At 65.0% G+C, this 115343-nt stretch carries 102 protein-coding genes (2 of these 102 running past the window's edge); 31 read left to right on the top strand and 71 right to left on the bottom strand.

The window, feature by feature from the left end:
* On the top strand, positions 1-3762 hold the 3' portion of the coding sequence (gene mobF / locus OHB12_RS05100; RefSeq protein WP_327116634.1) for a MobF family relaxase. The gene continues 2265 nt to the left of window position 1, outside the view; the window shows 3762 of its 6027 coding nt (coding positions 2266-6027); its start codon lies beyond the left edge, outside the window; the stop codon is at positions 3760-3762.
* A 239-nt stretch (positions 3763-4001) separates the two neighbouring features.
* On the opposite strand, the gene OHB12_RS05095 is transcribed toward mobF, so the two are convergent.
* Genes OHB12_RS05095 through OHB12_RS05075 form a run of 5 tightly spaced genes read right to left on the bottom strand, consistent with a single transcriptional unit; the run spans position 4002 to position 6913 of the window.
* Positions 4002-4430 (bottom strand): YbaB/EbfC family nucleoid-associated protein, encoded by a 429-nt coding sequence (locus tag OHB12_RS05095; RefSeq protein ID WP_327116632.1) that lies wholly within the window; start codon positions 4428-4430, stop codon positions 4002-4004.
* Positions 4423-4842 carry an ankyrin repeat domain-containing protein gene (locus OHB12_RS05090; protein ID WP_327116630.1) on the bottom strand — a complete coding sequence of 140 codons (420 nt, stop codon included), beginning with the start codon at positions 4840-4842 and terminating at the stop codon, positions 4423-4425. The genes OHB12_RS05095 and OHB12_RS05090 overlap by 8 nt, the downstream gene beginning before the upstream one ends.
* Positions 4843-6270 carry a WXG100-like domain-containing protein gene (locus OHB12_RS05085; protein WP_327116628.1) on the bottom strand — a complete coding sequence of 476 codons (1428 nt, stop codon included), beginning with the start codon at positions 6268-6270 and terminating at the stop codon, positions 4843-4845.
* On the bottom strand, positions 6270-6566 hold the full coding sequence (locus tag OHB12_RS05080) for a WXG100 family type VII secretion target (RefSeq protein WP_327116626.1): 297 nt from the start codon (positions 6564-6566) through the stop codon (positions 6270-6272). Before OHB12_RS05080 ends, OHB12_RS05085 begins: the two co-directional genes overlap by 1 nt.
* Entirely contained in the window at positions 6563-6913 is a 351-nt protein-coding gene (locus tag OHB12_RS05075) for a WXG100 family type VII secretion target (RefSeq protein WP_327116624.1), read from the bottom strand. The genes OHB12_RS05080 and OHB12_RS05075 overlap by 4 nt, the downstream gene beginning before the upstream one ends.
* Before the next feature lie 186 nt (positions 6914-7099).
* Between OHB12_RS05075 and OHB12_RS05070 the strand changes: the two genes are divergently transcribed.
* Positions 7100-7600 (top strand): GNAT family N-acetyltransferase, encoded by a 501-nt coding sequence (locus OHB12_RS05070; protein WP_327116622.1) that lies wholly within the window; start codon positions 7100-7102, stop codon positions 7598-7600.
* 282 nt (positions 7601-7882) lie between these two features.
* Complete coding sequence (locus OHB12_RS05065) at positions 7883-8422, top strand: hypothetical protein (RefSeq protein ID WP_327116620.1); 540 nt, start codon at positions 7883-7885, stop codon at positions 8420-8422.
* A gap of 243 nt (positions 8423-8665) precedes the next feature.
* Here the strand turns inward: OHB12_RS05065 and OHB12_RS05060 are convergent, their stop codons facing one another.
* Both OHB12_RS05060 and OHB12_RS05055 read right to left on the bottom strand, forming a co-directional pair.
* On the bottom strand, positions 8666-9367 hold the full coding sequence (locus tag OHB12_RS05060) for a hypothetical protein (protein WP_327116618.1): 702 nt from the start codon (positions 9365-9367) through the stop codon (positions 8666-8668).
* Between the two features lie 252 nt (positions 9368-9619).
* Complete coding sequence (locus tag OHB12_RS05055) at positions 9620-10267, bottom strand: cysteine hydrolase family protein (RefSeq protein WP_327116616.1); 648 nt, start codon at positions 10265-10267, stop codon at positions 9620-9622.
* 80 nt (positions 10268-10347) lie between these two features.
* Between OHB12_RS05055 and OHB12_RS05050 the strand changes: the two genes are divergently transcribed.
* The gene (locus OHB12_RS05050) at positions 10348-10968 is read left to right on the top strand and encodes an AAA family ATPase (protein WP_327116615.1); all 621 of its coding nucleotides are present in this window, start codon (positions 10348-10350) and stop codon (positions 10966-10968) included.
* A gap of 710 nt (positions 10969-11678) precedes the next feature.
* On the opposite strand, the gene OHB12_RS05045 is transcribed toward OHB12_RS05050, so the two are convergent.
* Positions 11679-12227: a hypothetical protein gene (locus tag OHB12_RS05045; protein ID WP_327116614.1), complete on the bottom strand. Its 549-nt coding sequence runs from the start codon at positions 12225-12227 to the stop codon at positions 11679-11681.
* Between the two features lie 318 nt (positions 12228-12545).
* On the opposite strand from OHB12_RS05045, the gene OHB12_RS05040 reads away from it, so the two are divergent.
* From OHB12_RS05040 to OHB12_RS05020, 5 genes are all read left to right on the top strand, one after another.
* Positions 12546-13247, top strand: a complete 702-nt coding sequence (locus tag OHB12_RS05040; RefSeq protein ID WP_327116612.1) for a uridine kinase — start codon at positions 12546-12548, stop codon at positions 13245-13247.
* Positions 13248-13322: 75 nt separating this feature from the next.
* Positions 13323-14153: a hypothetical protein gene (locus OHB12_RS05035; RefSeq protein ID WP_327116610.1), complete on the top strand. Its 831-nt coding sequence runs from the start codon at positions 13323-13325 to the stop codon at positions 14151-14153.
* A 51-nt stretch (positions 14154-14204) separates the two neighbouring features.
* The gene (locus OHB12_RS05030; RefSeq protein WP_327116608.1) at positions 14205-14423 is read left to right on the top strand and encodes a hypothetical protein; all 219 of its coding nucleotides are present in this window, start codon (positions 14205-14207) and stop codon (positions 14421-14423) included.
* 127 nt (positions 14424-14550) lie between these two features.
* Positions 14551-15258 (top strand): cysteine hydrolase family protein, encoded by a 708-nt coding sequence (locus tag OHB12_RS05025; RefSeq protein WP_327116606.1) that lies wholly within the window; start codon positions 14551-14553, stop codon positions 15256-15258.
* Between the two features lie 52 nt (positions 15259-15310).
* Positions 15311-15859 carry a hypothetical protein gene (locus OHB12_RS05020; RefSeq protein WP_327116604.1) on the top strand — a complete coding sequence of 183 codons (549 nt, stop codon included), beginning with the start codon at positions 15311-15313 and terminating at the stop codon, positions 15857-15859.
* 27 nt (positions 15860-15886) lie between these two features.
* On the opposite strand, the gene OHB12_RS05015 is transcribed toward OHB12_RS05020, so the two are convergent.
* Complete coding sequence (locus tag OHB12_RS05015) at positions 15887-17140, bottom strand: ATP phosphoribosyltransferase regulatory subunit (protein ID WP_327116602.1); 1254 nt, start codon at positions 17138-17140, stop codon at positions 15887-15889.
* A gap of 73 nt (positions 17141-17213) precedes the next feature.
* Between OHB12_RS05015 and OHB12_RS05010 the strand changes: the two genes are divergently transcribed.
* Entirely contained in the window at positions 17214-18293 is a 1080-nt protein-coding gene (locus tag OHB12_RS05010; RefSeq protein ID WP_327116600.1) for a D-alanine--D-alanine ligase family protein, read from the top strand.
* A gap of 17 nt (positions 18294-18310) precedes the next feature.
* Here the strand turns inward: OHB12_RS05010 and hisS are convergent, their stop codons facing one another.
* From hisS to OHB12_RS04985, 5 genes are all read right to left on the bottom strand, one after another.
* The gene (hisS, locus tag OHB12_RS05005) at positions 18311-19630 is read right to left on the bottom strand and encodes a histidine--tRNA ligase (protein WP_327116598.1); all 1320 of its coding nucleotides are present in this window, start codon (positions 19628-19630) and stop codon (positions 18311-18313) included.
* 71 nt (positions 19631-19701) lie between these two features.
* Positions 19702-20862 (bottom strand): hypothetical protein, encoded by a 1161-nt coding sequence (locus tag OHB12_RS05000; RefSeq protein WP_327116596.1) that lies wholly within the window; start codon positions 20860-20862, stop codon positions 19702-19704.
* Positions 20863-20908: 46 nt separating this feature from the next.
* Positions 20909-21799, bottom strand: coding sequence for a pantoate--beta-alanine ligase (locus OHB12_RS04995; RefSeq protein WP_327116594.1), 891 nt, complete (start codon positions 21797-21799; stop codon positions 20909-20911).
* The gene (locus OHB12_RS04990) at positions 21796-23679 is read right to left on the bottom strand and encodes a B12-binding domain-containing radical SAM protein (RefSeq protein WP_327116592.1); all 1884 of its coding nucleotides are present in this window, start codon (positions 23677-23679) and stop codon (positions 21796-21798) included. Before OHB12_RS04990 ends, OHB12_RS04995 begins: the two co-directional genes overlap by 4 nt.
* The gene (locus OHB12_RS04985) at positions 23676-25013 is read right to left on the bottom strand and encodes a pentapeptide repeat-containing protein (protein WP_327116590.1); all 1338 of its coding nucleotides are present in this window, start codon (positions 25011-25013) and stop codon (positions 23676-23678) included. Before OHB12_RS04985 ends, OHB12_RS04990 begins: the two co-directional genes overlap by 4 nt.
* Before the next feature lie 494 nt (positions 25014-25507).
* Between OHB12_RS04985 and OHB12_RS04980 the strand changes: the two genes are divergently transcribed.
* Positions 25508-26512, top strand: a complete 1005-nt coding sequence (locus OHB12_RS04980; RefSeq protein ID WP_327116588.1) for a ketopantoate reductase family protein — start codon at positions 25508-25510, stop codon at positions 26510-26512.
* 746 nt (positions 26513-27258) lie between these two features.
* Positions 27259-27435, top strand: a complete 177-nt coding sequence (locus OHB12_RS04975) for a hypothetical protein (protein WP_327116585.1) — start codon at positions 27259-27261, stop codon at positions 27433-27435.
* A 41-nt stretch (positions 27436-27476) separates the two neighbouring features.
* On the opposite strand, the gene OHB12_RS04970 is transcribed toward OHB12_RS04975, so the two are convergent.
* Positions 27477-28415, bottom strand: coding sequence for a hypothetical protein (locus tag OHB12_RS04970; RefSeq protein WP_327116583.1), 939 nt, complete (start codon positions 28413-28415; stop codon positions 27477-27479).
* Positions 28416-28744: 329 nt separating this feature from the next.
* Between OHB12_RS04970 and OHB12_RS04965 the strand changes: the two genes are divergently transcribed.
* Positions 28745-29035: a hypothetical protein gene (locus OHB12_RS04965; RefSeq protein WP_327116581.1), complete on the top strand. Its 291-nt coding sequence runs from the start codon at positions 28745-28747 to the stop codon at positions 29033-29035.
* Between the two features lie 33 nt (positions 29036-29068).
* On the opposite strand, the gene aspS is transcribed toward OHB12_RS04965, so the two are convergent.
* The gene (aspS, locus tag OHB12_RS04960; RefSeq protein WP_327116579.1) at positions 29069-30346 is read right to left on the bottom strand and encodes an aspartate--tRNA(Asn) ligase; all 1278 of its coding nucleotides are present in this window, start codon (positions 30344-30346) and stop codon (positions 29069-29071) included.
* 541 nt (positions 30347-30887) lie between these two features.
* Here aspS and OHB12_RS04955 point away from each other — a divergent pair.
* The gene (locus OHB12_RS04955) at positions 30888-31274 is read left to right on the top strand and encodes a GFA family protein (RefSeq protein WP_327116577.1); all 387 of its coding nucleotides are present in this window, start codon (positions 30888-30890) and stop codon (positions 31272-31274) included.
* Between the two features lie 64 nt (positions 31275-31338).
* On the opposite strand, the gene OHB12_RS04950 is transcribed toward OHB12_RS04955, so the two are convergent.
* Positions 31339-31734, bottom strand: coding sequence for an orotidine 5'-phosphate decarboxylase / HUMPS family protein (locus tag OHB12_RS04950; protein WP_327116575.1), 396 nt, complete (start codon positions 31732-31734; stop codon positions 31339-31341).
* 32 nt (positions 31735-31766) lie between these two features.
* Between OHB12_RS04950 and OHB12_RS04945 the strand changes: the two genes are divergently transcribed.
* Positions 31767-32168, top strand: coding sequence for an NUDIX hydrolase (locus tag OHB12_RS04945; protein WP_327116573.1), 402 nt, complete (start codon positions 31767-31769; stop codon positions 32166-32168).
* Positions 32169-32453: 285 nt separating this feature from the next.
* Here the strand turns inward: OHB12_RS04945 and OHB12_RS04940 are convergent, their stop codons facing one another.
* Complete coding sequence (locus tag OHB12_RS04940; protein WP_327116571.1) at positions 32454-32939, bottom strand: hypothetical protein; 486 nt, start codon at positions 32937-32939, stop codon at positions 32454-32456.
* Positions 32940-33066: 127 nt separating this feature from the next.
* On the opposite strand from OHB12_RS04940, the gene OHB12_RS04935 reads away from it, so the two are divergent.
* Both OHB12_RS04935 and purF read left to right on the top strand, forming a co-directional pair.
* Positions 33067-33957, top strand: coding sequence for an HAD family hydrolase (locus OHB12_RS04935; protein ID WP_327116569.1), 891 nt, complete (start codon positions 33067-33069; stop codon positions 33955-33957).
* Positions 33958-34092: 135 nt separating this feature from the next.
* Entirely contained in the window at positions 34093-35502 is a 1410-nt protein-coding gene (purF, locus tag OHB12_RS04930; protein ID WP_327116566.1) for an amidophosphoribosyltransferase, read from the top strand.
* Positions 35503-35594: 92 nt separating this feature from the next.
* On the opposite strand, the gene OHB12_RS04925 is transcribed toward purF, so the two are convergent.
* Entirely contained in the window at positions 35595-37997 is a 2403-nt protein-coding gene (locus OHB12_RS04925; protein WP_327116564.1) for an FAD-dependent oxidoreductase, read from the bottom strand.
* Complete coding sequence (locus tag OHB12_RS04920; RefSeq protein WP_327116562.1) at positions 37994-49144, bottom strand: polyketide synthase; 11151 nt, start codon at positions 49142-49144, stop codon at positions 37994-37996. Before OHB12_RS04920 ends, OHB12_RS04925 begins: the two co-directional genes overlap by 4 nt.
* Before the next feature lie 417 nt (positions 49145-49561).
* Here OHB12_RS04920 and OHB12_RS04915 point away from each other — a divergent pair, with 417 nt between their 5' ends.
* Entirely contained in the window at positions 49562-50878 is a 1317-nt protein-coding gene (locus OHB12_RS04915) for a hypothetical protein (protein WP_327116560.1), read from the top strand.
* Positions 50879-50910: 32 nt separating this feature from the next.
* Positions 50911-51201 (top strand): MTH1187 family thiamine-binding protein, encoded by a 291-nt coding sequence (locus tag OHB12_RS04910; RefSeq protein WP_327116558.1) that lies wholly within the window; start codon positions 50911-50913, stop codon positions 51199-51201.
* 87 nt (positions 51202-51288) lie between these two features.
* Here OHB12_RS04910 and OHB12_RS04905 read toward each other — a convergent pair whose 3' ends face one another.
* The gene (locus tag OHB12_RS04905) at positions 51289-51426 is read right to left on the bottom strand and encodes a hypothetical protein (protein ID WP_327116556.1); all 138 of its coding nucleotides are present in this window, start codon (positions 51424-51426) and stop codon (positions 51289-51291) included.
* Between the two features lie 269 nt (positions 51427-51695).
* Between OHB12_RS04905 and OHB12_RS04900 the strand changes: the two genes are divergently transcribed.
* Together OHB12_RS04900 and OHB12_RS04895 are read left to right on the top strand one after the other, a co-directional pair.
* Complete coding sequence (locus OHB12_RS04900; RefSeq protein ID WP_327116554.1) at positions 51696-52412, top strand: hypothetical protein; 717 nt, start codon at positions 51696-51698, stop codon at positions 52410-52412.
* Positions 52413-52752: 340 nt separating this feature from the next.
* The gene (locus tag OHB12_RS04895) at positions 52753-53016 is read left to right on the top strand and encodes a hypothetical protein (protein WP_327116552.1); all 264 of its coding nucleotides are present in this window, start codon (positions 52753-52755) and stop codon (positions 53014-53016) included.
* Positions 53017-53454: 438 nt separating this feature from the next.
* On the opposite strand, the gene OHB12_RS04890 is transcribed toward OHB12_RS04895, so the two are convergent.
* The 7 genes from OHB12_RS04890 to OHB12_RS04860 form a co-directional block, all read right to left on the bottom strand.
* On the bottom strand, positions 53455-53796 hold the full coding sequence (locus OHB12_RS04890; protein ID WP_327116550.1) for a hypothetical protein: 342 nt from the start codon (positions 53794-53796) through the stop codon (positions 53455-53457).
* Positions 53797-53833: 37 nt separating this feature from the next.
* A complete protein-coding gene (locus tag OHB12_RS04885; RefSeq protein WP_327116548.1) occupies positions 53834-54001 on the bottom strand; it encodes a hypothetical protein in 168 nt (55 codons plus the stop codon).
* 56 nt (positions 54002-54057) lie between these two features.
* Positions 54058-54585 (bottom strand): hypothetical protein, encoded by a 528-nt coding sequence (locus OHB12_RS04880; RefSeq protein WP_327116546.1) that lies wholly within the window; start codon positions 54583-54585, stop codon positions 54058-54060.
* A gap of 138 nt (positions 54586-54723) precedes the next feature.
* Positions 54724-55167, bottom strand: a complete 444-nt coding sequence (locus tag OHB12_RS04875) for a DUF4254 domain-containing protein (RefSeq protein ID WP_327116544.1) — start codon at positions 55165-55167, stop codon at positions 54724-54726.
* 2 nt (positions 55168-55169) lie between these two features.
* On the bottom strand, positions 55170-55619 hold the full coding sequence (locus tag OHB12_RS04870) for a DUF4254 domain-containing protein (protein ID WP_327116542.1): 450 nt from the start codon (positions 55617-55619) through the stop codon (positions 55170-55172).
* On the bottom strand, positions 55616-55957 hold the full coding sequence (locus OHB12_RS04865) for a hypothetical protein (RefSeq protein WP_327116540.1): 342 nt from the start codon (positions 55955-55957) through the stop codon (positions 55616-55618). Before OHB12_RS04865 ends, OHB12_RS04870 begins: the two co-directional genes overlap by 4 nt.
* Entirely contained in the window at positions 55954-57066 is a 1113-nt protein-coding gene (locus tag OHB12_RS04860) for a hypothetical protein (RefSeq protein WP_327116538.1), read from the bottom strand. Before OHB12_RS04860 ends, OHB12_RS04865 begins: the two co-directional genes overlap by 4 nt.
* Positions 57067-57437: 371 nt before the next feature.
* Here OHB12_RS04860 and OHB12_RS04855 point away from each other — a divergent pair, with 371 nt between their 5' ends.
* On the top strand, positions 57438-58370 hold the full coding sequence (locus OHB12_RS04855; protein WP_327116536.1) for a helix-turn-helix domain-containing protein: 933 nt from the start codon (positions 57438-57440) through the stop codon (positions 58368-58370).
* A complete protein-coding gene (locus OHB12_RS04850; protein ID WP_327116534.1) occupies positions 58367-58573 on the top strand; it encodes a DUF397 domain-containing protein in 207 nt (68 codons plus the stop codon). The genes OHB12_RS04855 and OHB12_RS04850 overlap by 4 nt, the downstream gene beginning before the upstream one ends.
* 243 nt (positions 58574-58816) lie before the next feature.
* On the opposite strand, the gene OHB12_RS04845 is transcribed toward OHB12_RS04850, so the two are convergent.
* Positions 58817-59980, bottom strand: coding sequence for an IS110 family transposase (locus OHB12_RS04845; protein ID WP_327116178.1), 1164 nt, complete (start codon positions 59978-59980; stop codon positions 58817-58819).
* Between the two features lie 377 nt (positions 59981-60357).
* Here OHB12_RS04845 and OHB12_RS04840 point away from each other — a divergent pair, with 377 nt between their 5' ends.
* On the top strand, positions 60358-61290 hold the full coding sequence (locus tag OHB12_RS04840; protein WP_327116533.1) for an ADP-ribosylglycohydrolase family protein: 933 nt from the start codon (positions 60358-60360) through the stop codon (positions 61288-61290).
* 659 nt (positions 61291-61949) lie between these two features.
* On the opposite strand, the gene OHB12_RS04835 is transcribed toward OHB12_RS04840, so the two are convergent.
* Both OHB12_RS04835 and OHB12_RS04830 read right to left on the bottom strand, forming a co-directional pair.
* The gene (locus tag OHB12_RS04835) at positions 61950-63710 is read right to left on the bottom strand and encodes a reverse transcriptase domain-containing protein (protein ID WP_327116532.1); all 1761 of its coding nucleotides are present in this window, start codon (positions 63708-63710) and stop codon (positions 61950-61952) included.
* A 749-nt stretch (positions 63711-64459) separates the two neighbouring features.
* Positions 64460-65272 carry a helix-turn-helix domain-containing protein gene (locus OHB12_RS04830; RefSeq protein ID WP_327116531.1) on the bottom strand — a complete coding sequence of 271 codons (813 nt, stop codon included), beginning with the start codon at positions 65270-65272 and terminating at the stop codon, positions 64460-64462.
* Between the two features lie 740 nt (positions 65273-66012).
* Here OHB12_RS04830 and OHB12_RS04825 point away from each other — a divergent pair.
* On the top strand, positions 66013-66498 hold the full coding sequence (locus tag OHB12_RS04825; RefSeq protein WP_327116530.1) for a hypothetical protein: 486 nt from the start codon (positions 66013-66015) through the stop codon (positions 66496-66498).
* Positions 66495-66935, top strand: a complete 441-nt coding sequence (locus tag OHB12_RS04820; RefSeq protein WP_327116529.1) for a hypothetical protein — start codon at positions 66495-66497, stop codon at positions 66933-66935. The genes OHB12_RS04825 and OHB12_RS04820 overlap by 4 nt, the downstream gene beginning before the upstream one ends.
* Here the strand turns inward: OHB12_RS04820 and OHB12_RS04815 are convergent.
* From OHB12_RS04815 to OHB12_RS04705, 23 genes are all read right to left on the bottom strand, one after another.
* Positions 66892-68298, bottom strand: a complete 1407-nt coding sequence (locus tag OHB12_RS04815) for a cytochrome P450 (protein ID WP_327116528.1) — start codon at positions 68296-68298, stop codon at positions 66892-66894. The genes OHB12_RS04820 and OHB12_RS04815 overlap by 44 nt on opposite strands.
* Positions 68295-69455 (bottom strand): MAB_1171c family putative transporter, encoded by a 1161-nt coding sequence (locus OHB12_RS04810; RefSeq protein ID WP_327116527.1) that lies wholly within the window; start codon positions 69453-69455, stop codon positions 68295-68297. The genes OHB12_RS04815 and OHB12_RS04810 overlap by 4 nt, the downstream gene beginning before the upstream one ends.
* Positions 69452-69952, bottom strand: a complete 501-nt coding sequence (locus tag OHB12_RS04805; protein WP_327116526.1) for a hypothetical protein — start codon at positions 69950-69952, stop codon at positions 69452-69454. Before OHB12_RS04805 ends, OHB12_RS04810 begins: the two co-directional genes overlap by 4 nt.
* A gap of 551 nt (positions 69953-70503) precedes the next feature.
* On the bottom strand, positions 70504-71775 hold the full coding sequence (locus OHB12_RS04800; RefSeq protein ID WP_327116525.1) for an oxygenase MpaB family protein: 1272 nt from the start codon (positions 71773-71775) through the stop codon (positions 70504-70506).
* The gene (locus OHB12_RS04795; protein ID WP_327116524.1) at positions 71772-73115 is read right to left on the bottom strand and encodes an NAD(P)/FAD-dependent oxidoreductase; all 1344 of its coding nucleotides are present in this window, start codon (positions 73113-73115) and stop codon (positions 71772-71774) included. Before OHB12_RS04795 ends, OHB12_RS04800 begins: the two co-directional genes overlap by 4 nt.
* A complete protein-coding gene (locus OHB12_RS04790) occupies positions 73112-74677 on the bottom strand; it encodes a flavin-containing monooxygenase (RefSeq protein ID WP_327116523.1) in 1566 nt (521 codons plus the stop codon). The genes OHB12_RS04795 and OHB12_RS04790 overlap by 4 nt, the downstream gene beginning before the upstream one ends.
* Entirely contained in the window at positions 74674-75333 is a 660-nt protein-coding gene (locus OHB12_RS04785; RefSeq protein ID WP_327116521.1) for a GNAT family N-acetyltransferase, read from the bottom strand. Before OHB12_RS04785 ends, OHB12_RS04790 begins: the two co-directional genes overlap by 4 nt.
* 78 nt (positions 75334-75411) lie before the next feature.
* Positions 75412-76275, bottom strand: coding sequence for an MBL fold metallo-hydrolase (locus OHB12_RS04780; RefSeq protein ID WP_327116519.1), 864 nt, complete (start codon positions 76273-76275; stop codon positions 75412-75414).
* 249 nt (positions 76276-76524) lie between these two features.
* Positions 76525-77460: a hypothetical protein gene (locus OHB12_RS04775; RefSeq protein ID WP_327116517.1), complete on the bottom strand. Its 936-nt coding sequence runs from the start codon at positions 77458-77460 to the stop codon at positions 76525-76527.
* Positions 77457-78323, bottom strand: coding sequence for a hypothetical protein (locus OHB12_RS04770; RefSeq protein ID WP_327116514.1), 867 nt, complete (start codon positions 78321-78323; stop codon positions 77457-77459). Before OHB12_RS04770 ends, OHB12_RS04775 begins: the two co-directional genes overlap by 4 nt.
* Positions 78324-78376: 53 nt before the next feature.
* Complete coding sequence (locus OHB12_RS04765) at positions 78377-79267, bottom strand: DUF4913 domain-containing protein (RefSeq protein ID WP_327116512.1); 891 nt, start codon at positions 79265-79267, stop codon at positions 78377-78379.
* Positions 79264-81147, bottom strand: coding sequence for a type IV secretory system conjugative DNA transfer family protein (locus OHB12_RS04760; RefSeq protein WP_327116510.1), 1884 nt, complete (start codon positions 81145-81147; stop codon positions 79264-79266). Before OHB12_RS04760 ends, OHB12_RS04765 begins: the two co-directional genes overlap by 4 nt.
* Before the next feature lie 46 nt (positions 81148-81193).
* Positions 81194-82225, bottom strand: a complete 1032-nt coding sequence (locus OHB12_RS04755) for a hypothetical protein (RefSeq protein ID WP_327116508.1) — start codon at positions 82223-82225, stop codon at positions 81194-81196.
* A gap of 269 nt (positions 82226-82494) precedes the next feature.
* Complete coding sequence (locus OHB12_RS04750; RefSeq protein WP_327116506.1) at positions 82495-83472, bottom strand: hypothetical protein; 978 nt, start codon at positions 83470-83472, stop codon at positions 82495-82497.
* A gap of 13 nt (positions 83473-83485) precedes the next feature.
* The gene (locus OHB12_RS04745; RefSeq protein ID WP_327116504.1) at positions 83486-84412 is read right to left on the bottom strand and encodes a hypothetical protein; all 927 of its coding nucleotides are present in this window, start codon (positions 84410-84412) and stop codon (positions 83486-83488) included.
* A 79-nt stretch (positions 84413-84491) separates the two neighbouring features.
* A complete protein-coding gene (locus OHB12_RS04740) occupies positions 84492-85400 on the bottom strand; it encodes a hypothetical protein (RefSeq protein WP_327116502.1) in 909 nt (302 codons plus the stop codon).
* 45 nt (positions 85401-85445) lie between these two features.
* The gene (locus OHB12_RS04735) at positions 85446-86501 is read right to left on the bottom strand and encodes a hypothetical protein (protein WP_327116500.1); all 1056 of its coding nucleotides are present in this window, start codon (positions 86499-86501) and stop codon (positions 85446-85448) included.
* Positions 86498-87040 (bottom strand): hypothetical protein, encoded by a 543-nt coding sequence (locus OHB12_RS04730; RefSeq protein WP_327116498.1) that lies wholly within the window; start codon positions 87038-87040, stop codon positions 86498-86500. Before OHB12_RS04730 ends, OHB12_RS04735 begins: the two co-directional genes overlap by 4 nt.
* Positions 87037-87702, bottom strand: a complete 666-nt coding sequence (locus OHB12_RS04725; protein WP_327116496.1) for a hypothetical protein — start codon at positions 87700-87702, stop codon at positions 87037-87039. The genes OHB12_RS04730 and OHB12_RS04725 overlap by 4 nt, the downstream gene beginning before the upstream one ends.
* Positions 87703-87770: 68 nt before the next feature.
* Positions 87771-88898 carry a C40 family peptidase gene (locus tag OHB12_RS04720; protein ID WP_327116494.1) on the bottom strand — a complete coding sequence of 376 codons (1128 nt, stop codon included), beginning with the start codon at positions 88896-88898 and terminating at the stop codon, positions 87771-87773.
* A gap of 81 nt (positions 88899-88979) precedes the next feature.
* A complete protein-coding gene (locus tag OHB12_RS04715; RefSeq protein ID WP_327116492.1) occupies positions 88980-89318 on the bottom strand; it encodes a hypothetical protein in 339 nt (112 codons plus the stop codon).
* Positions 89319-89486: 168 nt separating this feature from the next.
* Entirely contained in the window at positions 89487-90107 is a 621-nt protein-coding gene (locus OHB12_RS04710) for a hypothetical protein (protein ID WP_327116490.1), read from the bottom strand.
* A 456-nt stretch (positions 90108-90563) separates the two neighbouring features.
* Positions 90564-92273, bottom strand: coding sequence for a hypothetical protein (locus OHB12_RS04705; protein WP_327116488.1), 1710 nt, complete (start codon positions 92271-92273; stop codon positions 90564-90566).
* A gap of 176 nt (positions 92274-92449) precedes the next feature.
* On the opposite strand from OHB12_RS04705, the gene OHB12_RS04700 reads away from it, so the two are divergent.
* Positions 92450-92758, top strand: a complete 309-nt coding sequence (locus OHB12_RS04700) for a hypothetical protein (protein WP_327116486.1) — start codon at positions 92450-92452, stop codon at positions 92756-92758.
* A 26-nt stretch (positions 92759-92784) separates the two neighbouring features.
* Here OHB12_RS04700 and OHB12_RS04695 read toward each other — a convergent pair whose 3' ends face one another.
* From OHB12_RS04695 to OHB12_RS04635, 13 genes are all read right to left on the bottom strand, one after another.
* Positions 92785-94257, bottom strand: coding sequence for an SCO6880 family protein (locus OHB12_RS04695; RefSeq protein WP_327116484.1), 1473 nt, complete (start codon positions 94255-94257; stop codon positions 92785-92787).
* A complete protein-coding gene (locus OHB12_RS04690; RefSeq protein WP_327116482.1) occupies positions 94254-95699 on the bottom strand; it encodes a hypothetical protein in 1446 nt (481 codons plus the stop codon). The genes OHB12_RS04695 and OHB12_RS04690 overlap by 4 nt, the downstream gene beginning before the upstream one ends.
* On the bottom strand, positions 95696-96505 hold the full coding sequence (locus OHB12_RS04685; RefSeq protein ID WP_327116481.1) for a hypothetical protein: 810 nt from the start codon (positions 96503-96505) through the stop codon (positions 95696-95698). The genes OHB12_RS04690 and OHB12_RS04685 overlap by 4 nt, the downstream gene beginning before the upstream one ends.
* A gap of 13 nt (positions 96506-96518) precedes the next feature.
* Positions 96519-97154 (bottom strand): hypothetical protein, encoded by a 636-nt coding sequence (locus OHB12_RS04680; RefSeq protein ID WP_327116480.1) that lies wholly within the window; start codon positions 97152-97154, stop codon positions 96519-96521.
* Positions 97155-97169: 15 nt separating this feature from the next.
* Entirely contained in the window at positions 97170-97403 is a 234-nt protein-coding gene (locus OHB12_RS04675) for a hypothetical protein (RefSeq protein ID WP_327116478.1), read from the bottom strand.
* On the bottom strand, positions 97397-98410 hold the full coding sequence (locus OHB12_RS04670) for an alpha/beta fold hydrolase (RefSeq protein WP_327116476.1): 1014 nt from the start codon (positions 98408-98410) through the stop codon (positions 97397-97399). Before OHB12_RS04670 ends, OHB12_RS04675 begins: the two co-directional genes overlap by 7 nt.
* Before the next feature lie 2 nt (positions 98411-98412).
* A complete protein-coding gene (locus OHB12_RS04665) occupies positions 98413-98709 on the bottom strand; it encodes a hypothetical protein (protein ID WP_327116474.1) in 297 nt (98 codons plus the stop codon).
* Complete coding sequence (locus OHB12_RS04660; RefSeq protein ID WP_327116472.1) at positions 98706-99365, bottom strand: hypothetical protein; 660 nt, start codon at positions 99363-99365, stop codon at positions 98706-98708. Before OHB12_RS04660 ends, OHB12_RS04665 begins: the two co-directional genes overlap by 4 nt.
* 3 nt (positions 99366-99368) lie before the next feature.
* Positions 99369-100085 carry a hypothetical protein gene (locus OHB12_RS04655; RefSeq protein ID WP_327116470.1) on the bottom strand — a complete coding sequence of 239 codons (717 nt, stop codon included), beginning with the start codon at positions 100083-100085 and terminating at the stop codon, positions 99369-99371.
* A gap of 115 nt (positions 100086-100200) precedes the next feature.
* Positions 100201-101685, bottom strand: coding sequence for a cutinase family protein (locus tag OHB12_RS04650; protein WP_327116468.1), 1485 nt, complete (start codon positions 101683-101685; stop codon positions 100201-100203).
* A gap of 74 nt (positions 101686-101759) precedes the next feature.
* Positions 101760-102902 (bottom strand): lipase family protein, encoded by a 1143-nt coding sequence (locus tag OHB12_RS04645; protein ID WP_327116466.1) that lies wholly within the window; start codon positions 102900-102902, stop codon positions 101760-101762.
* A complete protein-coding gene (locus tag OHB12_RS04640) occupies positions 102899-104152 on the bottom strand; it encodes a cutinase family protein (RefSeq protein WP_327116464.1) in 1254 nt (417 codons plus the stop codon). Before OHB12_RS04640 ends, OHB12_RS04645 begins: the two co-directional genes overlap by 4 nt.
* Positions 104149-104661: a hypothetical protein gene (locus OHB12_RS04635; RefSeq protein WP_327116462.1), complete on the bottom strand. Its 513-nt coding sequence runs from the start codon at positions 104659-104661 to the stop codon at positions 104149-104151. The genes OHB12_RS04640 and OHB12_RS04635 overlap by 4 nt, the downstream gene beginning before the upstream one ends.
* 1030 nt (positions 104662-105691) lie before the next feature.
* Between OHB12_RS04635 and OHB12_RS04630 the strand changes: the two genes are divergently transcribed.
* A complete protein-coding gene (locus OHB12_RS04630; protein WP_327116460.1) occupies positions 105692-106501 on the top strand; it encodes an MmyB family transcriptional regulator in 810 nt (269 codons plus the stop codon).
* A 795-nt stretch (positions 106502-107296) separates the two neighbouring features.
* A complete protein-coding gene (locus OHB12_RS04625) occupies positions 107297-107530 on the top strand; it encodes a hypothetical protein (RefSeq protein ID WP_327116458.1) in 234 nt (77 codons plus the stop codon).
* Positions 107531-107718: 188 nt separating this feature from the next.
* On the opposite strand, the gene OHB12_RS04620 is transcribed toward OHB12_RS04625, so the two are convergent.
* Positions 107719-108066 (bottom strand): hypothetical protein, encoded by a 348-nt coding sequence (locus OHB12_RS04620; protein WP_327116456.1) that lies wholly within the window; start codon positions 108064-108066, stop codon positions 107719-107721.
* A gap of 35 nt (positions 108067-108101) precedes the next feature.
* Positions 108102-109394: a tyrosine-type recombinase/integrase gene (locus OHB12_RS04615; RefSeq protein ID WP_327116454.1), complete on the bottom strand. Its 1293-nt coding sequence runs from the start codon at positions 109392-109394 to the stop codon at positions 108102-108104.
* Positions 109395-109991: 597 nt separating this feature from the next.
* On the opposite strand from OHB12_RS04615, the gene OHB12_RS04610 reads away from it, so the two are divergent.
* Positions 109992-110240 (top strand): hypothetical protein, encoded by a 249-nt coding sequence (locus tag OHB12_RS04610; protein ID WP_327116452.1) that lies wholly within the window; start codon positions 109992-109994, stop codon positions 110238-110240.
* 93 nt (positions 110241-110333) lie between these two features.
* Here the strand turns inward: OHB12_RS04610 and OHB12_RS04605 are convergent, their stop codons facing one another.
* Together OHB12_RS04605 and OHB12_RS04600 are read right to left on the bottom strand one after the other, a co-directional pair.
* Complete coding sequence (locus tag OHB12_RS04605; protein ID WP_327116450.1) at positions 110334-110627, bottom strand: MTH1187 family thiamine-binding protein; 294 nt, start codon at positions 110625-110627, stop codon at positions 110334-110336.
* A gap of 35 nt (positions 110628-110662) precedes the next feature.
* Positions 110663-112000: a hypothetical protein gene (locus OHB12_RS04600; RefSeq protein ID WP_327116448.1), complete on the bottom strand. Its 1338-nt coding sequence runs from the start codon at positions 111998-112000 to the stop codon at positions 110663-110665.
* Between the two features lie 405 nt (positions 112001-112405).
* Between OHB12_RS04600 and OHB12_RS04595 the strand changes: the two genes are divergently transcribed.
* Positions 112406-115343 carry the 5' portion of a polyketide synthase gene (locus OHB12_RS04595; RefSeq protein WP_327116446.1) on the top strand. The gene runs 1688 nt beyond the window's last position, so the window shows 2938 of its 4626 coding nt (coding positions 1-2938); the start codon lies at positions 112406-112408; its stop codon lies beyond the right edge, outside the window.

Here is a 115343-nt window from a genome sequence, read left to right as displayed (position 1 = left end):
GAGCACACCATGACCCTGACCCATGTCGTGCGCTTCGCCTCGACGGCCGAGGCGACGGCCAGTTTGCAGCTGCGCGAAGGCGATCCGGCCGCTCTGGGTTGGTATCTGGACAACGCTCGTGTGCACGCGGGCCATCACGGTGCGACCCACGATGACGCTTACACCGCCTGGGACGCTGACCATCTCGCGGGCCGTGAGGCGATCATGCTGGCCGCGAACCACGACGTGGTGACCGCGCTCAACGCTCGCGCCCGCGTCGATCGCATCACTCGCAGCGGTGGTGTCGCAGGCGCGGAATGTAGGCTCGCCGATCGCACGGGGGCCTCGGTCGGTGACACGATCCGAACCCGTCGCAACGATCCACGCCTGCGTTTGGGTGGGCGTGATTGGGTGCGCAACGGCTATGCCTGGACCGTCACCGCCGTCCACGATGACGGCAGTTTGACCGCCATGCACCTGCGTTCCGGTGGTAAACACGGTGCGAGTGTGCGGCTTCCCGCCGACTATGTGGCCGCGCATGTGCGCCTCGGGTACGCGACGACGATCGATTCCGCGCAGGGAATCACCGCCGAAACCTGCCATGTCGCGCTCACCGGAGGTGAGTCCCGGCAGCAGCTTTACGTCGCTATGACTCGCGGTGTGTACGCCAACCACGCCTATATCCCGACCGCGTTGGATGGCAGTGAGGGCTCGTTCTGGAGTGAACCGGCGGTGTTTCCGCGCACCGCGGTCGAAGTTTTGCTGCGCGTCCTGGGCCGCGACGGCGCACAAAAATCGGCACACACGCAACTACGTGACACGCTCGACCCGCGCACTCGGATCGGCCGCGCACTAGATATCTACCTCGACGCGCTCGGCGTCGCCGCCGAACACGCCCTCGGCGCTGATGGCTTGGATCGTCTCGACACCGCCGCGGAAGCACTGCGCCCCCACCTCACCGATAGCCCCGCCTACCCGGTGTTGCGCCAGCATCTGGCGATGATCGCGTTGTCTGGGCGTGATCCGATCGCTGCCCTGCACGCTGCGGCGGGCGCGCGGGAACTCGACACCGCCGATGATGTTGCCGCGGTGTTGGACTGGCGTCTGGACCCCTCCGGCGCGCACTCCACCGGCACCGGACCACTGCCCTGGGCACAGGGGATCCCACGTGGCATGCGCGAAGACCTCGACTCCACACAACTCACCCCGCGCGCCCGCATCGTCGGCGACCTCGCAACCCAGATCCGCCGGGATGTCCACTGGTGGACTCCGGTGACCGCGCCGCATTGGGCTCGACCTCTCGTCGGCGCCAACGAGGGGCTGCTCGGCGAACTCGCGGTCTGGCGCGCCACACTCCACGTCGACGACCGCGACATGCGCCCCACCGGACCTCCTCGCTACGCCGCGCTCGAACGTGAGCACCAACAGCTACTCGACGAGCGGGTCACCCACACGCTCGGCGATATCCATCTGCCAGTGAACAAATGGGCCGCCACCGTCGAACGTATGGACGCCCGCGTCGTGACCGACCCGTATTGGCCCATCCTCGCCGACAAGATCGAAGTCGCCTCCCGCGCTGGAATCGACATCGAAATCCTGCTCACCGATGCCGCCGCGTCGCGGCCACTTCCTGATCAGATGCCCGCCGCCGCGCTGTGGTCGCGTCTGGAATTGGAACCCTCAGCACTGGACACCGGTCTCGGACACCGCAACCTACGCCCGGACTGGATCACCGATCTGCGCACGGTGCTCGGTGACGAGGCCGCCGAACGCGTCATCGCCGACCCGGCCTGGCCGCGCGTGGTCGCCGCGATCGACCGCGCGACCGGCACCAAGTGGACACCCCAGCAACTACTCACCACCGCGCACGAACTGCTCCTCACCGCCCAACCCGACGACACATCCGGTCTGCGCCCCGACCAACTCGCCAGCGCTTTGGCCTGGCGCATCGACGCGCTCCTGCACCACACACCCACGCAACACAGCGACCATTCCACCGCTGATGCGGCCCCTCGCGCGGGCTCGCCGGAATCCACCACATTCCCCGTTGCACCACCAGAACCCGAATTCAACGAGGAGAGCGGCCAATTGGTGAAACCCGAACCTGCGCCACCACCGGTGTCCGATGCAAACGTCGGGACCAAACACATCCCTGGTGAGGTCTCAGAAGGTATCCGTGAGGTGGCCGAACTTTTCCGCACCGGTCAGATCGCCGCCGCGGTCGATGCGTTCGGCGATCTCACCGGGATCGCGACCGACGAACAACACGTGATCCTCGCCGATATCGCCGAAACCCTGTACCGCAACAGCTTTCCCGTCGCCTGCGCGCGCTTGCGGTGGGCGAACGAACGCTTCCCCCAGTGGCGGGCACTCATCGAAGCCTGCACACCGGCCAGCGACCCACACGTCTACCAAACCCCCACCACCCCAACCGAACCCGCCTACCGGCGCGACCGACGCAGCGAAGTCGCCCGCGACCACCCCGCCCACACCGACCCTGATGCACGCCGCGCACAACTCCCCGAAGCACAGATCGACGCACGCCGAGTCGAGCAGGGCTACCACGACACCCGCGCCGACGTCGACGAGCAGCCCTACGACAATGTGATTCCGGACGGGGTTCTGCATCACTACTACCGCACGGTGTTACCCGATGCACGCCCGAAGTACCGCCCGATCGATTACGACCGCGCCGCCCTGCCCGACACCCGAGGACTGGACTGTGTGGCCTGCGGTCTCGAACGCACCCGCACCGACGCCTCCCCTGTTCCGCCGCGCCGCGCCGACGACGGGCTATGCGGCGAATGCCGCGACAGCGATCAGCACGGCATCCCCGACCACGATCCCGCCGACCACATCACAGCACGCTGCACCCACATCACCGCCACCAAACCACCCGCCGCCGCCCGCGCCATGCTGCGCCGCGACTGGCGCGCCACCCGCAACCCGGCACACCGGGCCACGATCGAAGCCTGGATCCGCGACCACCCGGTCCTCGACACCGCGCAGCAATCACGCTCCGGCGACCCGGCCCTCGCCGATCCAGCATTGGACAATCCGCTATTCGAATTCAGCGACACTCAACTCGACGAACACATCGCCCAGCTACACCAACGCCTCGCACTTACCGAGACCGACACATTCGTATTCAACCCGCCCCAGCACCCACCCGACAACGAACCAGTCGCAGACGATCTCATCCGCCGCCGAATAGCCGCACAGCACGCGATACGCGACGCCCGCAACGCCGACCAGCAACTCCACACGGCCGCCACAGCGTTCCATGCGGTCGCGACAGAACTCCACGAAGCCCGTGCTCATCTCGACGCCGAACCCAGCTATCGACGCGGCCAACGCCGCGCACTCCAAAAACGCATCGACACTCTCATCGCCGAACAAACCACGCGCAGCCGCGAACACAGCACCGCACGAGCCGCCGCCCGCCAAGCAAACCGCGACGCCATCCTGCTCGCCGGCACCACCGACGGCTGGGACCAACTACTCAACACCGACCCCGAACACACACCCGATACAGACCAACGCCGCGCCGAAGCGACTACCGATGCTGACGAGGAAGCCCGGACACGGATCGCCGACATCAACCAACAGCTCGAGCAATACCGCACCGAACAACACCGCCGCCACGCCCTCAACCCCACTCAGCTAGCGCACGAACAACAACATCGACAGCACACCGCACCGGCAGAGGAACCCGACAACGAGAACACCGCCCACCACGCCGAGCCCGTCAATCGCCTTCCAGACGACGATCTCGGACTGTAAGCGCCGGTCAACCTCAGTCGATGAGCGGCGAGGAAGTAGGACCGCGTTGCATGAAGCACCTACTGAATCGTCGTGGCCTCTGCGTCGGCAAAGTTGGTGAACCAATCGCTCCCGACGACCATCCCCAGGTGTGACCTCTGAAATTGCAGACCTACACTGCGGTCAGCCATGAGAGCATGAACTTGACTCTGCCTCCGCCGCAGCATAATTCACTAATTGTTTCCCAGTCGATTCCGCTGCTATCTGTTCCAGCCTTGCTGATTCCTACGCGCGAAGTAGGCATCGTCCGCAGCCTGGATCTCCTCTTCGGTCAGCGCCTTTGGCGCAGGGGCCTCCGGTCGTCCAAGTGTTTCGCGGATCGTTCGCATCCCGGCTTCGACGCGTTGGTCTTGTGTGAGCGGGCGAAGAGCTAGCTCTGCTTTGGCTGCCGCGTCCCGCTCAGCGGCGGCGGTCGCTTGCAGGATCATGCCTGCCAGCTTGTCGCCCAATTGAAGGGCACCGCGGTGGAGTTTCAGATCACGCAGGTGTCCACCCGAGTCGACGATTGCCGTAATGGCTCCGTTGCCGGCGGTCGCGGTGCCGCGGATCTCGGCGAGCGCTGCTTGTACCTGTGCGGCTTTGGTTTTCATCTCCTCGATCGCGGCATCAATGTCCGGGTTGTCATTCATCGAGCAGGTCCGCGAATTCAGCACGCATGGCGGGGTCGTTGCCGATTTCCTTCACGGTGTCCAGGGGGCTCTTCGGTCCGAAGTACGATTTCATCGTCGCCTTGGTCGGGTCTGCTCCGCGCGCTCGGAGCAGGCGTACCGTGCCGATCGGGTCTGCGCCAGAGGACATGATCGCCCAATAGATCGCAGGCATGCCCTTGTCGGTCACCGCGTCGATGTCGGCCCCCGAGTCGAGGAGCAGCGCCACCACTTCCGGCGAGGCCGCTTGCGCTGCGAAATGTAGCGGCGTCCACTCATGCTCGTCTATGGCGTTGACGTCCTCGGTGGCGAGCAAGCGTTGCACAGCAGCAAGATCACCGTTCGCGGCGGCGTAATGCAGTGCCGTGCGGTCGTATTCGTCTCGTTGCGTCATCTAGTTACCTTCCCGTCTGTGGCTTCGGTTTCCGGTCATGTCCTCAACGTGGAACCAGTCTGGGTGGCTGTTGACGAGGTCGTCGAGCTCCTTCTGGGTCAGGTTGTTCGTTTGTGCGTCAGCGAGCAGTTTCCGGTTCTCGAAGCCCGAGTTGTGTCCGTATTCCCACTTCGGGTTTACCGGGTAGAGAGAATTGTTCGCCGAGTCGATGTAATACTTGCCGTCTGGTGTCTTGTCCAGCTGTGTCACCCACGGTTTGTCGTCATAGGACTTGTTGATCGGCACCTTGACTTCGGTCTCCGACTTCACAATGTAGAAGTCGTCCTCCCCGGTAGTCCCGGGGCGACGCCAGGTCTTGGTGCTGGCCACGATCTTGTCTTTGGCCGCCTGGGTGAGGTTCGGGCGGCGTAGCTTCGACCACGACGTGAACGCCCCCGGCGCGACAGCGCCGTCGACACCAGCTAAAGCTGGCTGCGCACGCAGCAGCGGGATCAACGCCTCCGAGCCGCGAGCGATGGCTTGCGACACTGCCGCTGGGACGCGCACGATCTCGACCAGACCTACCAGGGCACGAATCGTTGTGGCGATGCGAGCCCCATAGACGCTGATCGCCAGCGCCATCCCGCCCTGCGCGGCGGCCGCGGATCCGCCGCCGGTGAAGGGGGCGGCGATCCAGCCGAAGGTTTGGTCCAACGCCACCAGCGCGGCGAGCTCGATGAGCGCTCGCTTGATCGCATCCTTGGTCTGCTCGACCGAATCCGCGTACGAGTCGCACGATGTCGCGAGCGACTCGCATACACCCGCCAGCGAGTCGAACTGGCCCTTGACGATGTCGGCCTGCTCGAGCGCTTGCGATGTTTCGGTGCTTTGCTGTGCCTCGATCAGCTCCCGCGCGTTCGGCAAGGGGGCCGCCGCGATTCCCAGGTCGTTGGCCATGGTCCGCCACGCCGCGGCGGCTTTACGGAGAACATCAGGATGCCCGTTCGGCCAAATCTCGCCCTCGACATACCCTTTGATCCAGTTCCAGCCCGTCGGCTCAGCGTCGTGGCCACCGTAGGCAGCCGGGGGTTCGGGAGGTTGGTAGACCTTCAGCGTCCCCGGCGGGAAGACGACATCGCTGGGGTTCGGTTCGGGTGCGGACTGCGAATTCGCGTTGGCGTGGTTGGCGGCGGTGAACTGCAGCAAGTCGTGCATCTGCCCGACCGCGAGCGCGAGATCACCCAGCGCGTCAACGGTGTCCCACGCGGCCGGGTCATAATCGTTGGACCACTTCCTCCCGGCGTTGTCCGAGCCCGCGCTTCCGCCGCATTCCCCAAGGATTTTCGTCAAGGTGCCGACGCGGGTCGTCAGTGCGTTGTGGACACCCTCGTAGACGTCGGCCGCCTTGGTGAATCCCTGCGGATCCACTTGCACCACAGGAGGTGCCATCAGGGCCACATCTTGGTGTTGGTTTCGATGGCGGCACTGTAGTTTTTGTGCGCGTTGCGCGCGACCTCGCGAAGCTCGTCGAGATTTTCGCGCATCTCGTTCACGCCCGATACCCACTTGTCATGCGCGACCTGCTGCGCGGTCGCCGCATGGCTGGACCACGTCACGTGCAAATCAGCAATGTGTCGGTCGACCTCACCCAACCAGTCCTCGATGTTCTTGCCGAACTTCTCCATCGTGTCGATCGCGGCATCGAACTGCTCGAGATCGACGCGGTAACGGTCATTACTGGTCACGGCAGATCCAACCCCTGCAGCCCGGTGATCGCGTCTCGGTTTGTCGCATCGCGCGTCTCGTACTGGTTGGCGGCTTCAGCGAGGTTTGCGGCGGACTCCTCCAACGCAGCGATGATCGTGTCAGCTCCGTGCTTCCACTCCACCCACGACTCGTCGTACGCGTTGGCCGCTTTCCCTTGCCAACCGTCGGCAAGGAGTTCCTTGCCGATTGTGTCGTCGAGCTTCTTCAACTCGTCTCGGATGGTCTGGGCTTTACCGGCGGCAAACCTTGATGCCTCACGCAGTCGGTCAACCTCGACCCGGAGTTCTCCGGACAACCCCGCCTCCCCTCGCAGTGCAGTTCGCATGTGCACTATAGGACGCATGACTGGGCCCCGGTTCCATCCAGTCCGGACCTGGCGGCGACCGACGAGAACAACACCCCCGGCTGATTCAACAGCGATCATCCACCTGATGAGGTGCACGATCATCGCTGACCGGTTCGATAGGGAAAATGCTTTGCAGTCATCGCCCCTGCCGCGCAGGATCAGCGCATGATCGTGCACCAACTCGACCACAACGAGTGGACGGTCGTCCGAGCCGTCCGGCTCGACGCGCTCATCGAGTCACCACCAGGAACGTTCGGGTCCACCTACGAGGTGGCGTCGGGATGGAGTGAACAACAGTGGCGCCAATGGATGGAGGGGAGAACGCTGTTCACCGCCGACATCGAGGACGGTACTGCGGTCGGGTCGGTCGGTGCCATGATCGAGAACAGCCTTCCGGTCGTCGTCTCGATGTGGGTGACGCCAACTCATCGAGGAACCGGACTATCCGACCAGCTGCTACACGCGGTGATCGACTGGGCGCACGCTCGCGGGCATCAGGAGTTGCGACTGTGGGTACTCCAAAGCAATCGCAACGCCGAGTCCCTCTATCGCAGAAACGGATTCACCAGAACCGGGAATCGGAAGCAGTGCATCGACTGGCCTGAACAGTTCGAGATCGAGATGTCGCTCGCGTTGGAGCCTGACCCCACTGAACCACAGCACTGACAGCTGAACCGTCGGGTTGGGGACCGCTCGACCTCGCGGCAAGCCTTGCGCAGAATACGCAACTCGTCCGGCCGCAGCTCCCACTTGCCGACGATGTCACGCCACAGCTCCGAGCCTCCGGGCTTGAGCCCTTTCGGCGGAGCAGGTTTCGACGCCATGTGACCTCCAGGATCTCGACCGCCACCAGGACGGCTGGCAAGTGGAAAACCTCGAACGCGCGGCCTGACGCCGCTACGGTGGCGAGGTCGCCGCCGCCGGGACGTACTCGAATTGTTCGGAACGTTGATCACGCTGTACGGGCTGTGGTTCGCATGGAACCGGAACACCAACGAGGCGCTCAGGCGCCGCATCGCCAGGTTGGCTGACTTCGTTGCTAATCGAACAAAGCACGTCCTCGCGCATGTCTTTCCGCACCTCCGACGAGATGCCGTGGTCGTTGCCACAGCGGCCGACTCATGGGCTATGGCGCACAACGCAACCGTCATTACCAATCGGCTATCGACCCGACCACCCCGGCAGAGACCCAAATCCAACAGCTCGCAGGACAAATCACTGCACTTAGCAACGACCAGCAGAAGATGCGTCAGCGAGTTGATCAGCTTGAGCGCTGCGCGCTCGCAGGCGGATCACGCCGAAACAGTCGCGGCGCAAGCAATCGCGGCCTTACTCGCGCCCGGCGTCCCGGCACAGCGGATCATCCGCACCAGCACCGGCCCTGTCCGCACGGTATGCGATGTCAACGCCATCAGCCTTCGCGCGGACCAGGTCGAGATCGCCTACCTCCTCGAACGCGACACAGGGAACCGAACAAGTTCCCGATAGTGCAAACCGTGCTCTATCCGAGGCGAGGCCCTTTCCGCCAACGATGTCGCGGTGCTATTGCGATGCCAGGTGAGCGCCGCGGCGTGTTTGTGCTTGACGGCCTGCTGGGCGAGTGCGGTCAGCTCGTTGATCCGCTCGACGAGCGGGGCGTTGGCGAGTTGGTCGGCCTGATGACCCAGGCTGCGTTGTAGCGCGTCACGTTCAGCACGCAGGGTACGGTTCTGCGCCCGGCGGTGCTCGAGATCAGTCAGCAGGCTCGCCGCGGACACCGCCGTCCCGGCCTGCCGGTCCCGGTCGGGCTGCGCGGCTTGGCGGGCGCGGGCGGGTAAGGCGTTCCTCCTTCAACGCTACGACCCGGCGGTTGATGTCGCGGCGGTAGTCGATCTGTTCAGGATGGCGCAGCTCATGTGCCATCAGCGCGGCGATGCGGCAGGCTTTGCGGTCGTCCGGATCAGTAGCGTGCTCGGCCGCGCGGGACAGCAGCGTGTACACCTGCGACCACATCGACCCGACCGCGACCAGCACAATCATCACCTCGGTCAACGCCAGCTCCCGAGCCTCGTGGTCGGTGATCTCGGCACTGAGCGGCCCGTCGTAGACCTCGAGCGCCACCTGTGGTGCCACCAGCCGAGTCACGGTGTCGTGCCGTTCGCCCAGGTACGGTAGCGACGGTGCGGCTTCGAGCCACGACAACGCGAGTTCCAGCTTCTGCCGCCCCGGCTTGCCGCAGAAATTCTCCCCGGGCCAGAACCGGGCGAAGTCCATTTCCAGGACCGTTTCCTCCAGCAGCCGGTCGGCAGCGTAGGTCAGGGAAAGCCCTTCCCACCCAGCCAGCACCGCGGCCTCGGTGTCGGTGGGGTGGGTGGCCTTCACCCGTTGAAAAGTGTCGTGCAGCAGATCCAGCGCGGTCATCCCTGTCATCGTCGACGCCTCGGCTTCACCCATGACCTCGATCATCGCGCGTGACGGTCGGCGACTCACCGATTTCGGCTCCTAAGGCGTGGCCCGGCTCGTCGGGGTAGGGGTCGTGGTGTCCGAACTGGTGGGCGCTGGGCACGAACTCGGCAGGAATGCCCACAGCCCACAGCGCGATCCGGCGTCTCTAGAAGCAGGCCAAGGTTCGGCAGGGCCAGGTGTTCACGTGCAGCAGGATTCGGGCGGCCTTGGGGTCGGTGCGCGCAGCTCACGCAGGCAGCTTCAGCTCGACTCGTGCCTCACCGTGATCGGTGGAGCCGGGTCGTGTCGCTGTGTCAGTGTCTGCCGCAGCATCGTTTGGGCCCTGTCGATGTCGATGAGCTGGCTGCTGCCAAGTAGCCGCGACATCAATAGCAGGGCGGCGTCGTGGATTTGTTGTGGTGGATGTCGGCTGGTGTTAGAGGCGCAGGCGTCGGTGATGATCCACGGTGTGAGGCCGTGGTCGAACAGTGCGAGCGCAGTCGCGAGAACGCAAGCGTCGGTGGCGATTCCGCACAGAAATACGTCGCTAACCCGGTGGTGGGTGATGGTTTCGGCGGTCTCGGGAGTCAGCGCGCTGTAGGTGGTCTTGTCGATGACCTGGACCCGAGGGTTGCGGGCGTGGTGTGCGAGTTCGGTGACGATATCGGTGTCGGGGGCCGATGTCATGGCGTGCCAGCCGAGCAGCCGCTGAAAGGGCGAGCCGGAATGGTTCAGGTAGCGGGTGAGGATCACGGGTGCGTCGACGGCGAGCCATTCATCGACCAACGCCGCAACAGTCGGGACCACAGGAGCCGAGGCCGGCACGACGAATCCGTTCTGGATATCGATCGCGAGCAACAACGGCAGCGAGCCCGAACGGTGGTGTGCGGTTACGCTCTGCGGCCTCATGATCCCCCTCAGACGCGGCAATGCCGATGTGCCGGATCAGATTAGCTCGACTGTCGGTGGTCTGTGGTGGACTTGGCGTCGTGCAGGCAGAAGACGATCAGCAGGTCGATGCGCTACCTGATTCGATGCGCCGCGCGTTGGAGGACGCCGTCGCAGATCGGATAGTAGCGCGCGGTGCGATGGTGCTGTGCGGGTTTCCGGCGTCCGGAAAGTCCACTGCCGCACAGCATCTAGCGACCGTCACGGGTGCGGTGGTGTTGGACAAGGACTCGCTGGCGCCGCTGCTCGAGCAGTCGGTGATGGCTCGATTGACCGGCGATCCGTTCGACCGTGATTCCGAGATATACCGGTCGGTGGTCGCGCCGGGGATCTACGACTCGTTGATTGGCACGGGATTGGTTGTGGCTGAACGTCATCCGACGATTTTGGACGCGCCGTTCCTGTCTCCGATCCGAGAAGCGGCAGCGGGGGTGATGCTGGGGCAACATCTGCGAGCGCGGTCCGGGGCATCGAATGATCTGCCGGTCGTTACGGTATGGCTCGACAGCTCCCCGGAAGTGATCCGCGGGCGGATGGTTGCACGCGGCGCACAGCGTGATCATCCCAAGCTCACCGACTGGCAAGCTTATCGCCGCGATGTCCTGGTCGGTGGTGTCCGGGAACTGGCGCACACCGTGTGCGATGTCGTGATCGGCAGTTGACACTGCATGATCACCGTAGACGGTGGTGGAGCTATCGCCGGGACGAATCGGATCGGACAACCCGAACATGGTGGCCGCGCACGCATTCGGCGACGGAAGCCGTCGCGGACCCCTGGCGATATTCCCGAGCGGCAGGGGCTGACACCCAACGCCGAAGAAGGATCCGGCGGTGCAGCGCTGGTCTGTGAGATTCCGTTTTCACGGGTTGATTGATGCGGGAGGCTGTTGCGATGGACTGGGAGACCTTGGGGAAGCAACTCGAAGCGCGGTCGCGGGTTTACGCGCGCAAGTTCGGGATCGACCGCACCCCCGAGTGGTCCCGTCATCGTTGGTCCTGGTGTGGGAGTTACCTGGGTGGGCAACAGAACAAGAACGCGAACAAATGATCACCGACGGACTCGACTGACTGGGGTACCCACTCAGCTCAACCCGCCGTCAGCGCGAGGATGTGCCGGTGGAAGTACCCCGCAGACTCGAGCCGAGAGCGTCTTGCCGGCTGGACAGCCCTTCATGCGAGCAGCACCGATGCGCTCGGACGTCACTCGCCTAGGCCGAGTTCGGCGGCGAGTACGAATGACGGGCTCGCACATCCATTCGCTCCCCGACAGAGCTGTCGAAACTCAGGCAATGTTTGTTGATCTCGCGGTTGTGCGCTGGTGGATGGCCGGTGGGTCTGGGTCGGCTTCGCACTGGGGTATTGCGCTATCCCCTCACCGATCCGGTTCGGGTAAGACGTGTCTCCAACGGATGCCGGTGGGCAGGGCGGAGTAACGACACGTGGTCTTGCTCAGGTCACGTTGAGCTGGCAGGTGGAACGCGAACAGCGGAATGCCAGGCGGCCGTGGAAACCAACTGAAGGAGTGGCGGGCATCTGTCGTAATGACCAGCAGGCAATCCAGTTGACCGGTCTCTGCGTAGCGCAGCAATTGCCGCGCGACATCACGCTGGGGTCCGCCGACCTTGACTTCGACGCCGAGCCGGTAGGTTCGGTAGCCGGTGTGATAGATCCCGAAATTTGCGAAGAAGTCGATTCGGTTTCCGGGAGCAAGGTCCACTTCCCTGCCCAACTGGTATCCCGCCTTCGCCCAGCACCACTCGATTTCGGCGCAGAGCTCGTTCTCATCACGGTAGCGAAGTAGGTCCGCGGCGCGGATGGGAAGCAGCAGCGGGTTGATGTGGCGTCGTGCTTCATCAACTTCGGGTTCCGGGCAGGGGCTGACGAGCCGGATCGATGGGTCGTCCAATCGGGGGTCGATCATGGGAACCAGCCTCCAGCTGCGGCGCGCATGAAGTTCCAGGCCAGGGTAGCCGACCTCTATCGCGGCTGAGAATCGCCAGGTGGCCTGTCCGCGAACCGGATCGAATGCAAGCACCGCCCGTTGTCCGATTCGAAGATTGCACCCCATCCGACCTGGGTGATCCAGCCGACTATCCCTACTGGCCGAAATCGGGACTGCGCCCCTTTGGTCATTCCCCGTACGGCACACCACGTTCGAGTCGACGACGATCTACCGCTTGGCGCCGCCTTTCCTTGGGCCTCACCGGCCCCTACTGCGGTGAAGCTGATCGGATCGCTTGTGCTGCAGGCACTGGCTGCGTGCCCCCAGCAGACACTGGCCGATACTGGCTTAATGGGTGAGGCCATCGAGATGATCGCTGCTCAGGTGATGCAGGCGGTTCCGTCGGATCGCGCACTCGTTGCGATCGATGGCGTTGATGGGAGCGGCAAGAGCACGTTCGCATCGAATCTCGTGGAGCATATACACGCTCGGCCCACGATCGTGGTGCACGTTGATCACTTTCTCAATCCGTCCGCTGTTCGGCACGCGAGGGGCCGGAACTCCCCGGAGGGCTTCTGGCTCGACTCGTACAACTACTCGGCGCTCCGCTCGTACGTTCTCGAACCACTCCACCGAGGTGGTAGCGGTTGGTTCCGGACCGCTTCCTACGATTCGGCAAAAGACACCACCACGTGCCCTGCACAGATTTACGCGCCTCCCAACGCGCTCGTGGTGGTCGAGGGTCTGTTCCTTCACCGCGACGAACTGCTGGATCTCTGGGATATGTCGATCTTTCTTCACGTCCCGTTTTGCGAGTCCGCTCGCCGGATGGCCGAGCGCGACGGCACTCATCCGGACCCAGAGCATGCCTCGATGCGCCGCTATGTGGGCGGCCAACGTATCTATTTCGAACGGACACGCCCCTGGGAGCGGGCCTCGCTTGTGGTGGACAACACCCGTTTCGATGAGCCATGCATCGTCGGCGCAGAACAGGTGTGAGCTGCCGCTTTGCGCCACAGGCCAATCCGTGAGAGCCCGGCGACTGCGCTCGCGACCGAAGATACGCCGGTTCAGATGATCTACTACAGCGGCTCGTCGATGCGCTTCTGCCCGACGGCATCGGAAGAGTCTACGCCGCAAATGATGTTGACGACGACGGATACCGCGGACACCACGGCGGCCAGCAACCGGAACCACATTGAAGCGCACCACCTTCCAAGTCGGCAGCGTAACAACATGTTTCAGGGCGACATTGAGGATGTGAAAATAGTTATGGGTGAATCGAATTCATCGGAAACACGACCGAGCCAGGCACGGCCGTCGGCGCGTGCACAGACGAGACCATCGAATGAGGTCCCTGCGCTCGTACCCGTCGAACGTGTCCTCGTGCGCACCGATGACATCGCTGCATCGCTGATCGGGGCCCGTGCCTACAGCTCAGGGGTGGAACTGACGCTGCACGTTCACGTCCGGCAAGGGTGCGACCGTTCCGCTATCGGCGCCTTCGGCGGAGGCTATCCCGGCGGGACAAAGGACCAGTTCCTGGTCAGTGTCGAGTTCGACGACGGCAAGACAGGAACAAATCTGCGCCAATTCACTCTGGACTCTCCGCAGGATCTGCCGGTCTTGTCGCCCGGAGGCGGAGGGGGCAGCGACAGTCTCAGCACTATGACCTACTACCTGACACCACTGCCTCCTGCCGGGCGGCTGTCGTTGATCGTGGCCTGGCCCGCTGCGGGCATCGGCGAACACCGGACCGATCTCGACGCGGGCACGTTTCGGGCCGCTGCACAACAATCAATTGTGTTGTGGCCGTTGGATCCTGAACCGGCACCATATCGCGAACTGCCGGTCGAACTTCCAGATCTCGAACCCAATGGCTGGTTCGACCAAGCTGTGAGCTGACCCACGCTGGGCCGGGCAGAGCGGGTCGCTGCGATGGACTGGAGAGGTTCCGTGTCAGCGCAGGTACTGCCGGGTCTGGACACCCCGCTGCGCGACCGCGCGCAAGCCGTCGCCGCCATACTCGGGAACGCGGACTCCTTCGACCCGTCCATGCTCATCATCGACCTCGACGGCCACACCGTGATGCCGATCCCGCCGACCCGATCCCGCCGACCCGATCCCCCGTCCGCGACAACAGCCAGTTCATCTCAGCCCGGCAACTCCCCCTGAGGATCGAGCGCGGCCGTGGGCCCGCGCACTCGCATTCAACGTCACCGCCACCACACCCGCCAACGTCGACAGCTCGAGCAGCCATCGGCACAATCGATATCCGCCGTCCAGCGGGAGGAGCGTTTTGATGCCGAGCACCGTGCTGCTCATGATCGACCTGCAGAACAGTTATCTGGTCCAAGATGTACGCGACGCGCTGGGGTGGCCACCAATCTGGCGGCTCAACGAAGTGGTCACCGAGTGCGCAGCACTGCTCGCCGCAGCAAGATCCGCCGGAATCCCGGTGATCTACTCACGCCAAACCCTCAGCCCGGCAGGGCAGTTGGCATTCAACCCGCGGGCCGCGCGCCATCGCCGGTATCGGGCATCACGGGTACCGCACCTGTCGCCCGAGGACAAGGTCTGGCGCTCGCAACTGATGGAGGCGGTGGCGCCCGAATCCGATGATGTGGTGCTGGAGAAGACCAGACATAGTTTCTTCGCCTACACCGAACTGGGGCCGATACTGCGCAGCCTCGGTGCTCAACGACTTATCGTCGCCGGTCTGCAAACCAATGTGTGCGTCGAAGCCACCGTGAGGGCGGGCCTCGAGCACAACTTCGAAGTCGCCGTAGCGCAGGACGCCGTCAGTACCGACGGGCCCGCACTGCACCACGCAGCGCTGAACTCGATGCGCGTCCTCTACGTCGAAGTCGCCCCATGGAGGGACCTGATAGAAGCGGGTGCCGCCTGGAATACTGCCTACACCACACCGAACTACGGCCGCGACACCGCCTACTGGAACGACCCGATCACCATCGCGGCATCCACGATGCCTGCCACCGACCAGATATAGCGACCGATCCACACGCTCACCGGGGCAGCGCCGCGCCTCAATTCCGATCTTGATGGCTGATGGCCTTCGGCCACCGGATCTCGGACATCTACGAGATGAAGGGACCACGATCCTGAAACCGCCGACTCCTCCTCTGATCCTTGCCAGTGTTCCCGGCTCGTTCGCTCATGGTGTCTTCCACCAGCGGCACCCGAAACTGGTGCAGCGTGTGCTGGATGCGTTGCCGAATGGGCCAACCGAACGCGCGGCGATCCACCAGCTGCTCATCGAAAGCACCGCCGGTGTAATGGAGCCATTGAAAGAAGACACTCCGACCACGACCAGTGGCACGAATGGGGCGACGGCCTCTACGGCCGCCTCTGGCGGCGAAGCACCGTTTCTGTGGGCCGAGAGCTTCTTCTACCGCAAACTACTCGAAGCGACCGGCTACTTCAGACCCGGAGCCTGGCACGGGCTCGCCTTGGCGGATGTCCACGATCGCGATCGCGAACATCCCCTCCAAGAGCAGCCGAGCTGTTCAAGCACCACACCACTGATTTCACGCGCGGACCGTTCACGCTGCATCAACTTCGGTACTCCAAACGGCTCGAACCGGACATAGTCGAGTGTTATGTAGCTTCTACAGAACTCACCGGATCCGCGGAATAATCCAATGAGAGAGTCCTTCCTTCGCGACAGTGTGGATCTCCCCTGATCTGTCGCGAACCCTGTAGACGGGCGATAGAACGTCCTCCTGCCCAATCAGCACAGAGAACGGGATGTTGAGGTCTGCGAGGTTGCGCAGATGTCGACGGATAGGCATCACGACGACGCTGTCCCACACTGCAATTCCGTGCTCGCGCAGCGATGAAGTCAACTGGCCGGCGTGTTCGGCGGAGTGAGAGTCAGGGAAGGCGAGAACGGCGATGTCGGCGGCAGAGGTGACTTCATCGGGCTTTGCAGCAAGGTCAGCGATTCTCTCGAGCCCTATGACTGCCGCATAGGCTGATACCGGGGCTCCGAGGAAGTCTGTCGCAAAGCGGCTGTAGCTTCCGCCGTCTCCGAGCAGAAGACGTCCGTGCCGCACCAAATAGGCCATCCCGTCGTGGAATTCGGTTGCGTGCAGCTCGTTGAGGTTCGAGATCGCCTGAATCCCGTTTCGATTGAGGTTGTCGACCAGGCCGCGGGCGTTGCGGATTCTGGCGGTGATGGAGGCAGGAACGGCGCTTACCGCGTCTGGCTTGTCTTCTCCCGCCAGCAGGGCCACAGTCGCAATGGCTGAGTCGGGGGCGCCGTCGGCACGAAGCATAGGCAGTCGTTCCCTGATGGGAGTTCGACGCAGCCGGTCCAGGTAGCCGCTTACATTCTCGGGCGGTACGAACTGCGCTGCCAGTTCGTACCAGATCCCAGGATCTGTGATGGTGAACTCGGCCGCAAGGTATGGGCGTAGGAAGGCGGCGATCGTTTCGATGAGACGGCGGATCGAACGGAGCTGGCTTGTCGAGTCGCCGGGAACCCGTGAAACTTCCATGATCCCCAAATGGTGGAAATGACGGCGGGGTTTGCGCTCGTATCGGAACACCGGGCAGGTGTAGCTGAGCCGCTGATCCGGTAAGCCACGGCTGCCGGCCAGCCTCAGCAGCGCAGGCAGGCTGTCGGAGACAAGGGCAAGATCACGTCCGCGGCGATCAGGAAACCGGTAGATGCGTTCTCCGGAGGCGTGGTGACCGGTGACGAACGTGTCCGTGAACCCGACTGCAGGGACCTGCACCGGCTGAAACCCGGCCAGCGCACACTGTTCGAACCACCGCTGTTCTACTCGCTGAAGCATCGCCATACGGTTGGGTTCCACGTCGCTGAAGCCGCGCGGAAGGTCCATATGACGAGAGGTACCGGTGATCATGCTGCGTCCCTAATCTGTTTCGGGACAATGTATCTGAACAGCTGTTGCCTGATGCTCCAGGAGGGGGCGCTCGATGAGCAAGAAGGTCGTCGTGGTTTTCGGTGGGGCCACGCCAGAGCATGAGGTGAGTCTGGGTGGCGCACGGGCAGTGCTCAGCAACGCGGAGAAGCTCGGATGGGAAGTGCTACCGGTCGGCGTGACGAAGTCCGGGCAATGGTTGGTAGGCGATGGCGCGTTGGAACAGCTATGGCGGAAGGCCGATGCAGAACGCTTCGCCAAAGGCATTACGCCGGACGACGACGTCCCCGGCAGCGGCGGCAGCGTCCGCGTGTTCGACGGTCCTCCAGGAGCAGAGGTATTCACTGGCTACCAGTTGGGATTCCCCATGTCTCATGGCCGATGGGGAGAGGACGGAACGCTCCAAGGGTTGCTGGCAGCCTATGGGTTGGTTGTGATGGGATGTGACATCACCTCGTCCGCGCTGTGTTACGACAAGAGACTAACGAAGATCATGCTGGCAGAGGCGGGCCTGCCCACAGCCAAAGGCACACATGTGGAACAGAGTCGCTACGCCCGGTCACCTCATTCGGTTACTGACCAGATACGCGAGGTCGTCGGACCCTTGCCGTGGTTTGTGAAGCCGAACCGTGGAGGCTCGAGCCTGGGGATCGGCAGAGTCGAGTCCTCTGACGATCTGGACAAGGCTCTCGAGGAAGCATTCCGTTGGGATTCGGCGGCCTTGGTCGAGGAGGCGGTTCCGCATCGAGAGTTCGTTCTGGGCGTCGTCGGGAAGACCGCGGAGTCACTCGTAGTGTCGCCGGCCGGTGAGTGTGTTCCGGTCGGCGACCTGTACACCTACGAGGAGAAGGTTCGCCTTGGCAACCCGCTGTTCGCCTGTCCCGCTCCGATCGATCGCAACCTGGCCGACCGGGCCAGGGAATTGGCGATCGAGGCTTTCACCGTTCTGGGATGCTCGGTGTTCGCTCGGGTCGATCTGTTCCTGGACGAGCGAACCGGCCAGCTTCTCATCAACGAAGTGAATACGATCCCTGGTCTGACAGAGGTCAGCGTTTTTCCCAAGGTCATGCGCGCTGCAGGGTTGGATTACCCCGAGCTACTGACCGAGTTCACACGTCTCGCGGCCAGCGACTAGACGGGGTATCCGCTTGGTCAAGGACGCTGCCAGGTACCCGGGTCGGCTCCGACTTGGGTACCGGTCGCCAAATCCTTGACTTCGTGGCTGCCGTCGTCGTCGAACGGTGGCAGCCAAACGAACGGGATGGCTTTGCGAGACGCGTAGCGAATCTGCTTGGCCAGCTTGTCGGCTTGGTGGTAGACCTCGGTGTTGAATCCCCGGTCGCGAAGCTGCGCTGCGGTGGCGAGTGCTTGGGCGCGGCGTTCGTCGGACGGAACTACTACAAGGACGTCGGTCGGGCATTTCCGAGTGGTGTCGAGCAGTCCCTCGCTGGCGAGCTTGGCGAAGATCCTGGTCAACCCGATGGACATCCCGATTCCGGGGAGTTTGCGGTTGACGAACGATCCGACGAGGTTCTCGTATCGGCCGCCTGAGCAGATGCTCGGGTAGGTCGGCCAGCCGTCGAACTTGCCTTCGTACACGGTGCCTGTGTAGTAGTCGAGCCCTCGCGCGATCGACAGATCAGCGACGATGGTGTCCTTCGGCAGATCGGAAAGTGAGTCGAGCACGAATGCCAGTTCGTCGAGACCTTCGACCAGCAGTTCCGAGTTCACACCGAGCGCCTTGACGTCATCTACCACCGAGGCGCTTGCGCCCCTGATTCCAGCAAGATCGAGCACTGCATCGACCTGGTGCTGATCGAGCCCGACCTTGTCGGTCAGGATTCGGCGGACCCCCTCGGGGCCTACCTTGTCGAGCTTGTCGGCTGCCTGGATGACGGCGACGGGGTCGGCGATGTCGAGGCCCTGGTAGAAGCCCTGAAGGATCTTCCGGTTGTTGATGTAGAGCGTCCACTTCGGCAGGTTCAGTGCCGTCATCGTTTCGTGGATGATGCGGGGCAGCTCGGCGTCGAAGTGCAGCGGAACCTGGTCGACGCCGATGACGTCGATGTCGCACTGTGTGAACTCTCGGAATCGGCCTTCTTGCGGGCGCTCGCCGCGCCAGGCCCGCTGGATCTGGTACCGCTTGAACGGGAACACCAGGTCGTTGAGGTGCGCGGCAACGTAGCGGGCGAACGGCACGGTGAGGTCGAAGTGCAGCCCCAACTTCGCGTCGCTGGAATCGTTCGGGTCGGCCTGCAGGCGCCGCAGTGTGTACACCTCCTGCGAGGTCTCGCCCTTGGCCTGCAACGTGTCCAACGCCTCGACTGACGGTGTCTCGACCGGCGCGAATCCATAGCGCTCGAAGGACTGACGGATCACCTCCAGCCAATGCAGCTCGACCATCCGGACCTCGGGCAACCACTCGGGGAAGCCACTGATCGATCCGGGCTTGACGACCTGCGGACGGCTCACGAATATTCCTTCGGCATCGGGTTCTCGAGCATCCGCCGACGGGCGGACACTACAGGGGACTACGAAGGATATTACGTTCCCGCCGCCAGCGAATTTCGCCGGGAGAACACGTCGCGCCCCTGCTCCAGGACCGTCGAGTACCAATCAGGTCGTCCGGCGATCTCCGTGTGGTGACCTACAGCACGGTTCAGGAACAGGGTCTCGAAAACGTCGACCGGAATCTGCTTGTCATCGTCCGCAGTCAGCCACGCGAACAGGCATTCGCGCCACAGCGCCCAGCTCAGCCCACGCTCCGTCTCGCCACCGAGCGCGTATTCGAACAGATGCTCGCGCAGTGGCGCCGGAAAGCAGCTCAACTGTCCCTCGTGGGCGTCGTCACGCAGTCGTTGGGCTGTCGTGTGTGCGAGCCGTTCGATATCGGGGTCGTGGCGTGGGACCAGGAATTCGGTATCGACTGGCGTCTCGGCAGGGCTGGAAGTCCATGTCCGCGGTGCTGGATCTCGCGTGATGCGCCTGATGTGGCGGCGGACCGAGGCGCTCGTCTCGGCGAACTTCTCGCCCATCCGGAATTCTCCGGCCGCTCGCGGTCCGAAACTCCGCAGCGGATTGCGTCGCCGCACACCCAGCGTGACCGCGGTCCAATCCCATGCCACCGCGGTCGAGGCGACGAGAACGTGGAAGCCGAAGCGCAGATCATCCGCGGCCCAATCGGTGCGCACGAGATCCCGCGCGGCGGCGGCGGACAGCGCCAGGTCGCCGCACAGTGGTTCACGCAGATCGACCCCGGACGCACCGGCGAGCAGCGGATATGTCAGCTGGTAGGTGAGGTCTCCGCCGTTCCACGTCGGCGGCCGAAGGGGATAAACAAAGTCTCGGCCCTCGTGCACACCGGTGATCAACGCGTGAACCCAGCTCTCGTCAACCGCCGCGAGGTCGGCATCGACGATCAATGTCGCATCGGCGCCTATGTCGATGGCCGCCTCGAGTATCGCCCTGCCATTCGTCCCTTGCCCGGACCAGTAGCCGGTCTTGACTACCTTCTTGGGGTAGCTGGTCGCTGTCGAAAGGAAAACGTCGCTGGTGCCGTCGACCGACGAGCTGTCGGCGTTGACGTGCGTCGCGTCGACCGGAAAGGGCAGGGTGCGCAGCGCGGCGTCGATGTCGCTGACAACCTTGCCGATGGTGTCTGCCCCGTTGAAGCTGGGAAGACCGACAAGAACGCGAAATGTCATGGGATTCCTTACCCTTCGACAGGAAAGCTGGGCCGGTCTGAGGTGCTCAGATCCAGATCACCGCGGGTGAGTTCTGCAGTTCTTCGTCGGTCCGGATGCATAGCCCGTCAAAGTGATTCAACGTTCCGTCGGTGATCGCACAGTGGAGGATGAATGGCAGTCTTGCCTCGTCGATCGGCCCGAAGTCGTCCGCGTCGACCAGCGTGAGGTAGGCGATCTTGAAGGTCGACAGCTGCGGCTCGAGTCGTTCCCGAATCTCAGCCAGGATCGTGGCGGATTTGGTCTGGCCTGCGAGGATCGCGAGGCGACCGAGCTCCAGCGCGTGATAGACCGCGCCGACTTCCTGCAGTCGTTCCGGCGGCAGGAACCGCAACCGGGAGGAGACCGGCACAGCGGTTTGCGTGTCTCGTACGCACGGCACGTGGCGGATGTCGCAGTCGATCAGCAGATCCTCGACGGCGCGTGCGACCAGCAGGGATTGCTCGATGTCTTTCATGCCGAAATAGCTCGCTGTGGGCCGGCACAGGCTGATCCATCGGATGGCGCCGGTGACCTGGCCGCGGGAAGCGTAGTCGAAGATCGAGCTGTTCAGTCGGTGCGCGCGTTCTCCTTGGTCAATGTATGTGGCGTATTCGGGCGGATACATCTCCGCGTCGTCGGAGGCGATCACGATCGTCGCGCCGCAGCGTTGCGCGAGGTCAATGTCTTCATCGAGGTTGTACTGGTAGACGCAACCTTCGAAGAGTTGGATCTTGTTCGGGTAGACCGTCACGATCGTGTGATCGTTCTCTGCTGAGGATCGTTTGATCAGTTCGCCGTGTGCTGCGTGCAGTGCGCCGAGCGTGTGGATGGATCCGACTGTGGCGCCCGAGCGCCACAGTTTTCGAAGGGCCGGCCGTGCTTCGGCGACGGACTGGATGACGTGTACAGGCGTCATGACTGGAGGCTCCTGGACAGTGGGGCTGGGGATACGTCGATGACACGGCCGCGCCATTGTCCGGCGAGATCTATTGCGTCACTGCTGTGGCGGGCGAACCCAGCGGGATGGCGGATACGGATCGCCACCTCGAGGTTCGCGGGCACTGGTGTTTGCAACGCATTGCACAGCAAGTCTCCTGACGCGGCATAGACGTCGAACGTGGCCAGCAGCGTTTCATCGACGGGTTCGACGCCATCGATGTCTGTGCGGGGCAGTAGAGCGGTGTCGTAACGAACCAGCTGTTGACATGCTGCCCGGGCCGCCGGGTCTTTCACGACGGCGTCTACGAACTCCGCGAGCAATGTGGCTGCCTGAGAACGGTCGTGGAACAGGGCGCTGCGGATCGTGCCGCGCACGTGCCGGTGGAAGTAGCACTCCGCGTCCACGTAGGAGAACGTAGCTGACAAGTTCTGTGACAACGGGTCGGTGCGAAGTGGGAGAAATGCTCTGAACTCGTGGAGCATTCGGGTCGGTCGTAGTCCGGCCCATACCGCCAGTCCTCGCATGGTTGTGCGGGCATACCCCGTTCCGGTGAGGATCTCGTCGGCCAATAGCAGGGCTAAGCCTTCTTGATTGTCCTTGCGCGGCAACGTGTTGTGCTCGAGTATGCCTTCGTAGTCGACGGTCGGATCCGGGCGCAGCGTGACAAGACCGAACTGGTCGCGGTCGGTGTCATAAGTGGTGTTCGGTAGCACCCAGAGCGGATGCAGCAGCAGTCTCGGGAACTGCAAATACAGTTGGTCGTACGCGTTCTGGAAGTCGTGGAGGGTCTCGCCGGGGAGCCCGAAGATCAGCTCGGCGCCGATGTCACCGCCAGCGTCCACGATGCGTCGGGCCAGCTCGAACATTTCTGGACGCCCGCGTTCATCGCGTCCGGCCAACGCCAAGGCCGGTCGACTGAGTGTTTGTAAGGCCAGGTACACGTTGGTACTGACGCCGCCGTCGCGCAGAACATCGAGGATCTCGCCGACGCGAGCGGCGTGGTTCTTCGCCCAGTTGACATGCAAGGTGTGCGGAGTGCCGTACTTCTCGCGTACCTCAACAACCATGGCGGCGATCTCAACGTCACGCGGGAGTATCCCGAAGTTCGCATCGCACAAGAAGATCGCTGGCACTCCCGCTTGCGCGATGGTGACCAGTTCGTCGTGCAGTCTCGCCAACTCCGCTCTGTTCAGCTTCTGACCGACCGCTCCACCCCAGAAGCAGAAGGAGCAATGGTAGGGGCATCCGCGGTTGGTCTCCCACAGCACGACATCAGCATTGACTAACTCTTGCGACGGATCGAGATACGGTGACGCGATCTCTTCGAACGATGTCGCGCGTGGTCTTTCGGTTGTCGTCGCCGGTTTGCCCTCGTCCCGGTAGGTGATTCCGGCGATCTCATGAAGCGGTGGTGTCCCCGTCATCAGCCAGTGGGCGAGCTGTTTGATGGTCTGCTCGCCCTCCCCGTTGACGACCAGGTCCGCCTCCGGAACCTGCGACAACCACCGGTCGCCTTGATGCGACACGTGGTTGCCTCCGAGGACGATCACGGCGTCAGGCAGGAGTTGCCGAATGGTCGGGATCAGCTGCCGGTACACCGCGACATTCCAACCCTGACAAGAGAACCCGATCAGATCAGGGCTAGCTTCGACGATCTGTTCCGTCATGGTCGCCAAGCTTGTGCCAGCGAGGAAGGTGTGGATGGTCGTGGCAATGCGGTCGGCCAGATCCGGCTCGGATTCCAGGGCTGCTCGCAGATACATTGCCCCGAGCGGGGTGTAGCGCACGGTCGTCTCGCCGGACAGGTCGACAAGGCTGACCTGGAGACACTTCCGCTCCACGTCGGCGGTGGTCATGTCGACTTCCGAGTATCGCTGCCGATCAGCTCCTCGAACTCTGTCACGAACCGGGCGATTCGGCGGCTCTCGGGATCGTCGGATTCATGCAGCGCTGCAAGCAATCCGGGACATCGATCTGCGAAGAACAAGCCGAGCGTGCTCGAGACTCGGGCGGCAGTGAAGTCGGTCTTTACAGCGCTGGCTCGGAACATGCCGAGTCCGACCAGATCGGCGCCGTTGAAGAGCGATTGGTTGACGCGTGCATAGGTGGCGATCACATGGCGAAGGCTCGCGTTAGTGAAGTCGGCGGCCAGATACGCTTGGGTGAGGTTCGCGCCGTCGAGGTTCGCAGCTGTCATGCATGCCGATGTGGGCGGGTCGCCGATGAATGACGATCGGTACAAGTAGGCGCGCTGCAGATCGGCCGCGTGGAAGTCGCAGTTGCGGAAGGTTGCGTATCTCCCGGCGAATCCGGTGAAATCGGCTCGCGTGAAACTGCATTCGGTCGCGGTCATGCTTTCACCCGCAGCATCTGTCAGCTTCGCCTCGACGCCACTGACGTGATGCCACCATGAGTCCGACACGACAGCCCCGGCCAGATTCCCGCTGTCCAAGCAGACGCGGGACCAGCGTCCTCCGGTGAGGTCTGCATCGCGGAAGTCTGCTTCGACCAGCTGGCTGTCGAGCACGTCGATGCTTGTGGCACTGAGTCCGGTGGCGACGATGCCGCGCCCGCGGACAGCGGATAGTCGTAGATTCGGCAGATGTGCGGCTGACAGCTGCAATCCGTCCGCCGTGCTCGGCCGCTGGATTACCACTCCGCGCCCACGAGAACGGTCCAGTACGAGGCTACGAAGGCCGCAGCGCGTGATCGTGCAGTCATCGAGAACCGCCGCCGTCAGGTCGGCATTGTCCATCCGACATTCATTGAATGCCGCGCCGCGCAGATCCGCGCCTTGGGCGTGCGCTGCGAGCAGGCTGCACTGATAGAACGTCACACCCGCTAGTTCTGAGCCGTCCAGCCGGACACCCGACATATCGCAACCGTGAAACAGTGCGCCGGTGGCATCGATGAGCCCCGTCAGGTCGGCGCGGACAAAGACACTCGCCTGCGCGGCCATGGCATGGATGTAGGCGCCATGCAGTGTGGCGTCTGTGAAATTGGTTCTCTCGAGCCCCGCGCACACCATCGACGCGCCAGTCAGATCAGCTGCCGAAAGATTGGTGCCGAACAGAGCGGCGCGGTTCAGCGTTGCCCGACGAAGATCGAATCCTGATAGATCCAAACCGCTGAGGTCGGCTGCGGTCAGGTCCAACCCTCGTCCGGTTGTCGACAAGCATTCGGTCGTCATGTCGCTGACAGCTTGTCGAGCATCGGCACGGTCGGTCGACCGCGCCACCGATGCCAGCCATGCCGCTCGGTCGATGCTCGGTGGGACCTTTAGCGGCGGACGAGAATTACCGTTGCCCTCCAACCCGTGTGACGCCTGAACTGCGGTCCCCGGCATATGCACCCCCTATGCGTCTGATGGTGTCAGCCGATTGCCCGCATCAAATCTGGTATACGGCAACAATTTTCGCGACTGAGTTCAGTAGGGCATCCTACCGACGGGGCACTAGTCATGCGGCGATATCGCAGTCGTCTAAGCGATGCCACACCAGACTGGGTGACGGCTATCTCGGAAGAAGCCGTGGATCGGCGCACTCAGAGACTGTTTTGCCTCATGGGGGGCGTTAGCTGTGGGTGGGGCTGCCGATTCCTATTGCGCCACAACATCTTCGCGGCGGGCTCACGGTAGCCTCGTGTGATGTGATGGCGAAGACCGGTCGAGAGGCGGGTGTGTGTGTGGCGCATGTGGTTGTGATCGGTGCAGGTGGGATCGGCGGCTACTTCGCGGCGCTGCTAACCGAACACGGGCACGCGGTGACCTTGCTTGCCCGCGGCGAAACTCTCGAAGAGATGACCCGATCTGGACTCAGGGTCGAGGAGCCAGCGTGCAGGTCTCGCGTGGTCACCGGTGTACACCCGGTTTCGAAGCTCGACGGTGTGCCGTATGCCGATCTGGTGCTCGTCTGTGTCAAGTCCTGGCAGGTCGCGGAGGCCGCCGTGCAAGTCGCTCAAGTGGTTGCCGCTTACACCGTCGTCGTTCCGGTGCAGAACGGGATCGAGGCCGGCGATCGCCTCGCTGCCATATTGGGCGCGGACCACGCCGTGGGCGGAGTGTGCACCGTGTTCGCCAGGCGCACCAGCTCCGCGACTTTCGTCCGTATGGGTGATCCGCCGTCGCTAAGGATTGGCAGCCTGACAGGCGATGATTCGGCAGTAGACCGGTTGAAGACGATTGCCGGCATTCTTACAGACGCGGGAATCAGTACGCAGGTCTCCTCCGACATCCGACAAGACCTATGGCGCAAACTAATGTTCATCGCATCCTTCGGTGGCGTTGCCGCACTGTCAGACGCCCCAGCCGGGGTTGTGCGCAGCCAGCCACGTACCCGAGCGCTGGTTCGCACAGCACTGCACGAGGTGGCGACAGTAGCGCGAGCGGCATCGGCCAACATCACCGAAGCCGACGCGGACGCGGCACTGTCCAAACTGGACGAGTCCGATCCAGACGCCACAGCATCGATGATGCGAGATATATCTGCTGGCAGGCCATCTGAGCTGTACGACCAGACTGGTGCGGTCGTGCACTACGGGGAGTGGCTCGGCGTTCCCACCCCCACCCACACTACTATCTACAGCGCACTACTACCGCGCGAACTGCGAGCACGCGGCGATGCGACAGAACCGACTTGGTCGCCGCCACCACGCTGTGCCTGCCGGGTCACGCAGCCGTTATCTCAATAGGGAGGAAACACATTCGGTTCGACCGGGACTGCTTGGACTGCTGTGCGAAGGGCAGGCGGTGAATGTGATCGGCCGGCTCCTTGAGGAATACATCGTCGATGACGGCGAGCCGACAGCCGCATAATGTTCAGCACCTACGCTGGTCCGGCATATCGGCAAAGTGAATGAGACTCGGTGGTTCGCTCGGCAAAGTGCCAGGTCAAAAAGGTGCTCCCCGCGCGCGGGGATGATCCGTAGCGCGCCCTCGAGGTCAGGCGCATTTGGTGGTGCTCCCCGCGCACGCGGGTGTCGCCTGCCAGGGTGATGCCACGGGTTTGCCATGTGGTGCCCCGAACACCACGATTACCTGCCCACGGTCCGCATCAGCAACCCGATCCATCGGATCCTCCCTCCCCGCCAGTTACGAACCGCCGCCGTCTTCGGTTGCCCTGCAACGTGAATCGGTGCAACGAGCCAGCATCGTTGGCTGAAACCGCAGTCCAGGTAGTGGCCCCCAGGACTGGCGGGGCCATCACCACCCACGACGCACCTCGGTACTTCGGGTGCGACCAGGCGGCTGATTGTGGGGTGCCAGCCGTGGCGGTGGTAGAAAGCGACAGCCCTCGAATTCGTGTCGAGGATATCGAGGCCCAGCCAGGGACTCCGGCCTCCTCGATTGCCCAGAACCTCAGTGCCAGACAAGAAGATCCGGGCCTTCGCGAGCATCCGGAGTTGTGACTCGGTGTCGACGGTCGAGAGGTTGCTGCGTGCGATCGGTGGATCCTGCGAAGGCTGCGTCGAGGATGCCGGTGCGCTCGGCGGGCAGCCAGGCGTGGGTGGCCCGCGAGGACCGACAGCAGCACGTCACGGTCGGCCGGACTGCCTTCAGGAAGGTGAACGATGGCCAGTCCACGGTCGATGATGTCGGCGCCGGTGACGAGTAAGCGGTGGCGGGTCCTGTCGCCACCACTGGTGACACAGGGTGTCAACCCCAAGGCAGACGGCGACGCAACCACACCCGGGTCGATACCGCCGATCTGGCCTGGTGCTCACGAAGCCGAGGTGAGCGCTCCAGGCGTGGTCGCCGGGAATGGGTCTCCCAGTAGCCGACCAACGCACAGAGATAGGCATCGATCGCGGCGGGGTCAACAGCCTCGGTAACCGGGTGGTTGGCAAGAACCTTGTCGGGGTCGACTCCGGCAGCGGCTATCGACGGCGCCATGGCGACAAGATCGACCCATGCCGCGCCGCGGGATGGCCACGCCCAATCGACGACGACCACGGTCCTGTCCGGGCGAAGGATCAGGTTATCGGGGCGGATATCGCTGTGCAGCAACGTCTCCCCCACCGTCGCTTGATGCCAACCGTCCTCGAGGGCCGCCAGTCGTTCCAGGTTGCGGCGCGACCACTCATCGAGATCGGGTGGCGGACCGGAATCGGCGAAACCCTGCCAGCAATGCATCCTCGGGCCGTATTGCTCGGTGAATGTCGGTGCCGTTGGCATGGGGCTGGGGGTCAGTAGACCCGGCAGCTGCTCGATCATGGTCAGCACATCGGCCATGTCGCGCGGGTTGTCGAACCGGGGAGCCACTCCCTCGACATCATCGAACCCCACAGCGAACCAGCCATATTCCTCGGCCTCGAACCACAGGCGCGGCGCCGGTACCGACGGCGGCAGCAGAGCCGAACACGCCGCCTCCGCTCGATACGCCGACGCCAGAACATCATCAGCGGCAATAGCTTTCACGAACGCGGACCGCCCGTCACTCAACATCATCCGCGCCGCCAGGCCGTGACTGAAACCGCTCGACTGGGTGATCGCCGAGACAACCCCGGCTCCCAACCGGTTCTCGATCATCACCCGGACCGGTGTCGGCACCTGATGCCATTCGATCCGAGTAGCGGTGTTGTCGTAGTCGACCATCCGCACATCCTCCGGCCTCGTTACCTGCACCACCACTGAATTTCCGTGGCCACCGGGTCGCCGGGGAAGTCGAGCCAGGCATGAAGCTTGAGAATGGCGGTTGATTGGCTCGGTCAGTTCGTCGGCATTCGGCCCGGATTGTCAGGGTGTTTGACCTGCGCAGTCGTCCCCAATCTGACAGGTTGGAGGCAGGCCCCGAGCAGGTCGTGATCAGCACGGATTGCGCAGTGCTGCCTCCACTCGCACGGCGTCGAGCGGGGTGTCGGGGCCCACAAGGGCGCGGCCACCTCAAGTTTGCTCGTCAGGCTGTTCACCTCGACATCGCCACCGTGCTGTCCTCCATCCACCGCATCGCCGCCGCCGAACCCGGCACCTACGACACCTTTGCCCACGCCTACCTCAGCGGCTATACCAGGGTCCGACCCCTGCCCGACCGATTCGCCGAACTCCTCGAGCCCTACCTGCTGCTGCGCGACTGCTTCATCCTCAACTTCGTCACGACCGCGGCACCGGTCAACGCCGCCGTCGCCCAATGGGGACCGCGGCGCATCGACGGCATCATCGCCAACATGACCGCATATCTGGCGGGGCAGCCCTACCTCGGCACGCTCGCGAGCTGAGGACCGGTGAGCCACGGCGATCGGTCGTAGGTGTCACGGGCTCAAGCGGTTCAGGTCGCGGGGAAACAGTGCGGTGCGACGAATGTTGTCGGTGCCAGTAAGGCGGGCCACCCAGCGTTCGAGGCCGATGGCGAATCCTCCGTGTGGCGGCATCCCGTGCCGGAACGTCTGGAGGTACGCCTCGTAGTCGGCGGTAGACTCGCCGCGCGACGCGAGCGCCTGCTCGTAGGCATCGGCGGCGTGCAGCCGTTGTCCTCCGGTGCACAGCTCGAGACCGCGGAACAGAACGTCGAACGAGTTCGTCCAACGAGCGTCGTCGGGTGCCGGATGTGTGTAGAACGGGCGTTTGATCGCCGGATATCCCTCCACCGCCAAGAACTCCGAACCATGCTCGACGCGAGCCCATTCCCCGAGGCGACGCTCGTGTTCGGGCGCGAGGTCGGGCTCGTCCGGGTCCGCGTCGACCAAGGCCAAGGCGTCACGGAAGTGAATCACCGGGATCTCGTCGGGCACGGCTGGCAGCGCTTGCACGCCTGGCAACGCCGCGTTGGCGGCGACCTCATCGAGCATGCCGGCGAGAACCTCTCGCAGCATGGCGAGCACGTCGCGGTGGTCGCGGATGAAGCCGAACTCGACATCCAGCGACACATATTCGGCGAGATGGCGTGCGGTGTCATGCGGTTCGGCGCGGAACACCGGCCCGGTCTCATAAACCCGCTCGAACACTCCTACCATCATCTGCTTGTACAGCTGCGGGGACTGCGCCAGATACGCGGGGCGACCAAAATAGTCCAGGCGGAACACGTTCGCGCCTGACTCGGTGGCCGAGCCGACGATCTTCGGGGTTTGGATCTCGATGAACCCATGCCGATCCAACGTGGTGCGAAACCCTCGCAGGGAGGCGGTGGCGATCCGCCACAGCGCGTTCTGCGCAGGGTGGCGCCACAGCACCGGTGCGTGGTCAAGCAACAGAGGCAGACTCACCTCAGACGAGGGCCGCCACAGTTCCACTGGCGGGGCCACCGCAGGTGGGCTGAGTTCGGTGATCTGTGGGTCGATCAGCTCGACCCCGCCGGGGGCCTTGCCGTTCGCCGCGACCGTGCCCTCCACCGCGACCACGGTCTCCTCCACCAGCTCGTCGATCCGGCGCGCGTCGTCGTCGGTGACCACGGCTTGTGCCAGCCCAGTGCGGTCACGGATGATCAGGAACGCGATGCCGCCAAGGCGGCGACGGCGGTGAACCCAGCCTTCGATGCGGACTCGGTCGCCGGCAGAGACCGTCGGCAGAGCGTGGGTGAGCGTACGTTGCATTATGATTCGGCACCTCCTCGATCGGATCTCCCGAGGGGTGTGGGCGATCGGGTGCTCGCGGTGCCACCACACCTTCGCCGACCCGGATCGATCGGCCTCTACGGTCGACCATCTACGGGTGACCGCCACCCGGAGCGGCTCGGAGTTCGTCAGGCTCGTCGGCACCGCTCACCGCGAATCCTACAAGCCGAAGCGGCAGTCCGTCGCTGTCATTTCGGCTCGGCGTGTGGTTGAGCCTTCGGTCCGTGATCAGTAAGAAATATTGGCGAATATGACGACGTACCTGGCCGGACAGCCATACCCGCCACCTTCGCCAGCTGACCAAAACCTGACCGCACCGAATCGGCAACTCCAGGCCGTCGCGATGCGCGGAAGGGGAATTGGGTCACTCGTCAGGTTGCTCGTAGCGGGAGGCTCCGCAGGTCTAGGATCGGCAAAGGTCTGAGGCGACGAGTTCAGGGGCCAGCAGCGGGACGTTGTCGCGGTGATAGGTGTCGCACACAGATGATCTTCTCTTCCAGCGATGATCGCGTGAAAGGACATGCGCACCATGCACTCCGGCGGCTGCCTTTGCGGCAACATCAGGTACCAGACGACCGGCGAACTCTCGTTCCCGCACCTTTGTAGTTGCCCCCACTGTCAGAGATTGTCCGGTAGCCCAATAATGTCGTGGGTCGACTTCCCTCGCGAAGGGTTCAAGTGGACCGGACCAGGCGGAGAGCCGGTCTGGTACAACACCTTTCCCGATTCTCAGCGTGGCTTCTGCGGTACCTGCGGAAGCTCGGTTGCGGCCCAGGACGACGGCGACGCAGAACTGGTCGGCGTCACCATGATGAGCCTCGATGACCACTCGGTTTTGACGCCCGAGCGACAGAGTTTTCGTCCCAATGCTGTCGCGTGGCTTCCGATCGTCGGAGCACAAGACTGATCGTTCCCGCAGGTTGACGAAACCGGCCGACCGTCTAGAGCGCTCGACGATCGGCCGGTCTCGATCAGAGTGCCTGCGCGACTTTCTCAGCGATGGCTTGTGCGGCTTCGGCAGGATCCGTCGCGGCGGTGATCGCTCGGCCGAGGACGAGAATGCTTGCGCCACTGCGAATGGCCTCGGCCGGTGTCGCAACTCGCTGTTGGTCGTGCACCGCGCCGCCAGCGGGCCGAATACCGGGAACGACGGTCAGGATGTCGGGAGCAGCCTTGCGGATGACCGAGAGGTCGCTGGCCGCACAGACAACGCCACCACAATCGGCGGCGACAGCCGCAGCCTGGGTGGTACACCAACTCCGACGTTGCCGGAAGCAGGGGGATTTCAGCGGCTCACCGCGCAGATCCGCGCCGGTCGGGTCGGCGCGCCACACATCTATGTAGGACCCGAGGAAAGGACTCGTCACATGCCTGAGAAGTCACCAAGGACAAGGTGCTCGTGTACGTGGTGCGCGATGGCAAACTGCTGGTGTTCCGGCATACCGACTACTCCTATGAGGAGGTCGGCATCCAGGTCCCGGCAGGCAGCATCCGTCCCGGCGAGTCCCCGCAGGACGCGGCGCTTCGCGAGGCACGGGAGGAAACGGGCCTGACCGAGTTCAAGGTCGTGCGCAAGCTCGGCGAATTCACCTACGACATCTCGCCGTATCGCTGGGAATTGCAGCAGCGTCACGTATTCGAGCTGGAGCTGCGCGAACCCGCGCCAGAGCGGTGGGCCAGCCAGGAGGACCACGACGGACAGGGCGAGCCGACCCATTTCGAGTGCTTCTGGATGCCGCTGGATGCCGCGCACATCTTGCAATCGGGGCAGGGCGCGCTGCTTGGCCGACTCTTCGACTGAGTCGCCCCCCAACAAGACCTGATTCGAGGGGAAGAGCTCCACATGGACGCAGAAACAGTCACCGCTGACCTGTCACGTCGGGTGTACCCGACGCTGGACGACACCGCCGATACCGCCGCAGTGTCGCCGTGATCCAGATGACGAACATGCTGCAGCCGGGCAAGCCGTTCGGCAACCCGGGTCCACCCTCGGGCGGCAACCGCCCGGTAGTGGCGTCGATAGCGGTGACACCATCGTGCGTCGGGCTGGTGTGTGCGTGCTTCGACGCCGATCACCTGCTCGACCTCAACGACACCCACGGATTCCGTTTCGAGCACAAGGTGCTGCACGTGCTGAACCACACCCCCGATGTGTTTCGGGGGGATCGTCGACGATCGCATTGTCGAGATGGATCTGCACGCCGATGTCATCACCGGCCACGACATGCTTGCCGGCCTGGCGAAACTCGGTGAGGACGACGCGACCATAGTTGCGGCTGTGAAGCAAAAACCAGCACCGCATCTCGTCAACGGCGGTATAGGTGCCCCGGTGGTCGTTGTCCTCGCCGACGATGGGTTTGCCACGGTCGAACAACTTGCGGGGGCGCACCACGACGAGTGTCAGCCCGGACAGGGGTGAGAACTTCGCGGCGGCCTCACGGACAAGAGCTGCGGCGTCCCCCTCAGCCTTGGTCACAGCGTGGCGAACGGACCTTGCTGCCTGGACCTTTCGCGTCGCACGCTGGCGTGGCGTGTCCTCTGAGTCGAGTTGATAGCTGGTTCTGCGGATCATGGGATGCGCTGCTGGTTGAGCTTTCCGCCTGCCACGGAATCGGCGCTCCAGCTTCCGTCGGCCAGGTTGCCGGGCAGTTCCACAGGATGCGCCTGCCGGGAACGCCAATGCGCGCCGAGTCTGCTACATGTTGACCGTGTCGATGGAAATGTCTAAGGCATCGCCGACCATGCCCGGTGAGCACCCTGGCGCGGGCGTCGGCCTACGGCCACCACGGATGGTCGTATTGGACATCGACGGCACGATCTGCCCGGTTGATGCCTATTCGAATCCGTCAGCTCATAGGACTGTCAGCCCCGGTGTGCGGGCCGCGGTGACTGGCGCCATTCGATCCGCCACGGCGGTGGTTCTGGGCACCGGCCGTGCGGCACCAGCGACCATCCCGTTTCTTCATGAGCTCGGCATACACTCCGGTCGGGCAATCTGCTCGAATGGGGCCGTCATCATCGACGTCGAATCCGGAATAGTTCTTCGCTGCGAATCATTCGAATTGGCGCGGCCGGTGCAGATTCTGCGCGAACGCCTTCCGGGCGCGGTGTTCGTTGCCGAAAATCCAGGCACTGGTGTCTTGGCTACTGCACCCACCGACGACTCGGATATGCACTTCGGGACTGTCCAGTTGGTAGAGGTTGATGAGCTGGCCAGCTCCGCATCGACACGGCTTGCGGTGCATTGGCCCGGGCGATCTTCTGACGATCTAGCTACCGCGCTCTCTGCGGTGGTGCTGCCTGGAGTGCGCACCTGGATGGATCCAGGCGATACCTTCGCTGACCTTACGGCGGCCGATGTGAGCAAAGCCTGCGCAGCCGAGTTCGTGCGCGGCGAGTTCGGGATACCCCGGGCACAGACGCTCGCCATCGGCGACGGAATCAATGACATCGAGTTGCTCCGTTGGGCGGGGCTCGGGATCGCCATGGGGCACGCACCCGACTGTGTGCGGGACGCAGCTGATGCCGTCTGCCCGCCTGTCGAGGACGACGGTGTGGCCCATGTCCTCTCCCGATGGTTCGGCGCCTAAGCCCGAATTGCGAGCTTCGAGCCCATACACACGAGCTCGACTGCGCCACAAAAGCTTCCGTCATGACGAGCCTGCCTGACGATCCGGTGCCGTTTCGCTCTTAGCGATGGAGAACCCTCCGGGTACTCTCTTGGTGTGGACGACTCCCCCAAGGAGGCCTGTGGTGTATTCGGCCTCTACGCTCCCGGAAATCCCGTCTCCCACTTGACCTATCTCGGCTTGTTCGCCCTACAACATCGAGGGCAGGAGGCCGCCGGAATCGCTGTCAGTGACGGCCAGAAGATGTGGGTCGACAAAGACACCGGCCTCGTTTCAACAATTTTCGACGATCGACGTTTGCAAACGCTCCAGGGTGATCTGGCAATCGGCCACACCCGATATTCGACGACTGGATCCGGGGACTGGAGCAACTGCCAGCCCGTCTACCGTGACGTGCGCCGACACCAGTTCGCCCTCGCACACAACGGCAACTTGGTCAACACCGCACAGCTCTCAGCAGACCTCGGAATCCCCTATGACGGGATCGGCAGCGACAGCGGATTGGTCGCCGAACTGCTTGCTCGCGAGCTATCCGACGATGCATGCAACGGCGACCAGCAGGAGGTCGTCGACGCCTTCACACGCACGATTCCCCAGCTCAGTGGCGCGTTCTCGCTGGTGCTACTCGGTTCTGACTTCCTGATCGGCGCCCGCGACCCACAAGGGTTCCGTCCGCTGTTCCTGGGCCAGCTCGATGACGGCTGGGTACTGGCCTCGGAAACCCCTGCCCTGGATGTCGTAGGCGCGGAGACAGTTCGGGAGATTGCTCCCGGTGAGGTCGTTGTCATCAACGCCGGCGGCGTCCACTCGATGACCCCGACACCTGCGGTCGAGCACGCTTTGTGTTCGTTCGAGTTCGTCTACTTCGCCCGACCGGACGGGAACCTGCTGGGGCAGAACGTTCATCGGGTCCGGCAGAGGATGGGGGAAGCATTGGCTCGCCAGGATCCTGTGCAGGCCGACGCGGTGGTGCCGATCCCGGAGTCCAGTGTGCCGGGCGCTCAAGGCTATGCCAGGGAATCCGGCATTCCCTTCGTCGACGGGTTCGTCAAGAACCGCTATATCGGCAGGACGTTCATCGCACCCAACCAAGAGCTTCGCAGCAATGCCGTGCGCATCAAGCTCAACCCGATCCGCGAGAACATCGAGGGTCAGCGGCTGGTGGTCGTGGAAGACTCGATCATCAGGGCGACAACGCTGCGAGAGACGATGCGGATGATGCGCAAGGCGGGGGCGGCCGAGATCCATCTTCGGGTGCTGTCGCCGCCGTACAAGTGGCCGTGCTGGTTTGGCATGGACACCACGGATCGGTCGAAGCTGGTGGCGTCGCGGATGAGTGTCGAGGAGATCCGGGAGTACTTGGGCGCCGACAGCCTGGCCTATCTCGACATCGACGACATGGTCGAGGCGATCACACCCGGAAAGCGGACGGGGCTGTGTACGGCCTGCTTGACCGGTGACTATCCGATTCCGGTCCCCGATTCGGCCATCGCCGCCGTCAAGTAGACGGACTCTGACCTCGCGGCCCGCCTGGCAGTTCGATGCCAGGCGGGCCGCTTCTGTAGTAGGCGCTCGGTGCCGAGCCGAGGTCGTGTTGTTCAGCAGAGCCCGAACGGTGGTTTCAGGCACATCGTGGTGTCCTCGGTGTCGTGGCCTGCGACCGGGGCGAAGGTGTCCTGCGGCAGTGGGCTGTCCCACGGCTTGCCCAGGACCAGGTTGGCTGCGAGACGGCCGATCTCGTCGGAACCTCGGGCGCCGTGGCCGTTTCCGCCGACCGCGACGGTGAAGGTTTCGTCGTCGACGTGCCCGATGTACGGGTAGCGGGTCGGGGTCTTCTCGATGATGCAGGTCGCATGCCGGACCGAGGTGGAGGCCAGACTCGGCACCATCGTCTGCATGACGGTGGTGAGCAGAGTGGCTTGGGTCGGTGTGATCACCTGGCGCCTGTACCAGGCGATCATCTCCTCGACGCCGTCCAGTGGCTGCACGCACGGCTGCATGCCAGGTCCGATCCGCATCCAGCAGCGCCCGTCGGGATAGAGCACCGGCGGCACCAGGTAGATCGACTGGTTGGCGTTGCCGGTGTCGGCGGGGTCGACGGTGACGATCGGCGGCAACGCACCGAGTTCCTCACGCTGGGCTTCGCCCACCTCGAACAGGAGGTTGGGCTCAGCGTAGGCGCGCATCGCCAGGCGGTGCCCGTCCGGGAGGACGCCGTTGTGGTTGGTGAATGTGCCAGCCGCGACCAACACCTTCTCCGCGGACACCTCGAACTGTCCGCGCGGCCCGTCGAGGGTGAGGAGCCATCGGCCCTGGTGCTCGACGACCTGGCGCACGGAGGCGCGCAGGCAGCGTGCTCCTTCAGCCTGGGCCAGAGCGAACTGTGCGGACACGAGACGACGTGGATTCAGGTAGCCGGCGTGGGTGCGTTCCAGTAGTCCCTCCACACCGCCGTCGAGTGCGGGTAGCCCCAGGGTTGGAAACTGTGCGGTGAGCGTGGCCGCGTCAATGCGTTCGACAGCGATCCCTTCGTCACGACACTGGGCAGCCATGGCCGTCGTGCGGTGGCCGATGGAGCCGGCGAGAAGGACCAGCGACCCGCAGTCGGTGAAAAATTCGACCCCGGAGGCGGATTCGATACTTCGGTACCGCTCGAGCGAGCGTGCGTCGAGTTCGGCCCACACCGGATCCCATCCCATGCGTCGGCAGATTCGAGCCTGATCGTAGTGCGCGGCGAAGCTGTGTTGGTCACCGCGGCGGTCGTCGGGTTCGCCAGGACCGATGACAAGGACGTCGGCGCCTTCGGTGCTGAGGTACTTCGCGGCCGCGGATCCGAACATCCCGGCGCCGATGACCGCGATCTCTACAGTGCGGGGAATGTCTATGGCCACCTGGGTGTGTGGACCGCGGTGTCCGGCCTTCGTCTGTGTAGCTGTGTCGGCGTCGTCGAGGGCGATGGCGATCCTGTCGGTGAAGCAGGCGCGGTCGGCGGGGGTCATCTTGCCGATGTAGGCCGTGGCGGAGGCGAGGGCCACGATCGCGGCGAACGGCTCTGCGCGTTGATAGTCCTCGAGGCACGCTGACCAGGGGTAGGTGAGGTTGCTGCGGATAGTGAGAATGTGGTGGTAGTGCCGCAGCAGCTGTTCCTGCCAAGCCCGGCGCGCTGCCGGGGCCAGCGAGGTTTTCAGCAGGAGCGCGACGTCGGTCAGGGGGTTGCCCCACATAGCGAATTGCCAGTCGATGAGGCGTGCGGTGGCGGGGTGTTGTGGGTCGCTGGTGGCGGCGAAGATGATGTTGCCGGGCCAGACGTCGCCGTGGCACAGCGCATTCACACTGCTGCGGTTGGCCTGGCCGAGCAGGTTTCGCAGTCTGGGGCGGTCGAGGCGCTGCACTGAGGTGGGACTTCGGTCGATGCCCAACCCGGTCAGCGCTTCTGGCAGGTCGTGCAGTCCGAGTTCGATGGCGTCGATCAGCGCGGGTGAGGTTGCGGTGAGCAGCCACTGGTGCGGCGATTTCGGGCGGCCGGTGGTTGCCGACAGCGAGTGCAGGGTCGCCAGGGTCGTGACGGCCGCGTGGGCTTGGCGGTAGTTGAGGCCGTCGGCCATTTCGGTGGCGGACACTCCGTCGCCGAGGTCTTCCAACGCGATCGCCGCGGTGCCGTCGGGATGCCGGATTGTGCGGTAGCAGCGCGGCGCGATTGTTCGGGCGATCGGACCGTGTGCGGCCAGTGCCTGATAGCTGGCGATCTCGCGGTCGAGGAGTCCGGTGTCACGGGTCAGTTTCTGCCAGTCACCGTTGCCGGCGGGGCTGGTCTTGTAAATCAATGAATTCTCGCCGAGGCGGAGTCGGAAGACTTCGCCCATCTGTCCCTCTGTTCGCGACACCGATTCGCTGTGAATGGTGTCGAGGGTGGAGACCTTCCAGCCGAGGACGTTGCGTACCCAGTCGAAGTTGGTGGCGTGCATCTCAGGGAAGTGGTTGGGCGGCAGAGGGGTCGTCATCGGGTCACCGTCATTTCGTGGATGCTCGGGTTCGGTGTGGGCAGCAGTTGTTGTGCGTGGAGCCTGGTCAGGTACAGCGGGATCAGCTCGAGAAGTGGCGGGCAGTGGATCTGGCGCGCGGCGACGGTGGCGCGACTGTTGCTGACGTCCAGTCGGGCGGTGCGAAAGTAGGGGTCACTTGAGTCGGTGAACAGTGGCACCAGCGGGTACAGAGCGTTGTCGTGTTCGTGACGCAGTGCTGCGATGGTGGTGTCCCATTCGTGCAGCGCCACGGTGCGCAGGGGGTAGCCGTGTCGACTAAGTGCCTCGATCAGCTGGGTGTAGGTGATCGGGTCGGGGTGGGTGAGGTGGAAGGTGCGGTGCGCGGGCTCGGCCTGAGACAGCGCCACGACCAGCTCTGCTGCGTAGTCCACTGGGACCAGGTCGATGGTGGCGTCGAGGTCCGGGCACACACCCAGGGCGATGATTCCGCGCAGGAATCGGATCAGGAAGTCCCCAGGCTGGCCGGCGTCACCGTCGGTGGAACCGAGCAAGGCGCCGGGCCGGTAGATTGCCACGAGCAGGCCCTGGCTGCGTGCGTCGGCGACGAGAGTTTCGGCGACCCATTTGGTTTCGGCATATCCGCCGCCGTAGATGCTGTCGTGGTGGGCCAAGGGCTGGTCTTCGTGAATGGTGCGATGCCGGTGGTAGCCGTGGGCGTCGAACACTGCGTCGGTGGAGATGTAGTGCAGTCGGGACGGTCGCACGTCGGCAGCGAGCTGGATCAGCTCACGGGTTCCCTCGACGTTGGCTGGAGCGAGTCTCTGGTAGGGGTGCAGCGAATGCACTTCGGCGGCGCAGTGGTAGATGTCGTCGACGCGGTCGGCGAGCTGGTCCCAGTGCGCGGCGCTCAGACCCAGTCGCGGTCGGGTGAGGTCGGCGGCGACCGCAGTGACCCTCGGGTCCCAATCGGCCTTCGCGATGCCTGCGCGGGTGAGTGCATCGAGCAGGCGGCCGCGCGCGTGGTCGTTGTCGTGCGCACGGACCAAGCAGGTGATGCGGGCGCTGGTCTGCTCGAGCAGTTGCTTGACCAGGTGCGGTCCGAGGAATCCTGTGGCGCCGGTGACCAGTGCTTCACGCGTCTGCGGTGGCCTCGCCGACGTGGCTGGCAGGGTGAGCACCACGTGGGTGTCGTCGGCCGAACCTCGACCGCGCGCGGTGGCAGTCGATGCGGGGAAGAATCCGTTGTCGCGCAACGTCTGCAGGCATTGCTTCGCCGTCTCGACGATGCGGACCACGTCATCTGAGGTGTGGGCAGTAGACAGGAAACACACCCGGGTTTCCAGGACGTAGATGCCGTAGTGGGCGAGCAGGGCGAAGAACAGGTCCAGCGCGAGCGGGCTACGGTGCAGCCGGTAGTCGCCGTCGGTAATGAATCGGAAGATCGAGGAGAACGCGACGATCTTCATCGGGAATCCTTGACGGCGGCAGTGCCGATTGAATTCCTCGGCCAGCCTGGACACCAGATGCGCGACACGGTCCTGTAGGTGCGGGCCCTCGTGCTGCAGGCGTGTCAGGACAGCCGACGCCGCGGCCATCGCCAGCGGGTTCTTGTTGAACGTGCCACCGAAGAACGTCGTTGTGGCGGCCGGGCAGGAGGTGTCGCCGTAGGTCCAGGCACCGCCATCGACGGTGTCTAGGAACGCAGCTTTGCCGGCGACCGCACCGATCGGAAGCCCGCCGCCGAGGATCTTGCCGTAGACGACCAGGTCGGCGTCGACGCCGGACCAGCCCTGCGCGCCGCGGGGACCGAGCCGGAACCCAGTGATGACCTCGTCGAATATCAGTGCCGTGCCGCTGTGGTGGGTGATCGAACGCAGCTCGCGTAGGAACTGGTCGGGTTGCAGGTCGGGTCGGCGGCTCTGCACCGGTTCGACCAGTACAGCAGCCAGATTGGGGCCGAGGCCACGGATTGTCTCGAGCGATTCCGGGATCCCGTATTCGACGACGGTGACATCGCCCATCGCACCCTCACCGATTCCACGTGACATCGGCAGCGACTTCTCGACACCTGCAGGCAGCGCGAGCGTGGCGTCGGACCAACCGTGATAGGAGCCTGCGAACATGACGAACCGGCTGCGGCCGGTCGCAGCCCGCGCGAAGCGCAGCGCCGCGCTCACCGCTTCGGTCCCGGAGTTGGAGAACACGGCACGCTCGGTGCCTGTCAGCTGGCACAGCGTGCGTGCGACCTGCCCGGATACTGCGGCTTGCGGACCGATGTGGACTCCTTCGTCGAGCTGGGCACGCAGGGCCTCGTCGAGAAAGTCGGGGTTGTAGCCGAAGAAGTGGACCCCGTATCCCATTGAGACATCGAGGTATTCGTTGCCGTCGAGGTCCCAGAACCGCGCGCCCTGTGACCTGGCCGCCACGATCGGGTAGGTCATCTCCTTCAACGCCGGTTGGAAGGTGCCCGCCCGGCAGTTCGCCATCACCGGCATGTCGTGTTCGGCTGCGGCTTTCGACTTCGCGGTCCGATCGGCGTAGGCGGAGACGAACTCGCGCACGAACCGTTCTTGCTCGCCGGTCAGCGGCTCCGGCGATGTCGCCGAGGATCCGAGCATCCCCGGGCCAGCCCGGTGAATCGGAGCGGCTGCGGCGGCCTGTGGCGCGGCGACAGGCGATGTCGGGTGGTTGTCCGTCGGGTTGGTGCGGGGTCCGGGCCGTTGGCGGGCGGTGACCAGTGCGTAGATCGCGTCTACGCTGTTCGCTTCGTCGAACAGTTCGTCGAAGGTGATCGTGATCGAGTGCTGGTCGAGCAGGTAGTGGCCGATGCGGGTGTAGATCATCGAGTCGGCGCCGAGCTGCTGCAGGTCTGCGGAGGGATCGAGGGTGTCCGGTGTGTAACCGAGTAGCGCTGCCACATGCTCGTGGATCTGCTGTGTCAGTGCAGGGCTGCCAACCAGGTCCGGCTGAGCTGCCTGTTGAGGGGCGGGATCCGACGTTGCGGCAGGGGCCGAAGCGCGCCGTCGCGACTCAACCTGATCACGCCTGAACGGGTACCCGGGAACGCTGATCCGCTGTGGCGGCGAGTCATACAGGGCTGCCCAGTCGATCGCCTGCCCTTGGCACCACGCGCGGGCGGTACTCACAGCGTCGCGGGTCGGTGCAGGAACGGAGCCGGCGGTGTCGGGGCCGCCTCGCTGTACTTCGGGTCCGGCGGCTGTGTCAGTGAGCACCGCGCGCAGGTGGGTGCGCAGTTCCTCGATGGAGGTCGCGACGATCGCCAGACGGTGGGCGTAGTGGTGTCGGCCGACCTGCAGTGTGTAGGCCAGCGCTGAGGGATCGGTGTCGGCGGTGAGGGCCGCAGCGAGGGCTCTGACGCTGCCGCGCAGGTCCGTTTGGTCGCGGGCGGAGACCGGATAGACGAATCTGCCAGAGCGCGGCGGGGATTGGCGGGATGGGGCGGCTTCGACGATCAGGTGGGCGTTGGTTCCTGACATGCCGAACGCGCTGACTCCAGCGATGCGAGGTGCCCCGGACGGCCAGCTCGTTGTGGCGTGCGGCACCTGCACGGGCAGCCCGGACCAGTCGATGTTGGTGTTGAGCCGCTCGCAGTGCGGTTGTGGGGCGATGGTGGCCGCCTGCAGGGTCAGCACTGTCTTGATGAGACCTGCCAGGCCTGCGGCTTCCTCGAGGTGGCCGATGTTGGCTTTGACCGAACCGACCAGCACCGGTCGGGGGCGGCCGGTGAAGACCTGCGCGAGGGCGTTGAGTTCGATCGGGTCGCCGAGTTGGGTTCCGGTTCCGTGGGTTTCGACGTAGCCGACCTGGTCAGGGGTGACACCGGCGTCGGCGATAGCGTTGCGGATCACCGAGACCTGCGCGGTGCCGTTCGGAACGGTCAGCCCGGAGCTGGGGCCGTCGTGGTTAATGGCGGACCCGCGGATCACCGCGTGGATCGGCTCACCGTCGGCAAGGGCGCGGTCGAGTCGTTTGAGCACCAGCGCGGCGATCCCTTCGCCGCGGCCGAATCCGTTGGCATCGGCCGAGAACGCCTTCGACCGGCCGTCGGGGGCGAGAGCGCCGGTCTTGCACAGTTGGACGGTTTCCATCGGGTCGATCAGCAGTTTGCCGCTGCCGACGATCGCGAGCCCGCACTCTCCGCGCCGAATCGACGCTACGGCAGTGTGGACCGCGACCAAGCCCGAGGAGCAGGCGGTGGCCAACACCATGCTCGGGCCGTGGCAACCCAGCGCATGCGACAGCCTCCCTGCTGTCATGCTCAGCGTGGCCCCGGTCGCAACGTAGGGATCCTCGCCGAGGTCGTCGGCGTCGAGGCCGCGCAGGTGGTCGTTGAGGAACTCGTCTGCCCCGACGAAGACACCGGTGTCGCTGCCGCGCAACTGCGTCGGGTCGATCGCGGCGTCTTCGACTGCGTGCCAGACGGTTTCGAGGAGCATCCGATGCCGTGGGTCCATTCGCGCGGCCTCGCGGGGCGAGATCCCGAAGAACCGGGCATCGAAGCTGTCGATGTCGCCGAGGGTGGCCGCACAGCGGACATTCATCTTGCCCGGCGTGTGTGGTGACGGGTCATAGTATGCATCGACGTCCCAGCGGTCGCCGGGAATCGTTGCCACCATGTCGGTGCCAGCGCACAGCAGGTCCCAGAACTCGGTGGTGGTGTCGGCGCCGGGGAATCGGATCGCCATCCCGATGATCGCGACCTGGTCCTCGGCGTCGTTGAGGGCGTCGGCTGCCGGGCACTTCCCCGCCGTAGTCAGCTCGACCGGCTCGACCGTGGATGCTTGGTCTGGTTCGGTGGCTGCGTCGAAATGCGGAACGAGGTCGGCGAGATGGTCGGCCAGGCTGTGCACGTTGGGGTGGTCGAAAGCCACGGTGGCGGGCAGTCGCACGCCGAGGCGGGTCTGCAATCTCGCGCGCAGATCCAGTGCCGTCAGCGAGTCCAGGCCCTGTTCGCTGAAGCCCCGCCGCAGGTCGAGGCGATCGGCGTCGACCCCCAGCAACTCCGCCACCACCATGGTGACGGTCTCCATCACGAGAGGTCCCTTGGTGGTTACGGCTTTCGCCCGGCCAGGCAGGTCGGGGTGGAGGGGCGGTGAAGGCTCGGCGCTGGTGAGATTGTCCAGGACCGGCGTCGGGTTGCTGCGGGTCGCTGCGAACCGGTCCCAGTCCATGGTCGCGACCGCCACATGGGGGTGCTGACTGGGCAAAGCCGTCAACGCCGCCGCAGCCGTGGTCGGGTCGAGCAGTTGCTCGCCGTCGGATTCGATCTGCGCCAGGTGGGTGTCGCTGAGGCGACCGGTCATTCCCTTCCCTGCCCAGCTGCCCCAGCTCACCGCGAGGGCGGGCAGTCCGTGTCGATGGCGGTGGCGAGCCAATTCGCACAGGACGCCGTTGGCGGCCGCATAGGCGGCTTGCCCCTGGTAGCCGACGACCGCGGCCAGCGAGGAGAACAGGACGAAGAAGTCCAGCTCGGCGATATCGCGGGTCAACTGGTGCAGCAGCCACGCCCCTCGAACCTTGGCGGCTAGAACCGACTCCATCCGCTTCTGGCTCTGCCGCAGGAAGATCCCGTCGTCCAGGACCGCAGCGCAGTGCACGATCCCGCGCAGCGTCGGCCCGATCCGGTCGACGAGCGAACGCAGCATCGTTTCGTCGGCGACATCGCCGCGGACCACCTCGACCTCGACCCCAGTGCCGGTCAGGGCTTGCCACACTGCGTCGTCGGCAGGTTCGCCCCGGCGGCTGAGAAGAACCAACCGCGCCGGTCGACGGCGGGAGAGGGTGAGCGCGACCTGCAGGCCGAGCGCGCCGGTTCCACCCGTTATCAGGTAGGTGCCGTCGCGTCGGATCGGCATCGAGTCCACCATCTCGGCACCGTCGCCAGTGCTCGACCGGCGAGCGGTCAGGCGTGCTCGGTAGAGGCGGCCATCGCGCACCGCCAACTGTTCGCCACTCGTGGGCCGCCGCAGGCAGGACACTGCCGCCCCGATGTCTGCTGCGGTCGGCGTCGCGGGCACGACCAGGGCAACACATGCGAGTTCGGGGTGTTCGGCTGTGATGGTGCGAGCCAGGGCCGCCAGTCCCGCGCTGCGCAGGTCGTTGTCGCCGGTGAGCATCCACAGGCTGCCCACCGGGCGTGTCCCGGCGAAGGTCACGATCGTGTGCGCGGCCTCGATGACCGGCAGCAGGGACGTGGCCGGGTCGTTGCTGCGGTAGGTGTCGGCGACGATCACGTGCAGGCCGATGCCCGGGGTCACCAGGCGGCCGAGTTCGGTGCTCAGCTGCTGGACCTGCGGCATCGAACCGGATCCGGAGGTGCTGATGTGGGCGCAGGATGTGCCCTGAGCGCGCAGGCCGGCGATGAGCCGGGTCGCGAAGTCGCTGGGCGGTCCGACCACTACGTAGGTGCCCGGGGCGGACGAGGAACCCTCGGGTGCTGGTTCCCAGGTCAGATCGAGGAATTGAAGCGGCGGCATGATGTCCTTTTCGCGTGGAGGGTCACCGACGACAGCGGCCGGAGTTCGGGACGGTCGATCGATCCAGTGCCGTGTGCTCTGGAAGGGGTAGGTGGGAAGCGGAACGCGGCACCGCTGAAATGGGGCGTGGAACCCGCGCCAGTCGAGTGGGGTGCCGTTGCGGTACAGCTGACGCAGGCTGTGGATCGCTGCATGCGGGTCTCGGGTGTTCATGCTGGGCAGCCACGTCTTGTCGGGGCCGGGCAGGCAACGTTGTCCAAGGGCGGTGAGGACGGGTTTGGGCCCGATCTCGATGAAGGTGGTGACGCCGTGTCGTGCCGCGGTCGCGAGGGCGTCGGTGAAGCGGACCGGTGTGGTCAGGTGGTTCACCCAGTAGTCGGCGCGCATGTCGGTAGGTTCGGCGAGGTCGCCAGTGGCGTTGGCGATGATGTCGATGCGCGGCGAGCTGTAGGTGACCGATTCGGTCGCAACCCGGTACGGGTCACGCGCAGCCGCCATCAGCGGGGAGTGCAGGGCGCGCGAGACGGCCAGCGCGACGGTCGCGATTCCGCGGCGGGCGAGGTCGGTCACGATCTGTTCGATCGCTTGCGAGTCACCGGAGATGACGGTGGCTTCGGGCCCGTTGATCGCTGCGATCGATACTGTCGACGCCCACGGCGCCACCGCAGCGGCGACGGTGGCTTCGTCGGCGCCGACCTGCACCATTGTTCCTGGTGGAGTACGGGTTTCGACCAGTTCGGCACGTGTGACGATCAGTCGCAGTGCGTCGTCGACGGTGAGGACACCAGCCAGGGTGGCGGCCAGGTATTCGCCGAGACTGTGGCCGATCAGCAGGTCCGGGCGAACGCCCCACGACTCCCACAGCGCGGCCAGCGCGTACCCGATAGCGAAAAGGGCCGGGTGCGCCAGCATCGGGTCGTCGAAGGCGTGTACTGACGCTGGCCCATACAGCAAGTCGGTCAGCGACCGATCCAACAGCGGCTCCACGATCGCGTCACACCGGTTGAAGGCCGTCCGGAACACCGGCTCGGTGTCATAGAGCGCGCGGCCCATCTGCGGATACTGCGAGCCGTATCCGGTGCACAGGAAGGCAATCCGACCACCCGCCGGACTCTCGACCGGCAGCGCGGGAGAGCCGTTGTGCAGGAGTTGCCGAAGCTGGGCAATCGCATCGCTGGCATCGGTGGCGGTGATCGCGGTACGCACAGGGAAGTGACGGCGGGTGGTGGCTGCGGTGAAGCAGATATCGGCGAACCGGTCCGGCGACTGCTCGAGCAGATCGTAATAGTTGGCGATACTCGCCCGCAGCGCTGCGGGGGTTCGGGCAGAGATCGGCAGAACCTGGACCGCCCGCTCGATCGCCGCAGTCTCACGAGCGGGAGATCGCTGCGGCGGGGCTTCTTCGACCACGAGATGGCAGTTGGTGCCGCCCATTCCGAACGAGCTGACACCCGCGCGGCGCGGCCCACGCCCGTCGGCGGGCCAGTCCCGCAAGCAGGTGCTGACGAAGAACGGGCTGCCGGGCAGGTCAGCCTGGGGATTGGGCGTGTCGAAGTGCAGGCTCGCCGGGATCTGTCGGTGGTGCAGACTCAGCGCGGTCTTGATCAGTCCGATGACGCCTGCCGCCTCGTCGAGGTGGCCGATGTTGGTCTTGACCGATCCGATTGCGCACCAAGCACTCTTGCTGTCGGCGGTGGAGCGGAATGCGCGGGTCAAGGCGGAGATCTCGATGGGATCTCCCAATCGGGTTGCGGTGCCGTGGGTTTCGACGTAGGTGATGTCGTCGGCGACGACGCCTGCGTCGCGGTGTGCCCGGGTGATGACTTCGGCCTGCGCGGAGACGTTGGGGCCGGTGTAGGCGGGCTTGTCCGCCCCGTCGTTGTTCACCGCGGATCCAGATACCACCGCATAGATGCGGTCACCGTCAGCGACGGCCCGAGCCAGGGGTTTGAGAACAACCACGCCCAGCCCGTTGCCGAACACGGTTCCATCCGCTGCGGCGTCGAAGGCACGGCAATGCCCGTCGCGGGAGACCATCAGCCCCTCACGCCACCGGTAGCCGGTGCGCTGTGGCGTGATGATCGAAACACCACCGGCGATCGCGGCATCGCACTCGCCCGACAGCAGCGCCTGACGGGCCAGATGCACCGCCACCAGCGACGTCGCGCACGTGGCCTGAACGTTGACGCTCGGTCCGCGCAGGCCGAGCTTGAACGATGCCCGCATCGGCAGGTGATCTCCGGCATTGCCCTGCTCGATGCGCATATCGGCGGCGCTGTCGAAATTGCGGTGGCTCAGGAACACATCGGGACCGACCGCCGGGAGGACGTTGTTGACCAGGTAGGTGCTCATCGCGGCGCCGGCGAAGACCCCGACCCGATCGCGGTCGGCGTCGAGACCGGCATCCTCGACGGCTTCCCAGGCGGCCTCGAGGAACAACCGTTGCTGCGGGTCGATCACCGCCGCCTCGGCAGGGCTGATGCCGAAGAACTCCGCATCGAACTGATCGATGCCGTCCAGCGCGGCGGCCACCGGCACGAAGTGCGGGTCCTGCGTCTGTTCGGCTGGGAGTTCGGCAAGTTCAGCACTGGTCAGCGGTGTGATCGACTCCACCCCATCGCGCAAATTCGACCAGAACCGGCTGATCGAGTCGGCGCCGGGCACCCTGCACGCCATCCCGATAATGGCGATCGCCCCTGCCTGTCCTTCACGATCTGCATCGCCCTCGGTCGGAGATTTCGTCGCGGCTGGTATGTCACCGTCGTTGTCGCGGGCCAGATACTCGGTCAGGGCGTGAATGTTCGGGTGCCGAAACAGCACGTTGGCAGGCAGAGCGCGCCCCAGGGCGTCAGCGATTCGCTGGTGAGCGTGCACGAGCATCAACGAATCCGCGCCGAGCTCGCCGAACGACTTGTGCGGGTCGACGTCACCGACTTCCAGCAGCTGACACCAGATTCGGGACACCACGGCAGACGCCGTCGCCCTGCGTGTCGGCACACCCGCTCCCGCCTGGGCCAAGGCCGGGGCGGTGAGCACCAGGAGGGCCTTGCGGTCGAGTTTGCCGCTGGGAGTCAGCGGCAACTGCTCCACGACAACCACCACGGACGGAACCATGTGGTCGGGCAGCTCTCCGACCAACTCCGCCCGCAGATTTTGCGGTAGCTCCGTCACCTCGGTGCCAGCCGTAGGGACGACATAGGCGATGAGGCGGGCGGCGCCATGCCCACCCGCCGCGGCAACGACGGCGCATTCTGCGACGGCAGGATGCTCAGCCAGTCGGGCCTCGACTTCGCCCGGCTCGATCCGGAACCCGCGGATCTTGAGCTGGTTGTCGGCCCGGCCGAGGCACTCGATGGTGCCGTCATCGCGGTATCGGCCCAGGTCGCCCATTCGGTAGAGGCGAGGCCCGTGCAGCCCGAAAGGGTTGGCGACGAACCGCTGTGCGGTCAGCCCGGGCCGTCGGTGGTAGCCCTCGGCCAGACAGTCCCCGTCACAGTAGATTTCGCCGACCTCTCCCGCCGCGACCGGCTGCAATCGGTGATCGAGGATGTAGAGATTCATGTTGTCGACGTTCGCGCGCCCGACCGGAACGACTGTCGGCCACGCATCCGGATCGCCGGACAAGGTGTATGTCGCTACGTCGATGCACTCGGTCGACCCGTAGTGGTTGTGGATCACGCAGCCGCTGCGACGCGCGAACTCCCGCATCGCTGGGGTCACCCGCAGGACCTCACCACCGACGATCAGCTCCACCAGCTCGGTGGGTGCCTCACCGGTGACAGCGGCCTGCGCGATCTGCTGCAAGGCAACGAAGGGCATGTACCACTTCTGGATTCGCTGTTCACGAACGAAGTCCAGTAGCGCCATCGGATTGTGGCGGGTTTCCTCGTCGACGACCACCAACACCGCGCCCGTCGCCAGCCCGGCGAAGATCTCATGGAAGGCCACGTCGAAGCTGATCGGCGAGTACAACAGCACACGGGTGCCGGGCTCGGCCAGCCACGTCCTGCGGTGCCAGGCAACCAGATTGGCGATCGCGGCATGGCTGACGACAGTTCCCTTCGGCTGTCCCGTCGAGCCGGAGGTGTAGATCATGTACACCGGCGCTTCCGGTGACGAGGCCGCGTCGACGCGCGTGCTGTTACCGGCGGCGGCGTTCGGGGTGCCGCCGTTGTCGACAAGTACGACCGCCACCTGCTGCAACACCGGGGCCAGCTCGCCATCTTCTATGACGTCGTCGGTGGTGACCACGATCGCGGCACCGGAGTCGGTGAGCATGAACGCCACCCGATCCGGCGGATAGGCCGGATCCAGCGGAACCACAGCACAACCGGTTTTCAGGATCCCAACTACGGTCGTGATCTGGGCAATGGATCGGCCTACGCAGACACCGATCAGGTCCCCTGCGGTCGCGCCCACGGCGATGAGCAGCTGCGCTACCTGATCGGAACGCTCGTCGAGCTGGCGGTAGCTGATCACCTCTGCGCCCGCTTCGATGGCTGGCATGTCGGGGTGGTCACGTACTACTGCCGCGATGAGGTCGAGGACGCAACGGCGATCGTAGGGCTGGCGCACTCTATTCCACTGTGCAGGTGACGCCGTGGCGGCGGGTGGGCTCGCCCCGACGGCTGGGGTGGCTACCGATGTCGTTGCTGGAGGGCGCGTCATAGAACCTCACCTCGGTTGATGGTCGGACACAGCTCGATCACCTCGGGCCTCTCGGCTACGAAATCGATCAGGTGGGGTCGGCGGCATCAGTCGTGCACCACGTGCGATTGGCCACCGGACCCGAACGTTCGGACGGCCACTGCTTCTGCCTTCCGTCCGTTCAGCTGCACTGCACAACAGCAGGATTCGAGGTTCACACCTGGCGGCAATGACTAACAGAGCAAACAACCCCGTAGACTCGAACCCCTCACAATCAACCGGGATTTGCGGGGTCCGACGCAGTTGCGTCCGCGGGGCAATTTGCGGGGTTCCTCGCAACCGATCTGCGGGCTGGACAAGAGCCGCACAATGGGCTGAAAGTTGTTGTCGTGCTCGAACGCGACTGCCGTCCGGCGGTCCAGGAGGTGGCCCGTCATCGTGCAGCCTGGTCGGAACAAAGGTCTGTATCACCACATTCGGCAGACCGGATGGACGTACGCGACCATCGCCGAGAAGGTCAATGACCTCGTCGAACGAGCCACCGGACGCCGCGGGCTATACACCGAGGAGTCCATCCGCAGACTTGTGAACGGGTCAGTTTCCTGGCCGCAACTTCGCTACCGCAACGCGCTATGCCGCCTTTTCGACACCAGCACCGATGAGCTCGGGCTGATCGACAACAGAACATCGCGCAACACGACTGCTAGGGAGGTCGATGTGGACCGGCAGGAGTTCCTCCGAGGAATCGCAGTCGCTTCCGCGCTCGCCGCACTGCCCCGACCACACACACAACCCGATATGCGCCGCACCGCCCCGAGCCGACCGCGCACGGTCGGCATCGAACACGCACAACATGTCAACGCGTGGGCTGGCGTGTTCCGCCAAGCCGACGACGCGGGACACGGACTCTCGGAAGGAATGTCAGCACAGCTACACCTCGCCACGCAGTACCTCGAGGCTACGATGACCCCGCCTGTCGAACGGAAGATGAAGGCAGCGGTGGCAACCCTCTACCGCGTGGTCGGGTGGTCACATTACGACCGCGGCGACCACGCCACAGCCCTACAGGACTTCAGCGAAGGTTGGCGGTTGGTCAGCGATGACGGTCCGTGGTGGTTGCGCACTGCGTTGCTGACATGTATGGCGCGCCAGGCGATCTACCTCGACCGTCTCGATGACGCGCTCGACAAACTCGGGATCGCGGCGATCCGGGCCGACAAACTGTCGCTCCTGCGCCGAGCCGATATCGCAGCAGTCAAAGCACGCGCCTTCGGGCAACAGGGAAACCGCCGCGAATGCATCAGAGCTGTCATCGAGGCAGAATCCTTGTTCGCCGAGGCTCAAGGTGAAGACCATCCTGACCTCTGCGAGGAAGGGTTCGGCGCCTACTACAGCGAGAAGTTGCTGGCCTCCGACCTCGCGCAGGGACTGTTCGCCCTGTCCTTCAAGCGAGGAATCGAACTCGAGCACACGTTCGAGAGATTGGCGACGGCACGCAGCCTGTCAGACGAACATGCCCGATCACGACTGTTGAGCACCACGCAGCTGGCTGCTCTGCACCTTCGCTTCGGCGATGTCGACGAGGGGGTGGACCTCGCGACCTCTGTGCTCACCGATGCCAAAGGAACGACCTCCGCTCGAGTGGTTGACGATCTCCGGCGCATCTACCAGCTCACAACCACCCCACGCATTCGAACCTGCGCACCAGTCGCCGCGCTCCGCACCGAGACGAAGGCACTGCTGAGTACCCTGTAGGTCGCCCTTCCGCTTACCAGGAGACAGCCACGATGCTTGCAGCATTCTCGATCACTCCAGTCGGCGTCGGAGAGGACGTCGGTGCCCATGTCGCCGCCGCGATCCGGGTCATCCGCGAGAGCGGGCTTCCTAACCGGACCGCCGCCAGCTTCACAGAAATTGAGGGTGACTGGGACGACGTGATGGGGGTGATCAAGGCTGCCACCGAGGCCGTCATGGATACCGCAGGCCGCGCCAGCATCATCATCAAAGCCGACCTCCGCCCAGGGCACAGCAACACGCTGAACACAAAGATCGAGTCGGTCGAACGCCATCTCTCGTAGCACGGGCACGATCAGACCCGACAGTGTCCAGCGGGGCACAAAAGCTGCAACGCTGGACAGTCGGATCAGCGACCGCGCCGAGCCGACTCAGGTCTCGACGAATGCAGGATCAGACCAGTACTCGGGGTTCCGGCCGTAGTTCGGCGTCCGATAGGCACGATCCCACTCTGCTCCTGGCCGGATCAGCTCTCGCCAGGCGTCGATCTCGACGTAGATGTCCCGCATGGAGTTCAGTGCCGCGTAATGGAGGTCGGCCGTCGGTGCTCACGGCGTCCTCCGCGATGCTCGATGGTGTGTGGCCCTATGTTGGTTTGCTCGGCGAATTGGCCGAACCGAGCGGATTCGGCTGCTGCCATGGATGTCGCCTCCTCGATCTCGTCCCAGGATTTCGGTGACGAAGCCGGTTGCGATTGGCCTACAAGATGGGTGCCCTCGAAGGGGGACCCCAAAACCGCCGGCACCGAGCTGGTGTGCACCGCTTCGGGTGACTCGGGTTGGTTCTTACCGGGTTCGGCGAACAGCTTCGTGACCGTGCGTTCAGCCTGCTGGAAGGACGGCAAGCACCGGGCCAAACCCGCGAGCTGTACTACACCGCCGCTGCGTTGTGCGCCGTGCTGTCGAACGCATCCTTCGACCTGGGCAACTTCGCCGCCGCTGAAACCCAAGCCCGCACGGCCTATTTGGCCGCGGAACTGGCGGGCCACAATGGACTGCGGGCGTGGATCCGTGGTACCCAGGCACTCATCGCCTATTGGGATGACCGGCCGCGCGCCGCGGTCGACCTCGCCGAGGACGGGTGGCGCTACATGCCCGAAAACGGCACCGCTCGTGTCCGGCTCGCGTGTATCGAGGCCCGCGCTCGGGCCCGCCTGCGCGACCGCCAGAGCACCGATGATGCCCTGCTGCGTGCCGAGCAGGCCCGTGAGGAAATCATCGCCCCTGACGATCCGGGTGGCATGATGGCTTTCCCGATGGCCAAACAACAGTTCTACGGCGGAGCCGCTCGTCTCTGGCTCGGCGGCCATCCCAACCTCGCCGAGGCCGAACGCCTCTCCGCCGAAGCGGTCGAATTGTACGAAACCGATCCACTTGAAGATCGTCGTCTCGGTGAAATGTCGAAGAGACGAGCGGGCGCGCAGATGGAAAGCGACCAGTCCGACAAGGGCGCTCGCGGTGGACCAGGCCAGTTGCACGGCGAAACCCGCGAATAGCGTGGTGTCGGAGAAACCGGCCGCGGTCGAAGCCTGCATTGCCCCGTACGAGGGCAGCCCAGGGGGTCGAGACTGGTAGAGGCCGGTATTCGAGTGTTCGGTATTCCATCCCCTGCGTCGGGGTGGTCAGCGGCTGCGGTCGCCGGGTGCGTAGCTTTTCGGGCCTTTCCCCGGCTGCGGTCCAGATCCGGTGCATGTGGTGGGCGCAGAAGCCGAGGGCGGCGGCGACCACGGGCCGCGCGGAACATGTGTCAGCAACGTCCCTGGTCAGGGCGCCTTCTTCGCATAGGGTTTCTCTGTTGATCAGTACGCGCCGCATTCCACTCGAGAAGGGGTACCCATGATTCATCGAACCGCGGCCGCTGCGCTGGCCGGACTGTTCACCCTTGCCGCGCTCGGCACCGCTGCCGGTGTCGCCGCGGCGACACCGGCAGGGGCCAGCCACGTTCCGGGCGGCGGCATAGTGCTGGTCCAGGATGAGAAGGACGGCGCCAGCACGGACGGCGGGAAAGGCGGCAAGGGCGAGAAGGGCGGCAATGGCAAGAAGAAGTGGGACGGCAAGAAGGGCGGAGGGAAGGGCAAAGGCCAGAACGGCCCTGCATGAGGACAGCAACGCCGAACCCGACGACAACGACAAGCCCGATCGCGACGCCGGTCGGCGATCGGCTTGCGGTCCTCGTCATCCGCACAAGAACCTCTCCAGCTCCACCCTCGACAACGCCGGGAACCGGCCGTACTCGACAGCGCCCTCACCACGCACAGCCGCACATGAAACCACCAGCGGCGCAACGGTGCTCGGCATTCCACGGAATCAACAGAACAAAAAGATCGGTCCGTCGAAACGGGTGCTGAGCGTGACTTTTTCTCGTCTTGTCCGCCCGGCATCGACATCGACATCGACATCGAGTCAACGCCGGGAAATAGTGACTTCCGTTGAACTGCTGCATCTTTCGGCTATCGGTGCAGCACTGGGCGCGGTGCCACCACGAGGGCGGCGCCGTGCGCTAGGGGTGCTGGGTCAGTCCTGTTCTGGGCGAGCCCCTTATCCCGACCGCGACGCACACACCGGCAGCGTGGACCAGGTGACCGTGCCGTCCCCGCCCACGACGCACTCTCGCCACAGCGCGCGATGCCGCCAGGTGCGCACGGCCCAGATCAGGGCGCGGTCACCGCGCGCCGCCACGGTCAGCACGTCGTGCAGCCAGTCCCGCATCGACAACCCGGGAATCCGCACCACCGCGCGAGCGTCGGCACGCACCACCACCTGCCAGTGGGTGTGCCCGGACGACCACATGAGCTCTGCAGCCAGCAACTGGTTGCGCAGCTGCATCGGTAGTGGTCTCGGGGCAGCGGGAGTCGGGGCGTTGTTGTCGGCTTCGTTCATGGTCAGCCTCCTGCTGTGTTCCTGGAGTGAACATCGGTCACCGCCACGGCCACCGGTCGTTGTTGGCTCCGCCCGCTTGGACCAACCGCACCGCCGCCTGCAGATGCACCCAGCAGTCATCTGGGCGGTGCGTACCGTGGACGGCACGCAGTTCGCGGGCCCGCAGGACGGTCAGATCCATGAGGTCGACATCGCAGCTGGTCACGGCCGATTTGCTCTCGGCCGGGACACGGTCTCTCGGGACTCGGGGATCAGGTGCGGTCATCGGTCGGCCTCTCCGTGGGCATCGCTGGTGTGGCTGGCCGGTCGCACGGTGCGGGGCGGCAGTACGCCGGTGGCTTTTGCTGGTAGCTGCACCGTTCCGGCCCTCACGTCGGCCGCGAGCTGGTCGAACGCCCGGCAGTGCGCGAGCAGTGCAGCAGCGTCACGGTCGCGGTGTTCGGGGTCGTTCTGCCGGAAGGCGCACAGCATGTAGGTCCACGCCAGCCACGACACCATCTCGCCGTACGACGACGGATTCACCGGAGTGTCTGTGTCCACGGCGATCTCCCGTGTATGCACGGCCGCTTCACGGTCGATCATGAAGGTCATCCAGAACAGTTGCTCTTGGACGGTCTCGGGTACATCGCGGCTCTCGTCGTAGACCACGCGCAGGAGCGCGATGAACCCGTGGGCCGCGCGCAGCATCACCGTCGACGGTTCCTCGACGCCCCAGAAGACCCGCAGAAACGGCCCGGAATCGGGTAGTGGCTGATCGGGACGGGCCTGCACAGGCGGCAGAGAAACCACCCCGCCCAACAGGGGGCGGGCGGGTGCGGCGGTCGCGTTGTCCTCAGGTGCGGTCAGTGGTCAGCCCCTCGACGATAGGTTCGAGCCCCCGGATATCCAGAGGTCCTGGCTTGCAACGTATTTCGGTGTGCATTCGGGTCATGGAGGCTTGAGGACGGCGGCCACGCTCGGTACCCGCCGGGTGCCTGCGGCCAGCTCGTCCATGAGGTCTTGGTAGGCGGCGGCCATCTCGTCGAGCCGCACCTGCGCGTCGTATAGCACCGGGTCTGGGGCGTCCGCGAGGGCCGCGAATGCCTGCATGGTCAGCTCGGCCAGTTGATCGACGACCTGGCCTACGGTCTGCGAATTGATGCGTGCGGCTGGAAAAGGGATCGGTGTCGCCAGCGTCACCCATAGGTCGACGGTGTGCATCAATTGCGCGCGTTGAGCGTCGATTTCGCGCAGCCGCGACCAGGGAGTGCATTCCCGGGTTTGGTGCAACACAGCCAACTCGGCCGCCGCGTCGAGCATCGGATTGGTGGTGAGGGTCGGCATCCCCCGGCACGCCGCCGTGATCAAGTCTTTGTCTGGCAGAAGGTTCATGGTCAGTCCTGGATTGCCCGGTTGTATGGGCATGCAGCGACGATGGTGATATCGGCCCAACCATCGGCCAACGCCGCGAGCGCGGTCCAGGCCGCGTGCACCGTCTCCCCCCGCGGGTCGCTCGTTCGAAGCGTTCGGGTCGCTGCTGCTGCGGCCGCCGCCATTCGGTCGATGTGGGCGCCGAACGATCCTGTTCCGGGCTCGCGGGTTGATCGGTGAACGTGCGCGGCCGCCCATGTATCAATGGCGTTGATCAGCGCGGCTCGTCGCTCGGCAACCAGCTCGCAGCGACTGCGGGGCCATCGTTTGCGGTGCAGTTGGGCGAGCCCGCACGCGCACTGCGCGACCGGGTGCCCACTCGCCGCATCCCACCCACGGAAGGCGTTCAGCAACTCGTGCCAGCTCGGCAGGCCGTGGAGGTTTCCGCCGGATCCCGGCGTTGCCGTGGTCATAGCGACCCCACCGGCACGAACGCTGCGGACGCCCCGGGCGCTCTCAGTCGCGGCCAATATCCCAGGGGATCCACCGACCACACGGCCGCGTCGTACCGGGCTGCGTCCAGCCAGCCCGTGAGATGCAGAACCGACGGCACCAGTAGAGCGGTGATACGTGATGGTCCGAGTGTTGCCAGCAGCAAACCGAAGTCGGCGTCGCAATCTTCCACTCGGATCGCCCGAAGGTCGAAACTGCGTTCCTCGGCCAGCTGACGCATCGCGTCGACGTCGGCATCGACAGAATCCCCCGACACGTCACTGCGTGCGATGCCGTATGCCCGGATTCTTGTGTTCATCGGTGATTCCAGTCGCTCGGATCGGCGGGGTTGCGGCTGGCTTGGTGCCCGGCGGACGGCGGCCCGTTGCGCTCGCCCACGGCCGGTGACTCGTAGGTGGTGCCGGTGCCCCAGTGAGCTGCGCCGGTGCGGTGAATTCGAGACGGTCCACACAGTGCCGGAGTCCCGTACTGGGGCGGGCAGGCGCGCATCGGCTCATGCTCCGCATCCCCCGCAATGCTGCTGTGCAGGACCGCCGGAACTGCCGGTTGTGCGGCCGTCAGCGGAAAGCGCGCCCATGTCAGGGTGCCGCCTGTCGACAGTGTGTGGCGGCCGTGCGCGGCGGCCAAGACTGCCGGACTTGCTGCCTGCTCGGCGTGCGACACGGTTTCGTATACGTGCACCTCGAGGGCGTCTGCCGACCGCGACAGCCACACCGTCAGGACGTTATTGGGCGGTGACAGAACGGGGCAGGAGGTGGTCAAACGGGCGAATATTTCCGGCTCGGCGGCGGCCGCGACAGTTGTCGCCTCGGCGAGGACAGCCAGTACGACACGCTCGGTCGATTCGACCAAGTGGCGCAGGTGGACCCGGGTGAGTAGCTCGTGGATACGGAGCTGGGCGGTCGCAGCGGCGCGCGACACGGCTTGCAGCTCGAAGCAACCGATCAGGGTCCGAGGCTCGGTGGGCGTGGGCGTATCAGGCGATGCCGGGATGTCACGGTAGCGCCGACGGGCGCGGCGGAGGGCTTCGTCGTCGTTCGGGTCCAGGTACCAGACCTCGATCCTTATGTTCCGGCGCTGGTGAAGTAAGTCGCCTAGGAGCTTGTTGCGCTCGGGGTTTCCGCCACCGTCCATGTGCGTCGGGGTCGGGGTAATGATGTGACGCGACTGCGTGGCCCTCACTGTTTGAGTCAGCTGCCACAGCGCGCCGGTAGTCGGCCCTTGCTCAACGAAAATCTCTGCCAACTCAAATCCGTCGACAGTGGCGAACTCGCGCAGTGCGGATTCGGTGGCGGCTAGGTGATCACCGACCAGCTCTTGGCGGAGATAACCGATCATCAAGGGACGCATCTCCGCACGACCGGGAGATACCGAACCCAACCGCGCGTGCCCGCGCATCGCGGTCACGGCCAGATCCCTGACAGTGCGTTCAGTGCCGTGCGCATCGGCACCGCTCTCGCTGCACTACGTCGACCTGCGAGCTGCATGCACACCACCGCCTGGCATCGGGTTCCCGGACATTGACACGTCAGTCAGAGCTGCGCAGTCGGGTCCGCCTCGCCGCCGGTTTCACGGCCTAGTGACCCAAACCACACCTGAAACAGTGTCCTATGGGCAGCGTAGAATGACAACAGTTCGAATGAAATTGTTTCAAACTGGCGAGTTCAATAACTGACCAGCCGGTTTGATCTGGATCAGATGAAACTGCTTGTCCGCAGGCAGCTGGTCATTGTTTAATTTGGGTGATACAGCTGGCATCGACGATGAGGAGTCTCAACGTGGCAGCACTTGAGTCGGTCAGCACGGCAGTTCTACGTCGCCACATAGGTCGTCAGCTCACGCGCCTGCGTGAGGATGCGGAGGTTCCCGACGAGAGCGGGCGGGTGCGTCGGTTGACACCTGAGACCGCGGCGAAAGCCGTGGGCCTGGGGCGCTCCACGCTGATCCGAATGGAAGACGGAGCCGAGGGCGTCAAGTTCCAGGAGCCGATCGTCAAAGCGCTGCTCGAACTGTACGGAGCCTCCGATGAGGACCGCAGTCTCATGCTCGCGCTCACCGCTGAGACCCGGAACGGTAGGAAGAAGGCTTGGTGGCACGACTACACCGAGACCGACATCCCCGATTGGTTCGGCCTCTACGTCATGCTGGAAGACTCGGCAGAGTCGATCCGGCAATACGAGTCCGACCTCATCCCCGGGCTGCTCCAGATCGAGGAATATGCCGAGAGCCTGGCGCGGACGCCTGCGGGCTATGTCAGTGACGATCGGATCGCGGCACGAGTGAAGGTTCGGATGGACCGCCAAGGTCTGCTGTCCAGAGTTGATGCGCCACGGTTTGACGTCATCCTCGATGAGTCCGTCATTCGCCGCCCATTCGGCCAGCCGGGAATCTTCCGGCGCCAACTCCAACACCTGCTCACCATCGCCAGCCAGAACCGAGCATCGATCCGCATCCTGCCTTGGTCGGCAGGAATGCACGCCGGGATGGTCGCAGGAGCGTTCACCCTGCTCGGCTTCCCGCGAGATCCACAGGGCGTTCCTCTGGAGCCACCCGTGGCGTATATGGACACGTTGACCGGTGCGCTCTATCTCCACAAGCCCGAGGAGGTCGACGCCTATGAGCTTGTCTGGCGTGACCTGAACGAAACCGCCCTCAGCACAACTGAATCCAAAGAGCTCATCACATCAGCAATGGAAGGACTGCCGGAATGACCACCGAGCCCAGCAGCGCGGAATGGCGCAAGTCGACATACAGCGGGAACGGCGGTAACTGCGTCGAGATCGCGTTCTTCGACGGGGGTCAGGTCGGAGTACGCGACAGCAAGAACCCGACCGGGCCCGCACTAAAATTCACCCCTAGCGAATGGAGTGCGTTCCTTTCGGGCGTGCGAGACCGCCAGTTCGATCGCCCGTAGCACTCTCTCATCAAGTTGTAGGGTCGCAAAACTCATGGCGGAATCTCAGAACGTTTGGCGGTGACGTGGCGGATCCGCCACGGTTCTGAGATTCCGCACTCTTCGCTGGCAGATTGGCATGCTCGGCTGGTGCGGTAGTCGAAGCAACCTCCGCCGACTGCCCTGGCCGTTCGTCGGCATTCCTTCTGACGATCGACTCGAAGCGTGGCGGTCCGACTGCCCTGTAATGGCTCCCCTCTCGTGTCAAGGCGCGGGTTGCAGGTCGTGGCTATTCTGGTTGTTGGTAAGTCCGGGTTGTGGCTTGTCCGAAGTGCCGGTATGCGGGGTCAGGCCGGTCGCGCTGGAGTCAGTAGTCGCCCCCGATTGCCCTCCCGGGCTTGCCGTTTCCCGCCGTTGTTGGTCGGCGAGCATGCGTGTATAGACGACATTCGACAGGCGCCGTTTCAATGCCCGCATCGCCTCCATCGACGTCTTGCCCTCGGCTTTGCGGCGGTCGAAGTAGGTGCGACCCGGGCTGGGACGTCGTAGTTGAACGATGGCCATAGTGTGCAAGACCCGGTTGATCTTGCGGTTCCCGGCGCGGGAAAGTCGGTGGCGTTGCTGCTGGCCGGAGGAAGCGTCCAAGGGTGCGGTGCCGTTCCAGGACGCGAACCGGTGCCGATCCCGAAATCGGTGGATGTCACCGACGTCGGCCAGTAGCCGGGCCGCCCCAGCTGGACCGATGCCGTTGAGATCGGTCAAGGTGGACCCGCGCTCGGCAACGAGCTCGCGTAGTTCTTTGTCCGCGGCCTTGGTCTTGCGGTCGATGGTTTCCAGCTCACCGATCAACTCGACGGCCAAACGGCGACGGACCTTGCCCGCGGGGTCGCGGGGTTTGACGGTGGCGACCAGCTTGCGCGCCTGCATTGCTGAGAGGAACTTCTTCGCCCCGCCGGGCAGCAGTTCCAGCAGCAGCCGGTGCAGCCGGTTGACGGTGTCGGTGCGGGCGCGGCCGAGCTCGTCGCGGCGATCGGCGAGCATGCCCAACGCGATCAGCTCCGAATCCGCTTGGACGCGACGCAGATCCGGTGACCGCAACGCCGCCAATGCCACCGAATGCGCATCGACGGGATCAGTTTTGCGGCCGTTGCCGGTCGCGAACACTCGCACCTGCGCTGAGAGTTTCGCCGGCACGTCGATCACGGTTTCACCGTCGTGGACCAGGCGATGCGCGATATGTCGGCCGATGCCGTTGCAGCCCTCGATCGCCCACACCCGATCCGTGTATCGCTGTGCGGTGGTGAGCATTTCGCTGTAGCCGGTGTTGTCGGTGCCGTATCGGCCCGTGACCAGCGCTGTGCCGGTGGAGTCGATGATCTCGATCGTGGCTGAGCGTTTATGCGGATCCATTCCGATGATGACCGCCACCAGTGGTGTCCTTCCCGTGTCGGCGTGTGAGGTCCGTGCGGGAAGGCACCGCTACTTCGAGCTTTGGGCAAACCCCTCTTCAGCCATTCCCGGCACGGTGACCGGTGAGAGGCAAGCCATTATTGAGCCACACCAATGACGCAGGCGGGCAGCCGATTAGGGAGCTTCTCACCGGGCACCTGGACCCGATCCTGGCCGGGATCAAGTCCTACCGCCAGTGTTAAGTAGCCGAGTTTCGGATATGCGGGTGTGCCACGCGACGCCTGGTATCAATCCTCGGTCCGGGGGACCTCGAACAGGGCCCTTACCCGACTGATCGACGCGATGGTTGCCTGTCCGTTGCAGAAGTCGATGACGGATGGCAGGATCGCACCGGTATGCCGCATCTACCCGATATTGCTCGTGACAGTCTCGATGGACTGTCCGTGGGCGACGCACTCGGCGCCCAATTCTTTGTGCCCGGCAGCTCGGTTCCCGACCTTCTCGCCGGACGACCACCCGCTGGACCGTGGCCCTGGACCGACGACACCGAAATGGCCTGCTCGGTGCACGCCGAGATCCGCGCCCGCGACAGCATCGACCGAGGCGCACTCGCGATGGCCTTCGCCGTCCGCTGCGAGCCCTACCGCGGCTACGGTGCCGGAACAGTCGTTGTGCTGCATCAGATCCGCGACGGACGCCCGTGGGCCGAAGCGGCCGGGGACGCATTCGACGGACACGGTTCCTGGGGCAATGGCGCGGCCATGCGCGTCGCCCCGCTCGGAGCCCACTTCGCCGGAAGCCCGGACCAGGCCGCCGCTCAAGCCGCCCGCTCTGCCGAGATCACTCACCGCCATCCCGAGGCGATCCTCGGCGCAATGGCCGTGGCCGTGGCCGCCAGCCACGCCGCGGCCACCCGCGAAACAGGCTGCACACCAGCAGAACTGCTCGCCGCCATCGACCCCTACCTCATCGACGGACACACCACCGCAGGTATCCGCCGAGCGCGAGAACTGCTGGGGCACACGGTCGCCGAGGCCGCCTACGAACTCGGGAACGGTGCACGGGTCAGCGCCCAAGACACCGTCCCGTTCACCCTCTGGGCGGCTGCCACCTACCTACACGACTACCCGGCTGCCATCACCGCCTGCATCGAAGCGGGCGGGGATGCGGACACCACCGCCGCCATCGTCGGCGGAATCGTGGCCGCGCACACCGGTATCGGGAACCGAGCTGACGCCCGGGGAATACCGCGTGAATGGCTTTCCGCCAGAGAGCCTCTCCCATCGTGGGCGACACCCGCTGACCAGGTAAGCAATGTTTCGTCGTGACGGACGATCGACTGTAGGGAACGCACCCTTCCGCCGCATACCGCGCTGAGTGACCCCCCAGCGATCAAAAGTGGCGCAGTGGTCAGCAGGGGATATCTTGTTGTGAGTTATCCGATTCGGGAGCTACGGTCTCCGCTGTCCTCGCCTGAGGCGCACTGGCTCCAGATGAATGCGCCAGTAGTTCGGAGAGGGTAGCTGCCTGTTCAAGTCAGGCCGAGTCCGAAGGGGGCCGCTGTGAATGCGGACTCCCCTGAGCCTCAATCATCGTCGTCTCTGATGACGCTCCGTGCCTGCCCACCAAACGTCCTGTCATGCCGCTTATCGAGCGATCACCCGACGGAGGTTGGTCGGCCAACGGTGTGGCGCGTTCGCGGCGCGATGTCGTAACCACGGACGAAGCATGAGGAAATGCCACCGAATTGAGACTGGCAACGCCTGCCACGACGTGAGACAAACCGGAAACGGCCAGGTCAGTCAGCTGGCGGTCCGCTACGACTTTCAAGACCCTACACAAGTTTTGTCGGGTGGCCCAGGGCATTTCAGCCTGGGTCGGGTAGGACCGCCGCATTACTGCGGCGGTCCCCCCTCAGAACCGTGCGTGCGACTCGTCACCGCACACGGCTCAAGCAAGCCGCGAGGGCAAGCAGGCTGCGGGGCAGCTACCGCCCGGACCCTGTGAGGTCTGGTCGGCAGCGTGCGTGTATGAGACGGGGGTGGTCGTCCGGCGTTCCGCCGTCCGTCGCGGCGATCGCGTGTTTAGTGATCGCTTTGCGGGTGGCGGCCAGCCATTGTTCCCATTCTGTGGGTGTGGCTGGCTGGTGATCGGCGTGCAGGAGGTAATCCCCGCAGTTCGGGCAGCTGCCCTGCTGAATCTGCAACATCCGCAGCGTGGCCCGGCCCAGCGGCGGTGGGTTCCTGTCACGCCGTTTCCTCCAGTAGTCGGCCAGAGCGGGGTCATAGGGTGAGGCCCGGCCCTTGACCATCTGGTGCCGAACGATCCGTGTCCAGGAGAACTTGATCAGGTAGGCGCCGCTGTGGCAGTCGCCGAAGACCCACCTGTCGTTCCTGAACGGATGAAACACACCGAAGTGGCGGTCGACGACCCACCGCTTCGGCTTGTTGCGATGCCCGCGCAACGCCCACCGGTAGGTGAGCTTCCATACGTAGGCGTCCAAGGCGTTGAACGCCTCACCGGACACCGCGCCCCGGTAGTAAGCGGCCCAGCCCCGGATGATGGGGTTGAGCGTGGCGATGACCGTTACCGCGTTGTTGCCACGCAGTGAGCGGACCTCGGCCGCGAGCCGTTCCCGGACCCGTCCGATGGCCGCTGCGCTCGGTTTGATCAACAGCTTGCCGTTGGGATAACGACGTATGTTGAACCCCAGGAAGTCACATCCTTCGCTTGCGGCGACGATGCGTGTTTTGGCCTCGTTGAAGACCAGGCCCCGGGGTTGCAGCCATGCCGCAGTCCGCGTCTTGACCTGCTCGGTTTGTTCCCGCGAATGACACAGGGCGAGCACGTCGTCGGCGTACCTGATGAGCACCGGGCTATCGCGCCGCACGTCCCCGGCATCAACGCCGGAGGTGAGGTAGCGGACGCCAGCGGCCTCCTCCAGGCCATGCAACACGACGTTCAGGAGCAACGGGCTGATCACCCCGCCTTGCGGACTACCCCGCTCGGTCGGCGCGAACCCTTTCCCGCGCTCGAACACTCCCGCCTCGAGCCAGCCGCGGATCAGTCCCCGCGCGGGGAACAACCCGATCCGGGTGAGAAGGTGATCGTGATCGATTCGGTCGAACGCCGATTCCAGGTCCGCGTCAAGAATCCACAACCGTTTGGCGGTCTTGCCGCGCAACGTGTTGAAGATCGCTTCTCGCGCGTCCTGGCAGCTGCGGCCCGGTCTGAACCCATAGGAACGGGGCTCGAACCGGGCTTCCCATTCGGGCTCCAGTGCGTTCCGGACCCGCGCCTGGTGGCAGCGATCCATCAGCACAGGAATGCCGAGTGGGCGCAGCTTGGTTTTGCTGCGTGCCTTCGGGATATACACCCGCTTGACCGGCAGGGGCTGCCAGCTCCTGCGCGTCCGATGGACGTCAGTTGCCAGCTTCGCCACAGCGGGACGCGTCAACGCGACCTCGCCGTCGATCCCTGGGGTCGCGCGACCCTTGTTGCGCTGCGCGACCTGCCGCACGCTGATCAGCGTGTTGGACAGGCTGCGCAGCAACAACTTCTGGAGATTCCCGGCCTTGCGGAAATCTCCGGCCTGCGTTGCCTTGAAGATCCGTTGCCCGAGACGCGCTACGTTGTCCTCGGCGTCGCGCCACCTGATGTAGGTGCCGGTTTCGCCTTGAGGATCGCCCTCCGGTCCGTTCACCACAAACACCCCGGTCGCGGTCACCGCGACCACCTCGGTTGCCATGGCGTCCAACTTCTCCTTCGGTTCGGTTGCCGCTCACAAGAATCAGCAAAGGCTCACCGGTCCATGTCAGCGCCCTTTCGGGCCGGGTCACCAGGACCCGTATCCGGCCAGTTATGCGGGACGACCGCGGAAGACCGGCCGTGTTGTCCCGGTTTCCTGTTGCCTTTCGGCTGCCGGCGTTCGCTTCGTGGACCTCCTGTTCCTGCCGGGGAATTGGGCCTTCCTCGCGGTCGGCTTACCAGTGGTCACTGGACCCCGACAGGGTTTCCGTGTTCCGCACGCGTGAGATGCGGCCGGGTCGGGTGCCTCCTCTACCCCGGGACGGTGGTGTCCACGCGGCTGCCAGGAGCGCTACAGCCGCCACCTGCCGCTTCCCAGCGGCCAGTCCTGCACCCCGGCAACACATCCCATCTCCGGGGCCATCTGTGACGAGGCATCAACAGAGGTTCATTCTCATTCACCCTTTCGACCATTTCCCTAACCTGTAACGCCCGGATGGAGCGGGTGCCCTTGGGCGTGAACCCCGAGCTTCAGACCCCGCGATCACTCGCAACGCCTGTCGAGGCGGGAACGGGCTCTCGGACACTGGCCCGAGATCACATCCTCAACCTTCCGATCGAACCTCCAATCGATGTGATCCACTCAACGCGTGCGACTTTCACGTCGCACGCTCCCACAGATCCCGGCGTGACAATCTCTCGTCACCGTGCGGAAGGCGGTTCGGCGTGTCGCAACGAATTTCGGAGTGACTAGGCGATATTGGGTCCGCAGTAGGGCCTGCGCAATGCGGTGACGAGAAGAACGTTCTGGGTCTGGTTCACCTCCGAGGCAGTCATGATGTACGAGTTCGGCTGGCCAGTGGAGGGGTGCCGCCAGTGCAGCGGATCGCCAGCGTCGCGTCCGTAGGCGACGTTGGTGCTCGGACTCCACAGCCGGTTGGCGTCGTGGTTGGGGCGCAGGCGCCGCGCGAGGTCTCGGACTTGCTCCGAGTGGCGGTAACGGCCGAAGATCGCTTTCAGGGCGGCCGCGGCGTGTGCGGCTTCTCGCTCCCATTCGATGACGATGGTCTTGGCGGTTGGGCTGAATAGCCAGGCGGGGATGGACTCGGCGTTTTCTTCCAAGCCGGGCATAGCGGCTCGGCAGGAGTCGTTGCAGGCCAGCATGTTCCACACCGGGTCTATGTAGGCTCCGAACACTCCCCGTTTCTCGAGCTCTTGAAGGTGAGACATCAGTACGTCGTTCGCAATTAGGCACTCTCGCAGCTTGGCGGTCGGGAGAAGATCTTCGGCGGGTGCGCGTAGGTCGCGGAGATGGCGTGCCTGCATCAGGTTGAGGCGGTAGCCGGCGATCAGCTTTTCCAGCGCCTCGAGGCTGGGTACGTGCTTGCCTCGTTCGATCTCGAATAAGTAGCCGTCGCTGAGCCCGGTGCGGTCCCGGGCCTCGGCCCGGGACAGGCCCAGGTCTTCTCGGATCGAGCGGCAGGCGCTGGAGAGCTTCGGAATGCGGACTGCCGGTCCGCGTCTGAAGTGGTCAGACGGACGGTTTGTGGGATTCCGGTTCAAGCGGGCTCCCCCCCTTTCTCTGGTGGCTTCCGTAATAGGTAGATGCCGATACGACGATCAGTTCCCCCAATCGGATCCTGCGATCGTGCGCAATACCAACGCGTGGCTAGGCGCGTCAAACTGAGGTCGCCAGCCGTGCAGAATTCCCTGATCTGACCGGTCAAGGCACCGAAATCTGTTGTATCTGACGCATTTCGCCGCTATTGGGGACGGGAACCAGCCGCACCTTCGAGGTGGCTGCTCCGTCGGTGCCGGGCGCCGCGGCGGCGGTTGCTTGACCGGGACGGCCCGGGGGGTTGTTCTTCGCTCTGTGGTCTCGTCCAATCCGGCCTTCTCGCCAGTAAGGCTCCCGTCGACGCACCTCCAGCAGCGCCGGCGCTGGGCGGGCACCCGTTTACTAACATACGAAAATAATACGCAAATTGGATCGAAGGTCAACCTGGTAATCCCGAGCTTGCAGACCACTGAGCTTGAGATACATCGTGACACTCAGATCTGAAGCCCCGGACGCTCTGGGCTCGTCTGCGCATAATTTTCGTATTACGATGGCGCGGATGTCTGTGTACGGTCATACCTCGGGAGGTGGCTCGATGGATGACGCATGTGCGAGGCGATTGGCCGATGCGGTGCTCGCGCGCATGGCGGAGTTCCAACCGCCTCGATCGCGGAGGCAGGTGTACCTACGCGGGGGTCCGACCGAGCCGACTCTGCTTGCTATCGAGCGTGCCGAGGCTCGGAATGTGAAGCCGAGGACGTTGCGGAAGCTCAACGTCGGGCTGGATTGGGAGCCCGGATCGGCGGAGGACGTCTACTACAGCAGCGGCAAGCCCAGGCCGGTGGCGGGCAGAGCAGGCATCGTCGTCGGTCCGCGCGGGGTGTATGTCGAGGGTGCGGTCGTTACTCAGCTGATTACCGTCGCGCATGAGATCGGGGATCTAGCCGAATCCGGTGCCCCGGCAATGCGGGCAGCGGCTGAGCGACTCGACGCTGCGATCCAGCCGTTGTACGCCCGATACGTCACCCAACTGCTCGAGGCGAACCGCCGCCAGGGTGGTGCGTTGGGCCCGCTGGTGGCGGTTCTGGGCCCGTTTCTGGATCGTGTGGTTGACCAGCGTGATGACGAGGAGGAAGCGTTGTACCGACGGTGGCTGGCAGGCTTACATGTCGACCTCGACAAGTCGATGATGCAGCGGTTCGAGACCCGTGTGGCGGAGGCGGACGCATGAACCTGTCGTTGGCGGAACGTGTCGATGTGCTGTTCTGTGCACTGCACAGCCCCGACGAAGGCGAACCCACCGGGGAGTTCGTTGCCGCAGCGCTGCGTGATCGAGGTATCGAGGTATCAGCCGACGAACTGACCGCGCTGCGCGGCGGTAGTGCCCCCAGGCCGTCAACGGAGTTGCTCACCGCAGTGGCCCGGCACTTCAACCAGGAACCGTGGTTCTTGGTTGAAGCCGGGGATACACCTCGCGTGGTCGACGCGTATGTCCAGCTGGATCTGCTGCGAGCCCTGCGTGAGGCGGGAGTACGCCGGGTCCGCCTGCGCGGTCGCCCAGCCACCTTCGACCGACGAGCACTGACTGAGTCGTTGCGCACACGTCGAGAGCATCAAGTCGAACCTAGTTGCGCCGAGCTACCTTCAGCCGCAGCTGATCCGGCTTGAGAGTAATTGTCTCCTTGATCTTCAGCCGATAGGCCGGGTCGGGGGTCAAGTCGACGTTGCGCAGGATCGTGGCCAGCACGAGCACGATCTCGTGAATCGCGAACTGGCGGCCGATGCAGGCACGCATCCCTACCCCGAACGGCCGGTACAACTCGGGATGGCGGGCACGCACCCGTTCGGGTAGGAACCGGTCAGGGTCGAAGCGCTCCGGGTCATCGCCCCACAGTTGATGGCGGTGCAGCTGCAGCAGCACGATGAACGCCCACTCGCCGCGCTGGAACGGGTACTTGCCGCCCAGTAATGTGTCCCGGCGGGCCTTGCGGAAATAGCCTGGGGCGGTGGGCCACAACCTCAGAGTCTCATCGACGATGCGGCGCACGTAGCGCAGCTTGGCGACCTGCTCGAACGCCAGCTCGTCACCGGTCCAGATCTCGTCGATCTCCTTGCGTGCGCGGTCGGCGATCTCCGGATGAATCGACAAATAGTGCAGGGCGAAGGCCATCACCCCAGCCGAGGTCTCATGGCCTGCGGCCATGAAAGTGAGAATCTGGTAGCGGATATTCTCTGGGTCCAGTCGCTGTTCAGTCTCCGGGTCGGTCACGGTGAGCATCCGGTCCAGCAGGTCGCCGTGTTCGCCGGCTCCATCTCGCTGCCGTTGCTCGATCACCGAGTCGACCTCTCGGTTGACGTAGTCGATGTCAGCCCGATGCCGAATCCGCTGTTCCCGGTGCAGCGTCCGCTCCAGCAACGGATGGCTGTAGGCGGAGCGGTTGACGTAGGTGAGGATTCGCAGCATTGCGGCAACAATCGGATGTGGATCGGTGCGATCGAACGAATCGAACGAATACCCAAAGCCGCAGCGCCCGATGACCTCGAGCGCAACCTTGTTCATGTCGTGGGGGATGTCGAGCCACCTATCGCCGCGGCCTGACCAGTGCTCGATCAGCTCATTCGTGCAGGCCTGCATGGTGGCGTGGTAGCTGCGCATCGCTGTCGCGGTGAACGAGGGCGCCAAGATCGCGTGCGCCTTGGCCCAGTTCGGTTCACTGTTGAACGCGGTGAACAGCCCGTCGCGAGCCACCGAGCGCAATGTGCCGATCGGGACGCCGAGAAATTTCGCCCAGTGCGTGTCATCGTTGATCTCGCGCAGCAGCTCCGGATCGCACACATAGGTCACCCGTGTACCGAAGATGTTCCGCTCGTAGATGTCGCCGTAACGCTGCGCGCCACGCATGCCCCACTGGCTCGAATCCGTGACGTGCAGATCCCACACATCGCCGAGGAACGGGATCCGGTACGGCGGATGCGGAAGCACCCGATCACGGGATCTAATCTGCCCCGAAGCCGGTGTGGTCGTTGTCATCTCGCTATGTCTCCATCCAGTAGTGAGGTAGCGTGCGCGTGATTCTGCGCATCATCCCAGCGATCAGCGATTCTGCGCAGGGCACGGGTTTCGTCGACAATGTCACGGCCTGGAGCTGCGTGCTGCAGTCGGCGATACTGCCCGACCGTCGCACCGGACTGCTTGCGGTGCAACGCACGCACGATCTGAATCGCTTCTCCAGCCGGTCCATCGATGTCGTCGGCGACCGGGTCGGCGTAGCGGCCGAGCACCAAAAGTGAATCCCTGATCTCAACGGTCATCCGGTGCACGCGCCGCCGCGGGCTCATCTCGACGTCTTGCCGCATCGGACGCGGGATTTCCGGGCACGCTTGCACCAGCTCCTCCCACATCGGGGTCAGGTGCCGGACGGCCTGCGAAGCCGGATCGATCCGCAGCCGCCGCATGAACTCGGTCACCACCCCCGCCGTGGCGACCAGGGCACCGCCGCCAAGCATGTAGATGTAGTTGTTTTCGTTTGCCCGGAACCGGAATTCGGTGAAAGCGCGGCCAGTGCCGGTCGCCGCACACACCGACGAGACGAAAATCGATACAGCCTCTTCCAGCGCCCAGACACCGACGATCACGATCATCAGGTAGGTCACCCGATGCAGTGGCCGCAGATCACCAGCCCGCAACTCCTTGGTACTGGTCGTCACCATCAGAATTCCGGTCACACCACACCAAGCGGAGAAAGTCGCGAAGTACACCGAGGTCTGCCAGCCCTCGGTCCGGTCGATGTACTGACCCCGCGCACGCGCGGGGGTTCCGGCAATCAGCATCAGCGCCGCCGACACATAGACGCTGACCCACACCAGACGGATCGTGCGGGCAGCGTGTGCCGGCCAACGATCCGACCACGATGCCGCCAGCAGTAACAACGGCGCGACCGTGACCACCATGACCGCCGTCGACAACTGCCGAACGAACCCGACACTGAACACACCCATCTGCGCGAGCCAATCCTGCACCGCACGCTCACGCAGCAGCCCCGACGCCGTGCCGAACAGCAGTGCATAGGTGACCAGCCGTTCACTGGGCCGCGCACCGACCGACAACCACAGCAGCCGAAACACCAAAGCCGCCAAGCTGAACCCGAGAATCGCCCACGCGATCAGCGCCGGTGCCGACGAGGTCACTGCTCCCCCCACAGCGACGTCATCGGCGGGCTCGCTCGCCACCGCGACGTGCTCGACAGCATCAGATCGGCGAAGACCTCCGCCTCGTCTTCCTGGCCGTCGGCGAACTCGCTTCGCCCCAGCACCCGCCGGATCGTAGCCGGATCGATATGCGGCAACAGCACCTGCAAGCCGGCCAGGTCTCCGGCGCCCGCGTTGTGGTTGAGCACCATATGCCCAACCTCGTGCCACAGGATCTGATCAACATGGAAACTTGTGGTGCCCGCGGCGTACGCGATCACATCCGCTGTCTCGGTGTCGAGCCACAAGCCGCAGGGCGCACCGCGCCCGGGAAGCCACACATCAGTGAGCGCACTGGATTCCACCGGCATCAGCTGAATCGGACGACCGCGCCAGGCTCTCAGCGCAGCCAGGAACCTGTCCCGGTTCCAGGGCGACGGAACCAGGTGGGCAATTTCCGCACGTGCGTCGAATACTCGCCGTGTCGAGTCATCCACCCTGCATCACCTCGCGGCCGAGCCGCGAAGTTTCAGCACCCCTGACGTAACGCGGTCGAGGAGGCTGAGGCTGCCGGGCCGTGTCACGTTGATCAGCTTGCACGGGGGACATGTTTCCTCCTGTGTCGGTAGGGTTTTCACCGGAATGCGTCTCGTCCTATGCGGGCGACTACAGAGTTGGACGTTGCGGCGAACGATTCGGTTCCCTTGAAGACGATGGGGATTGTGTCAGCGAAGCACCGGTGCCTGAGATCGAACCCACAGCCTCACACGTCGCCCAGGCGACGGATCCAGAAACCTTGCCCACTGTCGCCTGCCAGGGTGAGCATGGGACCGGGTAGGGTCCAGCTGGATCTCCGGTCAGGATGTCTTCGTCACCGCTGGCGAGACAGCACGGTCCCACCACACACGTGGTTCCGAACCGTATTTCCAGCACTCTCGGCGTAGACCGACCACACGTACTGTCACCATTTCACCATTCATGTCTTCTCCAATCTCGATATCGGGCTGTTGATCCGACGGATCGAGCTCAAGTCGTGCCGCGAGCCTTTTTAGGCAACCGTGTCAGCTGCCGCTCGCTGGACGTAGTCGCCGAGGTGGTCGTGGCGGTGAAAGTTCAGCTGGCCTGACTGGCTGAGCATCATTCGTTTCATCAAGCGGAGCCTGCTGCGTTGCCCGTGTTTCTCGGCCCAACCGGTCGCGCCGGGCAGGAGCCTACGGGGGTATTCCAGAGCTGTGATGATCACGGCGAAGACGATCACGACCACGTGAAATGCTGCACTGTCAGGGATTTCGAGGAAGTCGGCATTCCTCCTGCCGAGTACGGAGCGGGCGTAGGCGCACGCGATGCCGCTCACCACATTCCGCCCGAAACGAGACGCCATGTTCGTACTGTCGCCTGCCACGGCGGGGCCGATGGCGCGAAGGAATGCCTGCGCCAACCGGATCGAGTCCTGGTCTGGGTGGCCGAATTCGTGGTGGGTCTGCAGCCACAGCATCCGCCAGTAGTCGCGGTCGTTGGTCGGTAGGATTTCTTGGTCTACGCCGAGCAGGTATCCGGTATAGCGCCAGAGATGGTAGATCGCGTCTTTGTCGTGGCGGCTGAAATGTATTCCGAGAGCTTGGGATCCGGCCATGTGTGCTATCGCGAACAGCATGGTGGTCCCAGCGAGGGTGGATTGGTTGATCGGGTGGTCCCATGCGGTGAAGTTCCAGTCCTCTCGCCGTGTCATACCCGCGCGGACCATCGCGTGCATGAGCCGCACGCGAATCGTTGCCTTGAATCCCGGTGCGAACCGGTCCAATCCACCTTGACTGGTTACCTGGGTGAACCACGTGGTGGTCTCGGCGATCCGGCGGGGCGCCATCCGCTCGAGGTCCCCGGTTCTGACCAGTGTTTTGACTACTCGGGAGGCGAGGTAGCCGCCCATCAGCCCGACCATGGACAGCGAAGCGAACCCGATCAGCCCGGTTCGTCCGATTACCCGGCATGCGTGGTCGAGCTGGCCAACATCGACCCAGTACGGGACGGTGTCGATGTGGGCGAAGAATTCGACCAGTTCCCGCGGTGGGTCCTCGACCGCGGTGATGCCGTTCTCGACGGCGTTCTCGAACATCGCCCGGCCGTGACCGGCTGGGAAGCGCCGCAGCATCGCGACCAGTGCGTCCGCGTTGGGGTCGCCCATGCGGGTGTAGCGCAGGTAGGCGTCGCGTTGGGCGGCGGTCGCGTGAATGTCGCTGGGTGCCAGCATCTTCGTCGTGAGAGTGACCGGGAACTCGGTCAGCAGGGGCAGGTCAGGAAGTCGTTGCTGGTGCGTCGTCATCCTCTATCCACCCCGAGAAGTACAGGGGCGAGCAGCCCCGGTCGAAGCAGCGAGTTCGGTGGCGCGACCAGCGACATCACCTCACCGAACGCGGCGGCGACTCGGGGGTTGGTGGTCGCGGCGCGCAGTACCTGATCCAGGTAGCGGTGCTGGATATCGACCAGCACCCCGGATGGTCCGCCGATCGTCGCGGGGAAGCGGCGATCTTCGCTGGCGGACATCAACCACGCCGTCTTCGACGCCGCGGTGACCGCACGGCGCGCGGCGCGCGCCGTCGCAGGCCCGATCCCGCCATGTCGTAGCGCCGCCGCACGCAGGGCGTGCGCGCCCAGTGCCGCGATGGTCATGCCTTGGCCATAGACGGGATTGACCGAGCATGCGGCGTCACCGACGACGACCAGCCCATCAGCTGTGCCGCACTCGAAATGTCTTCGCCGACTCGGACCAGGGCGGTGACCCCAGACCGGGCCTGCCGGGCGAGCGGTGCTCAGCGCGTCGCTCAGCGCGGGGTCACGCAACTGTGCCAGCACGGTATTGAAACCATGTTCGCCTGGTGGTGGTTCCGCTCCTCTCATGCCGCCGACGCTGACGATCCATCGATCATTTTCGACCGGCATCAGCGAACCCATCCGCAGCTTGTTCGGCGCCCGGGTTTGCAGATACAACGCACTGAACCCGAGATTGCGATCCGGCGGACGGTGAAAAAGCCTGCTGGCGTAGGCGACCCCGCCATCCACATGTTCTTCGGGAACCGGTGCGCATCCCAGCTCGCTCAACCAGCGGGTGAGTTTCGATGATCGCCCGCACGCATCCACTACCAATTCCGCGCGTATCTCACGCACGCTGCCGACACCGCCGCGTTGGCGGATCTGGACGCCGGTGACCGTGGTGTCGGTACCGAGCAGACCTATCACCTCAGCCCCCTCAATGAATTGCACCGAGGACTCGGCGCTGATGCGGGCGCGCACGACATGGTCCAGTACCGGTCGCGTGCACGACAGGATCGCCAGCTGACTGTTGTGCGGTGCCATCCATCCTGCCGAGGTCAACCAGTGCAGATCACCCGACATCGCGACCATAACCGCACCCGCACCCAGCAATTCGGTGCGGATGCCCGGCATCATCTCTTCGAGCAACCGGTGTCCGGCTTCGAGCATCAGATGCGCGTGACGAGCTTGCGGCACTCCCGGGCGTGCTTCGGGACGAGCAGGGTAGAAGTCGCGTTCGATAATCACGACCCGCTCGGCTGTGTCGCGCAACGCCCATGCCGCCAGTAACCCGGCGTACCCGCCTCCGATCACCACTGCTGTGCCGCGCCCTTGCGCCTCGGTGATGCTCATGCCGACCACCTCTGCGCCTCGGGTGACGGTGTGGCCGAGGTCGCCGACGTAGCGCGGACCGGTTCGAATGCCCGCGCCGGGAGCTGGCGGGTCATGCGTGCGAACCGGCGGCGGCTGGCGGGCCACGGGTTGGTCACCGCCCCGCTGGGATGTTTGTACCAACTCGCCACTGCGCCCGGCCACACCGTTGTGGCAATGGCCCGCTCCAACCACACCCGATAGGATTCCATCGCCGAGGGTTTGACTTCTATTGCGGGAGCAACGATTTCGTCGCGCCAGCGCAGAATCTTGATGATGGCTTCGATTTGGTGTTCCTTCATCGCAGGATTCGAGCCGGCTGGGTTGAACGAATTCGGTCCGGCGATGAGGAAGGCATTCGGGAAGTTCGGCACCGCCATCCCCAGCAACGCTGTGGCACCGTGGCGCCACTGCTCGTGCAGCAGGATTCCCCCACGACCGCGCACCGTCACCGGGACAAGAAACTCTGGGGCACGGAAACCCGTGGCGTAGATGACGACATCAGCGCGGTGGTGGGTTCCGTCGGCGGTGACGAGCCCGTCTCGACTGAATCCGGTGAGTGCTGCGGTGACGAGTTCGACGTTGGTTCGGTTCAACGCCGGGTAGTAGTCGCTGTCGAAGATGATGCGCTTACCGCCGATCGGGTAGTCCGGGGTGAGCACGGCACGTAGTGCCGGATCAGGAATTTGGTGACGCAGGTGGTGCCGCGCAATCCATTCGGCGGGACGCGCTGACCAGCCGCGGCGCATGATCGGTGCCAGCACCGCGTCAGCGGCGACGGTCAGCACGCGCCTATAGAGACGGTGCCCGCCAGGCACCCTCAGCACCGTCTGGGTGACGGGCCCGAAATCGGTGGATGGTTTCGGTAGTACCCAGTGTGGTGTGCGTTGGAAGACCCGCACCCGCCGCGCGGTCGCGGCCAGGGTCGGCAGGATCTGGGCGGCGCTGGACCCGGTCCCGATCACGGCCACCTCACGCCCGATCAGATCTTGGTTATGGTCCCAGTCGGCGGTGTGGAACACCGCACCCGCGAAGTCGCTGCGGCCCGGGAGGTCCAGGGTGTTCGGGCGGTGCAGTTGCCCCACGGCGAACACCACCACATCGGCCAGCACCCGTTGACCGGTCGCGGTGATCAGCTCCCACCGCCCTTGGTCTTCGAGGTAAGCCGCAGCGCTGACGGCGGTGGCCAACCGCAGGTGCGGTGCCAGGGCGTGGTCGTTGACGACACGGCGCAGGTAATCCAGAATCTCGCGCTGGCCTGGGTAGCGGATGCGCCGGTCACGGTAGGGGGCGAAGGAGAACGAATACACGTGGGAGGGGACATCGCAATGGCAGTCCGGGTAGGTGTTGTCTCGCCACACCCCGCCGACATCATCGGCTTTCTCGTAGATGGCGAAGCGGGTGATGCCTACCCGGCGCAATGCAGCGCCCATCCCGATCCCACCGAATCCGGCTCCGACGACCGCCACCTGAAGATCAGAGCTGTCAACGCCCGCAACGGTGGCCCGTGCCGGGCGGTCGCGGCGCTCGGCTGCGGCGCTCACTGGTTCACCACCTGATGGAACACCGTTTCTCCCGGCCCGGCCGCGACAACAGCGGGTGAGTCGATAACGCCGTGTAGGGCCAACGGTGCGCCCGGATCGGCCAGGTCCATGCCACAGTGTCGGTAAAACTGAGTCAGCCCCATTGAGCTGCTGGCGAATTGGCCGTACACGATCTGTGCCCCAGCATGGCGGGCAGTGGTGAGGGCGTGTCGTAGCAGCGCGGAGCCGACACCGAGACGTGTGTACCCGGGCAGCACCGCTAGGGCATGGATTTTGATCGTCGCGAATGCTGCCTGCATGACCGCGGTGTGCCCGAAGACCGCGAGCTGAGCGCATATTCGAAACGACGGGCCCGCCGAGAGTCCTCCGATGGGGTGGCCATCAGCGACAGCGACCAGCGCCATGGTCCGCGCGGCCAGCACCGTTGGCACGTTGCGGGCTGCGCCGGTGATGTTGTGCACCGACCGTGCGTAGCCGCGTGAGAGCCCTGTGGCGAGGATCCCGGCGTCGCCGATCTGGACGAGGTTATGGCCGGCCCGACGTGCATTAGGCACACCGGCGAGATGATGCCATCGGGCGAACTCACCCAACTCGGCGCGGCAATGGGCAGGCCGTACTTGCACAGGGGTCCCGAAGGAACGCGGGAAGGGCGGCATAGCTGTCTCCTAATCAGTGGGATGTGGCGAGCAGATGAGCTAAGGGCGGGACTGAATCGAATAGCGTTGGGAAGGTTGCTATTCGGGTTGCCAGACCTGTTCGCCGTCGGTGTTGGTGGTGACTCGACCGAGTTGGACGTCGGCGAAATGCATGCCGAAGCCTCGGGTGTAGGGCTCGGCGAGTTCGTCGAGCAGGTGTCGGCAGGTCCTCGCCGATAGAGCCGGGTCGTCGTCGACGGCTGCAGTGAGCTCCGGGTGGGTGACCTGAACTGGTGACTGCATGGCGTCGCCGAACACGATCAGCCGATGGCCGCCCGACCCGATGACGTAGGCGAGCTGGCCGAGGCTGTGCCCGGGAGTCGCCATGGCGTAGATGCCAGGAAAGATCTCATCGCCATCGGTGACCGTTCGGACCTGAGCGGCGAAAACATCGAGCAACTCCGCGCTGGCGCCGTCGCCGGCAGCGAGGTCGCGGTGCTGCCATTCGGTCTGTCCGATAACGACTGGCACGTCGGCGAAGGGGCCGATGGTGGTTCCGGGCGAGGATTGCCACAGCCAGCCGATGTGGTCCAAGTGCAGGTGAGTGATGGCGATCTGTTCGATGTCGACCATGCGTTTGCCTGCTGCGGCGAGGCTGTCGAGCAATTGCCCGCCGCGCATCAACCCGAATGGGGTGGGCAGGGCCAGAGGCCCCAAACCGACGTCGATGATCATGGCCCGATTGCCGAATTCGACAAGTAGGCCGCCGACGCTGGCCACCAGGTATCCGTCGGCGTTGATCAAATACGGGTGCTCGGACCAGGTCTGGTCTGAGGATTTCGTGAGCCAGGCACGCGGTTCGAGCAGGGCTACACCGTCGGGTAGGTACGTGATGCGGTGGTCGCCGAGTTGGTGGCTGTGAGTCGCCGCCGGGCGGGTGAACTGGTCCAGGCGCAGTGTCATGGTGCGATCTCCTCTTTTCGGGTTACGTGATGGACGTGGTCGGGGTCGCGATCTACTGCGGTCGCACAAGGGTGTGGGGGATCCCGGGCGACGCGGGTCCCTGCGGCCTGGCGGCCGGGTCATGGCACGAACATGCCGGTCGTAGTGATCGCCGAGTGCGCGGCGACGGCGGTGCCGGTACTGGTGCTGGTGCTGGTGGAATGCATGGCTCCTCGCGCTCTATGAGAGGTGGACAACGGCTACCGGCAGTTAGGGATCGGGTCCGGCATCCTGATGGGCTTCGAGGGCTGCGGGCTCACCGCTGTGGACCTCGGCGCAGGGGTCCCCGTCGTGCGCGGTGTCCGGTATCGCGGCGTTGATCGCTGTGTCGATGTCGATTCCGGCGTCGGAGCCGTTGGCGTCTATCGCATCGAGGGTGTGGTGCGCTCGTTCGATCAGTGCTTTCGGCGTGGGGGGTTGTTCAGTTTCGGGATCGGCTGCGGGAGGGTCGGTGCCGCGTTCTGCGCTGCGCAGGCTCTTCAGTGAGCGCCGCACGCTGGCGGCGATGGTGGGGGTGGTGTAGGTGCGCCAGGCCGCGTTGAGGTCGTCGAGGCTGTAGTGCCGGTAGGTCTCGACGCGTCGATCGATCTCGACGCTGGCGGCGTTGAATACCCGCCCGCGCCGGTGGCGGCCCATGCCGACCGAGGTGGCAGTCGCCGAGACGCGCGTCCACAGCGCTGCCATGTTTCGTCGAAACTGTTCGGCGGCAGCGGGTTCCGGGTCTGTCGTGATGCCGTCAGTGGCGAGGCGACGCCGGCGAACGACGGTGACAGCGGCCATGTCTGCGAGCTGGCGAGTGTCCTCGACAACGCGTTTGGTGTTTCGACGCCCTGTCGGCGAAGGCGCTGCCGGGAGCAGAAGTTCCTCGGTCCAGGCGCGACCGGATTGCCCAGCTGCGCGCGCTTGGTTGACCCAGCTCGCAGGCATACCGTTTGCGCGGGCACCGATCTCGGTCAGCTCGCGGGCGCGTTCGACCTCACCGATCTCGTCGAGCAACCCGGTGCTCGCCGCGGAGCCCGGGGTGGTTACCGATACGGCCTGACGCAGTCGAGCGACGCGGGCAGCAAGGTGGTGGATCTGGTGCAGGAGCGTGGCCTGCTCGGGCGCGATATCGCGGATCCGCGGCGGCGAGTTCGGGTCGGTCATAGCTCGGCTGCCTGCCACACCGGTGGCTCGGCAGCGATGTCAGTCGGTGCCAGGTCGCCGCTCCAGGGATCGGTGTCCGCTGCGTCGCTGAATGTCGGTAGCGCTATCTCGGCGTCGGCTCTGAAGGTCGGGTTCGCTGCGTCGATCGCGGTTTCGATCTCGTCGCCGGTCGGGGTGGCGGACTGGAACAGCGGTTGCGGCGCTGTGAGCGCCGCACCGATTCCGGGACCCAGTGCTTCGGCAGAAACCAGCGCGGCTGCGGTGCCGATCGTGATTCCGGCCTCTGCCAGCGCCGTGGCTTGCAGTGCGTAGGCGTCGATGTCGGTGCGGGCAACCTGACGCCAGCGTTGCGCCGAGCCTTCGACCGGGATCGAGTCGAGCATCGAAACCCCAGCGTCTACCCAGTCTTGTTCGCTGCCCCAAAGCTGCTGTCCCTGATCGCTGGTGAGGCCGAGCAGGTTCGCCACGCCTGCGGTCCTGGCGCGCAAGGCACGCACGTTGCGGTCCAGATCGCTGCCGATGCCGCTCTGGGTGGCCGCACCGAACTTTCCGTAAGCCGTTGAGAGGGCGGTCCATTCGCGCAGCCGCTGCACATCGGTGTCGAGGCCGGTCAGGATCTGCTCCCAGTCCCGCGGCTCGGGGGTGCGCAGGTAGAGGTCGGGATTCCAGGTCACTGCTCGTTCGCCGCGCTCGCGGACGTGATCGACCCACGCGCGGGGTACCCCGCCAGCCACCGCGGCGTTGGTCAACGCTTCACGCAGAGTTGCCCGGCTGTGGAAGACCTCGTACCAGGTCGGCAGCGGGCGTTGCCCGCTGTGCTGCTGGTGGCGCGTTGCCTCGGCCAACAGAGTGGAGACGGTCACCGACTGGTTCTGCAGAGACCTCAGCACCTGAATTTGGGGCCGCGTCGGAGTGATCACAACCCCTCCCCTGCCCCCGTGCCATTGCTGAAGGCTCGGAAGTCGGGGCCGAACCCGAGGCGGTCGACCGGTGTTTTCGCACCGGGGGCGCCGAACCATGCAGCGGGGATCGGTTCAGCCGGCAATCCGGGGATGTCGAGGTGCTGGTCGAGTGTGCAGCGGTGCAAGGGTCCGTTGGCGGCGTCGAGGATGTAGCGCATGTGCGGGTCGATGTGACGCACGAACAAACCGCTCATCGCCGACTTGTCCTCGGCACGGCGCGCTGCCTCGAAAACCCGGTGCAGCCCAGCGAACCGGACCGCGACCGCTTGGTGGCGCCACCACTGCCGACACCAGCTGTATTGGCCTTCCCGGGAGTTTCCCGCGATCCGCACTGCGGTGACCGGTAGGAGCCAATCGTGGACGAACTCGATGTAATGCGAGTACCTCGGCGGTGGTGGTTTTTTTCCTTCCTCTGTCGTCTCGGTCTCGGGTGTCGCACTGGGCGCACTATTCGTGGACCTCACCCATCCCGCTGGGATGGGATCGAACGGCAGTGACGGCGTGGCGAGGTGGGTGGTGCGGGTGCAACGGTGCAGCGGACCGTTGGCGGCGTCGAGGATGACCTTGAAGTGGGCGTCGACGTGCGTGAGCAGGAATGCGCTGAGGCCATTTCCGGTTTGTGCGCGTCGTTGCGCTTCGAACGCGCTGTGTAGGTGCGCGATTCGGACCGCGACGCCACGGTGGGCCCACCACTTGCTACACCAGGTGTAGGTGTTCTCTCGGTTCGCCTCGGCCAGTCGGATGTTGATCGTGGGCAGCAACCACTTTTCGGTGAACTCGGTGAAATGCTGGAATACCGGTGGAATCGGCGCTTTCTTGGCTGCGGCCGCGGTCGGTGCGCTCATGACGGGTCACCATCGCTGGGCTGACCGTCGTCCGCGGTTTCGATGGGACCGGTGATTTGCGGGGCGTGGGCTGCTTTCTCGAAGCGGGCCAGCGATTGGTGGATCAGGGGTGCGTATTCGGTGTCGGACCACCAGAGTTTGCGCACCACGACCGGCCCGTGGTTCGGGAGTCGGACCAAGGCACGGTCTTTGGGCAGGCTGGCAAGCAGAGAGACGTCGAGGATGGGTTCCGCGCGCCAGGTCAGGGTGCGGTTGACTCCCCCGGCACCGTGGCTGCGAGACCGGTCGGCCACATCGTGCGGGCCGGTCATCGCCGACCAATGTTCGAGGTAGTCGACCGCAGCGATCCCACCGCCGTATACCTCGATGGATTGGGCGCGTATCGTCTTGAGACCGCTTGCGCCCCAAAGGTCTTCGCCCTGCTCGAGGACCTGCAAGATCGTGATCAGGATGATCCCGCAGCCACCGGCGTAGGTGTAATACGATGGCAACTCCGAGATGCGGGCACAGTTGGCGGCCTCATCGAGCACCCCCAACAGCGGCACCGCGAGGCGCCCATCGGGGCGCGCTCGCGCCGCCTCGAGAGCGGCTTCGAGAATCTGGCCGACCAATGCCGAGGTCAGCGGCGTGGCTCCGTCGGGACCGGCCATTGACAGCGCGTACACCGTGTCCATCGAGGTGACGAACTCGGCCGGTTTGAACTCGGGCAGAAGGTGAGTCGGGTCTTGTTCGGTCTTGTTGACTACGACGCGGGTTTTGTTGGTCTTCTTATCGGTTTCCTCCCGCACCGCTAGCAACTGGCGCCGCGGTGGGGTGACCATGGTGGCGTAACCCTCGTCGGCCAGAACGTTCAAAAATCTTCTGGCCATGTCATACAGACCGTCGCGCTGCCTGGCGTAGAGGGCTTGGGATTCGACTATTCGCTCGGCAGGACGGTGGTGGCCGTAGTGGCGCAGAATCAATGCCGGGGTCTGGTCTTGGTCTCGCCCCAGCCACTCGGCTACGTGCTGTAAGTCCCCGCCCGCACACGCCGCGGCGAACATATACAGGCTCAGCAATTCTTGTGCGCCACCGTCGAAATAGGAGTCGACCTTGGCGTTCGCCGCTTGTGACGCCGACCCTGCTGCGGCCGAGACGAAGAACCCAGCAAGCTTGCGGGCGGCGGGCAGGGTTGTGACCTGAGTGAGTAGGTTGACCCAGAACCCGCACTCGATGCGCCCGGTGACCGATTGCAGGTCGCACATCCAGATTCGGCCGCGCTGTTCGCGCCCGTAGACGGTGTGCCGGTAGAGGTCTGGTTTATTGCTAGTAGCCAGACACGGCCCCCACGCCGCCAGCACAGCCGGGATAGCCCACGCCATGGTCTTGCCGGTACGTGTGCCCGCTGCGATCGTCACTCCGAGCTCGGCGGGGACGAACAACCCGACACCGCCGATGACTGTTTTGCCTAGTGGTGGGCCTTTGCGGGCCTGAATTTCCGGGCTCGCGTCGCGCAGCAGCCGCTGGTTGGCGATCGCGTTGTCGCAGGCACGGGCCAATTGAATCGCTGCGGGCCGTTGCATCGTGCGCGCCGCCGCGTCGATCTCACTGCCAGCGATGAACGCCCGCCAGCAGGCAATGACCAACGCGGCGCCCGCAGCGGTGAAGGCGACGGCTAGGACGCTGGCCTGCCATGGCCACCGGCGCTGGCCTGCGACAACCTCGAGCAGCGCGGTGATCGGATGGCTCGTGACCGGCAGTCCTGCCCACCAGCTGCCCAAGCTCAATGCCGCCCACAGCGCCAATGCGAAGCCGAGCAACGCCAGAAAGACGAGCAGGAGCGTGGTTTCTTCGCCGAGACCGCGTTTGGTGCGGCGGCGGGTCTCTCGTGTCGAGATCATGATCAGGTTCTCCAAACAAGTGTGAGAAGTTGGGCAGCAACGGTTTTCACAGCGACACCTCGGCGTCGACCTCGCGCGGCGCTACCTCGGTATTGGTTTCGAAGTCGTTGATGGGGCTCCACTCACCGGGTTCGGCTTCGGGCAGTGCCGCGTCGATCGCCTCACCGATGTCGGCGCCACCAATGGGCCCACTCAGTGGCGGTGCGCCCGGATCGTTCGAGGTCGATGACTGTTCGTGCCAATAGGTGCCGTCGCGTCCCGCTCGGTAAACGGCCTCGATATGGGCGGGCCGAACACCGGCATCAGCGGCAGTGACGCGGGCGGAGCGGGCCGCCTCGAGCAGGGATTCCAGGTGTGCGATGTGGGCCTGGTCCTGTTCGGGTGAGCCATCCCATCGATCGGCCAGGCGGGCGTGTTCGGCGGTGCGGTCCTGCAGTTGCCTCAATGCAGAGCGCTGGCGGGCGGTGCGTGCGTCAGCTCCGGTGTCGAGGTCGCTGAGTTCTTCCTCGGCTGCCAGTAGCTGATCGGTTTCGGCGATGATCGCGTCGATCTCGGCCAGATTGGTCAGTTCCGGGCCGCGGCCACCGAGGGCTCGGTCCAGCAGGTCGGTGCGCTCGGCGTCCGCTCCGGCGGAGCGCTGCGGTGGGCGCCAGCGGGCACCGTCTTGGGCCGAGCCGCTGATGCGGGTTTCGATGTGGCCGGTGACTTCAGCGGCTTGGCGCAGGTTGCGCCAAGTCACCGCGTCGACACCGATTTCTCCTGCGGCTTTGGCTTGTGCGATGCCGCTGTAGGCCGCGCGGGTGGTTTCTGGGCGCTGTTCCCATCCAGAGACCGCTGCTTGTAGTTGCTCCCAGACTCTGCGGTGCTCGATCGCTTCGTGGCGGCCGTGCCGGGCGGCCAGCCCATCAGCCTGCGCGGTGAATTCCTGTGCTTGCTCAGGCGTCTCGGCCCACGGCGTGACCAGCCGCAAGTTGTAGTAGTGCGTGAAATCCGCGCGGATCTCGGCTTCGGTGGGATCGGCGACGTCGTGGTAGTAGGCGGGATCGGTGGGCCCGTGCCGCTGGTCGGGCCAGCTCATCGCTGCGCCCAGTGGTCGCTGTAGTTGCGGATTCGTTGGCGGTGGTGCGCGAAAATTGGTTCGGATGTGCTGGACATCGTCGACCTCCGGTGGCGGAAGGCGTGCGCCGCGAACCGTTATCGCCGGTGCGGCGGTGTTCGGATGTCCCCTGGCAGTGCGGGTTCGGCGTCCTGGTCAGTACCCGTGACCAGTGCGTCGACAAGATGCGTGTGCTGCGGGTGGTTCTGGTGGATCAGTAGTCGGTCAGGTTTTCCTTCCGCGATGTTCGGCTAGTACGGGTCGGTGCCCGGGTCGATCGGGCGAGGCAGGTTGGTGGTGTCACCGACATAGTCGGGTTCGCTTTCCCAGCTGTGCTCGCCATCAGGCAGCGCGGCGTCGATAGCGTCGGCCATATTGGTGGGACCGGCGGCGCGATCGAGTTCGCCGTCGTGGTGGATTGCCGCGTCGACGAATTCCGCGCGCAGCGATGTGGTGGCGGTGGCGATCATGTGTTGGGGGGTCGGTGGCGTGACCTCGGCGCCAGCGATGGGGGTGCCGGTATCGGGGTCGGTGGGAATGTAGGGCGGGACCGCGAGGTCGCGGCGAGCCGTCGTGTAGGAGTTCCATTCGTTGATCAGCGTCAGTTCGTCGTAGGTTTCGAGATGGATGGCGTGGTGTCGCCGGTCGCCTTCAGCACCGGGACCCCAGAGCAGGTCGGCTTCGGTGGCGGTGATCTGCGCGGCGTGTGCCAGAGCGGTGACTCGCTGGTGGTAGAGCTGCATGTTTTGTGTGAACTGCGCTGCCGCGTTCGGATTGGTGCCGAAGCTCCACCGTCCGGTGGCGATGCGGTCCGTGCGAGCCGCGCAGAGACCGGCCATCCGCTCCAGGTGCCACAGGTCCAGACAGAGCATGTCGACGTAGAAGTCCTGAGCGGCATTGTCCCGAACCGGATTCTGCCGGACGCCGGCCTCAACGCGCGGGCGCGAACTTCGGCTGCCGAGCTCGCGGGCGTCTTCGATCCAGGCCGGTTCGATCCCCGCGGTGAGCGCAGTCTGTTCGGCCTGCTCACGCTGGGCATCCAGTCCATCCAAATGCGTTTGCCACGCCGTACGCGGATCGTCGTCGATGGTCAGGGCTTCGAAGCCATCCCACCCGGCATCGAGGATGCGGGTGTGTTCGGCGGCGAGCAGCCGGATCCGCAGCAGCAGTTGAGATTGCCATTGGACCACCGTCTGGGGCGAGGAGAATTCGGATTCGGGAGTCGTCATCGTGGCCCTCGCCTCATAGCTCGTACTGGGCCGATGAGCCGGGCTCGGGAGGACGGAGAACGGGTTCGCCGTCGGCTTGGCTGACCCAGGGTCCGATGACGTCGTGGGGTAGGGCGTCACCGATTGCCGCGCTGATTTGGGTGCCCGTGCCGTCGTGACCGTTGATCACGGCCTCGGTAGCTCGTCCAATGAGCTCCTCTAGCGTCTGAGGCCCGGCGCCGGGTCTTTCGAGCGCCGCCCCGGCGGCAAGATTGTCGATACCGCGGCGGGCTTCGTGCTCGATGCCACCCCAGGCGTAGGCACGCCACCGCTCGTGCAGGGCGGCGTCGCTGTAGCGGTGCACTGTCGCCCCGACCAGCTGTTTCCAGCCCTGCCAATCGCGGCCCCACAGCTCGGCATGCTCGTCGCCGGTCAGGCCGATGACATGGCCGGTGTCGTTCGCACGTCTCCACAACGCGGCCATGTTCCGGTCGAACTGCTGGTGCGCTTGCGGGTCGGGCGGGAAGCGTGCGTCGATGCTGCGGAGTCGATGGGCAACGCTGATCGCGGCCATGTGCTCGAGCTGCCAGACATCGGCTGCGGCACCTTCGACCATGTGGGCGCGTACGGGATCCTGCCCGTGGCGCATCGTGGGCGGGGAATGCACGCTGTCGCCCCATCGCAGCCCTCGCTCTCCCCTCTCCCGCGCCTCAGTGATCGCTGCGGCCGGAACGCCGACGGCGCTGGCGTGGATTTCGATCTCGTGCTGATCGGCGGCGAGGGCACGCAGGTGCGTTCGCCAGGTCTGCATCGGGATTTCCCCGCTGCCGTGCTGGGGCTCATAGGTGGGGTGGCCTTGTAGCAGGACCCGTACGTGGTCGGCTGAGGTGTTTTGGATGCGTTCGAGTAGCCGTAGCTTCCAGCTGGGCAACTCCTCCATCCCGGGTACCGGTTTATTCATGTCGTGTGCCTCTTTCTTGAAAGAGATTGGTGTTCAATCGTTTCCGAGCTGCGGAGCCAACGGGCGGTCCGCGCAAGGGTCATGGCTCGTGGTCGTTGTCGACCTCGGCGGGCGCCGAGACGGTTGCTGTGTCGGTCGCGGTGTCGGCAAGCCCGAGAGCAGTCGGCGGGTCGCCGCTCAAACCGGCGGCCTCGATCGCGGTGTTGATCGCAGCGGCATCGGGCGCACGGCCGGGGTCGGTGACAGCCAGTTCCGTGGAACGCTGGTCGAGTGTGGTGATGGCCGCGGCTGCGAGTTCGACCATGCGGTCGGGGGAGATCGGCATCTGTCCAGCGATGTCTTCGTGGGTGATCCCGGCTGCCTGCAGCACGATCACGGGCATGGCGGCGGCGGTGAAGTCCGCGCTCGCGACGTCGTTCCACCGTGCCGTTAACTGGTGGTCGCTGTGTTCACGAAACTGATCCGCCACGGCGGTGGACCAGTGGTGCTCGCCGCGCCGCCACACCTGATGACGTTCTTCCTCGGTCAGCGTCAGCGCGTGCGATATTGCCCCCAGCCGCTGCCATGTCATTCCCATGACCCGGCGGAATTTCCCCACGGAGTCGGTGTCGATCTCGAATCTGCGGGCGTAGATGGCTGCGACACCTGCCGTGTCTTGTAGTCCGCGCACATCCTGGCCCAGGGCTGCGGTCAGGGCGGATCGCTCGACCTGTCCTGACCCGAGCAATATCTGCCCCGGTTGCCAGCGGGTACCTCGTTCACCCGATGCCCGGGTGTAGTCGATCCACGCCTTGGGCACCCCGACCGCGAGCGCGACACCTTCGAGCTGTTCACGGGACCGGTCGGTGTAGCGGATCTGCCGCAACACTTCAGCGGTGGGGTCGGCGTGACCGGCGTGATGCGCATGCTCGAGGTTGCGGTGTTTGTCGTAGGCGAGGTTCTGCACTGCTTTGAGCAGATGCGCCTGCAGCGGAGTCGGGGTGTCCATCTCAACGACCCCGGTCCCGCCGGATCGCCGGAGTGATCCCGGGGGTCATGGCTCGAGCCCTACATCCGGTGCCGGAAGCATCAGCATTGGTGGCAGCTCGACATCCACAGCGAATTCGACTGTGTCGGTGAGGGATTCGCCGTTGAGTCCGGCAGCGTCGACGGCTTCCCCGATCACTGTCCCGTCCTCTTGAGGGTGGGAGTCAGGCTCCTCGAACAGATCACTGAACTCATGCGCGAGGTGTGTCGCGAAACTCAATTCCTCGGTGAGGCCGGTGACATCCTCGATCGACACCGAACCGCTATCACGATGCATGGCTGGGGCATTCGGCTCGACGAAGTCGAAGTCCTCCACAACGGTGGCATCGATGATGTCGCTGTCTGCGCGTTCGGCCCCGGGGGTGGGGATTAGGGGGCCGATGAACTCGGTGTGTTCGGTGCCGGTGTCTTCAGCGAACCTCTCGTCGAAGGCTTCCGCGGCACGACGGTGCTGCTCGGACAACCCCTCCGCGCCCTTGGCCGCGGCATGTGCGGCAGCAGAAGCCATCGCCTCGCCGGATTCGCCGTGAGAGGTCAAAGTTTCTTCGAAACCCGCTGCACGCCGCCGGATCTTGATCATCAGCTGTTTCAGCTCGACGTCGAGTTCGTGCAGCTTGGCCTCGCGAGCCTCCCGGTTGGTATAGGCGCCGACCTTCGCGTCGTGGATCTCGGCGCTCTGCTTCCGCTCGCTTTTTCCTGCCTTGTTTCGGCGGTTCAGGTCAGCATCAGCGCGTTGAATCTGCCGCCATGTCTGCCACTGATCCATCTGGTGGGCTTCCCCGCCCCGCTCGATCCGGGCGCGGACTTCGTCGACCTTGGCGGTGTTGAGTTGTCGTGTTTGCCCCGCTGAATCCCCAGCGTCGATCACGCGCAGACGGTGTTCGATGAACGAGCGCCGATCCTTGGCATCTGCGAGACGCACCCGCTGGTCGGACTCGGACTTCGACCGTGATTCACCGCCACGGCCACGCATCAGCGCCGCCGTGGTGTGGGCGGTCTGCAAAGCTTGGACGAACCCGTTGCGCATTGCTTGGCTGGATTCCTCGACCGGATCGCCACTCACGACAGCACCTCCAATCCGGACAGCAGCCACGCCGCACCAGCACTGGTGCGGGTGGCGTGGGCGTACACGGAGAACCCAATCGCTGATTGGTCACTGGAGGCGAGTTCAACGGCCAGGACTCGGCTCGCGCTGGTCGCGGTGTCGGCGGAGTGGTCGTCGCTGGTGACGCGAGCGACTGCGGTGATCGTGACGGCGTCGGTTCGCCACTGCTGCCACTGCGTCACGCTCACCGGTGCCCACACCAACGCTGCGGGCTCTGCGCGTTCGGCGAATCGGGGGTCCATCAACGGTCGCGCCGCCCGGAAGGCTGCCCGCTGGTCTCCTTGTTCCCCCGGCCGATAACTGAACACGGCGTGCACCGCCGCCGTCAGCGTCGCGTCGGCCGTGCAAGCATCGACGTCGCTGAATGGCGACGCGAAGCCTGCTTTACGGCAAAGGTGTTCATTGCTGGACACCGGCAGCGTGGTGTTCGCGGAACACCCTCCCGCGACTACCGCGGCCATACCTACGACGCCGGCCAGCAACTTCGCTCGGGTCATGCCGACTCCCGGTGTGCGTCGAACAGGCCGCCGAGGTCGGTGGTCGACCAATCGACGGCCTCGCGGCGACAGCATTGTTCAGCAGCCGGGTTATGCACCGGATCGGTCACTACATCCAGTACCAGCGCGGCGGTGAGGGCGGCACGATGCAGCACCGCCGAGTCCACGCCACGACTGCGAGCCAGGACCAGATGCAGAGTCGCAACGTCAGCACCCCATTGGATGCGAGCTTGACCCGCCAGCCAAATCGCTTGTTGTGCTGAGGCTTCCGCCGCTGCCGCACCGGTGCCAATGGCGGTTCCGCGAGGGAACAGATCGTGCCAGACGATCTGGCCCTCGCCCCGGCAGATGGTGAAGGTGTCCATCGTGGCGGCCGACCACAGCATCAACCGCGGGCCTCGGGCCGCCGCCGCTGCCAACCGTCGATGCACGCAACGGCGCGCTGCTTCGGCTTGCCGCCGACCCTCGTAGTCGATCCCCGCGACCAGCAATGCAGTCAAGTACCGCTCGAAGCTGAGGACATCGGTGAACCCGTGCTCGACAGCCACCCGGTCGAACTGGCAGACACGGGTGAACTTGCGCAACTCCGCCGCGCGGACACCTACGACCAGCTCCGGCGTGACAGTAGAATGCGGAACACTCTGGGTTGGTGAGGTTTTCATGTTCTACCTCCTGATGGTGAGGTTGGGGTAGTAGTTGTAGGTTTCGCACGTGCGCCGGATCGCGAGGATCACTGCCGGACATCTCCTTGCCCAGGTTGCGATGACGTTTTTGGAACTGTTGGGTTGCTGTAACGGCGCACGTCCATGCGTTCGCCCTTCCAGGCGGATAGCGCAGTGAGGGTGACCGTTTGCCCGGTTTGCGGAGCGTGCAGCAACATCTCGGTCCCGGTTTCGTCGTCGAGACCATAGAAAACGCGGCCGTAGTAGATGCCGACGTGATGGGAAGCCGTATCGCCGGGTGTGGTGAAGAAGATCAGATCCCCTGGTGCCCGGTCCGCGAACGGCACGACCTGTGCGGACGGGTCGTCTTGTTGGGCTTGGGTGTAGTGCGGCAATCGAATTCGCCCGCCGGAGGCGTGGTATATCGCGTAGAGGGTCAACCCGGAGCAGTCGAAGCCGCCGTTGGTCGGGCCGTTGGTGTCGCCGCCACCCCACACATACGGGGTGCCGACCCAGCGGGCGGCGTACTCGATTACCGCTCGTCCGAACGCACTCGCCTCCGCGGGCAGCGGTGTGCCGGAGCCGGTCGGCCCACACCCGAGGGCCGGTTCTCCTGGCGCAGCGGGTGCCGAGCCGGGGTCGATGTCGGCGAACATCACATACAGTTGGCGAGCCAGCTCCAGTTGTGCTCCATAGGCGTTCGGCGCGGAGCGTTCGATTGCTTGGGCAAGCTCGGCAGGTGACATTCGTTCTGCGTCGCGGCCCAACTCCGCGGCACGGTCGTAGAACCAGTTGATCTGGTAGACCGGGTCCATCAACCGTGCGATACCGACGGATCCATGGATACTGAACCGGATCTGGTGCGGACCGACCGAGTCGTAGTCGTGTCCGAGTCCGTCGTTGGCGTAGTGGAGCGACTCGGGCACTGCGGGGTTGGCCAGATTCCGGAAACTGCTCTCGGCTGCTTGAGCGGCGAGTTCGGCGATGATCACCGATTCCGGCATCCCGCGCTGCTTGCCGATGGCGACACCGTTGCGTGCCAGCTGCAATTGCCGCTCCGAGAGCCCTGCCACACTCTGGCCGGTCGAACCGTTGATACCTGTAGCGCTGTTCGACAGCGGGGTCGCACACGACAAGGTCGGATTTGCACCGAGGACCACCAGTAGCAGCGCGATCAACGCGATAGCGACTGACATCGCTGTCGCAGCAACAACTTTCGATGATTTGTCCATCGGTCATCACCTGTAGGCTCCGGCTATTGATTGCGCTGTCGGTCATCACGATGTGGTGTCGGCGTAGATGTCTTCAGGCCAGCCGCCCTGACCTTCACAGGTTTCGCAGTTCTCCCACTGGTGGCCGTTGACGACCTGGCCCTCATCACCCCGGCAGGTGCGGCACTCGAACCACGGTCCGGGCTTTTGATCGTGCGAATCGTGGTTGTTCTCAGGGTGTTTGGGCCTTTGTTGTCGCATCGGTTTTGCGCCTTCTAGTGGTTGGAGTGATCGGGCAGCTGCCTGGTGGCCAGCCGGATTCTCACCGAGTTGCCGGAAGCGACAGATCGGCGACTGATTGATGAGAAAGGCGACAAAAATCATGGGAAGAAGAAGCCACATCACTGTGGGTTCTCGGCATTCCCTACGTCCGCGGTCATCACGACCTGCGCGAACCAGGGGTTGTCTCATCGGTTTTGCAGCTGAGGTGTCTCATTGGTTTTGCGCTTTCCGCGAGCCTCGGATCCGTTGGTGGCCGCGAGCCGGCCATCGATGGATCTGGTCGTCGATCGGTCATAACCCGACCTCCGGTATGTCCGGCAGCGCGACGCCGTCGCTCGCCGAGTCAGCGTCGGCGCTTGGCTCCGCACCTCCGTGCAGGTCCGCATCGAGACCGGCCGCGGCGATCAACCGCTCGCTCTCGTAGTCGGCCTCAGCCAGTTGCCGGTCGCGTTGGATGGACGGTCGCACGGAGTCTTTCGAGGCACTGTCGATGTCAGCTTCCAGTGCCGCATCCAGGTCGGCGGGTAGACCGGTGTCGACGATGTCTGCGGTGCGGCTGTCAGGACTGTTCGCCGTGGCGAGCACTCCGTTCACCGTCTCGCGGACTTCGGAAGACAGCGGCGGGATGTCGCCCGCCATGTTCTCTTCCATGGTCACCGCGACCGGGCCGTACCAGCCGCTCGGGTGGCGATAGCCCAAGTGTGCGAGCACCTGATCGGCGAGCGGGTTCGGACGCAGGTCCAGGCTTGCGAAGTCGTCGGCGAACCAGGCCCGCACCCGGCCTATGCCCTGGGTGCTCAGGTCCGGCACATGCGCGCGTATAGCGTCCCGCCAGCCCTGATCGCGGTCACGTGAGCCGTAGATGACCGCGCCGTCCGGTTGCAGCACAACGAAATCGGCGGGCCAGCTCATCGGATCACCTCCTCTGCGGCGAATAGGTGAGACAACCCCATCCCGACCAGCCCGGCGCGTACGAATTCCTCCGAGGCGATACGGGGTTCGGTGTGGCGGGCGAGGTTGTTCGCGCCTTGTTCAGGTTCTCGACATTCATTGCATCCCTTGTGATTTCGACTTGCACGAATCGTGGTTTGTCTCATCAGTTGCGCCTCCTGTCGGGGTTGTACGCGGCGCTCGGATCGCGCCGCAATGTCCGTCGGGGGTGAAGCGGTAGTAGACGCGGCGTTGGGCCATCGGATCTCTGCGTGCGCGGACGGCGCGCTCGACTTCGGCTTCTTGGCGTCGTCTCAGCCAACTGGTTGCCGTCATACGGCCATGGACACACCGACCCGAAATCTCACCAATTGTTCGGCAGCGAACTTCGGGCGGATTTATACTGAGACAAGCGAACTCAGTCATGAGATCCCACAATCACCTGCTCACTTCCCCGGCAGCGGGCAGGTTGTCGAAGCGCCGGTTGGTGTTGTGCACGTCTGCCGTGCGTTCGGTCGGGGTGAATTCCAACCGGAACGGGATGCCCGGCTCGGCCGCTTCACCGGTCTTGAGCAGGAAACAGCCTGTGCCGGGCGGGGTTTCGCGGCGCGACGGGTCGAGGTCGTCATCCGAAGGTGGGCGTGGCGCGGCCCAGGAGGTGACCAGGAGCTTTTCGGTGTCGGTTACTCCGACGGCCGCGCGGATGCGGTTGATCTCTTCCGGTCCGACCGGCCCGATCAGTTTCGCGCGGGCACGTTCGAAGAAGCCGAGGGCTTTGGCTTGGGCGGCCGGTGAATCGAAGGCGGTGAGGTCTTTGATGGTGTGGCTGCACATGATCAACCCGGTGCCCAGGGGCCGGTTCAGGCGGGTCAGCGCATCGACACGGTCGACCATGAATTCCCCCACCCCGAGGACACGCCAGATCTCGTCCATGACGACCTCGAAAGTGCGTGGCGGGGCAAGCCCCGCATCAGCCAGAGCATGGGCGGCGGCGACCGCTCCGAATCCCTCTGACCAGCACACCATCAGGACCGCTGCCAGGAGCTTGTTGTCGCCTTCGGGAATACGGGAGACATCCACGCACACTGCCGGGCTCGCCAAGTCGATGCCGGTGGTGGTGGCTCCATTGAATATCGCCCCGAACGGTCCTTCTACCAATGCCCGCAGCGAGCGCCGCAGCGTTTTGGTGCTGGCCCGATAGGTCTGTTCGTTGTCTTCTTCGGCGAATTCGCGTAACCGGTCACCGCCGTCGGAGATCACTTCGAGCAGGTTCGAAAGCAACGGTGGGTTCGTATAGCTGAATCCGTTTGCCGGGGTGTACAACTCACGCAATCCCGCAGCGAGGAGGACTTCTTCGTAGTCGGCCACTCGGGAGCCGCGCACGAGTTCGATGAGGCCGGCAACAATATTGACCTGCCCGGCCTCGACGCGGGCGGTGACTTGGCGGCGTTGATCGGGGTCGGTGAGCCGGTCGACGACAGCGCCGAGCGCGCCGACGTCGAGGGGGTTGATGGTGTTGTGCCCGTATCCGACATCGATGATTTGCCCGCCGAGCTTTTCGACGAGGTCGCGGTAGTCGGGTTTTGTGTCACCCATGCACAGGACGGTTTCCCCGGCCGCGACCGCGCCGGTCACCATTCGGCGGATGAGACTGGATTTGCCGAATCCGTTGAGGGCCAGCACGAAAGCGATCGGCGCGGTGATGAACCCGCGCAGGAACCAGCTCATCGGGTCGAAATGCACGGGAGCGCCGGTGATGTAGTGCGCACCGACCGGTGTGCCGACAGTCGGGGCGCTCGCGCCGACAGTGAACGGCCACAGCCCGCTCACTTGTGCCGTGGTGGCGCGCCACTCCGGGGTGCTGGGAACGACCGCGGCGCGACCGCCGCCGAGCCCGCGGTAGCCGCGGTCCGACAGTTGCGGCGGCGATCGGTCGAAGCCATCATGGCCGGATTCATTCGCGCGGCGCGCGATGGTGGCCTGGCGGTGATCATCGCTCGATATCGCCATCCGCGCCCGCCAACCTCGGAGGCCGGGCTTGTCGGCGGTCGCTTCAGTCGCGGCGCGGGCCTGGGCCGTGAGTACCCGTACTCCCGCGACGGTGTGGGTGCGCGCGGGCCGGGATACCTTGTGGCGCTGGGTGTTCAACTCAGCTCCCCATCACTCAGGTTCGATTGGGGGAGGGTGATGACGGCGAGCCGCAGACCAAGGGCCATTACCGAGATACGTGCTGTGATCGACGTATTGAGGTTGTCTCGGCTCTTCTGAAGTGGTTTCATGCTTCTCGATCTCCTTCCACGTCGGGCGAAGACGAGGTGTATGGGTTGGGCGTCAAGGCGGTCCGGGATCTGCGGTCGATTCGTCCGGCGGCCTCGGCCGAGGAGTTGGAGCGGTTCGAGACCGATGTGCTGGCCGAGTTCGTGCTCGCGCGCTCGGCAGCGGGGCTTGCCGATGCAACGATCCGGGGTGACCTGAGCAATCTCGAACAGATGCGAACCTGGTTCGGTCGCCCGTTGTGGGAGATGGCCCGGCAACTGCTGACCGACCCTCACACCACCAGCCCGCCAGGTTCCACCCCAACCCGAGCACACACCCACCCGGATACCGCCGGAGAGCACTCGGGTTCCCCCTGAAAACGCTTCAGTTTCCGTGAACCCGTTCAATTCGAGACCCGCTTGGAAATGGAGGTGTGCTCGGGCAGGATCAACCCGATGCCGAGCGCCGCGGCAAACGCGGCGGCTTGGCTGCCGTAGCAGCGCCGCACACCCAGCCGGGACGCCGCCGTCATCCCCTTCACCGACGCCTCGATCCCGGGCAGATCGCCGTCGAGGTGATCGGTCACCGTGACGAGAACACCGAAGCGGGTCAACCCGGCGCCGCGGGCTTGTTCTTCGCGGGCGGCTTGAGTGTTGCCGACACGGATGCGCGCGGAGGCCGAGGCGATGCCACGTTCGGTCTGTTCCGCGGCGACCGCGTCACGAAAGTCTGAATCGACGAGGGTGGTAGCTTCGGCGGCCGAGTGCAGCCGGTACACGACCGCGACCCGCTTGCGCGGTACATCGGCGCGGGGGCGCAGCAGTTCCTCGAGGACGTTTTCCATCACCGCGCCGCGCGGGGCGGCGTCCATTTCCCAGGTGATCGAGCGGGCACCGTCGTGGACGTAGTGATCCCAGCGGTCCTGGTGCGCGAGCGGCCCGACCGAGTCCCACGTATGGGTTTGGGTGATCTCGGGGCCTGCGGCTTCCACGTCTCGCTGGGAGGCGAGGTCGTATCGGGTACGCACCAGCCCCAGCACCTCCCACGCCTGCAACGGTGTCGCGGGCAGCCCCGCGCGGGCGAGTTGGGACAGCACGCCTTGCAGACGTTGCCCGATCTCACGCGCCTGCTCGGCTTCATCACGGCGGATGCGGCCTTTGCCGATAGCCCGGTAGGTGATCGCGATGCGTGCCTCTATCCGCACACCGACCCCACCGACATCAGCGGCGGCTTCGCGCATCACCGCCTTGGAATAGGCCGGGGCATCAGGGCGAACCAGGCGGGCGACCTCGCGAGCTTGTTTCAGGCGGGTCTCGACGACGTTGTCCAACACCGAGGTCACCGCCACGACTTCCCCGCCGCGGCTCTGCGTGGCCAGGAATTGGCCGTATCCTTCGACCCAGGAGTCGATTTGGGCTTGGTCGACCAACTCTTTGCCGCGCGGGATCACCCGCAACACCACCGAATAGTGGTCGCTGCGGCGGATGTGGATCATGGCGAACCGTTTCCCACCAGCGGTCTCGTACTCCGACAAACGCGAATCCGCGAGCAAGCCGGGCAGTTTCGCGATACCGGGGATTCTGGAGAACCGACCGGCCCGGTAGATGTGCTCGCCGCGGGCGCCCGCGGCCGCGAACTGGATGCGCAGCAACGCGATCTCCCAGCCCGTACGGCCATTACGAGTGATCGCCAGCGGCATGAACACCAGGCCGGCCACCATGATCAGGCCGACTGCGGCGACCAATGATCGGGTGATCATGAACCCGACCATCACGGTGATGATCAGGCCCAGCCCGAACATCGACACTCCCCAGGTCAAACCGAAGAACCCAGCGCTACGGGGGCGTTCCCAGCGGCCGTACATGCGGGTGGTCATCGCCGCACCTCCCCAGGCCCCATCGCGTCAGGATCCAATCCACCCTCGGTGGCATCACGTGTCTGGCCCTCGACCGCTGAAACACCCTGCTGTGCTGTGTCATTCGCGATCTGCGCACCCATCACAGCGGCTCCGGCAATTCCGCCTCCAACGGCCCCAGCGGCTTCACCACCGCTGCCCGCACCAGCGGGCTTGCCTGCTCCACCGCCAGTCGGCCGCACACCACCACCCCCCGCCCCGCCCGAACCACCATCGCCGGTACCAGCGCTACCAGATCCCCCGCCGGAGCTACCGCTGTCCCCGCCACCACCGCCCATCGGCCGGCCGCCTCCCCCGCCGCCGGCAGGTGAACCGTCTTGCTGTGACGGGCCGACCGGCGGTGATCCGCCAGCGGCGTTATCCCCCTCGCTGACCTTGCGCCCGCCCGAACTGTCCCCCAGCGCCGCCATTCCGACTCCTGCGGCACCACCGGCCAGGACTGCCGTCGCACCACCACCGCTACCGAGGGTCGCCACTGCGGGGGCGACCAGCCGGATCAACGCGGGCAGCACGACCACGCTCATCACCAGCAGGATCAGCCCGAGCAACACCAGTTGCGGATCTTGTTGCTCGTCGTGTCCGATCACGGTGAACGCGATGGCGTAGACGAGCGCGCCGACCGGTTTGAACAGCACGAACGCCAACGACCAGCTCAACAGTTTCTTGTAGGCTTGCGAGCCCGGCCCGGTCCCCGACGCGGCTGCCGCCAGCGGGATCACCGCCACCACCAGAATCAGTAGTGCCTGGCGAACCACGAGCATGACCAGCTGGATCAGCGTGCTGATCAGGCCGAGCAAACCGACCAGGAGCAGAACCCCGGTCCCGAGCCCCGAACGCGTTCTTTCGTCGAATGCCGTCAGCCGGTTGACCACACCGTCCAAGTCACCTCTGCTGGCATCGAAGATGACCCAGTTCGCGAATGCGTCACCGGCGCGCGTTCCGACGGTAACCACGGCGGCGAACGACATCGACGCGAACACCGCACGCGCGAGCATCAGGAAACTCTCCTGCGCCTCGCCCGCCACGCCACCCCGCTTGGCCAGCGTCAACCGCGCCGCGGCGAACATGATCCCGGTCGTCAACAACAGCACCTGCAATCCGCTGCTGTACTCACGAATCGACGACAGCGCCGCGCCCGGCTCGCCAGTGGCGCTCGTGAGTTGCGGCGAGGGAATCGTGGTCCACCAGGACATCGCCATCCGCAGCATTCGAGTAAGTCCGTCGAGCATTGCGTCGACGACGTCGTCGAGCGCGGAGCTTGCCGCGTCGGACGCGGCGCTCCCGAGTTGCTCGCATGCCTGTCGGGGCCCCAGCGGCACATCGCATAGATCCGGGAGCTGCACCTGCGCCTGCCACACTGTGGTGGCCATGACCGACGTATCGGCGAGCGTGGTTGCCGTCATGACACGGTCTTCCAGGACCCGAAGCCGGTCAGGGTTGCAGTGTAAGTGCCTGGACCCCAGAGTATTTCGATGTCTTCGGGTACTCGAACGCGCCAGTCGCCGTCGATCCAGGCCATCGGCCAGGTCGCGATCGTGTAGCCGAATTGACCACGCGTGGCGAACTGAACCACCGCGAGGTCATCGCGATAACCGGGCTGGATCCGGATTCCGTCGGGGACCACAACGTAGCGTGCGGCCCCGGGAGTGCGTGCCCGTGAGCGGCTGAACCTGTCGAGCAGCGCCTGACCGCCCCCGTAGTAACGCTCACGCACCACTTTTTGCCAGACACCGTCGGGTGCGGACAGTGCGCGAGCGAGCGCGTCGCAGGCGGCCAGGGCAGCGCCTTGGGGTGTATGGGCGAATCCGGTCGCGATGCCGTCGTGAATGCGCTCTGGTCCGTCGCTGCCTGACACCGGCAGCGCGGCACCTCCCCAGCCGCGCTGCCACTGCATCCGCGCAGGCGCAGCGGTCAAGTTGTCCGACCGGGCGGGATCGGGGCGCGTGGCGGAGTCTTGTAGGAGGGCAACACCGGATTCGGCATTCGGCACTTCGAGGCGGTTGCCGAAGACGTCCGTGGTCGGCGGTAGCTGCGCTGCGGCGGGGGGCAGATCAGGGAAGGTCCGCTCGGTCGGCAGAGCCATACCGCCGGGACTGGCAGGGATATCGCGGCGACCAGTGTCGCTGGTGACGGTCAGCACGAAAGCAGCGACCACAACGGCGGTGATACCGGCGAGCAGGATGATCAGCAGTCGATGAGATTTCATCATTCGATACCCCTCCTCAACGCGGTGTAAGCGCGACCACGTCGGCTGGCGGCGCTGCGATGGCAGTCACCGGGCCGGCGGTTAGGTGCTCTGGTAGCAGCAAGTGCCAGTCGTCGCCTTGCCAGAGAACGTGGGTGCTGTTACATGTGACGGAGTTGTCGGGGTGGATTGTGTAGATGGCGACGTCGGTGGCGTCGGGGCTGTAGCGGGGAATCAGGTAGCCGAGGACTTTCGGCGCACCACTGGTGATCGGGGCGGTGATCGAGATTTGGGCGCGTGCCGTGGCCCAGGTGTCTCGGCTTGGGCCTGGCGCGAGCATGCGTTGCCCGACTGCGGTCCATTGGGTGTCGGAGGCGATCGACATCCGTACCGTCGCGTGGATCGCCGCCAGCGCTGCACCGGCCGGTGAATGGTCGAATCCGGTCGCTACGGCTCCATCGCTGTGGCGCGGCCCTTGTTCGGCGACGGGAAGGTCGACACCTTGGAATGGTTGCCAGCCCAGCCTGGTGGGTGTGATCGCGGTCAGGGTCGAGTTTGGTTCGACGTTGTGGCCGGTGTTGTCGGTACCGCAGCCGAGCAGGCTGGCGGCGATCGCCGGGGCGCAAGCGAGCACCACGAGTGCTGCGATGCGTTGGGTTCGTGGGAGTTTCACTGTGTTCTCCTGAGTTCAGGTGGGAAGGACGGCGATAGCGATCGAGTTGGCCGACCCGAGTAGCGCCGCGCCGAGGAGGGCGCCGAGGAGTCCTTCGATGGCTTCTTCGCGGTAGAGCCGGATTGCCAGTTGCCCGCCGACCCACACCGCGCGGGCGATGCACAGCAGCAGCACGAACCACGCCAGGTAGCCCAGCAGCTGCGTGATCGGCGAAAGAACATGTGCAGGAAGCGGTTTGGCGATCACCATGGGCCGCCGTCCTGCTGTTGGCTGCGGTAGGCGACCTCGAGTGCGGCCAGAATCGGTTCACTCGCCGTAACCGGATCGACGTACGGGAGGGAATGCCCGGCGCCGGGGACGCTGACGTACTCGCCCCAGACCTGTTCGGCCAGGTGCTGGGACCTGCGCGGGTCGACCACCGGGTCGAGTTGCCCGGTCATCACCCAGGTCGGGACCCTGCGCAGGGTTCTCGCCGTTTCACTGGTCAAGCTCGCATCGCGGTAGAGGGCCACACCAGCCGGGGATGTTTCGAAGTTTCCGCTGCGCGCGTTGCGTTCGGCTGTGCCGAACAGGTGGCGGCGTGACAACCCATAGCGTGCCGGTGGCTCGTAGAGGTAGGTCAGTAGTTCCTCAACCACCTGGAGTCCCCGCTTTCGGTAGCGGCTTCCAGTGAGGTCGACGTCCGATAGCGCTGGGAGGTAGGGGAATTCGGGGCAGCCGTTGAACAGCACGATGCCGGTTACCGCGCGAGCGCGGTGCGGGTATTGCGCGGCCCATGCCTGTATCAGTAGCGAACCCACCGAGTGCGCCACCAGCACCACCGCGCCGTGCGCGTGCGCCAGGACAGCGTCGAGGTCATCGACATACACCGGCAAGGTGATTCCTGCGTTGGGAGCCTGCGACTTTGATGCACCATGCCCGCGCTGGTCGTAGACGATCTGGGCGATGCCACCGTCGAGGCGTTGGTGTACGTACTCGATCAGGGGCGTCCAGTAGGTCGATTGAGTGAGAGCACCGTGGACATACAACACGCTCGCTGGCGGCGAGGCCGCGCCGAGACGGCTCGCCGACAGCGGTGTCCCGTCGGGGCCCTCGACGGTCAGCGGGCTGGCGTTGAGGTGGCTGGTGGTGCGCTTTTCCCGCGCCGTGATAGAGGCGGTGGGAAATCCGCTTTCCGAGATCCACGGGCCACCGAATCCAGGAATGCCGCTCGATGTGGCGGTGGAGCATTGGGGAGGAATCGGCAAGCGGCGCATCGCTATGCGCCTCCGGTGACGACGGCGTTCATGATCGTTCCGGCGCTGGTGGCGATGATGCCGCCGACCAGAGCGCCGAGGATGATCTTGGGAGATTCGACAGCGCCACCGTGGAATCGCTCCCACCCGAATTTTCCGCCTGCGTAGATGAGGGAGGCGATCCCGGCGAGCATGACCATCCAGGACAGGTAATTGACCAGGTTGACGAGCTTTTTCGATCCAGGTGGCTCGATCGGGGTGATTTTGATTTCCTGGGCGAGGACAGTCAGCGCCTCGCCGACCGCTTGGGCGGTGGTCATGGCCTGTTCTCCGAATCTTGTTGTGCCGCAGCCTCAGTGCGAGCGGCGAGGTGAGTGATGATGTGGGCTCCGGCGCGGTACACGTCGGCCGGGACGGCCTCCTGTAGCCGAGAGCGACGTCGCGGCGCACGGTCGAACGGCATGTATTGGGCCAGTTCGGCGAGTTCGCGCACGACGAGTTCGTCGTGCCAGCTGATCTCGTAGAGGTGTTCGACCAGTTCGGCGACCACCGCGCGATAGCGGCGCACGAGTGCCGGAACCTTCCCCGGACGAGCCGCGGTGAGCACGAGCCCGATCACCTGCACGCCGTCGGGGGCGAGTCCGGCGTGCCACTCGCGCAGGCGATCGGCAGCTGCGGTCAGGCCCGGCATGCACAGCCGGGCGGCCACGATCACCTTCTGGGTGGTGCGGGGTGATGCGGGCCACGCCAGGCCGGTGTCGGCGGCCGGTGCCCACCATTGCGCCAGTGTCGAGGTCCCGGCCCCGCCGTGGGCACCCAGTACCGCGAACAGCGGCGGATGCGCACCGGTGGTCGACAACGGTGTCTCCCGTACCGGTGCCAGCCGGTCCAGCGCGGGCGCCGTGACGGTGCCCGGGTCCAAGCGGTGGCCTTGCTTTTGGATGTCCGTACGCAGGTGCAGCGGTGCGGCGCTCATCGCTCAGCCCCGCTTCTGGATGTTGGTGATGACCACGGCACCGGCCTCGTGACGGACGTTGACCAGCTGCAGGTAGTCGGTGCGCGCGCCGTCGGGGTGGCGTTCGACCAGATGCACGTCGGCGGTGTCATCGGTGATCGCGGTGATCGCCACGCAGTGCGTGGTGCCGGTCGGTACCGAAGCGATTCCCGCCGCCAGCGCCTCGGGTGCGAGCCCGGCTTGTGGGGCGACCAGTCGTAGCGCGGCTTCGGCGCTGCGCTGCACGTAGTAGGCGTGCTCGAACGCGGCGATCACGCCGGTCAGGCTGTCGTTGCCGCCCGCGGTATCGGTGACGGCTTGTCCGGACAGCCCCGCGCACGCCGTGCTGGCTGGCGCTGTTGTTGTCGGTGGCCCGGCGGTCAGGGTCGGTATTGCTGTGATCGTCTCCGGCTGGTTCGTGATCGAGTTGATTGCTGTGCCGACCAGCACAGCGGCGACACTCAGTGTGGTTCCGAGTCCGATCCACACCCGCCGGGGAATCCGTCTGCGGGCTGCGTGGATGGTCAGCGGTGGTGGTGGAGGAGGAGGTTGCTGGTTGATCCACTGCCATTCGCTATCGCCACTCGGCGACGTTGCGTCGCCCTGGGGCGTAACTGGTTGCAGGGCAACCGGTTTGGGTGATTGGAGCCATCCCCGGCCCTGTTCCTCACTGATGTCGGGTTCGGTGTGGTTGTTCGGCATTCGGGGTATTCACCTCCTCGGTCTCGTTGGTGTGGGGCCCTTCGGGCGGGTGTGCCAGGGGAGAATCAGCAAACGGGTTGGGTACGTCTGAGGATTCGGCTCCGCCCGAAGGGGTTCAGGGGCCGCTGGTCAATGCGGTAGATGTCGGCGCGGCGGGCGTGGTTGTTGGTGCCGTGGTCGGCGTGCTGGTCTCGGGAAGTGGTGGGGTCCTCGACGTTGCGGTGGCGGCGAGGTCGCGGGCGAGTGCGGTGAACCAGTCGGCTGTCGCGGTGAGCGCCGAGCGCCCGTCCGGTGTTGTTGAAACGGTCTGGTAGGAGTCGTGTCGGCCGGTCGTGTCGCTGTATTGCGCGGAGCTGGCCAGGGTGTAGAGCTCGCTGCGGTCGGTGATGGTGCCGGTGATCGCGGTGAACGCCTCGTTGATCCAGCGACTCGCGGTCTGAGGCGGAACCAACTCGACGACGGCGGTGGCGAGTTTCGCGCCGAGCGCGGCGACGGCGGCCCAAGGATTGGCCATGCCGACCGTCGCCAATTCGGCGACGGTTGCTGGGGTGAACACCTTCTGCGCCACAGACACCACCGCGTTCAGGCCGATAGTGCCGATCTTGAACAGTGCCGCCAGAGCATCGTCGGGTCCCGGCGGTGCGGTGGCCGGATTGGAGGCTTCGGCGAGGCGCTGACCGAGCGGTTTAGCCGGTTGGTAGGACAGCTGGTCCAAGCTGGTGCCGGCCAGGTCCTCGTTAACCACATTCACGGCGGTGGTGTACACCGTCGACGCCAACGCTTGGGCGATCGTGGACACCGCCGCGATAGGGTCGCGCAAGTCCGAACGGCCAGCGATGTTCGCCGCGGCAGTTGCCAGCCTTCCTCCGGCGGGGGCATCGCAAGTGGCGTCGCCGGCGACGCACAGGTCCGCGACCCTCCCCACCAACGCGCCATACCCATTCGTCGTTGGGGCGGCGATCCCGGCACCGGACAATGCCGGGTTCAACAGCTTTATCGCGGCGACGGACTGCCCCGCTGTCCCCGGCGCGGCTGAGGGAATTGTGGCGCCGGGACGGCCCGGCAGGACCGGGGTATCGGTGGCGCGGTTCGGATTGGCCAGCAACGCGATCCCGGCAACCTGGTCCGCGCCGATCCTCGCGTTTCCGGCTCCGACGCGTGCGGCGAATGCCGCGACCGCGGGCGCGCCCTGAGCGTATCCGGCGGCGGCGATTTTCGTGTCGGGGCAGCGTGTCACGACCTGCGCGGCCATCTGTTCCAGGTCCTCGGTGGTGGCGGTGACAGCGTCGTCGTATGGCAAGGCGGTCCCGTCCTGACCGCTCCCATAGGGAACGTAGGCGCGCTGGAGGAGGTCCCCCGCCGCGGCGGCGAGTGGACCGAACATTTGCCCGAGCGCGCCGGAGTCACTGGAGATCCCCGCCTCCTGGGCCCCCTCCTCAGTGCCTTGCACTCCCAGCGCATACAAGCTCGGGCATTTCGCTCCGAGCGGGACATCGGTGTCGGCGTGCACGGTGCTCGCACCTGCTACTGACACGATGACCAACGCCAATGCCGCTGCGGCGGCACGCGATATGCTGGCTTCGAAGTTGTTGGAATGCATAGGGTTTCACCTCAATTCGTGTGCTGGGGGCCTGCCCGCGCGCCAGCAAGGGGTCCAGGGTGCGGGCAGGCTATTCAGGTGGTCTGCGGGCCGGGTGGGGCCGCGCGGGTGGCGAGTGGGGGGCGCCGTGCCAGGTAGCTGGTCAGCCGCGCGACGGCTTCGGTCGAGCCGGCGGTAGCCGCGCCGAGGTGGCTGCTGGTGTATTCGCGCCAGCTCACATCGACTCCGCGGGAGCGGTATTCAGCGAACACGCTCCGCCCCATCGCGACCGGAACGAGCGCGTCCTCGGTGCCGTGGTACAGGTGCACGGGCACCTGTGGGGTTTCGCGCGCGCTGGTCTCGCTGTCGAGGACATATCGCCACATGGGGTCGTTCCAGGGGTCGGGTCTCTCGCACCACCGCGCTAGCGGTGTATTCCGGTAGGTGGCCAGCAGCGCTGCGGCGTCCAAGGTTTGGGCGTGCTCGATCGCCTGGTAGCCGTCGTCAGTGAGGATGTGTCCAACCGGCAAGTGGGCATAGGCGCGGCCCAGCCCAATCAGCCCGCCCAGAATCAGACCCGACCACGCCCCGCCGTCGATCTCCGGGATCAGTGCGCCCGGATCGGCGACGACGGCACCGGCCGCCACGCCACGCAGGTCGAGTTCCGGGGCATAGTGCGGCTGCTGTTCGGCCGCCCAGATCGCCGCACGTCCGCCGTCGGCATATCCCCATACCGCACACGGGGCTTCGTCGGAGTCCGTTTCCGGCAGGGCCCTCACCGCTCTGGCCAGGTCGAGCACGGCGTGCGCGGCGGCCTTTCCAGCCAGGAACGCATGCGGCCCAAGCCCGGTCACGCCGAGACATTGCCCATCAGGCACCGCCACCGTCCACCCGCGATCGAGCGCGGTTGTGATGAACTCCGATTCCGGTTCGCTGCCCTCCCCCGCCAGCAGTTGCGACGGTGCGCAGCGCCCGCCCAGTCCGTGAAAGCTCGGGTAGTACAACAGGATCGGGCCCGTACCGGCGGCTTCGCCGTGGTCTGGAGCGATCACGATTCCCGAGGCCGCGATCGGGGCGCTGAACGCGGTACGGGTGGCGTAGAGGAGTTGCCATGCCCTGTTCGCACCGCGCAGTAGTGGCGTGCCGACGGCGCGACGACGTAAGATTTCGCCCGGTCGGGGGGCGAAGTCGATGGCGGGGTTGGTGTAGAAGTCGTCGAAGGTACTGGGGTCGGTCATCGTCGGCTCCCTGCGATGTCGCGGGCGAGTGCGACCATCCACGCGATGCCCGAGTTGAGTTGACCGTTGATCGCGTAGTTGTTGTGGCGGGCCACGGTGTCGGCGTAGTGGACCCACACCGCTGGATTGAGTAAGTCGGCGTTGTCTGCGCCGAACTGCCCCCAAGCCGCGCCGAGTTGGCCGATCAGTTTGGGGAGCAAGATGATTGGGCTTCCGGCGATGGTGGCGGTGATCTCGTTCCACCGCACAGTCGCTGCGCCGATCGCCTCGACAGTCGGTGCCGGGGTGCGCGGGTCGGCGGCGTCGATCAACCGCCCCGCTAGACCGAGTTGCGGAGCGTAGTCGACATTCCCGGGTCCGACCTGAAAGTCGTTGAGCACGACCGTGGTCCAGGCATCGCCCATTGCTGTGGAGAACAGGGCGTTGAGAGATCCGATGGCGGCGAATGGATCTCGCAGGTTCGCTTGAGCCGCGATCTCGGCCCCGACGCGTAGCAATGCGGCCCGATCCGGAGCCGAGCACGCCAGGTCGCCGTCGGTGCAGATATCGGCGACGCGGCCGGTCAGTGCGCCGTAGCTGGTGGCTCCGTCCGCGATTCCGCCGCCACCGGCGGGCGGATTGGGGATCACGATGCCCGCGACGGCGGCACCGCTGGTGCCGGGGGCTGCGTCGGGCACAGTTTGTCCTGGCCGTCCGGGGAATATCGGTGCGTCCGGGGACCGGTCCGGGTGTGCGTAGAGTGCTATCCCGGCGACACGTTCGGGTGCGATCGGACCTGCACCGGCGCCGACGTCACGGGCGAAGCTCGATACAGCCTGCGCGCCTTGGGAATAACCGATTCCGGCGATCAACGTGTCCGGGCAGGTATCAGTGATTTGGCGGGCGGCGGCGTCGAGCTGGTTGCGCGCGTCGGTCACCGACACGACGTAGGGGTCAGGCCCGCCGCCGGGGACTGCGCCGCCGAACCCCGCACTGTAGGGGATGTAGCTGCGCTGCACCAGGGCAGGGGCAGCGGACAGAACCGGTGCGATGAGCGCTCCGACGACTCCAGTGTCGGCCAGCGGGTCCGCGGTCGGAGAGGATTGGCCGGTGCCTTGAACGCCGAGCACATACAGCGCTGGGCATCCTGGCCCGATCGGTACGGCGGATGCGGGCCCTACGGCGATGGTTCCTCCGACAAGACAAAGTGCAGTAGTCAGCGTGGCCGCGACGAGAAGGGTGCGCGTTCTTAGCTGCGCCTTGGCGGTCATTGGCCCACTCCGACACCGGCGCCGAACCCGGCGCCGATCATGCCGCCGACCACTGCACCGACCACTGCGGCGGGAATGCCCACGACTGCCGCCCCGGCCGCCGCCCCGGCCGCCGCTCCGAGTGCGGTTCCAGCGATACCCGAGGTGACCGTGCCGATGACTGGCACCGGCACGACGGTGCCGAGTACAGCTCCCGCGATCCCGCCGATGGTGCCGCCGATCAGGCCACCGACCACCGCTCCCGCGACTGCAACAGGCGCACCAGCTACGGCCGCGCCTGCGGCCCCGCCGACTCCAGCCCCAGCCAACGTAGCTCCACTGACCCGGTCGGATCGGCCCGCAGGTATACCGATCGAGTCCAGCGCGGTCGCTACCTGAGCTTCGGCACCCGCCGCGGTGTCGTTGACAGCGTCAGCGCATTCAGGGGGCAACCAGTCCGGACGCGGTGTCTCCCACTGCCCGATGCGAATCATGTTCACCGGCGCCTCGATCGGCGCCACAGGTGCCACGGGCTCAGGTAGGTGTAGTTCCTCGATCCGTATCGGCTCCACGGGTTCTACCGAGGATGGAGCCGGACGTGAGGGTGCGTCGTTGCGGACCTCTGGTGGCTGCGAATAGTAGATCGGCGGTGCAGGTTCGGGCGCCGGGACAGGCTCAGGGGGTGCAGGGACAGTGGTCGTGCCAGGTTGGGCGGGACCGGTGACACCCGATTGGTCAGCAATCGCGGCGGGAGGCTCAGCGGCAACCGCCGGTCCCGCGACAGTGGCCAAGACAATGGCAACGGGCACCGCGCCAACCAGAATGGCGCTACCACCACGGGAAAGACTGCGGCACAGACGATTACGTTCCGGTGTGCTGACATTCCCGCGTCGTCGATCGGGTAAGCGATCGCTCGGAATTCGCGTGGATTTGGGCATGGCAAATAGACCCTTCGTCGTGAAGGTACGAATGATGGGTATGCGGCCTGAATTGCGCGGGGGCGGGCGCTTTCGAGGTGCCTCCCAGGAACGAATTCGCTGCTGGGAGGCCGCTTCTCAGGGCTTACGTGTCAGATGAAGGGGAGGATGAGTGTCAGTGCCTGTGCTGCCACGGACAATCCATTGGACAGCAGTGACAGACCGGCGTTCACCCATCCGAGGATCAGCATGGGATCCAATGCGGTTTCCTTTCAATCGGTTTGGACTTGCACTTCACATCCAAACCCCGAAACCGCTTGGAAAGCTAGGGTTTACGCTTACCTATTTTTCGGTAACGACTGGATCGTCAATTTGCTATTGCGCCGGTATGCAGGACGTTTGCCGACCATTTCACGATCGGATCGGTAAATAAAATTCTCGGTAACATCTTCTGTGGCAGCGCGTTTCGGAGTGCACGCGCAGCAACCAAGCCCCCGGGGTCAGCAACATCTTCGGGTTCTCTCAGGCGGAAAGATCTTGCAGCGCCAGACACACGTCTGATAGGAAGGAAACATATCTGGGGGCAACCGATCATCATACTTCCGCACGCTTCGCGGCGGAAGACACTGAAGGGGGACTCCGCATGAACCGGAATCCCGCATACCGTTCCCGAACCAATGCCAGAACGACCGCGCCACCGGGCATCCCGACGTTGGGCAGCACGTTGCGGCTGATCCGTGAGGACCTGGGGCTGACACGCCTGACAGCTCGCGACCGTCATGGCATCAGCAACTCGTACCTGTTCGACATCGAGGTGGACAAGTACGTGCCGAAGCTCGAAACGTTGGAAGCGCTCATCGCCGGGTATGAACCCAGTCCGCTACAAGCGCGTCACCTACGCGAACTGCGTTCTCCACCGGAGGATCTCGTGCCGACCGACAAGCTCCGCCAGTCTGTGACCGCGAACCTCGACTGGCTGCACCATCTCGATGACCTCGAGCACCGAGGCGTTTTCGCGGCATACGTGGACCCGATCTGGAACGTCTTGGCCTGCAATGACCTGTTTCGATCAACCCTGCCCGGCATCGAGGAAACCTACTCGATCGCGGCATGGATCTTCAGCCCTGTCGCTAAGGATGTGTGGGTGGCGTGGGAGCAGGAGGCTGCACTCAACGTCGCCTATGACAAGGCCATCCTCGGGCTCTACCGAAACTCTCAGCAAGCCCGCAACCTCATACGGCATCTCGGCCCCAACAGGGAATTCCGGCGCCTATGGGCGTCGAGCCTCGAGGTGAACTACGGCCGCGACAGCGACGACTTGCTCCACATCCGTCAACCCCCGAACGGCGGACTTGTCTCCTACCGGCTCGGCATCGCCCCCATGGTCGCGAACATGACCGTCCTACTCGTTACCGCGATCCCCAAGCCGTATTCCGGCCCCCTCGGTCCGTAACACTGGATGACATCCCGACACGCGCTGCCGACACGCCGAGACTGGAAAGCTTTGGCTGCGACTGCGTTCGACAAGTCGCCTCCTCACCACATCTGGCACTGTCGGGCAACACCGGGAGCTAGCTACGTTGCAGCATCCGCCGACAGTCCTACTACAGGATGTTATGCCTGCACATACAAAATCGGTTCGGGTCGCCGCCGGAAACGACTTGCTGGCATATGGACCGCAAGTGGACATGAACAGACCAGCGACAGCGAAACCGGTTACGTGACGATCGAGCAAATGAGGTACCACCAATGACATGGGAGCACATACAAAATTGCCACTTCGACCGAGGTTCTCTATGCGAGAGCGGCACAACATCACTCAGAAGTCATCCACGGTGACGCAGGGATGCGCAGACCGTAATGACAGATACCTCAGGCACTCAACCAGTACCGCTGGACAAGACAGGTCCCACAACTCCGCATGAGCCGACCTATCCGATCTCGGTCGGAGCTCGCGCATTGCGCAAGTCATGCCGCTGGTATGCGGATCAGCTCAACAAAGGGAAACTCCCTGGGCACAAGGCTGGCAGAACCTGGTTCCTCACCGCCGGAGATATCGCAGCAGCCCTCGAGTCCACCCGGCATACTGCCAACCAGAGCCCGGATACCACCGGTACAACGCCGAGGCCCTCCGATCCGACGCGCCCTCCACAGCGCAGGGAAACCCGAAGACGACGCCAGATACCACCTCAGCGCAAACGCCGATAGTCGTAGCCGCCCAAATCGCTGTGCAATGTTCACATCCGTCATGTCCACGCTCGATGCGAATGCCGGCATCGAGCGCGAACCAAGTGCCATCGCGCGCGGCGATGAATGCGGTAGGCGGGGCCGGTACCCGCTCGTTGGCGACGGCAAACTGTACCCGGCGCCGCCACCGGACGAGGCCTTGTGCAGGCTTCGCGCCGAGAACGCCGAGCGGCGCCGGATGAACAGGATCTACGCCGATGCCATTACACAGCTCACCGTCACCAACATGAGTTGACCGCCTCGCTCCAGGCCGCATCCAAAGTCACCACACTGCACCGACCGGAACCAGTAGATTGCGCCCGACGGCGGTGGTGCCGGTGAGTCCACGGTGTTGATCCGGCTGCTGCACGACGTCATCCACGACCTGTACTGGAACGAGGTCGAGAACGCCGGATTCCGGCCGCCGGAGTATCCGCCGTTTCATCAGGACCGGATCCGCCGCCGGTTCGCGAGCAATGCCGACATCCGCACCACACCCCCCAGCAATGCGAGCGGTGCGGTCCATCGGCGACAACAGCGTCTGGCGATTCCGCCTGCACACCACGATCGCCGCCCCACCACCCTGCGGGTGACACCAGATCGGCAACCATGCAGATCAACACCGACCACCCGCGCACCAGCCAGGTTCAACGGCTCACACGCGGCCACGATCCTGGTGTTGTTGCGCAGCACCGTGACCAGATCACGAATCTGGCCGCGCCGGTCACCATGGTGGCCGTATTCGGTCAGGTAGTCGCCGATGGTCGCGAGGACAATGTTCTGCCCCGACACAGAACGTTGCGGGGTGGGGTGGGGTGGGGTGCTGCTCAGGCAGCGACTGCGAGCATGTTGGCGCGCACGCGCGGCAGCCGACTCGCGATGACTTGAGCCGCGGATTCGCTGGCTTTGCGGTCGTTGTGCCCGTAACGGCGGTCGGTGGTGGTGACCGATTCATGTCCAGCGTCACGGGACACCACGAACAGCGGCACACCATCCTGAAGTTTCCAGGATATTCCGGTGTGCCGCAGCATGTACGGGTTCAGATGCTTGACGCGCAGCGTAGCCACCGCAGTGCTGTGCCGCTCGAGCAGTTCATCTGGGTCCGCCCCACGCCAGAGGGCTTTGCGAGCGAAAGGACTCAAGTATTCGCCCGCGAGCGCGTCTTGTCCACGCGCGTATGCGGCAGCGGCACGCGCCAGCGCGTCGAGCCGCCGCAGAGCGGGCTGCCACGCCTTGCGGTGGAAGTAGGCCGCCCTGATCGGAGTTCGGTTCACCGTATGGAACAGCAACTCGTCGCCCGGACGCGACAGGTCCAGCCGATCCAGGGTTTCCAACGGTATGTTTACGGTACGAATTCCCCTGGTGGACTTGGGTTTACCAAGTTTGAGCCGACTGCCACCGTCCTTCCACGCTTTATTGATTCGCACCTCTCCGGTAATCGGGTTCACATCACGCACCAGCAGAGCGCCGACCTCGCTGGGTCGCGCCATCGAGACCAGCCCGAATTCGGCCTGCGGGCGCCACCGCTCTGCCAGCACTTGCTCGAACAACTCCCATTCGTTGTTGTCGAAGATCTCGATCTCGGCCGGATCGTGACGCGGCAGCCGCATTCCAGCGCACGGATTGAATGGCAGCAGCGCAGTAGGGCGTTGCTCAACCGCTGCGCGTAATCCGGCGGAAAGAAAGCCATGCTTGTTCTTGATCGTCTTGGGCTTGTTGCCCTTGTCTTGTTCGAGGTAGACGATCCAGGCAGCGTCGGTGTCCTGAGTGACGGCATCGATCGGCGCACGCTCACCAAAGAACGGCTCGATGTCGTTACGAATGTAGGAATGATATTTGCGGCGGCCGTCTTCCTGGACGCCGCGGAGTCGGTCCGCGTAGCGGGTCAGCCAGTCGGTCAACAGCACCACGTCGGACCCGGTATCGCGCTTGGTCGCGACGACCTTGAGCGCCTCATCGACACCCACGCGGTCGACGAGGTCGGCCCACCATTGCGCTTCGGCGAAGTCGTCGAAGCTCTCGGAGGACTGACGGCGTTTGCCGTCGGTGTCGTAGTAGTGGAAGGGCACCTGCCAACTGACGGTGCCGTCTTTACGCGGCCGTGGGCGGGGTGTGAGCATATGAAGCCTCCGGGTCGTCGAAGTATCGACGTGTCGCCCTGAGAGGCAGGTGGTGACCGCAGTGGTGACGCGGTACAGAACCAAGAGTAATGGCCTGGTCGATGACCAGGCCATTTACGGGTGGAGCTAAGGGGACTCGAACCCCTGACCCCCACACTGTCAGTGTCGCCGAGGCTGTCCAACGGGTGTCATCCCGTACCTCCTGTCCAATTCACAGGTCTGATCAGTCCGGCTCGTACTGCCTCGCATGGCCGAGATCTGCATGTCTTGGCACACTGTCGGCACACTGAAAGCTGCCGATGACCTGGGAGAGACCCCTGCGATCAACGGCTTGGAGTTCGGGAATCGACCCAGAGAAGTCATGCCAGCGCGGCCCCCAGCACTGAAGGGCTGGCGCCGACAGCGGGCCTGGGATCGCCCCTGACTCACCCCCACTCGTGATCCGCGGCCACGCACCGCCTTCGAGTCCACCTTCTATCGACGCTGGCCGACATCGAGACCCTGGGCGAGACGGAGGATCTTGTCGGCCTCAGCCGTAATGCTTGCATCCCGACTCTGTTCGGCGATCCGACGAGCGGTGCGCACGATTCCGCGGATGTGATCAACACAATCTCGACCAGCCGTCGCGCCGTCCGTTTGATCTGCCACTGGACGGTGGATGAGTTCCTCGGAGTCTTGTGGTCGACCTCCTACACTGCCCGGATTCGCCAGGACCCCGCTCTCGCAGAAGAATTCGAGAAGGACCTTCGAGCGCAGTTGCTCGGATGCGAGCCGTCCGGACAGCGACAGGAGTCGATCGCGCACTACTACATCCTCGGCCACAAGCCCGACCAATCTGGTGAGTGATCCGGTGATCACCGGTATGCCCACCACTGGTTTCGGTTAGAGCCTGCTGCTAGGTGCAGTTCTGGACCGCGACGTGTTCACGCAGCATGCCGTCTATTCGGAGAGATGTCGTTCGACCGATTCGATCTTGGTATCGAGGGTGTTGGTGTGTCCGGGGCGTAGATCGGCTTTGATGATGATGCTGGCGCGTCCGGCGGTCTGCATTACGGCGTCGGTGGCGGCTTTGATGACGGCCATGACTTCGTCCCAGTCGCCTTCGATCTCCGTGAAGCTGGCTGCTGTCCGGTTCGGTAGCCCGCTGGCACGGATTACCCGGATCGCGGCGGCGACGTGAGCGCCGACGTCTTCGCCGACGCCGACTGGGGTGATCGAGAATGCTGCGAGCACAGTTGTTGCCTCCTGCTGGGTGTCGACGGTGCAGATCAGAGACTATCCAGCAGCGCGGAGGTCTTATCGCGGAGTTCGGCGACAGGGCTGCTGGTCTTGATCCGGGGTTCTGTGGTGAGCCGGTGTATGCGGTGAATGTCGCGGACCACTCGTGCCGAGGTGGTGCCTCGCGCGTCATCGAGTACCTGGTGGGCAAGGTGTACGCCGTGTTCGGTTTCGCCATGGCGAAGGTGCAGGGCGGCCAGTTGGGCGGTGCTGCGTAGTCGGGAGCGTGCGTGCGCGTCGGAGAGACTTCTCGCGGTTTCGAGCCTGGTCATGGTCTGGCCGAGTTCGAGGCCGCGCTGGTAGGACAGGGTGAACAGTCCGTGTGCGAGGTCGGAGGCGAGCAGCTTTTCGCTGTAGTAGGTCGCGAATCCTTCGTGTGCGAGGTCGGGGTGGTCTTCGTCGCGGGCTTCGCTGAACAGCGATTCGGCTTCGATGACCGCGCGAAGGCATTCGCGGTGGTTGCCTTGGGCACCGAAGGCCCGGGCTTTCACCGCAGCGATGTCAGCGCGGCGCAGCAGCGACAGTTTGTCCAACCGGATCGCGGCGATGCCGAGTTTGTCGAGGGCGTAGTCGAGGTGCCCGAGGTAGATCGCCTGGCGGGCCATGCAGGTCAGTAGTGCTGCACGCAGCCACCGGGGACCGTCGTCGCCGATGAGGTTCCAGCCTTCGTTGAGGTCGTGCTGGGCGCCGTCGTGGTCGCCGCGGTCGTATCGGGCCCAGCCCACGACACGGTGCAGGGTGGCCACCGCGGCCTTGATTTCCCGCTCCACCGGCGGGGTCATCGTCGCGTCGAGGTATTCGCGGGCACGCGCGAGCTGCGCGGTCATGCCCTCGAACGCGCCGTTTCCGGCGTCGTCGGCCTGACGGAACACCTCGGCCCAGGCGTTGACGCGCTGAGCATGCTCACGACCGACAGTACGCGGCGCGCTGCCTCTGGTCGGACGGATCGTTGGCTGCCGCGCGGGCAGCGCTGCGAGTACGGGCACGGCCGCCAGTCCGCGAAGGAACTCCTGCCGATCCACATCGACCTCCTTGACCCGGACCCGCGCGGCCCGGTGGTTCGCCAGGCCGAGCTGACCGGGTGTGGCGTTGAACAGCCGACACAATGCCTCACGGTAGCGAAGATGGGGCCAAGACACCGACCCGTTCACCAGCCGCAAGACCGAGTCCCCGGTGTAGAGCCCGCGGCATCCGGTTGCTCGCTCGACGAGATCGTTTATCTTGTCGGCGACGTCCTCGTAGGTCCATCCTGCGTCCCGGATGTGCTGGTGCAGCAGATGATTCCTACTCGGCCGGGCCACGTTCACCACCTCCCGCGCCGTCGCCAAGACGGCTGCTCGAGCCTCACAACTGTTAGCCCATCGTGCCGGTTTGTCCACCCAGCAGATTCGGTTTTCGCCGAATCCGCTGCATCGGCGCGGTTCGACCGACCGACCCAGCAGATTCCCCAGCAGCTCCGGTGACTGTGAATCTGCTGGGTGAACTGCTGTGGTGGGCCGACCCGGTGGCCTGTCAGTCTCGAAACCTGAAGTTGCACAGCTCAACTGGATGATGTGGCTCGCTCCACCCGTCGCGCCGATCCGCCTGGCCGGACGAAACGCATGGGGGTCGAGCGTCCTGGCTATCGGCCGGGCGGGCTCTTCGCGAGGTCCCCCGATTCTGCTCCTGTGCGCCCCCACTCGGGCGCTGTGGTGCGCGAGCTGTGTTCTCGGCTTTCGACAGGAAGGCGTTCGATGACCATCCCTACAGAACGGGTGTCGGCGGTACGCGGCGCGGCGCACACGCAGGCCTCGCCCTTCGCCGCGGCAGGGCCACAGCAATCCCGGCCGCCGGTCGCCTACGACCGTCGCCCGGTTGCCGAGCTGCTGGCGTCAGCGGTCGGTGATCACGGCGACTTGCTCGCGGTGGAAGACGGCCAGACGGGGATCACCTACCGGGAGCTCGACGAACGCGCAGATCGGCTCGCCCAGCATCTCGTTGCTGCCGGTGCCGAGGTCGGGGACATGATCGGGGTGTGCGTCGGGCGGTCGATCGCACAGATCGTGGCGGTGATCGCGGTAGTGAAAGCAGGGAGTGTCGTGGTCCCCTTGGACCCGGCCTACCCTGCGGATCGGGTGGCGTTCATGCTGGCCGATTCCGGTGCCGGGATCGTGGTCACGACCGCTGCCACCAGCGGCAGCGACCTGGAACCGGTACTGCGGCAGGCCCGGTCGCTGCCTATCACCTCCGACGGCGCCCCGATCGAACTTTGTCCGACGGCAGACGTGGTGAACAGGAACGTGAGTGTGCAGGCGCCGGTGTACATGATCTACACCTCCGGTTCCACCGGTCGGCCCAAGGGGACCACGGTCAGCCATACCGCGATTGCGAATCTGCTCGCCTGGCATCGCCGGAGCTGGCTGTCCGAACCCGGAACCCGGGTGCTGCTGTACTCGCCTATCAGCTTCGACGTGGCCTTCCACGAGATCTTCGCCGGCCTGGCCACCGGCGCGACGCTGGTGGTGGTCGACGAGGACACCCGATCCAACCCGATGGCGCTGCTCGAGTTCGCCCGGGCCCGGCGGATCCAGAAGTGGTACATGCCGTTTGTCGCCTTGCAGCAGATCGCCCAGGCCGCCACGACCGGGCAGGCACCGACCGATCTGGTGGAACTGATCGTCGGCGGGGAGATACTGCGGATCACCCCGGCGATCCGGGAGTTCGCGCGCCGCAGCGGGACTGTGATCCACAACCACTACGGGTCCACCGAGTGCATCGACGTCGCAACCCACGAACTGGCCGGCGACCCGTCCATCTGGCCTGCTGTGGCGCCGGTGGGCCGGGCCAGCGTCGACAACATGGCCCTGCACATCCTCGACAGCGCGCTTGCTCCGGTCGACGCGGGTCAGGTCGGTGAAATCTACTGTGAGGGCGACAGTCTGGCCGAGGGCTACCACGGCCGCCCGGGTTTGACCGCGCAGCGGTTCGTCGCCAACCCGTTCAGTCCGGCAGGTTCGCGGCTCTACCGGATGGGGGATCTGGGCCGCGACAGCGGCGACGGGGTCATCGAATGTGTCGGCCGCGCCGACACTCAGCTAAAGATCCGCGGGTTCCGCATCGAGCCCGGCGAGATCGAAGCCGCCCTAGCCGAGCACGCCGCGGTGGCCGAATGCGCCGTCGTCGCCGCCGAAGGAGCTCACGGCAACGCCCGTCTGCTCGCCTACGTCGTGCCCGTCGCCGGTGCCGGGACTGCCGATCTCGGGCAGCGCCTGCGCCAGCATGCCGCCGCCACCTTGCCCGACCACCTGGTCCCGGCTGTGGTGCACGTCGTGGCCGGACTGCCGCTGACGCCCAGCGGCAAACTCGACCGCAAAGCCCTCCCGGCGCTGTCCACCGCGGCCGAGGACCGGCCCGGCACGCGCCCGCTCACCGAGGCGGCGGACGTGGTGACCCGGATCTGGCGTGAACTGCTCGAGGTCACCGACGTCGACCCGGACGCCTCGTTCACCGACCTTGGTGCCGATTCGCTGATGCTCGTGCACGCGCACCAGCGCATCGAAGCAGCCTGCGGTCAGACGCTGCCTGCCAACCTGCTGTTCCGGAAACCGACCATCCACGCCGTGTCCCGGTACCTGTCCGGCGGCGAACACACCCGCCCGGCGACGCCGGCGACGCGAACACCGACGGCCGGGGACGACACGGTCGCCATTGTCGGGATGGCCTGCCGGGTGCCCGGCGCCGATTCGATCCACCAGTTCTGGTTGAACCTGTGTGGTGGTGTCGAATCGATCGCGCCGCTGACCAGTGCCGAACTGGCTGCCCTGCCCGCGGAGCAGACCCGAGACCCGCACTTCGTCGCGGTCGCCGCACAGCTCACGGGCATCGAGGACTTCGACGCGGAGTTCTTCGGCATCAGCCCAGCCGAGGCCGCCGTGACGGACCCCCAGCACCGGCTGTTCCTCGAAACAGCCGTCGACGCGGTCGAGGACGCCGGGCTGGCCACCGACCGGGTCGCGGTGTTCGCCGGGTCGGCGATGAGCACCTACCTGGTCAACAACGTCCTCCCGGCGGTCGGGCCACCGGTGTTCCTGAGCCACCGCAACTTCGACCGGGCCGTCGACCTGCGCATCGAGCAGGGCAACGCCGGAGACCACCTGCCGATGCGGACCTCGCATCTGCTCGGGTTGCGTGGTCCCAGCATCAACGTCCAGGCCACCTGCGCGACCTCGCTGGTCGCGGTGCACCTGGCCCGGCAAGCGCTGCTGGCCGGTGAATGCGACACCGCCCTGGCCGGCGGGGTCTCCATCATCACCCCCCAAGCCACCGGATACCGATGGCGTGACGGGCTGATGGTCTCGAGCGACGGCCACTGCCGCCCGTTCGACGCCGACGCCGACGGCACCGTGTTCGGCAACGGGCTGGGCGTGGTCGTGCTCAAGACCCTGACCAGGGCGCTGGCCGACGGTGACCGGATCTATGCGGTCGTGTCCGGGTCCGCGGTCACCAACGACGGGGCCGACAAACCGGCCTACACCGGCCCCAGCCTCGACGCCCAAGCCGAGGCCATCACCGGTGCTCACCGCGTCGCCGGCATCACCGCCGACGACGTCTCCTACGTCGAAACACACGGCACCGCAACACGATTAGGTGACCCGATCGAAATCGCCGCGCTGACTCGCGCCTTCCGGTCCA

The sequence above is a fragment of the Nocardia sp. NBC_01730 genome, from assembly GCF_035920445.1.
Taxonomy (GTDB): Bacteria; Actinomycetota; Actinomycetes; order Mycobacteriales; family Mycobacteriaceae; genus Nocardia.
This window is presented reverse-complemented; position numbering and strand designations above follow the sequence as displayed.

Bases quoted from the DNA above. Each gene is read 5' to 3' on its own strand.
- OHB12_RS04640 (WP_327116464.1), bottom strand. From the start codon at position 104,152: ATGACCGCCAAGGCGCAGCTAAGAACGCGCACCCTTCTCGTCGCGGCC.
- OHB12_RS05085 (WP_327116628.1), bottom strand. From the start codon at position 6,270: ATGGCACCTCCTGTGGTGCAAGTGGATCCGCAGGGATTCACCAAGGCG.
- OHB12_RS05095 (WP_327116632.1), bottom strand. From the start codon at position 4,430: ATGAATGACAACCCGGACATTGATGCCGCGATCGAGGAGATGAAAACC.
- OHB12_RS04740 (WP_327116502.1), bottom strand. From the start codon at position 85,400: ATGGACACCCCGACTCCGCTGCAGGCGCATCTGCTCAAAGCAGTGCAG.
- OHB12_RS05010 (WP_327116600.1), top strand. From the start codon at position 17,214: ATGAGCAAGAAGGTCGTCGTGGTTTTCGGTGGGGCCACGCCAGAGCAT.
- OHB12_RS04675 (WP_327116478.1), bottom strand. From the start codon at position 97,403: ATGGTGATCGCCAAACCGCTTCCTGCACATGTTCTTTCGCCGATCACG.
- OHB12_RS04800 (WP_327116525.1), bottom strand. From the start codon at position 71,775: ATGACGACGCACCAGCAACGACTTCCTGACCTGCCCCTGCTGACCGAG.
- OHB12_RS04955 (WP_327116577.1), top strand. From the start codon at position 30,888: ATGCGCACCATGCACTCCGGCGGCTGCCTTTGCGGCAACATCAGGTAC.
- OHB12_RS04920 (WP_327116562.1), bottom strand. From the start codon at position 49,144: ATGACGCGCCCTCCAGCAACGACATCGGTAGCCACCCCAGCCGTCGGG.
- OHB12_RS05075 (WP_327116624.1), bottom strand. From the start codon at position 6,913: ATGCGAACTGCACTGCGAGGGGAGGCGGGGTTGTCCGGAGAACTCCGG.
- OHB12_RS05015 (WP_327116602.1), bottom strand. From the start codon at position 17,140: ATGATCACCGGTACCTCTCGTCATATGGACCTTCCGCGCGGCTTCAGC.
- OHB12_RS04870 (WP_327116542.1), bottom strand. From the start codon at position 55,619: ATGACCACGGCAACGCCGGGATCCGGCGGAAACCTCCACGGCCTGCCG.
- OHB12_RS05000 (WP_327116596.1), bottom strand. From the start codon at position 20,862: ATGACATTTCGCGTTCTTGTCGGTCTTCCCAGCTTCAACGGGGCAGAC.
- OHB12_RS04990 (WP_327116592.1), bottom strand. From the start codon at position 23,679: ATGACCACCGCCGACGTGGAGCGGAAGTGTCTCCAGGTCAGCCTTGTC.
- OHB12_RS04780 (WP_327116519.1), bottom strand. From the start codon at position 76,275: ATGACACTGCGCCTGGACCAGTTCACCCGCCCGGCGGCGACTCACAGC.
- OHB12_RS04835 (WP_327116532.1), bottom strand. From the start codon at position 63,710: ATGGCAACCGAGGTGGTCGCGGTGACCGCGACCGGGGTGTTTGTGGTG.
- OHB12_RS04775 (WP_327116517.1), bottom strand. From the start codon at position 77,460: ATGACCGACCCGAACTCGCCGCCGCGGATCCGCGATATCGCGCCCGAG.
- OHB12_RS04670 (WP_327116476.1), bottom strand. From the start codon at position 98,410: ATGCGCCGCTTGCCGATTCCTCCCCAATGCTCCACCGCCACATCGAGC.
- OHB12_RS04695 (WP_327116484.1), bottom strand. From the start codon at position 94,257: ATGACCACCCGCATGTACGGCCGCTGGGAACGCCCCCGTAGCGCTGGG.
- OHB12_RS04925 (WP_327116564.1), bottom strand. From the start codon at position 37,997: ATGACGACCCCTCTGCCGCCCAACCACTTCCCTGAGATGCACGCCACC.
- OHB12_RS05060 (WP_327116618.1), bottom strand. From the start codon at position 9,367: ATGGGTGAAGCCGAGGCGTCGACGATGACAGGGATGACCGCGCTGGAT.
- OHB12_RS04655 (WP_327116470.1), bottom strand. From the start codon at position 100,085: ATGCCGAACAACCACACCGAACCCGACATCAGTGAGGAACAGGGCCGG.
- OHB12_RS04630 (WP_327116460.1), top strand. From the start codon at position 105,692: ATGAACCGGAATCCCGCATACCGTTCCCGAACCAATGCCAGAACGACC.
- OHB12_RS04625 (WP_327116458.1), top strand. From the start codon at position 107,297: ATGTCCACGCTCGATGCGAATGCCGGCATCGAGCGCGAACCAAGTGCC.
- OHB12_RS04910 (WP_327116558.1), top strand. From the start codon at position 50,911: ATGCTTGCAGCATTCTCGATCACTCCAGTCGGCGTCGGAGAGGACGTC.
- OHB12_RS04730 (WP_327116498.1), bottom strand. From the start codon at position 87,040: ATGACCCGAGCGAAGTTGCTGGCCGGCGTCGTAGGTATGGCCGCGGTA.
- OHB12_RS05025 (WP_327116606.1), top strand. From the start codon at position 14,551: ATGCCGAGCACCGTGCTGCTCATGATCGACCTGCAGAACAGTTATCTG.
- OHB12_RS04725 (WP_327116496.1), bottom strand. From the start codon at position 87,702: ATGAAAACCTCACCAACCCAGAGTGTTCCGCATTCTACTGTCACGCCG.
- OHB12_RS04760 (WP_327116510.1), bottom strand. From the start codon at position 81,147: ATGATCTCGACACGAGAGACCCGCCGCCGCACCAAACGCGGTCTCGGC.
- OHB12_RS04820 (WP_327116529.1), top strand. From the start codon at position 66,495: ATGAACCTGTCGTTGGCGGAACGTGTCGATGTGCTGTTCTGTGCACTG.
- OHB12_RS04865 (WP_327116540.1), bottom strand. From the start codon at position 55,957: ATGAACACAAGAATCCGGGCATACGGCATCGCACGCAGTGACGTGTCG.
- OHB12_RS04745 (WP_327116504.1), bottom strand. From the start codon at position 84,412: ATGAATAAACCGGTACCCGGGATGGAGGAGTTGCCCAGCTGGAAGCTA.
- OHB12_RS04890 (WP_327116550.1), bottom strand. From the start codon at position 53,796: ATGAACGAAGCCGACAACAACGCCCCGACTCCCGCTGCCCCGAGACCA.
- OHB12_RS04995 (WP_327116594.1), bottom strand. From the start codon at position 21,799: ATGACGCCTGTACACGTCATCCAGTCCGTCGCCGAAGCACGGCCGGCC.
- OHB12_RS04710 (WP_327116490.1), bottom strand. From the start codon at position 90,107: ATGAGCTGGCCCGCCGATTTCGTTGTGCTGCAACCGGACGGCGCGGTC.
- OHB12_RS04765 (WP_327116512.1), bottom strand. From the start codon at position 79,267: ATGAGCGCACCGACCGCGGCCGCAGCCAAGAAAGCGCCGATTCCACCG.
- OHB12_RS05090 (WP_327116630.1), bottom strand. From the start codon at position 4,842: ATGACGCAACGAGACGAATACGACCGCACGGCACTGCATTACGCCGCC.
- OHB12_RS04615 (WP_327116454.1), bottom strand. From the start codon at position 109,394: ATGCTCACACCCCGCCCACGGCCGCGTAAAGACGGCACCGTCAGTTGG.
- OHB12_RS04815 (WP_327116528.1), bottom strand. From the start codon at position 68,298: ATGACAACGACCACACCGGCTTCGGGGCAGATTAGATCCCGTGATCGG.
- OHB12_RS04905 (WP_327116556.1), bottom strand. From the start codon at position 51,426: ATGCGGGACATCTACGTCGAGATCGACGCCTGGCGAGAGCTGATCCGG.
- OHB12_RS04690 (WP_327116482.1), bottom strand. From the start codon at position 95,699: ATGACGGCAACCACGCTCGCCGATACGTCGGTCATGGCCACCACAGTG.
- OHB12_RS04645 (WP_327116466.1), bottom strand. From the start codon at position 102,902: ATGACCGACCCCAGTACCTTCGACGACTTCTACACCAACCCCGCCATC.
- OHB12_RS05045 (WP_327116614.1), bottom strand. From the start codon at position 12,227: ATGATCGACCCCCGATTGGACGACCCATCGATCCGGCTCGTCAGCCCC.
- OHB12_RS05020 (WP_327116604.1), top strand. From the start codon at position 15,311: ATGGCTGATGGCCTTCGGCCACCGGATCTCGGACATCTACGAGATGAA.
- OHB12_RS04895 (WP_327116552.1), top strand. From the start codon at position 52,753: ATGATTCATCGAACCGCGGCCGCTGCGCTGGCCGGACTGTTCACCCTT.
- OHB12_RS04685 (WP_327116481.1), bottom strand. From the start codon at position 96,505: ATGATGAAATCTCATCGACTGCTGATCATCCTGCTCGCCGGTATCACC.
- OHB12_RS04850 (WP_327116534.1), top strand. From the start codon at position 58,367: ATGACCACCGAGCCCAGCAGCGCGGAATGGCGCAAGTCGACATACAGC.
- OHB12_RS04985 (WP_327116590.1), bottom strand. From the start codon at position 25,013: ATGACGACCGAATGCTTGTCGACAACCGGACGAGGGTTGGACCTGACC.
- OHB12_RS05035 (WP_327116610.1), top strand. From the start codon at position 13,323: ATGATCTACTACAGCGGCTCGTCGATGCGCTTCTGCCCGACGGCATCG.
- OHB12_RS04795 (WP_327116524.1), bottom strand. From the start codon at position 73,115: ATGAGCATCACCGAGGCGCAAGGGCGCGGCACAGCAGTGGTGATCGGA.
- OHB12_RS04940 (WP_327116571.1), bottom strand. From the start codon at position 32,939: ATGATCCGCAGAACCAGCTATCAACTCGACTCAGAGGACACGCCACGC.
- OHB12_RS05055 (WP_327116616.1), bottom strand. From the start codon at position 10,267: ATGAGGCCGCAGAGCGTAACCGCACACCACCGTTCGGGCTCGCTGCCG.
- OHB12_RS04660 (WP_327116472.1), bottom strand. From the start codon at position 99,365: ATGAGCGCCGCACCGCTGCACCTGCGTACGGACATCCAAAAGCAAGGC.
- OHB12_RS04750 (WP_327116506.1), bottom strand. From the start codon at position 83,472: ATGACGACTCCCGAATCCGAATTCTCCTCGCCCCAGACGGTGGTCCAA.
- OHB12_RS04720 (WP_327116494.1), bottom strand. From the start codon at position 88,898: ATGTCAGTCGCTATCGCGTTGATCGCGCTGCTACTGGTGGTCCTCGGT.
- aspS (WP_327116579.1), bottom strand. From the start codon at position 30,346: ATGCAACGTACGCTCACCCACGCTCTGCCGACGGTCTCTGCCGGCGAC.
- OHB12_RS04650 (WP_327116468.1), bottom strand. From the start codon at position 101,685: ATGCATTCCAACAACTTCGAAGCCAGCATATCGCGTGCCGCCGCAGCG.
- OHB12_RS04665 (WP_327116474.1), bottom strand. From the start codon at position 98,709: ATGACCACCGCCCAAGCGGTCGGCGAGGCGCTGACTGTCCTCGCCCAG.
- OHB12_RS04755 (WP_327116508.1), bottom strand. From the start codon at position 82,225: ATGAGCTGGCCCGACCAGCGGCACGGGCCCACCGATCCCGCCTACTAC.
- OHB12_RS04840 (WP_327116533.1), top strand. From the start codon at position 60,358: ATGCCGCATCTACCCGATATTGCTCGTGACAGTCTCGATGGACTGTCC.
- OHB12_RS04875 (WP_327116544.1), bottom strand. From the start codon at position 55,167: ATGAACCTTCTGCCAGACAAAGACTTGATCACGGCGGCGTGCCGGGGG.
- OHB12_RS05070 (WP_327116622.1), top strand. From the start codon at position 7,100: ATGATCGTGCACCAACTCGACCACAACGAGTGGACGGTCGTCCGAGCC.
- OHB12_RS04935 (WP_327116569.1), top strand. From the start codon at position 33,067: ATGTTGACCGTGTCGATGGAAATGTCTAAGGCATCGCCGACCATGCCC.
- OHB12_RS04970 (WP_327116583.1), bottom strand. From the start codon at position 28,415: ATGGTCGACTACGACAACACCGCTACTCGGATCGAATGGCATCAGGTG.
- OHB12_RS04785 (WP_327116521.1), bottom strand. From the start codon at position 75,333: ATGCCGCCCTTCCCGCGTTCCTTCGGGACCCCTGTGCAAGTACGGCCT.